At 72.6% G+C, this 114,011-nt stretch carries 94 protein-coding genes, 3 rRNA genes, 1 pseudogene and 1 riboswitch (2 of these 99 only partly in view); of the genes and pseudogenes, 50 read left to right on the top strand and 48 right to left on the bottom strand.

The features are described 5' to 3' along the window. The 3 genes from CRP52_RS04425 to CRP52_RS04415 all read left to right on the top strand — a co-directional run. Window positions 1-521: the 3' portion of a sugar ABC transporter permease gene (locus CRP52_RS04425; RefSeq protein ID WP_097235181.1), read on the top strand. 388 nt of this gene lie to the left of the window's left edge; 521 of the gene's 909 nt are visible here — the last part of the coding sequence; the start codon falls outside the window, past its left edge; its stop codon occupies window positions 519-521. Window positions 522-586: 65 nt separating this feature from the next. Further along, complete coding sequence (locus CRP52_RS04420) at window positions 587-2,302, top strand: glycoside hydrolase family 13 protein (RefSeq protein WP_097235180.1); 1,716 nt, start codon at window positions 587-589, stop codon at window positions 2,300-2,302. Window positions 2,303-2,327: 25 nt separating this feature from the next. Further along, on the top strand, window positions 2,328-3,347 hold the full coding sequence (locus CRP52_RS04415) for a LacI family DNA-binding transcriptional regulator (RefSeq protein WP_179852680.1): 1,020 nt from the start codon (window positions 2,328-2,330) through the stop codon (window positions 3,345-3,347). Between the two features lie 120 nt (window positions 3,348-3,467). Here the strand turns inward: CRP52_RS04415 and CRP52_RS04410 are convergent, their stop codons facing one another. From CRP52_RS04410 to CRP52_RS04400, 3 genes are all read right to left on the bottom strand, one after another. Continuing rightward, window positions 3,468-3,668 (bottom strand): hypothetical protein, encoded by a 201-nt coding sequence (locus CRP52_RS04410; RefSeq protein ID WP_097235178.1) that lies wholly within the window; start codon window positions 3,666-3,668, stop codon window positions 3,468-3,470. A gap of 167 nt (window positions 3,669-3,835) precedes the next feature. Then, window positions 3,836-5,113 carry a transglycosylase family protein gene (locus tag CRP52_RS40355; protein ID WP_097235177.1) on the bottom strand — a complete coding sequence of 426 codons (1,278 nt, stop codon included), beginning with the start codon at window positions 5,111-5,113 and terminating at the stop codon, window positions 3,836-3,838. Between the two features lie 7 nt (window positions 5,114-5,120). Then, a riboswitch (cyclic di-AMP (ydaO/yuaA leader) is annotated at window positions 5,121-5,288 on the bottom strand. A 442-nt stretch (window positions 5,289-5,730) separates the two neighbouring features. After that, entirely contained in the window at window positions 5,731-6,690 is a 960-nt protein-coding gene (locus CRP52_RS04400) for a hypothetical protein (RefSeq protein ID WP_257032279.1), read from the bottom strand. Window positions 6,691-7,258: 568 nt separating this feature from the next. Here CRP52_RS04400 and CRP52_RS04395 point away from each other — a divergent pair. Then, window positions 7,259-7,522, top strand: coding sequence for a DUF397 domain-containing protein (locus CRP52_RS04395; RefSeq protein WP_097235176.1), 264 nt, complete (start codon window positions 7,259-7,261; stop codon window positions 7,520-7,522). A 317-nt stretch (window positions 7,523-7,839) separates the two neighbouring features. Here CRP52_RS04395 and CRP52_RS04390 read toward each other — a convergent pair whose 3' ends face one another. Next, the gene (locus CRP52_RS04390) at window positions 7,840-8,424 is read right to left on the bottom strand and encodes an ATP-binding protein (protein WP_257032278.1); all 585 of its coding nucleotides are present in this window, start codon (window positions 8,422-8,424) and stop codon (window positions 7,840-7,842) included. Between the two features lie 419 nt (window positions 8,425-8,843). Between CRP52_RS04390 and CRP52_RS04385 the strand changes: the two genes are divergently transcribed. Next, complete coding sequence (locus tag CRP52_RS04385) at window positions 8,844-9,710, top strand: helix-turn-helix domain-containing protein (RefSeq protein WP_097235175.1); 867 nt, start codon at window positions 8,844-8,846, stop codon at window positions 9,708-9,710. A 115-nt stretch (window positions 9,711-9,825) separates the two neighbouring features. Here the strand turns inward: CRP52_RS04385 and CRP52_RS04380 are convergent, their stop codons facing one another. Together CRP52_RS04380 and CRP52_RS04375 are read right to left on the bottom strand one after the other, a co-directional pair. Continuing rightward, window positions 9,826-10,431, bottom strand: coding sequence for a TetR/AcrR family transcriptional regulator (locus tag CRP52_RS04380; protein ID WP_257032277.1), 606 nt, complete (start codon window positions 10,429-10,431; stop codon window positions 9,826-9,828). 231 nt (window positions 10,432-10,662) lie between these two features. Next, on the bottom strand, window positions 10,663-12,177 hold the full coding sequence (locus CRP52_RS04375; protein WP_097235173.1) for an MFS transporter: 1,515 nt from the start codon (window positions 12,175-12,177) through the stop codon (window positions 10,663-10,665). Between the two features lie 86 nt (window positions 12,178-12,263). Here CRP52_RS04375 and CRP52_RS04370 point away from each other — a divergent pair, with 86 nt between their 5' ends. Further along, window positions 12,264-12,701 carry a MarR family winged helix-turn-helix transcriptional regulator gene (locus CRP52_RS04370; protein ID WP_257032276.1) on the top strand — a complete coding sequence of 146 codons (438 nt, stop codon included), beginning with the start codon at window positions 12,264-12,266 and terminating at the stop codon, window positions 12,699-12,701. 28 nt (window positions 12,702-12,729) lie between these two features. Here CRP52_RS04370 and CRP52_RS04365 read toward each other — a convergent pair whose 3' ends face one another. The 5 genes from CRP52_RS04365 to CRP52_RS04345 form a co-directional block, all read right to left on the bottom strand. Continuing rightward, window positions 12,730-13,677, bottom strand: coding sequence for a M56 family metallopeptidase (locus CRP52_RS04365; RefSeq protein ID WP_097235172.1), 948 nt, complete (start codon window positions 13,675-13,677; stop codon window positions 12,730-12,732). 144 nt (window positions 13,678-13,821) lie between these two features. Next, window positions 13,822-14,376, bottom strand: coding sequence for a DUF5134 domain-containing protein (locus CRP52_RS04360; protein ID WP_097235171.1), 555 nt, complete (start codon window positions 14,374-14,376; stop codon window positions 13,822-13,824). Window positions 14,377-14,713: 337 nt separating this feature from the next. Continuing rightward, a complete protein-coding gene (locus CRP52_RS04355; RefSeq protein WP_097235170.1) occupies window positions 14,714-15,487 on the bottom strand; it encodes an amino acid ABC transporter ATP-binding protein in 774 nt (257 codons plus the stop codon). Then, window positions 15,484-16,437, bottom strand: coding sequence for an amino acid ABC transporter permease (locus CRP52_RS04350; protein ID WP_097235169.1), 954 nt, complete (start codon window positions 16,435-16,437; stop codon window positions 15,484-15,486). The genes CRP52_RS04355 and CRP52_RS04350 overlap by 4 nt, the downstream gene beginning before the upstream one ends. A gap of 8 nt (window positions 16,438-16,445) precedes the next feature. Next, entirely contained in the window at window positions 16,446-17,342 is an 897-nt protein-coding gene (locus CRP52_RS04345; RefSeq protein WP_097235168.1) for an ABC transporter substrate-binding protein, read from the bottom strand. A 528-nt stretch (window positions 17,343-17,870) separates the two neighbouring features. Between CRP52_RS04345 and CRP52_RS04340 the strand changes: the two genes are divergently transcribed. From CRP52_RS04340 to rrf, 6 genes are all read left to right on the top strand, one after another. Further along, window positions 17,871-19,271, top strand: coding sequence for a DUF6421 family protein (locus CRP52_RS04340; RefSeq protein WP_097235167.1), 1,401 nt, complete (start codon window positions 17,871-17,873; stop codon window positions 19,269-19,271). Next, entirely contained in the window at window positions 19,268-20,026 is a 759-nt protein-coding gene (locus CRP52_RS04335) for an SDR family NAD(P)-dependent oxidoreductase (protein ID WP_097235166.1), read from the top strand. The genes CRP52_RS04340 and CRP52_RS04335 overlap by 4 nt, the downstream gene beginning before the upstream one ends. Further along, window positions 20,023-21,099, top strand: a complete 1,077-nt coding sequence (locus CRP52_RS04330) for a threonine aldolase family protein (protein ID WP_097235165.1) — start codon at window positions 20,023-20,025, stop codon at window positions 21,097-21,099. Before CRP52_RS04335 ends, CRP52_RS04330 begins: the two co-directional genes overlap by 4 nt. Before the next feature lie 424 nt (window positions 21,100-21,523). After that, window positions 21,524-23,047: ribosomal RNA gene (locus CRP52_RS04325) — 16S ribosomal RNA — on the top strand. A 276-nt stretch (window positions 23,048-23,323) separates the two neighbouring features. Continuing rightward, a 23S ribosomal RNA gene (locus CRP52_RS04320) occupies window positions 23,324-26,443 on the top strand. A gap of 72 nt (window positions 26,444-26,515) precedes the next feature. Beyond that, a 5S ribosomal RNA gene (gene rrf, locus CRP52_RS04315) occupies window positions 26,516-26,632 on the top strand. The 16S, 23S and 5S rRNA genes sit together here, the layout of an rRNA operon. Before the next feature lie 112 nt (window positions 26,633-26,744). On the opposite strand, the gene CRP52_RS04310 is transcribed toward rrf, so the two are convergent. From CRP52_RS04310 to CRP52_RS04300, 3 genes are all read right to left on the bottom strand, one after another. Then, window positions 26,745-28,088 (bottom strand): TolB family protein, encoded by a 1,344-nt coding sequence (locus tag CRP52_RS04310; protein WP_097235164.1) that lies wholly within the window; start codon window positions 28,086-28,088, stop codon window positions 26,745-26,747. Between the two features lie 191 nt (window positions 28,089-28,279). Then, window positions 28,280-29,050, bottom strand: coding sequence for a lysophospholipid acyltransferase family protein (locus tag CRP52_RS04305; protein ID WP_097235163.1), 771 nt, complete (start codon window positions 29,048-29,050; stop codon window positions 28,280-28,282). Window positions 29,051-29,277: 227 nt separating this feature from the next. Continuing rightward, entirely contained in the window at window positions 29,278-29,703 is a 426-nt protein-coding gene (locus tag CRP52_RS04300; RefSeq protein WP_097235162.1) for a DUF4395 domain-containing protein, read from the bottom strand. 243 nt (window positions 29,704-29,946) lie between these two features. On the opposite strand from CRP52_RS04300, the gene CRP52_RS04295 reads away from it, so the two are divergent. The 7 genes from CRP52_RS04295 to CRP52_RS04265 all read left to right on the top strand — a co-directional run bounded on the left by CRP52_RS04295 (window position 29,947) and on the right by CRP52_RS04265 (window position 38,010). Next, on the top strand, window positions 29,947-30,360 hold the full coding sequence (locus CRP52_RS04295) for a thioredoxin family protein (protein WP_097235161.1): 414 nt from the start codon (window positions 29,947-29,949) through the stop codon (window positions 30,358-30,360). Between the two features lie 323 nt (window positions 30,361-30,683). Next, window positions 30,684-31,469 (top strand): electron transfer flavoprotein subunit beta/FixA family protein, encoded by a 786-nt coding sequence (locus CRP52_RS04290; protein ID WP_097235160.1) that lies wholly within the window; start codon window positions 30,684-30,686, stop codon window positions 31,467-31,469. 39 nt (window positions 31,470-31,508) lie between these two features. Further along, the gene (locus tag CRP52_RS04285; RefSeq protein WP_097235159.1) at window positions 31,509-32,471 is read left to right on the top strand and encodes an electron transfer flavoprotein subunit alpha/FixB family protein; all 963 of its coding nucleotides are present in this window, start codon (window positions 31,509-31,511) and stop codon (window positions 32,469-32,471) included. A 317-nt stretch (window positions 32,472-32,788) separates the two neighbouring features. After that, window positions 32,789-34,210 carry an acyl-CoA synthetase gene (locus CRP52_RS04280; RefSeq protein WP_097235158.1) on the top strand — a complete coding sequence of 474 codons (1,422 nt, stop codon included), beginning with the start codon at window positions 32,789-32,791 and terminating at the stop codon, window positions 34,208-34,210. 328 nt (window positions 34,211-34,538) lie between these two features. Beyond that, on the top strand, window positions 34,539-35,402 hold the full coding sequence (locus CRP52_RS04275; protein ID WP_179852679.1) for a C40 family peptidase: 864 nt from the start codon (window positions 34,539-34,541) through the stop codon (window positions 35,400-35,402). 463 nt (window positions 35,403-35,865) lie between these two features. Next, entirely contained in the window at window positions 35,866-36,933 is a 1,068-nt protein-coding gene (locus tag CRP52_RS04270; RefSeq protein WP_097235156.1) for an NUDIX hydrolase, read from the top strand. A 177-nt stretch (window positions 36,934-37,110) separates the two neighbouring features. Continuing rightward, entirely contained in the window at window positions 37,111-38,010 is a 900-nt protein-coding gene (locus CRP52_RS04265) for a DUF4184 family protein (protein WP_097235155.1), read from the top strand. Here the strand turns inward: CRP52_RS04265 and CRP52_RS04260 are convergent. After that, window positions 37,986-39,350, bottom strand: a complete 1,365-nt coding sequence (locus tag CRP52_RS04260) for a dipeptidase (protein WP_097235154.1) — start codon at window positions 39,348-39,350, stop codon at window positions 37,986-37,988. The genes CRP52_RS04265 and CRP52_RS04260 overlap by 25 nt on opposite strands. Window positions 39,351-39,581: 231 nt before the next feature. Between CRP52_RS04260 and CRP52_RS04255 the strand changes: the two genes are divergently transcribed. Then, window positions 39,582-40,823, top strand: coding sequence for a geranylgeranyl reductase family protein (locus tag CRP52_RS04255; protein WP_097235153.1), 1,242 nt, complete (start codon window positions 39,582-39,584; stop codon window positions 40,821-40,823). Between the two features lie 169 nt (window positions 40,824-40,992). On the opposite strand, the gene CRP52_RS04250 is transcribed toward CRP52_RS04255, so the two are convergent. Together CRP52_RS04250 and CRP52_RS04245 are read right to left on the bottom strand one after the other, a co-directional pair. Continuing rightward, entirely contained in the window at window positions 40,993-43,296 is a 2,304-nt protein-coding gene (locus CRP52_RS04250) for a glycosyl hydrolase family 18 protein (RefSeq protein WP_097235152.1), read from the bottom strand. Window positions 43,297-43,539: 243 nt separating this feature from the next. Further along, window positions 43,540-44,526, bottom strand: a complete 987-nt coding sequence (locus tag CRP52_RS04245) for an ArsR/SmtB family transcription factor (protein ID WP_218893064.1) — start codon at window positions 44,524-44,526, stop codon at window positions 43,540-43,542. Window positions 44,527-44,681: 155 nt separating this feature from the next. Here CRP52_RS04245 and CRP52_RS04240 point away from each other — a divergent pair, with 155 nt between their 5' ends. Continuing rightward, on the top strand, window positions 44,682-46,094 hold the full coding sequence (locus tag CRP52_RS04240) for an MFS transporter (RefSeq protein WP_097235151.1): 1,413 nt from the start codon (window positions 44,682-44,684) through the stop codon (window positions 46,092-46,094). Between the two features lie 47 nt (window positions 46,095-46,141). On the opposite strand, the gene CRP52_RS04235 is transcribed toward CRP52_RS04240, so the two are convergent. Next, window positions 46,142-46,546, bottom strand: coding sequence for a RidA family protein (locus CRP52_RS04235; protein ID WP_097235150.1), 405 nt, complete (start codon window positions 46,544-46,546; stop codon window positions 46,142-46,144). Between the two features lie 64 nt (window positions 46,547-46,610). After that, the gene (locus tag CRP52_RS04230; RefSeq protein ID WP_097235149.1) at window positions 46,611-47,456 is read right to left on the bottom strand and encodes an ATP-grasp domain-containing protein; all 846 of its coding nucleotides are present in this window, start codon (window positions 47,454-47,456) and stop codon (window positions 46,611-46,613) included. A gap of 220 nt (window positions 47,457-47,676) precedes the next feature. Here CRP52_RS04230 and CRP52_RS04225 point away from each other — a divergent pair, with 220 nt between their 5' ends. Together CRP52_RS04225 and CRP52_RS04220 are read left to right on the top strand one after the other, a co-directional pair. Then, window positions 47,677-48,450 (top strand): enoyl-CoA hydratase family protein, encoded by a 774-nt coding sequence (locus CRP52_RS04225; RefSeq protein WP_097235148.1) that lies wholly within the window; start codon window positions 47,677-47,679, stop codon window positions 48,448-48,450. 189 nt (window positions 48,451-48,639) lie between these two features. Next, window positions 48,640-49,395, top strand: coding sequence for an acyltransferase (locus tag CRP52_RS04220; protein ID WP_097235147.1), 756 nt, complete (start codon window positions 48,640-48,642; stop codon window positions 49,393-49,395). Between the two features lie 84 nt (window positions 49,396-49,479). On the opposite strand, the gene CRP52_RS04215 is transcribed toward CRP52_RS04220, so the two are convergent. Next, entirely contained in the window at window positions 49,480-50,847 is a 1,368-nt protein-coding gene (locus tag CRP52_RS04215) for a PucR family transcriptional regulator (protein ID WP_097235146.1), read from the bottom strand. Window positions 50,848-51,057: 210 nt separating this feature from the next. On the opposite strand from CRP52_RS04215, the gene CRP52_RS04210 reads away from it, so the two are divergent. Further along, on the top strand, window positions 51,058-51,954 hold the full coding sequence (locus CRP52_RS04210) for an esterase/lipase family protein (protein WP_257032994.1): 897 nt from the start codon (window positions 51,058-51,060) through the stop codon (window positions 51,952-51,954). Between the two features lie 126 nt (window positions 51,955-52,080). On the opposite strand, the gene CRP52_RS04205 is transcribed toward CRP52_RS04210, so the two are convergent. Both CRP52_RS04205 and CRP52_RS04200 read right to left on the bottom strand, forming a co-directional pair. Next, the gene (locus CRP52_RS04205) at window positions 52,081-52,689 is read right to left on the bottom strand and encodes a HutD/Ves family protein (protein WP_097235145.1); all 609 of its coding nucleotides are present in this window, start codon (window positions 52,687-52,689) and stop codon (window positions 52,081-52,083) included. A gap of 147 nt (window positions 52,690-52,836) precedes the next feature. Then, complete coding sequence (locus CRP52_RS04200) at window positions 52,837-54,126, bottom strand: MFS transporter (RefSeq protein ID WP_373560455.1); 1,290 nt, start codon at window positions 54,124-54,126, stop codon at window positions 52,837-52,839. A 17-nt stretch (window positions 54,127-54,143) separates the two neighbouring features. On the opposite strand from CRP52_RS04200, the gene CRP52_RS04195 reads away from it, so the two are divergent. Then, window positions 54,144-55,418 carry an ROK family protein gene (locus tag CRP52_RS04195; RefSeq protein WP_097235144.1) on the top strand — a complete coding sequence of 425 codons (1,275 nt, stop codon included), beginning with the start codon at window positions 54,144-54,146 and terminating at the stop codon, window positions 55,416-55,418. A 192-nt stretch (window positions 55,419-55,610) separates the two neighbouring features. Further along, on the top strand, window positions 55,611-56,753 hold the full coding sequence (locus CRP52_RS04190) for a PLP-dependent cysteine synthase family protein (protein ID WP_097235143.1): 1,143 nt from the start codon (window positions 55,611-55,613) through the stop codon (window positions 56,751-56,753). A 119-nt stretch (window positions 56,754-56,872) separates the two neighbouring features. Here the strand turns inward: CRP52_RS04190 and CRP52_RS04185 are convergent, their stop codons facing one another. The 4 genes from CRP52_RS04185 to mscL form a co-directional block, all read right to left on the bottom strand. Further along, window positions 56,873-59,404, bottom strand: coding sequence for a right-handed parallel beta-helix repeat-containing protein (locus CRP52_RS04185; protein WP_097235142.1), 2,532 nt, complete (start codon window positions 59,402-59,404; stop codon window positions 56,873-56,875). 262 nt (window positions 59,405-59,666) lie between these two features. Further along, window positions 59,667-60,542, bottom strand: coding sequence for an MOSC domain-containing protein (locus CRP52_RS04180; RefSeq protein WP_097235141.1), 876 nt, complete (start codon window positions 60,540-60,542; stop codon window positions 59,667-59,669). 248 nt (window positions 60,543-60,790) lie between these two features. Further along, complete coding sequence (locus tag CRP52_RS40350) at window positions 60,791-61,573, bottom strand: DUF6643 family protein (RefSeq protein WP_101948142.1); 783 nt, start codon at window positions 61,571-61,573, stop codon at window positions 60,791-60,793. A 429-nt stretch (window positions 61,574-62,002) separates the two neighbouring features. After that, window positions 62,003-62,449 carry a large conductance mechanosensitive channel protein MscL gene (gene mscL, locus CRP52_RS04170; protein ID WP_097235140.1) on the bottom strand — a complete coding sequence of 149 codons (447 nt, stop codon included), beginning with the start codon at window positions 62,447-62,449 and terminating at the stop codon, window positions 62,003-62,005. A 502-nt stretch (window positions 62,450-62,951) separates the two neighbouring features. On the opposite strand from mscL, the gene CRP52_RS04165 reads away from it, so the two are divergent. The 3 genes from CRP52_RS04165 (at window position 62,952) to CRP52_RS04155 (ending at window position 66,001) form a co-directional block, all read left to right on the top strand. Further along, on the top strand, window positions 62,952-64,205 hold the full coding sequence (locus CRP52_RS04165; RefSeq protein ID WP_097235139.1) for a glycosyltransferase: 1,254 nt from the start codon (window positions 62,952-62,954) through the stop codon (window positions 64,203-64,205). A 121-nt stretch (window positions 64,206-64,326) separates the two neighbouring features. Beyond that, complete coding sequence (locus tag CRP52_RS04160) at window positions 64,327-65,001, top strand: thiol:disulfide interchange protein DsbA/DsbL (protein WP_097235138.1); 675 nt, start codon at window positions 64,327-64,329, stop codon at window positions 64,999-65,001. A gap of 124 nt (window positions 65,002-65,125) precedes the next feature. Beyond that, a complete protein-coding gene (locus CRP52_RS04155; protein ID WP_097235137.1) occupies window positions 65,126-66,001 on the top strand; it encodes an alpha/beta fold hydrolase in 876 nt (291 codons plus the stop codon). An 18-nt stretch (window positions 66,002-66,019) separates the two neighbouring features. Here the strand turns inward: CRP52_RS04155 and CRP52_RS04150 are convergent, their stop codons facing one another. Beyond that, window positions 66,020-66,820, bottom strand: coding sequence for an SAM-dependent methyltransferase (locus CRP52_RS04150; protein ID WP_097235136.1), 801 nt, complete (start codon window positions 66,818-66,820; stop codon window positions 66,020-66,022). 100 nt (window positions 66,821-66,920) lie between these two features. Next, complete coding sequence (locus tag CRP52_RS04145; protein ID WP_097235135.1) at window positions 66,921-68,069, bottom strand: glycosyltransferase; 1,149 nt, start codon at window positions 68,067-68,069, stop codon at window positions 66,921-66,923. A 57-nt stretch (window positions 68,070-68,126) separates the two neighbouring features. Here CRP52_RS04145 and CRP52_RS04140 point away from each other — a divergent pair, with 57 nt between their 5' ends. Beyond that, entirely contained in the window at window positions 68,127-68,897 is a 771-nt protein-coding gene (locus tag CRP52_RS04140; protein WP_097235134.1) for a glutamate racemase, read from the top strand. 514 nt (window positions 68,898-69,411) lie between these two features. On the opposite strand, the gene CRP52_RS04135 is transcribed toward CRP52_RS04140, so the two are convergent. After that, window positions 69,412-70,245 carry a polysaccharide deacetylase family protein gene (locus tag CRP52_RS04135; protein ID WP_257032274.1) on the bottom strand — a complete coding sequence of 278 codons (834 nt, stop codon included), beginning with the start codon at window positions 70,243-70,245 and terminating at the stop codon, window positions 69,412-69,414. A gap of 753 nt (window positions 70,246-70,998) precedes the next feature. Here CRP52_RS04135 and CRP52_RS04130 point away from each other — a divergent pair. The 3 genes from CRP52_RS04130 to CRP52_RS04120 all read left to right on the top strand — a co-directional run bounded on the left by CRP52_RS04130 (window position 70,999) and on the right by CRP52_RS04120 (window position 72,560). Then, window positions 70,999-71,193 carry a hypothetical protein gene (locus CRP52_RS04130; RefSeq protein WP_097235133.1) on the top strand — a complete coding sequence of 65 codons (195 nt, stop codon included), beginning with the start codon at window positions 70,999-71,001 and terminating at the stop codon, window positions 71,191-71,193. 277 nt (window positions 71,194-71,470) lie between these two features. Then, window positions 71,471-72,037 carry a sugar transferase gene (locus CRP52_RS04125; protein ID WP_097235132.1) on the top strand — a complete coding sequence of 189 codons (567 nt, stop codon included), beginning with the start codon at window positions 71,471-71,473 and terminating at the stop codon, window positions 72,035-72,037. 34 nt (window positions 72,038-72,071) lie between these two features. After that, window positions 72,072-72,560 (top strand): NUDIX hydrolase, encoded by a 489-nt coding sequence (locus CRP52_RS04120; protein WP_097235131.1) that lies wholly within the window; start codon window positions 72,072-72,074, stop codon window positions 72,558-72,560. Between the two features lie 73 nt (window positions 72,561-72,633). Here the strand turns inward: CRP52_RS04120 and CRP52_RS04115 are convergent, their stop codons facing one another. Beyond that, a complete protein-coding gene (locus tag CRP52_RS04115; protein ID WP_097235130.1) occupies window positions 72,634-73,173 on the bottom strand; it encodes a PTS-dependent dihydroxyacetone kinase phosphotransferase subunit DhaM in 540 nt (179 codons plus the stop codon). Between the two features lie 387 nt (window positions 73,174-73,560). Here CRP52_RS04115 and CRP52_RS04110 point away from each other — a divergent pair, with 387 nt between their 5' ends. From CRP52_RS04110 to CRP52_RS04100, 4 genes are all read left to right on the top strand, one after another. Next, window positions 73,561-73,773: a DUF397 domain-containing protein gene (locus CRP52_RS04110; protein ID WP_097239819.1), complete on the top strand. Its 213-nt coding sequence runs from the start codon at window positions 73,561-73,563 to the stop codon at window positions 73,771-73,773. A 752-nt stretch (window positions 73,774-74,525) separates the two neighbouring features. Beyond that, window positions 74,526-75,020 carry a hypothetical protein gene (locus CRP52_RS04105; protein WP_097235129.1) on the top strand — a complete coding sequence of 165 codons (495 nt, stop codon included), beginning with the start codon at window positions 74,526-74,528 and terminating at the stop codon, window positions 75,018-75,020. Between the two features lie 77 nt (window positions 75,021-75,097). Further along, a complete protein-coding gene (locus tag CRP52_RS40750) occupies window positions 75,098-75,181 on the top strand; it encodes a putative leader peptide (protein ID WP_373560544.1) in 84 nt (27 codons plus the stop codon). 487 nt (window positions 75,182-75,668) lie between these two features. Then, window positions 75,669-76,802: an acyl-CoA dehydrogenase family protein gene (locus CRP52_RS04100; protein ID WP_257032273.1), complete on the top strand. Its 1,134-nt coding sequence runs from the start codon at window positions 75,669-75,671 to the stop codon at window positions 76,800-76,802. Window positions 76,803-76,824: 22 nt separating this feature from the next. On the opposite strand, the gene CRP52_RS04095 is transcribed toward CRP52_RS04100, so the two are convergent. Then, window positions 76,825-77,925 (bottom strand): aminoglycoside phosphotransferase family protein, encoded by a 1,101-nt coding sequence (locus CRP52_RS04095; RefSeq protein ID WP_373560454.1) that lies wholly within the window; start codon window positions 77,923-77,925, stop codon window positions 76,825-76,827. Between the two features lie 630 nt (window positions 77,926-78,555). Between CRP52_RS04095 and CRP52_RS04090 the strand changes: the two genes are divergently transcribed. After that, window positions 78,556-80,037, top strand: a complete 1,482-nt coding sequence (locus CRP52_RS04090; protein WP_097235127.1) for a DNA-binding protein NsdB — start codon at window positions 78,556-78,558, stop codon at window positions 80,035-80,037. A 79-nt stretch (window positions 80,038-80,116) separates the two neighbouring features. Here CRP52_RS04090 and CRP52_RS04085 read toward each other — a convergent pair whose 3' ends face one another. Further along, complete coding sequence (locus CRP52_RS04085; RefSeq protein WP_097235126.1) at window positions 80,117-80,674, bottom strand: hypothetical protein; 558 nt, start codon at window positions 80,672-80,674, stop codon at window positions 80,117-80,119. A gap of 289 nt (window positions 80,675-80,963) precedes the next feature. On the opposite strand from CRP52_RS04085, the pseudogene CRP52_RS04080 reads away from it, so the two are divergent. Further along, a pseudogene (locus CRP52_RS04080) lies at window positions 80,964-82,474 on the top strand (HEAT repeat domain-containing protein). Between the two features lie 115 nt (window positions 82,475-82,589). Here the strand turns inward: CRP52_RS04080 and CRP52_RS04075 are convergent. Further along, complete coding sequence (locus CRP52_RS04075) at window positions 82,590-83,432, bottom strand: undecaprenyl-diphosphate phosphatase (RefSeq protein ID WP_218893161.1); 843 nt, start codon at window positions 83,430-83,432, stop codon at window positions 82,590-82,592. 210 nt (window positions 83,433-83,642) lie between these two features. Further along, window positions 83,643-84,380: a class I SAM-dependent methyltransferase gene (locus tag CRP52_RS04070; protein ID WP_373560453.1), complete on the bottom strand. Its 738-nt coding sequence runs from the start codon at window positions 84,378-84,380 to the stop codon at window positions 83,643-83,645. Window positions 84,381-84,515: 135 nt separating this feature from the next. Here CRP52_RS04070 and CRP52_RS04065 point away from each other — a divergent pair, with 135 nt between their 5' ends. After that, window positions 84,516-85,061, top strand: a complete 546-nt coding sequence (locus CRP52_RS04065; RefSeq protein ID WP_097235123.1) for a DUF4396 domain-containing protein — start codon at window positions 84,516-84,518, stop codon at window positions 85,059-85,061. Window positions 85,062-85,185: 124 nt separating this feature from the next. Here the strand turns inward: CRP52_RS04065 and CRP52_RS04060 are convergent, their stop codons facing one another. Further along, a complete protein-coding gene (locus CRP52_RS04060; RefSeq protein WP_097235122.1) occupies window positions 85,186-85,719 on the bottom strand; it encodes a PadR family transcriptional regulator in 534 nt (177 codons plus the stop codon). 105 nt (window positions 85,720-85,824) lie between these two features. Between CRP52_RS04060 and CRP52_RS04055 the strand changes: the two genes are divergently transcribed. Further along, window positions 85,825-86,640, top strand: coding sequence for an alpha/beta fold hydrolase (locus CRP52_RS04055; RefSeq protein ID WP_097235121.1), 816 nt, complete (start codon window positions 85,825-85,827; stop codon window positions 86,638-86,640). Window positions 86,641-86,723: 83 nt separating this feature from the next. Here the strand turns inward: CRP52_RS04055 and CRP52_RS04050 are convergent, their stop codons facing one another. The 5 genes from CRP52_RS04050 to CRP52_RS04030 all read right to left on the bottom strand — a co-directional run bounded on the left by CRP52_RS04050 (window position 86,724) and on the right by CRP52_RS04030 (window position 90,816). Continuing rightward, window positions 86,724-87,587, bottom strand: coding sequence for a biotin-dependent carboxyltransferase family protein (locus CRP52_RS04050; protein WP_097235120.1), 864 nt, complete (start codon window positions 87,585-87,587; stop codon window positions 86,724-86,726). Between the two features lie 58 nt (window positions 87,588-87,645). Continuing rightward, window positions 87,646-88,308 (bottom strand): 5-oxoprolinase subunit PxpB, encoded by a 663-nt coding sequence (pxpB, locus tag CRP52_RS04045; protein WP_257032272.1) that lies wholly within the window; start codon window positions 88,306-88,308, stop codon window positions 87,646-87,648. Next, window positions 88,305-89,069, bottom strand: coding sequence for a LamB/YcsF family protein (locus tag CRP52_RS04040; protein ID WP_097239816.1), 765 nt, complete (start codon window positions 89,067-89,069; stop codon window positions 88,305-88,307). The genes pxpB and CRP52_RS04040 overlap by 4 nt, the downstream gene beginning before the upstream one ends. A gap of 177 nt (window positions 89,070-89,246) precedes the next feature. Then, window positions 89,247-89,834: a hypothetical protein gene (locus CRP52_RS04035; RefSeq protein ID WP_257032271.1), complete on the bottom strand. Its 588-nt coding sequence runs from the start codon at window positions 89,832-89,834 to the stop codon at window positions 89,247-89,249. A gap of 220 nt (window positions 89,835-90,054) precedes the next feature. Further along, on the bottom strand, window positions 90,055-90,816 hold the full coding sequence (locus tag CRP52_RS04030) for an IPT/TIG domain-containing protein (protein ID WP_097235119.1): 762 nt from the start codon (window positions 90,814-90,816) through the stop codon (window positions 90,055-90,057). Between the two features lie 185 nt (window positions 90,817-91,001). On the opposite strand from CRP52_RS04030, the gene CRP52_RS04025 reads away from it, so the two are divergent. From CRP52_RS04025 to CRP52_RS04010, 4 genes are all read left to right on the top strand, one after another. Beyond that, window positions 91,002-92,537, top strand: a complete 1,536-nt coding sequence (locus CRP52_RS04025) for a hypothetical protein (RefSeq protein ID WP_373560452.1) — start codon at window positions 91,002-91,004, stop codon at window positions 92,535-92,537. A 59-nt stretch (window positions 92,538-92,596) separates the two neighbouring features. Further along, on the top strand, window positions 92,597-93,472 hold the full coding sequence (locus CRP52_RS04020; RefSeq protein ID WP_097235118.1) for a hypothetical protein: 876 nt from the start codon (window positions 92,597-92,599) through the stop codon (window positions 93,470-93,472). Window positions 93,473-93,596: 124 nt separating this feature from the next. Beyond that, window positions 93,597-98,180, top strand: a complete 4,584-nt coding sequence (locus CRP52_RS04015; protein WP_097235117.1) for a hypothetical protein — start codon at window positions 93,597-93,599, stop codon at window positions 98,178-98,180. Between the two features lie 19 nt (window positions 98,181-98,199). After that, window positions 98,200-98,997, top strand: a complete 798-nt coding sequence (locus CRP52_RS04010) for a metallophosphoesterase (RefSeq protein ID WP_097239813.1) — start codon at window positions 98,200-98,202, stop codon at window positions 98,995-98,997. 43 nt (window positions 98,998-99,040) lie between these two features. On the opposite strand, the gene CRP52_RS04005 is transcribed toward CRP52_RS04010, so the two are convergent. Both CRP52_RS04005 and CRP52_RS04000 read right to left on the bottom strand, forming a co-directional pair. Next, entirely contained in the window at window positions 99,041-99,463 is a 423-nt protein-coding gene (locus tag CRP52_RS04005; protein WP_097235116.1) for a hypothetical protein, read from the bottom strand. Between the two features lie 209 nt (window positions 99,464-99,672). Next, window positions 99,673-100,368, bottom strand: a complete 696-nt coding sequence (locus CRP52_RS04000) for a FadR/GntR family transcriptional regulator (RefSeq protein ID WP_097239812.1) — start codon at window positions 100,366-100,368, stop codon at window positions 99,673-99,675. A gap of 205 nt (window positions 100,369-100,573) precedes the next feature. Here CRP52_RS04000 and CRP52_RS03995 point away from each other — a divergent pair, with 205 nt between their 5' ends. Continuing rightward, window positions 100,574-101,128 (top strand): gluconokinase, encoded by a 555-nt coding sequence (locus CRP52_RS03995; RefSeq protein WP_097235115.1) that lies wholly within the window; start codon window positions 100,574-100,576, stop codon window positions 101,126-101,128. Continuing rightward, complete coding sequence (locus CRP52_RS03990) at window positions 101,125-102,519, top strand: GntT/GntP/DsdX family permease (RefSeq protein WP_218893062.1); 1,395 nt, start codon at window positions 101,125-101,127, stop codon at window positions 102,517-102,519. The genes CRP52_RS03995 and CRP52_RS03990 overlap by 4 nt, the downstream gene beginning before the upstream one ends. 119 nt (window positions 102,520-102,638) lie before the next feature. On the opposite strand, the gene CRP52_RS03985 is transcribed toward CRP52_RS03990, so the two are convergent. The 5 genes from CRP52_RS03985 to mmuM all read right to left on the bottom strand — a co-directional run bounded on the left by CRP52_RS03985 (window position 102,639) and on the right by mmuM (window position 108,886). Then, entirely contained in the window at window positions 102,639-104,234 is a 1,596-nt protein-coding gene (locus tag CRP52_RS03985) for a glycerol-3-phosphate dehydrogenase/oxidase (protein WP_097235114.1), read from the bottom strand. A gap of 174 nt (window positions 104,235-104,408) precedes the next feature. Then, the gene (gene glpK, locus CRP52_RS03980; protein ID WP_097235113.1) at window positions 104,409-105,929 is read right to left on the bottom strand and encodes a glycerol kinase GlpK; all 1,521 of its coding nucleotides are present in this window, start codon (window positions 105,927-105,929) and stop codon (window positions 104,409-104,411) included. Window positions 105,930-106,035: 106 nt separating this feature from the next. Continuing rightward, window positions 106,036-106,773, bottom strand: coding sequence for an MIP/aquaporin family protein (locus CRP52_RS03975; protein WP_097235112.1), 738 nt, complete (start codon window positions 106,771-106,773; stop codon window positions 106,036-106,038). A gap of 285 nt (window positions 106,774-107,058) precedes the next feature. Then, window positions 107,059-107,823: an IclR family transcriptional regulator gene (locus CRP52_RS03970; RefSeq protein ID WP_097235111.1), complete on the bottom strand. Its 765-nt coding sequence runs from the start codon at window positions 107,821-107,823 to the stop codon at window positions 107,059-107,061. 118 nt (window positions 107,824-107,941) lie between these two features. Then, window positions 107,942-108,886 carry a homocysteine S-methyltransferase gene (mmuM, locus tag CRP52_RS03965; protein ID WP_097235110.1) on the bottom strand — a complete coding sequence of 315 codons (945 nt, stop codon included), beginning with the start codon at window positions 108,884-108,886 and terminating at the stop codon, window positions 107,942-107,944. A gap of 188 nt (window positions 108,887-109,074) precedes the next feature. Here mmuM and CRP52_RS03960 point away from each other — a divergent pair, with 188 nt between their 5' ends. From CRP52_RS03960 to CRP52_RS03950, 3 genes are all read left to right on the top strand, one after another. After that, window positions 109,075-110,046 carry an NUDIX hydrolase gene (locus CRP52_RS03960; RefSeq protein WP_097235109.1) on the top strand — a complete coding sequence of 324 codons (972 nt, stop codon included), beginning with the start codon at window positions 109,075-109,077 and terminating at the stop codon, window positions 110,044-110,046. A gap of 53 nt (window positions 110,047-110,099) precedes the next feature. Continuing rightward, window positions 110,100-110,648 (top strand): NUDIX domain-containing protein, encoded by a 549-nt coding sequence (locus CRP52_RS03955; RefSeq protein ID WP_097235108.1) that lies wholly within the window; start codon window positions 110,100-110,102, stop codon window positions 110,646-110,648. A 130-nt stretch (window positions 110,649-110,778) separates the two neighbouring features. Further along, window positions 110,779-112,815, top strand: a complete 2,037-nt coding sequence (locus tag CRP52_RS03950; protein WP_097235107.1) for an acetoacetate--CoA ligase — start codon at window positions 110,779-110,781, stop codon at window positions 112,813-112,815. 78 nt (window positions 112,816-112,893) lie between these two features. Here the strand turns inward: CRP52_RS03950 and ptsP are convergent, their stop codons facing one another. Continuing rightward, window positions 112,894-114,011, bottom strand: the 3' portion of a protein-coding gene (gene ptsP / locus CRP52_RS03945) for a phosphoenolpyruvate--protein phosphotransferase (protein WP_097235106.1). The gene runs 553 nt beyond the window's last position; the window shows 1,118 of its 1,671 coding nt (coding positions 554-1,671); its start codon lies off the right edge, out of view; it ends in the stop codon at window positions 112,894-112,896.

The raw sequence follows: 114,011 nt of genomic DNA, 5'->3' as shown, positions 1-114,011 counted from the left end.
AGCCGCTGATGTGGTCGCTGCTGGTCACCCAGATGTTCCCGATCGCGGTGCTGATCGTGCCGATGTACACGATGCTCTCCGAACTCGGCCTGCTGGACAGCTACACCGGCCTGATCCTGGTCTACTCGACCACCACCGTGCCGTACTGCGCCTGGCTGCTGAAGGGCTACTTCGACACCATCCCGGTGGAGATCGACGAGGCCGGCCGGGTCGACGGGCTCAGCCCGTTCGGCACCTTCTGGCGGCTGGTGCTGCCGCTCGCCCGCCCGGGCCTGGCGGTCGCCGCGTTCTACTCCTTCCTCACCTACTGGGCCGAGGTGCCGTTCGCCTCGACGTTCATGCTCAGCTCCGACAAGTACACGCTGGCCGTGGGCCTGCAGACCTTCGTCAGCGAGCACGACGCCCAGTGGAACCTGATGGCCGCGACCGCCGTGCTGATCGCGATCCCGTCCGCGGCCTTCTTCTACCTGGTGCAGCGCCACCTGGTCACCGGCCTGACCGCCGGCGCCTCCAAGTCGTGACGCCCGACGCGGAACTCCTCCCGCGCAAGGCCCCCCGCAACTCCGATCCCCGAGGGATACCGTCCATGACCCAGAACCTGGCCGACGCCTCCCGGCCCGTCGCCGACACCGCTCACGAGGCGAACGCCCCGGCTGCTGTGACGGGCGGCGCGTCCAGAGGCTGGTGGCGGGACGCGGTCATCTACCAGGTGTACCCGCGCAGTTTCGCCGACTCCAACGGCGACGGCATGGGCGACCTGCCCGGCATCCGCAGCCGGCTGCCCTACCTGCGCGACCTCGGCGTGGACGCCGTCTGGCTCTCGCCGTTCTACGCCTCGCCGCAGGCGGACGCCGGCTACGACGTCGCCGACTACCGCGCGGTGGACCCGATGTTCGGCACCCTGCTGGACGCCGACGCCCTCATCCGGGACGCCCACCAGCTGGGGCTGCGGATCATCGTCGACCTCGTCCCCAACCACTCCTCGGACCAGCACGAGTGGTTCCAGCGCGCCCTGCGCGAGGGCCCCGGCTCCCCGCTGCGCGACCGCTACCACTTCCGTCCCGGCAAGGGCGAGAACGGCGAACTGCCGCCCAACGACTGGGAGTCCATCTTCGGTGGCCCGGCCTGGACCCGCACCGAGAACCCGGACGGCACCCCCGGCGACTGGTACCTGCACCTGTTCGCCCCCGAGCAGCCCGACTTCGACTGGGACAACCCGGCCGTCGCCGACGAGTTCCGCTCGATCCTGCGATTCTGGCTCGACATGGGCGTGGACGGTTTCCGCATCGACGTCGCCCACGGCCTGGTCAAGGCCCCCGGCCTGCCCGACCTCGGCGGCGGCGACCAGCTCAAGCTGCTCGGCAACGACGTCATGCCCTTCTTCGACCAGGACGGCGTGCACGAGATCTACCGCAGCTGGCGCAAGATCCTCGACGAGTACCCGGGCCAGCGGATCGGTGTCGCCGAGGCCTGGACCCCGACCGTCCAGCGCACCGCCAACTACGTCCGTCCCGACGAGCTGCACCAGGCCTTCAACTTCCAGTACCTGGGCACCGATTGGGACGCGGCGGCGCTGCGCGAGGTGATCGACCTCTCGCTCGACTCGATGCGCCCGGTCGACGCCCCCACCACCTGGGTGCTGTCCAACCACGACGTCACCCGGCACGCCACCCGCTTCGCCAACGAGCCGGGCCTCGGCACCCAGATCCGCACCGCCGGCGACCGCGCACTGGGTCTGCGCAGGGCCCGCGCCGCCACCCTGCTGATGCTCGCACTGCCCGGTTCCGCCTACGTCTACCAGGGCGAGGAGCTCGGCCTGCCCGACGTCACCGACCTGCCGGACGAGGTGCGCCAGGACCCGTCCTTCTTCCGCCAGGCCGGACAGGACGGCTACCGCGACGGCTGCCGCGTCCCGATCCCGTGGTCCGGCACCGAGGCCCCGTACGGCTTCGGACCGGTGGCCGGCGGGCCGTCCTGGCTGCCGCAGCCCGCCGAGTGGGCCGAGCTGAGCGTCGAGGCGCAGACCGGTGACCCGTCCTCCACCCTGGAGCTGTACCGCAGCGCCCTGGCCGTCCGCCGGGCGCAGCCCGACCTCGGCGCCGGCGCCGGTGTGGAGTGGCTGGACGGCCCCGAGGGCACCCTGATGTTCCGCCGCGGTTCCTTCGTCTGCACCGTGAACACCACCGGCGAGCCGGTGCGGATCGCGGCCCCGGGCACGCTGCTGCTCGCCTCGGCCGACCTCGTGGTGGACGGCGGCGAGACGGTGCTCGCCCCGGACAGCACCGGCTGGTGGGCGGTCTGACGTGGTTGCAATAGGCTCTGGGACCGTGACTACGGCGCGACTCTCAGACATCGCGGCGCAGGCGGGGGTCAGCGAAGCCACCGTCTCCCGCGTGCTCAACGGCAAGGCGAACGTCTCCGCCGCGACCCGGCAGACCGTGCTGGCGGCGCTGGACGTGCTCGGATACGAGCGGCCGACCCGGCTGCGCCAGCGCAGCGCCGGGCTGATCGGGCTGATCACACCGGAGTTGAGCAATCCGATCTTCCCCGCGCTGGCGCAGGTGATCGAGCAGGTGCTCAGCCGGCACGGCTTCACCCCGGTGCTGTGCACCCAGACGCCGGGCGGATCCACCGAGGACGAACTCGTGGAGATGCTGGTGGACCGGGGCGTGGCGGGCATCGTCTTCGTCTCCGGGCTGCACGCCGACACCACGGCCGACCACGACCGCTACGCGCGGCTGGCCGGGCGAGGGGTGCCGTTCGTGCTGATCAACGGCTTCAGCGAGAAGATCGACGCGCCGTTCATCTCGCCGGACGACCGGGCCGCGATGTGGATGGCCGTCCAGCACCTGGCGGAACTCGGCCACCAGCGGATCGGGTTGGCCGTCGGGCAGCGCCGGTACGTGCCGGTGCTGCGCAAGATCGAGGGCTTCACGGCGGCGATGCGGGCGGTGCTCGGTCGTAGCCAGGAGGAGGCCGAAAGCCTCGTCCACCACACGCTGTTCAGCGTGGAGGGCGGGCACGCGGCGGCCGGCGCGCTGCTCGACAAGGGCTGCACGGCGATCGTCTGCGGGAGCGACATGATGGCGCTCGGGGCGATCCGGGCGGTGCGCCAGCGGGGGCTGTCGGTGCCGCAGGACGTCTCGGTGGTCGGCTTCGACGACTCGCCGCTGATCGCCTTCACCGAGCCGCCGTTGACCACGATCCGGCAGCCGGTCGAGGCGATGGCCACGGCGGCGGTGGATGCGCTGCTGGAGGAGGTCGGCGGGAACGCCGCCCAGCGCGGCGAGTTCATGTTCCAGCCGGAGCTGGTGATGCGCGGGTCCACCGGGGCCTGCGCGCGCTGAGCCGCCGGTCGGGAGGTCCGGTCGGAGGCGGGTGTGCGGCCTGCCGACGACCGGGGGCAGGGCCCAAGTGAAGGGCCCCGGAGGGCAGTTGCGCTCCGGGGCCCTTCGGCGTGCGTCGGTTCAGCCCTCCTGGGCGGTCAGGCGGTCGGCGGTGAGGCGGTGGCCGTCGGCGGCTTCGCCGGTACGGCTCTCGGTGCGGCGGCCGCGGGCCAGGTAGTCCCGCAGGATCAGCTCGACGGCGTCCTGCGGGCTCTTGGTGCCGGAGAGCATCATCGCGTCGATCGCTAGGTTCGCGTCGAGCGTGACGGTGACCTGGGCCATGTGACTCCTCCTCGGGTGCGAAGCAGCAGCATGCCCGCTGGGAGCCGGGTTTGACCACGGGATACGCCGGAACCCCCGGGGAGAGTGGTCGGACTCTCCCCGGGGGTGTGGGCGGTCGGCGCTCAGCGGTCGGCGGTCGGCGGTCAGCCGTCAGCCGCTCACCGTCCTCAGACGCGGCCGGCGAAGTCCGGCGCCCAGTTGGCGATGGTCTGCTCGCGGACGCCCGCGCTCGGGTTGGCGGCCTCGACGTACTTGCCGCCGCCGACGTAGATGGCGACGTGGTAGACGCCCGAGTCCTGGCCGTTGTTGGACCAGAACAGCAGGTCGCCCGGCTGCAGGCTGTCCAGCGAGACGTGGGTGCTGGCAGCGGCCTGGTCGGCGGCGACGCGCGGGATGGAGACGCCCGCGGCGCGCAGCGCGGCCTGGGTCAGGCCGGAGCAGTCCCAGCCGCCGTTACCGGTGCCGCCGTAGACGTAGGCCTGGCCGACCTTGGACTCGGCGAAGGAGACCGCGGCGGCCATGCTGCCGGTGGCGGTCTGCGCCGGGGCGGCCGGCTTGGCGGCCGGGGTCTGGGTCTGCGCGGCCGGCTTGGCGTTCACGGAACCGCCGTTCGCGGACTGACCCGACTTCTGCGAGCGGTTGAACCAGCTGAACTCCGAACCGGAGGTGGCCGAGGAGGACTGGTCGGCCGAGGCCGACGGCTGGGCCTGGCCACGGTCGCCGAAGGACAGGTGCTGGCCCGGGTAGATGGTGTCCGGGCCGTCGGCCAGGGTGGCGCGGTTGAGCTCGTAGAGCCGCTGCCAGCCGCCCTGGACGTTGTGCTTGTCGGCGATCGAGGACAGCCAGTCGCCCGCGACCACGGTGTAGTCGTCGCTCTGGGCCTGCTGCTGGTGCTTCTGGGCCCAGTTGCCGGCGGCGGAGTCCGTGGTGGCCTGGGCGTCGTCCTGGGCGGGCGCGGCCGGCTTGGCGGGCTTCGCGGCCGGGGCCTGGGTCGGCTTCGCGGCCGGAGCGGCCGGAGCGGCCGGAGCGGCCGGCTTGGCGGCGGCCGAGGTGTCGACGGCGGCCGGGGCGCCGCCCTTGGTCAGGCCGGCCTGGACCGAGCAGACGGGCCAGGCGCCCGGGCCCTGCGAGGCGAGGACCTTCTCGGCGACGGCGATCTGCTGGTCCTTGGTGGCCTGGTTGGCCTGCGGGGCGTACGCGGTGCCGCCGAAGGCCGCCCAGGTGCTGGAGGTGAACTGGAGGCCGCCGTAGAAGCCGTTGCCGGTGTTGATGCTCCAGTTGCCGCTGCTCTCGCACTGGGCGACCTTGTCCCAGGTGGCGACGGAGGCGGCGGAGGCGTTGCCCGACACGAGGCAGGGGACGGTGAGGCCGACGCCCGCGACGCCGATGGCGGCGATCACGCGGCGGGTGCGGCCGGACAGACGGGTGCCGTTGGTGGGAAGCATGAAGACGCAGTCCTCTCCCACGCCTGCGAGGTGAGCTGTCGGATTCGGGCTGGAGTTGCCCGGCCGCGCATGCGCGGCTTCACCCCTAGCCCTGGACCGTTCCGGAGAGCGGTCCGGGGCGACTTACCTGTGGGTCCCCCGCTCCTGCCGTGGTGCGTTTTCGCGCTACCAGACACCCGACGGCAGGACTCGGCGTTGCGGATGAACTGGGTCCGTGTGGTCACGAACGGGGAGCACGTTAAGCAGACTTAAGTTCAAACTGCAAACACCTGTGACCCTCATCACGGTTTAGCGGGAATCACCAAAACGACGGGATTTCATGATCGGAAATGATCGTTTTTCGGCAATATCGTTGCGGATATGCACAACTGTCTCCGCCTCAGGAAGAGTGTGACGGCGCGTCGAAGCGCGGAACGGCGCATGCGTCGAGCCGGGGGAGGGGAGGTGATTCGAGCGCCTGAGGGGCCGCAGAGCAATTACCTGCAAATGACACCAGATCGGACATTCCTCTTTATTGCCTTCTTAACTCCCGTACGGAACAAGGGGAGCAAAGCGAAGGGCCCGGAACGGAAGCCGCTCCAGGCCCTTCGTGCGCACCGGCGGGCGCGCGGTGTCCATTACCGCTCGAACGACTCCCGGCCGGCCGCGTGGGCGCCGCGAGCGCCCTCCACGGTGCCCTCGGCCTCGGCGGCGGCCGCGGCCTCAGCCTCGGCCCGCGCGAGCTCCTCCGCGGACGGCACGGGCAGCGCGGCCAGGTAGGTGGAGGCGATCAGCTGGCCGACGGCCGGGTACGCGCCCAGCGGCGCGGCCGACGGGCAGCCGGTCTCCTCGGCGGCCGTGGCGAGCAGCTCGGAGTCGGCCTCCGGTCCGATCACCAGGGGGGCCAGCGCGGGGCGCTGCGAGCCGGTCTCCTTGAGGTGGTCGACGGCCGCGGCCACCGAGCCGGGCACGTCGAGGGCCGCGGCCACGACCGGGACGGCCAGCCGGGCCGCCAGCAGCACGCCGGTGATGCCGGCCGCGGCGGCGGCGTCCTCGCCGCCGGCGGTGGTCAGGACCACGCCGTCCGCGGCGGTCGCGATGGCGAACAGCCGGGCCCGGTCGGCGCGGGCCAGCCCGGCCTCGGAGAGCCGCACGTGGACGGCCTCGGCGAGCAGCGGGTGCGGGCCCAGCGCGTCGGTGACCTGCGCGCCGTATTCGGCGGCGAGTGCGTGGAGTTCGGGCAGGAAGCCGTGCGGACCGGGTACCAGCGGCACCAGGACGGGCATCGGCAGCCCGGCCTCGGCGGCCGTCGCCAGGAGTTCGGCGACGGTGCGGTCGTCGCCGCGCTCGCCCTCGGCGGTGCCGCCGGGGAGGTAGCCGACCGTCGCCCGGATGCCGTTCTGCTCGCTGCGGACGACCGACAGCAGCTCCTCGACGACCGAGCGGGACTCGGGCCCGGCGGTCGCGGGTACGGCGAGCACCAGGGCCGGGGCGTCGGCGGGGATCTCGGGGCGCTCGGGACGACGGTGGCGCCCCCGCGCACGGGAGCCTGGAGTGCGGACGGGCAGTGGCGCGCCCGGGATGGCTGCGGTGCTCATGCCGGAGATCGTAGGACATCGGCCCGTCAGGCCTGCAGTCGGCTGCCGTGCGGGTTTCGCGTGGAGGCGGCGCGGACCCGGTACGGACCCGGCGCGTTGCCCGTGCCGGTCCGGGTGGTTTGCCTACAATCCGGACATTCTTCGCCCAACCCCCGTACGAGCGGGGGTCGTTGCCTTGACGCGCCCCGAGGGGCTCCGCGTTGCGGCGATGTCGAGTGAGATGTCTCACAGCTCGGAGGTATTTCTGACGCAGGGTCACGGTGGTGCGACTCCCGGCATTCGAAGATCAACATTCAGCGGGGGGCTGCTCACGGCCGGTTATCGCAGGTTCGGCGATTCAGTCGGTATGTCCGTTTACGTACCGTCGGGAGAAGGCCCGTGAAGAATTCGGGGCGGCGGGTGAAAAGCCTCGTGCACCTGCAACGTCCCGTGCTGATGCACGTGCACAGCGGCTATCATCGCGTCAAGTGAGGCGTTGTGCCGGGCCGGTACGGGGCCGGTCCGTTCGTTCGGCGGTGCCGGGGGCGCCGCGCTGGACGACAACTCCGGAGCTCTTCGGGAGATTTCTATGCACGACTCGCAGGACACGCACGGCTCGTACGACACCTACAACGGGATGGCCGCCGCCGATCTCCAGGGGGTGGTCTGGCAGAAGAGCCGGCACAGTAACTCCCAGGGCAACTGCGTCGAGTTCGCGGCCCTTCCGGGCGGCGATGTGGCGATGCGCAACTCGCGGTTCCCGGACGGTCCGGCGCTCATCTACACCCGGGCCGAGATCGCGGCCCTGCTGCTGGGGGCCAAGGACGGGGAGTTCGACCACCTGGCGGTCTGACCGGCCGCCGTGCTTCACCATCGGGGGGCCGTCGTGGGTGCCGACACCACGACGGCCTTTGTCTTTTGTGCTGTGACGGCCCTTCGCCCGGTCCGGATTCCCGTCCGGTGCCGAACCGCCGTCCGTTGACGAACCGCCATTCGATGACGAGCCGCCGTCCGGTGCTGATCCGCCGGCGCAATGGCCCGGGATGTGCTCCTCCCGGGATTCCCGTCGAACCGGCCGTCCACCGCCTTCGAACCGGCCGTCCACCGCCTTCGAACCGGCCGTCCACCGCCCTTCGACCGGCCGTCCACCGCCCGGCGCGACGACGGGTCCTAGGCCGAGCGCCGGTGCCGTCCACCGACGTCGAACGGTCCGCCGAGCGCGTCCAGCGCCGATCGCCCGCCGACCTCCGGGTGCCCGTCGAGCGGGGAGCCGCAGGCCTGTTCCGCCTCGAACATCGCCCAGACCACCTTGCCGCTGCCCAGCGGGTGCCAGCCCCAGGAGCGGCTGAACGACTCCACCAGGTGCAGTCCGCGGCCGGATTCGGCGACGAAGTCCGCCTCCCGGGCGACCGGGCCGATGCTGCTCGGGTCGCTGACCGCGCAGACCACCTGGGGTGCGCGGTGCACCAGGCTTATTCGGATCGGCAGCCGCCCGTCCGGGGTCGGCTGTGTGGGAAAGTCGTACTCGCCCTGGGCGCCGCCCGCCGGGTCGGGCCGTGCGCCGATCGCATGCCGGAGCGCGTTGGTCACGAGTTCCGAGGCCACCAGCGCGACATCGTCGAACAGCTCCGTCAGTCCCCAGCGTCGGAGCGTGGTCCGGGCGAAGTCGCGCGCGGTTCTGACGGCTTCGAAGCGAGGAGCGAGCGTACAGGTGACCACATGGGGGTCAACCGCCAAAGCCGTACCGGTGCTCATGAAGAGCTCCTCCCATAAGGGGGCGGACACGGCTGGACCCGCCGGGGTCATGCCGGTCACCTCCGACTCGCTCGGCCGCACGGCCGCCCCTTCGACCAGGCGCGCGCGCACTCGAACGCCCGATGGCGCGGGGGACGCCGTCGGGCCCGGTGCACGGAGTCGCGCGTGGGGTCGACGCGGAGCCCGCGGGATTGCCAGGGATGTGCAGGTGCACGTGCACCATGGTGGTGTGCGCTCACTGCAGATGCAAGAGTCGATTCACGTGCAGTCGCACTATTGGCATATGCAAGCGCCGAATGCACGTGCATCCTGGTGTGCGGAGTGGAGAACTGATAGGAACATCCGTCAGTATCGGCACCGTGAGCGCTCAACTGATGGCAGACTGTGCGCTGTTTGCCCTAGGTGGAGGTTTCGACCGCATGACCACAGTTCAGCCGGGCGGCGGCTCGATGGTCCGCCGGATCCTCCTCGGCTCTCAGCTGCGTCGCCTGCGTGAGGCGCGCGGAATCACCCGCGAGGACGCGGGCTACGCGATCCGGGCCTCCGAGTCCAAGATCAGCCGCATGGAACTCGGCCGCGTCAGCTTCAAGGAGCGCGACGTCGCCGACCTGCTCAGCCTGTACGGCGTCGACGACGGCCTGGAGCGGGAGGCCCTGCTCGGCCTGGTCCGCGAGGCCAACAAGTCCGGTTGGTGGCACAGCTTCAACGACGTGCTGCCGGGCTGGTTCCAGACCTACGTCGGCCTGGAGGAGGCCGCCCAGCTGATCCGCACCTACGAAGTGCAGTTCATCCCCGGGCTGCTGCAGTCCGAGGAGTACGCACGGGCGGTTTTCGGCCAGAGTCGGCCGGTCATCAGCGAGGAGGAGATCGAGCGGCGGGTCAGCCTCCGCCTGCGCCGTCAGAAGCTGCTGACCGAGGGCACCAGCCCGCGTCTGTGGGCGGTCATCGACGAGGCTGCGCTGCGCCGGCCGGTCGGCGGGCCGAAGGTGATGCGCGGTCAGGTGCAGTACCTGATCGACGTCGCCGAGCAGGCCAACGTGGTGATCCAGGTCATGCCGTTCCGGTTCGGTGCGCACGCGGGCGAGTCCGGGGCGTTCACGATCCTGCGCTTCCCGGAGCAGGACCTGGCGGACGTGGTCTACCTGGAGCAACTCACCAGCGCGCTCTATCTGGACAAGCGGGACGACGTCGACGCCTACATCCAGGTCATGGAGCGGCTGTGCGTGGACAGCCTCACGCCGGAGCGCACCATAGACCTGCTGGCCTCGATCCTGAAGGAGCGCTGAGCCGCTTCCGCGCGGAGCCTGTGAGGCCGCTCCCCGGCGGGGCCGCCGGCAGCAGGCCCGCCGCCGACCGAGCCGCCGCCGACCAGGTCGCTGCCGGCAGGCCGCCCACCCGCCGTCAGCCGCGGGCCGGCGGCCTTTCGCGTTCCGGAGGGTCCTGCTGGGGCGGGAGGCCGAGCTCCCAGGCCAGGTCGTAGCGGCGGAAGAGGTCGGCCCGGATCGGCGCCAGCGGGCTCTCGGCCCCCGGCAACAGGACGCCGATGCAGCCGCCCATCAGCGCGCTGCGCAGCACCGCGTGCTCGGCGAGCGGATCCGGCGCGCCCCAGTCGCGCAGCAAACCCTGAAGGATGGCGCCGAGTTGCTGCTGCTCGGGGTCCTGGACGAAGGCGCCGGTGTCGGGGTCGAGGATCAGCGCCAGGTGGGAGCGCATCACCCGGGGGTGGTCCAGCGCGAGGCCGAGGACGGCGTCGATGGCGCGGGCCAGCCGGGCCTCGGGGGAGGAGCCGGGGGCCAGTTCCGCCAGCGCGCGGGACAGGCACTGGTGCATCATCCGGTGCGTGGCGGACTGCATCAACAGCCGTTTGCCGTCGAAGTAGTACGACAGCAGCCCGCGGGCGAGCCCGGCCCGCTCGGCGATGTCGGTCAGTGTGGTGCCCGCGTAACCGCGCTGGTCAACCAGTTCGACGGTGGCCCGCATGATGCGTTGGCGGGAGCGTTGCCGCATCTCCTCATTGACCGATTCCCCGCGAGGTGCCATCGTGACTGCTCCGAACGTTCGTTGGCTCCGGGCCAATATACTTGCGGAGCCGACAGCCGCACCGTGGAACCGCGCCCCGGCGGGCGCCGCCCCGGGCGGCCGGTACGAAGACGGCCGGCTCCACCAACACGGGGGTTTGGTGGAGCCGGCACCATTGCCCGACGGCCTCGGGGTACGGCCGCGGGCGGGGCCCCGGGATCAGCGCTCGGTCAGGACTCCGCTTCGGGTCGACGTCGATCCGGCTGACGGGTAATCATAATCGGGCACCGACACGGGGATCGCCTTCCGCCGCCGGTCCACCAGGGCGCCTGCCGCCGCGACCGCCAGGCCGATCAGCGAGACCACCGTCACGAACACCAACGCGGGCCGGTAGCCGTCGAGTTGGGCCTGCGGGCTGTCGCCGCCCGCGCTGCCGGCCGTGATCATGGCGGTCGCCCCGGCCAGCACCACCGCAGTGCCGACCTGGATCGCGGTGTTCACCAGTCCCGAGGCCAGGCCCTGCTCCTCGTCGCCCACCCCGTCGGTGGCGGCGATGTTCACCGAGGGGAAGGCGAGCGCGAAGCCCACGCCGAGCAGCAGCATCGAGGGCAGCACCAGGGCCGGGTAGGAGCTGTGCTCGTCCAGCCGCAGGAAGAGCGCGAAGGCGCCGACCAGGGCCAGCAGGCCGAGCGGCAGCAGCCGACCGGTGCCGAAGCGGTCCACGATCGGGCCCATGAACGGCGCCGAGAGCGCGATGAACGCACCGGCCGGCAGCAGCCCGAGGGCCATCTGCAGGGCCGACCAGCCGAGCAGGTGCTGGAGGTAGAGCGTGACCACGAACTGGAAGCCGCCGTACGCACCGGTCATCGCGAAGGCGACCACGTTGGCCCGGGCGACCGAACCGTTGCGGAAGATGCCGAGCCGGACCAGCGGGTGGGCGGTGCGGCTCTCGACCAGCAGAAAGGCGGCGGCCAGCGCGGCGACCACGACCAGGGAGCCGAGCGTGCGCAGGCTCAGCCAGCCGGCGCTCTGTGCCTCGGTGACGGTGAAGACCAGCAGCAGGACGGTCGCGGTGCCGGTGATGGCGCCCAGCACGTCGTACCCGCCCTTGGCGGGCTCCTCGACCGGGCGGGGGAGCAGCCGGACGGCGAAGACCAGGGCGAGCAACGCGACCGGGACGGGCATCAGGAAGGTCCAGCGCCAGCCGACCGAGGTGAGCAGGCCGCTCAGCACCAGGCCGAGCGAGAAGCCGCTGGCGCCGCAGGTGGTGTAGATCGACAGTGCGCGGTTGCGGGCCGGGCCCTCGGCGAAGGTGGTGGTGATGATCGACAGGCCCGCGGGGGCGGTGAAGGCGGCGCTGACGCCCTTGAGGAAGCGGGCCGCGATCAGCAGTCCGCCGTCGTCGACGAGGCCGCCGACCAGCGAGGCGGCGGCGAAGGCGCCCAGGGCGACCAGGAAGACCCGGCGGCGGCCGAGCAGGTCGGCGGCGCGGCCGCCGAGCAGCAGCAGGCCGCCGTAGCCGAGCACGTAGCCGGAGACCACCCACTGCAGGGCGGAGGTGGACAGGTGCAGCTCGGAGCCGATGGACGGAAGGGCGACGCCGACCATGGAGACGTCCAGGGCGTCCAGGAACATGGCGGCGCAGAGCACGATCAGCGTGCCCCAGAGGCGGGGTGTCCAGTGCAGCCCGCTGGTTGACGGAGCGTCGGGTGGCGTGACGGTCGCGGTGGTCATGGGAGGACAGTACATGCGTGTGCATTCAATGCAAATGAATTAGATGTGAACGCAATAATTTACGGCGCACATGCTAGGGTGGCGGTGTGGCTGAACTCGACTCCTCGGCGGAGGCCGGTCTCGTCGCGCAGTGGCGCGACCTGCTGGCCCGGCACGCTGCGGCCGCCTGCATGCTCGACCGCGAGCTGGGCGACCGGTTCGGGCTGGGCATGAGTGAATTCGAAGTGCTGGAACGCCTCGTCGAGGGCTGCGACGCGGGCGGTGGGCACGCGCTGCGGGTGACCGAGCTGGCTCCCACCGTCCACCTGAGCCAGAGCGCGCTCTCCCGGCTGATCGCCCGCCTGGAGAAGGCCGGACTGGTCACCCGGGCGATGTGCGAGAGCGACCGGCGGGGCATCGTGCTCACCCTCACCGATGCCGGCCGGGACCGCTACGAGCAGGCTCGGCCGCTCCACCGCGAGGTGCTGGATCTGACCCTCGGCAGTCCGCTCGGCCCGCTCTGTGTGGACGACCCCGCGAGTTGACGTGACGTCAACTCGCCGCCGGTGACGGTCAGAGGAGCGAGTGCAGACCCGGGGCGAACGCCAGCAGGACGGCCGCGGCGGGTGCGGCGAGCGCCGCGACGGTCAGGTGCAGTCGGTGCGGGACGGAGAGCCTGGGGCGGCCTGCGAGCAGCCGGTCCACCCGCTTCGGGGACTGTGCCAGGCCGGGCGGGCAGGAGCCGAACACCCCGCGGTCCAGGTTGAGTTCGGCCAGGGCGAGGGCGGTGGTGTGCCGGCCGTGCCGGCGCGCGGCCCGGTCGTCGGCCGCCAGCTCGACCAGTTCGGCCACCTGGTCCCGGAAGGCGGCGAACACCCCGACGCCGGGGAAGCCCGAGGCGAGCGCCTGGGCGAACTGCTGCAGCCAGTGGTGCCGGGCCCGGACGTGGCCGCGCTCATGGCTCAGCACGGCCGCCAACTCCCGGTCGGTCAGCTGCTGGAGAGCGCCGGTGGTGACCACCAGGCGGGAGTCCGGACCGGGCAGCGACCATGCCTCGGGGCGCACGTTCTCCAGCACCACCAGCCGCTCCCGGCGACTCCGGGCGGCTTCGATCGACTCCGGCAACTCCGGCGCCCGATCCGCCAGTTGGGCATGGCGACGGTCGCGCAGCGCCTTGGCCGTCCGGACCTCGCGGGTGAGCGCCAGGACCGTCTGCACCCCGCCCGCCGCCAGCACCGCGGCGCACAGCCGCCCCCAGCCCTCGGCTTCCTGCAGCCCGTACGCGGCCTCCACCCCGTGCGGCGCACCGGCGAACACCAGAGCGCGCAGCTCCGGCATCGCGGCGGAGGCGGCCAGCACCAGCCCCAGCGTGCAGCACAGCAGCACCGCCACCACGAGGCACTGCCACACCAGCAGCGCCAGCACCGGTTCGCGCTCCACCCAGCAGGCCCGGGCCAGCAGCCGGGGCGCGAGGGTCGAGAGCAGCAGTCCGAGCAGCAGCAGGCCGATCAGGGCAGGCATCGCATGGGCTCCCCGAGTACGCACGGAACGCGACAGCGCGCTCCCCGCCAACCTATGTGCTGGCGAAGCCCGGTGGAACGGCTTTCGGCCGGCCAGTGACCAACGCCACGCGCACACCGCGGCCTTGGCGCGTGCGTGGCGGCCTCACATGGTCAGGAGCATGGCGAACATGCCGATGCCCATGGTGAGCCGGCAGGCGTGCGGCAGCCCTGTGGTGCCGATGGCGAGGGTGCCGGCGGGGGTGCGCAGCAGGCGGCTGCCGGCCCAGAGGGTGTACCCGCCGAAGTAGAGGAGGAGGGCTCCGGTCAGCAGTGGCAGGCCCTGGGCGGCGGTGTGGTGGTGCTGGTGGCCGGAGGCTGCGGCCATGGCGAGGGCCATGTACGTCATGGCGAGCGCGCCGACCGCGTGGTGCAGCCGGTGGGCCCGGCCGGCGGGGGCGTGTGCGGCGGCGAGCAGGAAGGCGACGGCGGGGAGGCCGAAGAGGGCGGCCCACACGGTGGGCGGGACGGTCGCGCCGGTGACGGCCATCGCGGCCATGCCGAGGCCCATCAGGGCCTCGGCGGCGTCGGACTCCCGGGCGAGCGGCCGGTGCGCGCCGCCGGGGGCGCAGGCGGAGCGCCGCAGCCGGGCCAGGCAGGTGGCGCCGGCGGCGGCGGTGAGGAGGGCGAGGAGCCAGTTGACCAGGGCGGGTCCGTGCAACGGTGGCCTCCCGGGGCGGTGGGCGACGGGAGGCGGCGAACGACGAACAGCGAACAGCGAACAGTGTTCAGCGAACAGATGATGAAATCTGTCGGCTGTTATCTGTGATCCGTCATCTGTCAGCTGTCATCTGTTCGCCGACCCCGCGCGCGGCGACGGTCGTCCGGTCCACGATCACCGCTCCGCACCGGGCGCGGCCAGGCGCGTACGGGGGCGCACGGTGGTGGCCGCTGTGGTGAGAGCCGCGGCCGCACACCGGTCGGCCGTACACGTGGTCCGTCCCATACCCGGCCCGCCGCACACCCGGTCCTCCGCACACCCGGTCCCGCCGCCGGCCTCAGCCCTGGAGCCGCCCCGAGGCGACCACCCGGCTGAGGAACCGCCGGGTCCGCTCCTCCCGCGGATCCCCGAACACCTGCTCCGGCGGCCCCTGTTCGAGCACCACCCCGCCGTCCAGGAAGCAGACCTGGTCGGCGACCTCGCGCGCGAAGCCCATCTCGTGGGTGGAGATGACCATCGTCATCCCCTGCTCCTTGAGGTCGCGCACCACCGAGAGCACCTCCCCGACCAGCACCGGGTCGAGCGCCGCGGTGATCTCGTCCAGGAGCAGCAGCCGGGGGCCGGTGGCCAGCGCCCGCACGATGGCGACGCGCTGCTGCTGCCCGCCGGAGAGCCGGTCCGGGTACTCCTTCGCCTTGGCCGCCAGCCCGAGCCGGTCGAGCAGTTCCAGCGCCCGAGCCTCGGCCTCGGCCCGCGCGACCCCGTGCACCCGGCGCGGCGCGAGCGTGATGTTCTCCAGCACCGTCATGTGCGGGAACAGGTTGTACGACTGGAATACCACCCCGATCCGGCGCCGCACGGCGTCCTCGTCCGCACGCGGATCGGTGATCTCCTCGCCGTCCAGGAAGATCGCGCCGTCGTCCAGGCTCTCCAGCAGGTTGACGCACCGCATCAGCGTGGACTTCCCGGAGCCGGACGCCCCGATCAGCGCCGTCACCGAGTGCTCGGGCACGGCGAGGTCCACGTCGCGCAACACCACCTGCCCGCCGAAGGTCTTGCGCACCGACTCCAGCCGGAGCACTTCGGTCCCGGGGCCTCCGGCCGTGGTCATACCGCACCTCCCTGGAACTGCCGACGGTTCATCCGGGCGGTCAGCCAGTCGGCGAACCGGGTCAGCGGAATGGTCAGCACGATGAACACCAGCCCCGCCAGCAGGTACGGGGTGAAGTTGAACGACCGGGCCGCGATGATCTTCGCCGCGTACACCGCGTCGATCGCGCCGCCGATCGAGACCAGCCCGGTGTCCTTCTGCAGGCTCACCAGGTTGTTCAGCAGCGGCGGCACCACCCGCCGGACGGCCTGCGGCAGCACCACGTACCGCATCGCCTGCGCGTTGGTCAGCCCCAGCGAGCGCGCCGCGGCCCGCTGGCTCGGGTGCACCGACTCGATGCCGGAGCGGAACACCTCCGACACGTACGCCGAATACGTCAGCACCAGCGCCACCCCGCCCAGCAGCAGCGGATCGGTGGTCACCCCGGTCAGCCGCAGCGCCGGCACCCCGGTGATCATCACCAACAGGCAGATGATCATCGGCAGCCCGAGGAAGAAGTCCACGTAGGCGGTGGCGAGCAGCCGTACCGGCAGGAACACCGGTCCGCGCAGCGTCCGCAGTACCGCCAGCAGCAGACCGAACACCAGGATCAGGACCCCGCAGCCGAGCATCAGCTCCAGGTTGAGCCGAAGCCCCTTCAGCACCTCGGGAAACGCCCGGCGGGCATAGTCGAGGTTGAAGAAGGTCCGCCGAGTCACCTCCCAGCCGGGGGAGTTGACGATCAGCAGGTAGAGCGCGACGGCCGTCGCCAGGGTGGAGGCGGCGGCGATCAGCGCCGACCGTCGGGCCCGGGCGCGCCGGTACGCCTCGTGGGCCAGCCGCCGCTCGGACGGGCGGTAGCCGTCGTCCAGGGGCCGGCCCTTCGCACCGTGCGCGACCTCCGCGCCCACGCCCCCGCCCACGCCCTCGCCCAAGTCCCCGCCCAAGTCCCCGCTCAGTCCGGGGCTCATGTCAGCGCTCACTTCAGCACCGGTGCCGAGACTGCGTCGGAGAGCCACTGCTTCTCCAGCTTCGCCAGCGTGCCGTCCGCACGCAGCGCGTCCACCGCCTGCGACACGCAGCCGGTCAGCTTGGAGCCCTTGTCCAGCACCAGGCCGAACTGCTCGCCCTGCGAGGCCGACTCGAACTGGCCGACCACCTGGGCCTCGGGCACCTCGGCGCCGGTGATGTAGAAGGCGGTCGGCAGGTCCACCACCAGGGCCTCGACCTGGCCGTTCTTCAGCGCGGCCTTGGCCAAGTCGTTGGAGTCGAAGACGGCCGGCTGGCTGCTCGGCTTGATGGTGTTGGTGATGGTGTCCAGGCTGGTGGTGCCGACCTGAGCGCCGAGCTTGGCGCCCTTGAGGTCGGCGATGGTCCTGGCGCCCGCCGCCTTGGAGTTCTTCAGCGCGATGACGGCCTGGCGCACGTCGTAGTAGCCGGAGGAGAAGTCCACCGCCTGCTTGCGCTCGTCGCTGATCGACACCTGGTTGATGTCGAAGTCGAAGTCCTTGGCGCCCGGCGCGGTCGCCTTGCCGAACGGCGCGACCACCCAACTGACCTTGTCCTTGGGGTAGCCCAGCTTCTCCGCCACCGCGTAGGCCACGGCGGACTCGAAGCCCTTGCCGTTCTCCGGCTTGTCCTCGGAGAACCACGGGTCGTACGCGGGCTTGTCGGTGCCGACGGTCAGCGTCCCGGCCGTACGGGTACCCAGCGCGCCCGGCGCGCAGCCCGCCGCCGTGCCGGCCGCACCCGAGGCGCCGGAGGCGGCGTCGGACGTGGAGTCCTGCGGGGCGCACGCGCTCAGTGCGGCGGCGGCGACCAGAGCGACGAGGGGCAGTGCGACGGACGGCTTGCGGAGGGTCATGCGGGGCTCCATGAGGAAGGAAGGACCGGGCAAGGAGAGCGGGACGGGAGCTGCGGGCGGCACGAGCAGCGCGACGGGGCGGCCTGGTCGGCCGGGGCCCGGCGGATCACTTCCCCCGGTGGCGGCGCCGGAACACACACGGCATGGTCGGCGTACGGGTCCACGTCCGCGGCGCCGTCCGGCTGGGGGCGTCGGCCGGATCAACAACAGCGGCGGCAGCGACAGCAGCGGCAGCAGAGTCCGCGCGCGCGACAGCGACAGCCGACGTGCCGATGCGAGGGCACCCGGACCGGGCTGTTGTGGCGTACGGCCACCGTGATCACCGCCGGGAACATGCGGGGAGGTTCGCATCAGAGCGGCGCATCTGTCCAGAACATCCAGATCACTGTCCACATGCCGGACAACCGGCCTGTCGGCGAAGGTTTTCGGGCCGGAGCGGCAGTGCGCCGCAGCTTTGCCTGTCCGGGCCCCCTTGAACGGGAGAACCTTTCGTACTTATGGTGTCCTCGTTGAAATAACTCCTGTCGAAGTGAGTCCACGATGCAGAATCTTTCGCCAAGGCTCGCTGCGGCGGCCGTCGCCCCGGTCTCGACCCTCGCCGGCCACCCGGCCTGGCTGCGCCTGAAGGAGGCCGTCGAGACACTGCGCCCGCTGCAGTCCAAGGACGGCTCGATCGACCTGGCCGCCGTCCAGCGGCACACCGTCGACCCGCTGGTCGCCACCGTCCGCAGCGCCATCGAGGAACTCGCCCCGAACTTCCCGCACGACGCCGCCTACCTGGCCGCCGTCGACGCCGACCTCGCGAAGTGGGCCGACACCGGCTACCGCGAGCCCGACTTCCTCGACTCGCTGCTCGCCTTCCAGCCCGCCGACCAGCGCGAGGACGGCCTGGAGCATCTGGTCGTCTTCCCGATGTACACCCAGAACGGCAACCCGGACCACAACCTGGAAGCCGTCCTGCTGCGCGTCGTGTGGCCCGACTGGCTGGCCGAGCTGGAGCGCACCCGCTTCGACAACCCGATGTTCGTGCCGATCACCTTCACGGACTTCACCGCCGGCTACGACACCAACTCCGCCGTCCTCTTCCCCGAGACCGTCGCCGTGCGCAAGGCGCCGGAGCGGTTCACCTGGGGCGGCATCTTCTGCGACCGCGAGGCGGCCCGTTTCCGCGCCGTCACCACCAGCGCCGTCCAGCAGCTCGGCCTGGAGATCCCGGCCGACGCCGAGGGCCTGCTGCAGGACCAGCAGCGCGCGCAGGAGACCTTCGTCCTGTGGGACCTGGTCCACGACCGCACCCACAGCCACGGCGACCTGCCGTTCGACCCCTTCATGATCAAGCAGCGCAGCCCGTTCTGGATGTACGGCCTGGAGGAGCTCCGCTGCGACCTCACCACCTTCAAGGAGGCGGTGAAGCTGGAGGGCGAGGGCAACCCGCACGCCCGCGACGTCCAGTACGCGATCCTCTTCGACCGCCTGTTCCGCTTCCCGGTCAGCGGCGACCGCGTGCGCAACTACGACGGCCTCGGCGGCCAGCTGCTCTTCGCCTACCTGCACAAGCACGACGCGCTGCGCTGGCGCGACAACCGCCTGAGCATCGACTGGGACCGCGCCCAGCAGGTCACCAACGCGCTCTGCGGCGAGATCGAGACCCTGTACCGCGACGGCATCGACCGGCCCAAGCCGGCCCACTGGATCGCCGCCTACCAGCTGGTCTCCCGCTACCTCACCCCGCACCCGGCCTCCACCTGGGCGAAGGGCCCCGAGGCCCTGCCGCTCGACCTCATCGACGGCAAGGCCCTCAACAAGGCCCTGTGCGACGCCGTGCTCCCGGACGAGTTCCCGCTGAGCATGTTCTACGAGGCCCTGTCCAAGAAGCTCCGCGGCGTCATCGCCGCCACCGCCGGCATCACCGGCGCCGGTATCCAGGGAGTCGCCGCGTGACCACCTCCACCAACGCCCCGCTGGCCGGCAAGGTCATCGCCGTCGCCGGAGCCAGCGGCCCGGCCGGCCGCGCGGTGCTGCGCCGCCTCACCGCCGACGGCGCCACCGTGATCGGCGCCGACATCGACGCCCACCGCCTGGAGTCGGCCCTGGACGCCACCCGGGTGGCGGTCCGCGGAGCCAAGGTCAGCGGCCAGGTCATCGACCTGCTCGACCCGCAGGAGGTCCACGACTGGGCCGACCACCTGGAGTCCGAGCACGGCCACGTCGACGGCCTGTTCCACCTGGTGGGCGGCTGGCGCGGCAGCAAGACCTTCTTCGACTCCCGCCTGGACGACTGGGACTTCCTGCACGACACCGTCGTGCGCACCCTCCAGCACACCTCGCTGGCCTTCCAGCCCGCGCTGGTCCGCAGCCCCGCCGGGCGCTACGCGATGATCTCCGCCGCGGCCGCGCACAAGCCCACCGCCGGCGGCGCCGCCTACGCGGCGGCCAAGGCCGCCACCGAGGCGTGGACCCTCGCCATGGCCGACTCCTTCAAGAAGGAGACCACCTCCCCGGACGGCGAGCCCACCGCCGCGGCTGCGATCCTGGTCATCAAGGCGCTGGTCAGTCCCGAGATGCGGGCCGAGAAGCCGGAGGCGAAGTTCGCCGGCTTCACCGACACCGCCGACCTCGCCGAACACCTGGCGGGCCTCTGGGACCGCCCCGCAGCAGAACTGAACGGACAGCACCTGTGGCTGACAGCCCGATGACCGACCTCACCCGTACGGACGCGGTACGGCGGCACGACCCCGCCGTCCGCGGCTTCGCCAGCGACAACTACGCCGGCGTGCACCCGGAGGTCCTCGCCGCGATCGTCCTCGCCAACGACGGCCACCAGGTCGCCTACGGCGAGGACGACTACACGGTCAACCTCCAGGAGGTCTTCCGCCGCCACTTCGGCGAGAAGGCGGAGGCCTACCCGGTCTTCAACGGCACCGGCGCCAACGTGGTCGCCCTCCAGGCGCTGCTCCCGCGCTGGGGCGCCGTGGTCTGCGCCGAGACCGCCCACATCAACGTGGACGAGGGCGGCGCCCCGGAGAAGATGGGCGGCATCAAGCTGCACACCGTCCCCACCCCGGACGGCAAGCTCACCCCCGAGCTCATCGACCGGCAGGCCTGGGGCTACGGCGACGAGCACCGCGCGCAGCCGCTCGTGGTGTCCATCACCCAGAGCACCGAGCTCGGCACCGTCTACACCGTCGAGGAGATCCGCGCGATCACCGAGCACGCCCACCAGCTGGGCATGCTCGTCCACATGGACGGCTCCCGGCTGGCCAACGCGGCCGCCTCGCTCGACAAGCCGCTGCGCGCCCTCACCACGGACGTGGGGGTCGACGTGCTGTCCTTCGGCGGGACGAAGAACGGCCTGCTGCTCGGCGAGGTCGTGGTGGTGCTCAACCCGGAACGGGTGCGCAACATCAAGTACCTGCGCAAGACCTCCATGCAGCTGGCCTCGAAGATGCGCTTCGTCTCGGCCCAGTTCGAGGCCCTGCTCTCCGGTGACCTCTACCTGCGCAACGCCGGCCAGGCCAACGCCATGGCCAAGCGCCTGGAGGCGGCGGTCCGGAAGGTCGACGGCGTCGAGATCGTCCGCCCGGTCCAGGCGAACGTGGTGTTCGCGATCCTCCCGCGCGACGTGAGTGAGCGGCTCCAGAAGCGTTACCGCTTCTACTTCTGGAACGAGCACACCGGTGAGGTCCGCTGGATGTGTTCCTTCGACAACACGGAGGCCGACGTCGACGCCTTCGCGGCGGCCCTCGCCGAGGAGATGAGCCACCGCTGACGGTGCTCGAACAACGAATCGCCCCTGCCCGGGAGTCCGGGCGGGGGCGATTTGCATGGGGCGGGTCGGTCCCCGTACAGTTCCGGAGTCGCCGCGGGAGACCGGGGTGGCAAGCGGAAAGCGAATCCGATGAATGAAGCTCCGGAAAACGGGGCGGAAAACGTCTGATAAGCTGAAAGCACGAATGAACGAAGCCCGGAGGGTCCGCTGGAAGGCGGTCCGAAGGAAGCGTCCGTTCCTTGAGAACTCAACAGCGTGCCAAAAGTCAACGCCAGATATGTTGACATCCCCGGCCTCGGTCATTCTGATCGGGGTTGGAGATTCCTTTTGAAATAACACTAGCGAGGACGCAGTGCGCGGGATCACCCTATTCCGGTGGTTGCCGTGCCGCTCAACGCGAGTGCCGCCCGATTACGGGTAGACATTCACGGAGAGTTTGATCCTGGCTCAGGACGAACGCTGGCGGCGTGCTTAACACATGCAAGTCGAACGGTGAAGCCCTTCGGGGTGGATCAGTGGCGAACGGGTGAGTAACACGTGGGCAATCTGCCCTGCACTCTGGGACAAGCCCTGGAAACGGGGTCTAATACCGGATATGACCCGGGAGCGCATGCTCTCGGGTGGAAAGCTCCGGCGGTGCAGGATGAGCCCGCGGCCTATCAGCTTGTTGGTGGGGTAATGGCCTACCAAGGCGACGACGGGTAGCCGGCCTGAGAGGGCGACCGGCCACACTGGGACTGAGACACGGCCCAGACTCCTACGGGAGGCAGCAGTGGGGAATATTGCACAATGGGCGCAAGCCTGATGCAGCGACGCCGCGTGAGGGATGACGGCCTTCGGGTTGTAAACCTCTTTCAGCAGGGAAGAAGCGCAAGTGACGGTACCTGCAGAAGAAGCACCGGCTAACTACGTGCCAGCAGCCGCGGTAATACGTAGGGTGCGAGCGTTGTCCGGAATTATTGGGCGTAAAGAGCTCGTAGGCGGCCTGTCGCGTCGGATGTGAAAGCCCGGGGCTTAACCCCGGGTCTGCATTCGATACGGGCAGGCTAGAGTGTGGTAGGGGAGATCGGAATTCCTGGTGTAGCGGTGAAATGCGCAGATATCAGGAGGAACACCGGTGGCGAAGGCGGATCTCTGGGCCATTACTGACGCTGAGGAGCGAAAGCGTGGGGAGCGAACAGGATTAGATACCCTGGTAGTCCACGCCGTAAACGTTGGGAACTAGGTGTTGGCGACATTCCACGTCGTCGGTGCCGCAGCTAACGCATTAAGTTCCCCGCCTGGGGAGTACGGCCGCAAGGCTAAAACTCAAAGGAATTGACGGGGGCCCGCACAAGCAGCGGAGCATGTGGCTTAATTCGACGCAACGCGAAGAACCTTACCAAGGCTTGACATATGCCGGAAACACCTGGAGACAGGTGCCCCCTTGTGGTCGGTATACAGGTGGTGCATGGTTGTCGTCAGCTCGTGTCGTGAGATGTTGGGTTAAGTCCCGCAACGAGCGCAACCCTTGTTCTGTGTTGCCAGCGTGCCTTTCGGGGTGATGGGGACTCACAGGAGACTGCCGGGGTCAACTCGGAGGAAGGTGGGGACGACGTCAAATCATCATGCCCCTTATGTCTTGGGCTGCACACGTGCTACAATGGTCGGTACAAAGGGCTGCGATGCCGTGAGGCGGAGCGAATCCCAAAAAGCCGGCCTCAGTTCGGATTGGGGTCTGCAACTCGACCCCATGAAGTTGGAGTTGCTAGTAATCGCAGATCAGCATGCTGCGGTGAATACGTTCCCGGGCCTTGTACACACCGCCCGTCACGTCACGAAAGTCGGTAACACCCGAAGCCGGTGGCCTAACCCGTAAGGGGAGGAGCCGTCGAAGGTGGGACCAGCGATTGGGACGAAGTCGTAACAAGGTAGCCGTACCGGAAGGTGCGGCTGGATCACCTCCTTTCTAAGGAGCAAATATGCCGGTTGCAGGCGAATGTTCTGCACGGTTGCTCATGGGTGGAACGTTGACTATTCGGCACAGTTCAGACGGTGTTTCCTAGTACTGCTTCGGCGTGGAAGAGATTCATGGTCTGGGTGTGTCGGGCACGTTGTTGGGTCCTGAGGGAACGGGTAACCGTTGTCTCAGTGGTTGCCGGCCTCACTTGAGGTGGTCTTCGGATCATTGAGGGTGTGTGACTGGTCGTTGTTTGAGAACTGCACAGTGGACGCGAGCATCTGTGGCCAAGTTTTTAAGGGCGCACGGTGGATGCCTTGGCACCAGGAACCGATGAAGGACGTGGGAGGCCACGATAGTCCCCGGGGAGCCGTCAACCAGGCTTTGATCCGGGGGTTTCCGAATGGGGAAACCCGGCAGTCGTCATGGGCTGTCACCCGCTGCTGAACACATAGGCAGTGTGGAGGGAACGCGGGGAAGTGAAACATCTCAGTACCCGCAGGAAGAGAAAACAACCGTGATTCCGGGAGTAGTGGCGAGCGAAACTGGATGAGGCTAAACCGTTTTGGTGTGAGACCCGGCAGGGGTTGCCATTGCGGGGTTGTGGGAATGAGCTTCAGTCGTCTGCCGGCGGCTGGGCGAGTCAGAAACCGTATGGGTAGTCGAAGGACATGCGAAAGGTCCGGCGTAGAGGGTAAGACCCCCGTAGACGAAATCTGTACGGCTTGCTTGCTCATCTCCCAAGTAGCACGGGGCCCGAGAAATCCCGTGTGAATCTGGCGGGACCACCCGCTAAGCCTAAATATTCCCTGGTGACCGATAGCGGATAGTACCGTGAGGGAATGGTGAAAAGTACCGCGGGAGCGGAGTGAAATAGTACCTGAAACCGTGTGCCTACAAGCCGTGGGAGCGTCGTTCATCAGCTTGCTGGTGGGCCGTGACTGCGTGCCTTTTGAAGAATGAGCCTGCGAGTTTGCGGTGTGTAGCGAGGTTAACCCGTGTGGGGTAGCCGTAGCGAAAGCGAGTCCGAATAGGGCGTTTGAGTTGCATGCCCAAGACCCGAAGCGGAGTGATCTAGCCATGGGCAGGTTGAAGCGCGGGTAAGACCGTGTGGAGGACCGAACCCACCAGGGTTGAAAACCTGGGGGATGACCTGTGGTTAGGGGTGAAAGGCCAATCAAACTCCGTGATAGCTGGTTCTCCCCGAAATGCATTTAGGTGCAGCGTCACGTGTTTCTTGCCGGAGGTAGAGCACTGGATAGGCGATGGGCCTTACCGGGTTACTGACCTTAGCCAAACTCCGAATGCCGGTAAGTGAGAGCGTGGCAGTGAGACTGTGGGGGATAAGCTCCATGGTCGAGAGGGAAACAGCCCAGAACACCGACTAAGGTCCCTAAGCGTGTGCTAAGTGGGAAAGGATGTGGAGTCGCAGAGACAACCAGGAGGTTGGCTTAGAAGCAGCCACCCTTGAAAGAGTGCGTAATAGCTCACTGGTCAAGTGATTCCGCGCCGACAATGTAGCGGGGCTCAAGCACATCACCGAAGTCGTGTCATTGCAGCAATACTCCCAACGGAGGCTGTGATGGGTAGGGGAGCGTCGTGTGCCGGGTGAAGCGGCGGTGGAAACCAGTCGTGGACGGTATACGAGTGAGAATGCAGGCATGAGTAGCGATACAAGAGTGGGAAACTCTTGCGCCGATTGACCAAGGGTTCCTGGGTCAAGCTGATCTGCCCAGGGTAAGTCGGGACCTAAGGCGAGGCCGACAGGCGTAGTCGATGGACAACGGGTTGATATTCCCGTACCCGCTTTGAAGCGCCAACGCTGAACCTCTTGATGCTAAGCCCGTGAAGCCGGCCCGGAGTCTTCGGACAATGGGACGTGGTGGAGCCGGTGACCCAACGGGGTAGTAGGTGAGCGATGGGGTGACGCAGGAAGGTAGTCCAGCCCGGGCGGTGGTTGTCCCGGGGTAAGGGTGTAGGACGAACGGTAGGCAAATCCGCCGTTCATATAGTCTGAGACCTGATGCCGAGCCGATTGTGGTGAAGTGGATGATCCTATGCTGTCGAGAAAAGCCTCTAGCGAGTTTCATGGCGGCCCGTACCCCAAACCGACTCAGGTGGTCAGGTAGAGAATACCGAGGCGTTCGGGTGAACTATGGTTAAGGAACTCGGCAAAATGCCCCCGTAACTTCGGGAGAAGGGGGGCCATTCCTGGTGACGGGCCTTGCGCCTTGAGCTGGGGGTGGCCGCAGAGACCAGCGAGAAGCGACTGTTTACTAAAAACACAGGTCCGTGCGAAGCCGTAAGGCGATGTATACGGACTGACGCCTGCCCGGTGCTGGAACGTTAAGGGGACCGGTTAGCTTGGATTCGTCCAGGCGAAGCTGAGAACTTAAGCGCCAGTAAACGGCGGTGGTAACTATAACCATCCTAAGGTAGCGAAATTCCTTGTCGGGTAAGTTCCGACCTGCACGAATGGCGTAACGACTTCTCGACTGTCTCAACCATAGGCCCGGTGAAATTGCATTACGAGTAAAGATGCTCGTTTCGCGCAGCAGGACGGAAAGACCCCGGGACCTTTACTATAGCTTGATATTGGTGTTCGGTTCGGCTTGTGTAGGATAGGTGGGAGACTTTGAAGCGGCAACGCCAGTTGTTGTGGAGTCGTCGTTGAAATACCACTCTGGTCGTGCTGGATGTCTAACCTGGGTCCGTGATCCGGATCAGGGACAGTGTCTGGTGGGTAGTTTAACTGGGGCGGTTGCCTCCTAAAGGGTAACGGAGGCGCCCAAAGGTTCCCTCAGCCTGGTTGGCAATCAGGTGTTGAGTGTAAGTGCACAAGGGAGCTTGACTGTGAGACTGACGGGTCGAGCAGGTACGAAAGTAGGGACTAGTGATCCGGCGGTGGCTTGTGGAAGCGCCGTCGCTCAACGGATAAAAGGTACCCCGGGGATAACAGGCTGATCTTCCCCAAGAGTCCATATCGACGGGATGGTTTGGCACCTCGATGTCGGCTCGTCGCATCCTGGGGCTGGAGTAGGTCCCAAGGGTTGGGCTGTTCGCCCATTAAAGCGGTACGCGAGCTGGGTTTAGAACGTCGTGAGACAGTTCGGTCCCTATCCGCTGTGCGCGTAGGAGTGTTGAGAAGGGCTGTCCCTAGTACGAGAGGACCGGGACGGACGAACCTCTGGTGTGCCAGTTGTCCTGCCAAGGGCATGGCTGGTTGGCTACGTTCGGGAGGGATAACCGCTGAAAGCATCTAAGCGGGAAGCCTGCTTCGAGATGAGCACTCCCACCTCCTTGAGAGGGTAAGGCTCCCAGTAGACGACTGGGTTGATAGGCCGGATATGGAAGCCCTGTGAGGGGTGGAGTTGACCGGTACTAATAGGCCGAGGGCTTGTCCTCAGTTGCTCGCGTCCACTGTGTTGTTCTGAAACAACGACCGCCCTGCCGGCAGGTCGGATAGTTTCATAGTGTTTCGGTGGTCATAGCGTGAGGGAAACGCCCGGTTACATTCCGAACCCGGAAGCTAAGCCTCACAGCGCCGATGGTACTGCAGGGGGGACCCTGTGGGAGAGTAGGACGCCGCCGAACAATCATTCCAAAAGACCCCCTCCCGTCCGGGAGGGGGTCTTTTTGCGTTTCCGTACCGCTTTTTCCGTACCGCTTTTTCGTGCCGCGTTTCGCTACCGCGTTTCTCGCCGGCTCATTCGTCGTCGGATTGGGGTTCCTCTGTGGGCGGCTGCCCCTGGGCCCGTGCGGGCGGCTGGACCTCGGGCCGGTCCGTCGGGGCCGTTGCGGCCGACGGATCGGCCGAGGGCCTGGTCGACGGAACGGCCGACGAAGCAGCGTTCGACAGTGCGGTCGACGGCTCGGCCGTTCCCCAGGCGGGGCGGGCGAGCCACTTGTCCGCGGTGTTGGTGAGGCGGGCGACGCCGGTGCCGTCGGGCTGCATGCGGTAGAGGTCGGCGCCGGATCCGGCCGGGGCCTGGGCGAAGACGATGGACTTGCCGTCAGGTGCGTACGCGGCGGTGCCGTAGAAGACGTCGGAGGGCGCGGGGGTGAGGGCGCCGATGGCGGTGCCGTCGGGGTGGACGGTGTAGATGCCGCCGCCAGGGGCGTTGTCGGCGCCGGCGGGGTAGGTGGTGAAGAGGATCCGGGTGCCGTCGGGGGACCAGGCGGCGCGGTCGCCGGCGCGCAGTTCCCAGGGGGTCAGCTGGCGCAGGCCGGTGCCGTCCACGCCGACGATGTAGATGGCACGGCTGTTGGCGGGTTGTCCGGTGGCGCCGGTGCGGTACTCGAAGGTGAGCTGCTTGCCGTCGGGGGACCAGCTGGGGTTGCTGACCGTGCCGGAGTAAGGCTTGTCGTTGGTGAGGAAGGTGAGCCGCTGCACGTCGGTGCCGTCGGGGCTCATCAGGTAGAGGTCCGAGTACTGGGTCTGCGTGTTGCCGGCCGGGTCCAAGGGCCCCCAGGAGCGGCTGAAGGCGAGCTGTTTGCCGTCCGGGGAGAAGGCGGGGGCGCGTTCGTCCTCGTTGGCGCAGTCGGCGGTGCCGCTGTCGCAGAGCTGGCCGACCTGGTGGGCGCCTTCGCCGGAGGTGGCGACGGTCCAGAGCCGGGCGGTGCCGGTCTGCGGGTCGGTGCGGTCGAAGGCGACGGTGGCGCCGTCGGGGGACCAGTCGGGGCGGTCGTCGCGGGCGCGGGCCGGCGGCTGGGTGATCTGCTGCTGGCCGCTGCCGTCGGGGGCGAAGGTGACGATGGCGGTGGTGGTGCGGGAGGTGTCGGTGTAGGCGCGGCTGACGATCAGTCCGTTGTGCGCGGTGGCCGCGGCGGGATTGCCGGCAACCGCGCCGACCACGCCGGGGGTTGCGGCGGGCGTCGGCTCGGGGGTGGCGGAGGGGGTCTCCGGCCGGATCTCGGAGAGCGGGATCTCCCCGGGTTCGGCCCCGCAGCCGGTGAGCAGGATGCCCAGAAGCAGGAAGCCCGCACCGGCGCTTGCGCGGGTGCGGGCCCTGGTCGTGGGTGACTGCCGTGTTCCGGTGATCCTTGCCATCTCCGTCTCCGACCTTTCCGACCGCTCGACGTGTCGCCCCCGTCGTCGATTCAGGACGAAGGCCCCTGAGAGAAGCTGTCACTGTGTCAGACGGGGGAGGTCGGCGGCCGGGCGACACGCGACGGAAGGCGTTCACTCGATCGCACGGAGTAGCAGACGGGAGGGTGAGAGGGGAGAGGGAGGGTCAGCCATCAGCCCCGGGCGGCGCGACGCTCGGCCTTGGCCAGGGCCTCCGCCTCGTCCTCGGCTTCGGCGACCTCCAGGGTGGGCGCGGTGCCGCCGAGCTGGGCGGGCAGCCACCAGGTGTCGTCCGGGCCGGAGGGCTTGCCGGGGTACTCGCGCTGGGCGCGGTCGAGCATCTCGCTCATGGCGGCGCGGAGTCTTCGGGTGACCATGACCGGCTTGTCGGCCGGTCCGAGCTGAATCGGTTCGCCGATCATGATCGTCACCGGAACGTGGCGCTTGGTCAGGGTCTTCGGGCGGCCCTTGGTCCAGAGCTGCTGGGTGCCCCAGAGCACGACGGGCAGCAGCGGGGTGCCGGAGTCGGCGGCCATCCGGGCGGCGCCGGTCTTGAACTTCTTCAGCATGAACGAGCGGCTGATCGTCGCCTCGGGGAACACCCCGACGACCTCGCCGGCCTTGAGGGCGCGGACGGCGGCCTCGTACGCGGGCTGGCCGTCGGTGCGGTCCACCGGGATGTGCTTCATGCCGCGCATCAGGGGGCCGGAGATCCGGTGCTTGAAGACGTCGTCCTTGGCCATGAAGCGAGTCTTGCGCTTGCCGCCGCGGTAGGCGCCGAGGCCGGCGAAGAGAAAGTCCAGGTAACTGATGTGGTTACTGACAAGTACCGCTCCCCCCCTGGCGGGGATGTGTTCGGCACCCACGATCTTGATCCGTACATCGAGTGCACGGAAGGCGGTGAGTGCGGCGCCGATCACCGGCGGATACACGAACTCTGCCACGGTCAGTCCTGACTTCCACGGGCCGGAGCCCGGTACGGCGGGTACCCGCGCCGTTGCGCGGGGCGCCGACCGGAGCACGGCACGCCGCGGCGGTCACGGGTGATTCACGGAGATGATCCCCGAACGAGTGCCTGCTGTCACCTGAGCCGTGCGGTCAAGCCGATTTTCACGGTGTGATCTCCGTGATGAATTAGGAGGGGAACTTTCCCGCCCCCAGCCGGCGGAAGTCAGGCGCCGGCGGTGAGGCGGCCCTGGGCGCGCCGGACGAACGGGTAGAGCTCGCAGCCCAGGCAACAGCCGAACGCGGCGTTGAGGAAGGCGGCGGCGAGGGCGACCGCGGTGGCCAGCAGGCTGAGCCAGGTCACGCCGGTGACGTGGCCGAGTGCGCCGAGGGTGGCGAAGACCGTGAGGATGCCCTGACCGAAGCGCAGGGGCCGTTCGTCCTCGGTCTCGGACGGGGGCGCGAGGCGGGGCGCGACGAGGGTCCGGAACAGCCAGTCGTACGGGGAGAGCCGTAAGCCGCCGAACGCGCCGAGTGCGAAGACGAGGGTCTGGGCGGCCAGGAGGGCGCAGCTACCGGTGAGGAGGACGGTGATCAGGACGGCCGAGGTGAGCGCGGCGGCGAAACGGGGACCGCGGGGGTCGGTCTGCACGTGGGCTCCGGGAGGGTCGCGACGGGCGGCAGCGGCGGACGGCGGCGGCGGGGGCGTCAGCGGAAGCGGAACCGGAAGTGGAACCAGGAGCGGGAGGCGGAGGCCCGGCGCCGGTCGGTGACGCGGCGGCAGGTCGGCGACGGCGGTGAGGAGCGCTCGAAGTCCACCGGCCGATCGTACGTGGCCCGCCCCCGGCGGTCGACCGTGTTTCGGAGCCGCCGGGCGTCGGCGCAGACTGGAGGGATGACCGGGCAGGTGGCGTGCGTTGTCGCACTGGCGGTGGCGACCATGTTCGGGCTGCTGCGAGCCGGTCGCGACGGAAGGATGAGGGTGCGCACCGAGGACGGGACGGTACGGCTGTCGGAGGCGGAACTGGGCGGGCCGCTGGGCTCACGGGCGACGCTGGTGCAGTTCTCGACGGCTTTCTGCCAGCCCTGCCGGGCCACCCGGCGGGTGCTGTCCGAGGTGGCCGGGATGGTCGACGGGGTCGAGCACGTCGAGGTGGACGCGGAGGCGCGGCTGGAGCTGGTCCGGCGGCTGGAGATCCGGCGGACGCCGACGGTGCTGGTGCTGGACGCGGACGGCCGGATCGTGCGCCGGGCGTCGGGGCAGCCGCGCACGGTGGACGTGATCGCGGCGCTCGGCCAGGCGGTCTGAGACGTTCCGGGCCGGGGCGGCCCAGGAGCGGTGTCCGCGGAGTGGTGGTCGCGGCGTACTGGTCGCGGGCGGGAATCCGGTCGAGGAGACCTGCCGTGTCAGGTGGAGTCCGCCCCCGGCTGGGGCAGGATGGGCGCAGGCGGAGGGTGCATCCGAACGGCATAAGCTACTGGCCAGTAGTGACCGCCGCGCTACCGGCGAGTATGCTGCCAGGAAGTTCCGGACCGGCACGGGAATTCGCTGCCCGGAGCGGGTGTGCGGTCGTGTTCGCACCCGCTTGCACCGCCGCAGCCGCCGGACGAGACCAGTACAGGAGACAGGCCGTGAGCTTGAGGATCGTTGTCTGTGTGAAGTACGTGCCGGATGCGACGGGTGACCGTCGTTTTGCGGACGACCACACCACCGACCGGGATGGCGTGGACGGCCTCCTGTCGGAGCTGGACGAGTACGGCGTGGAGCAGGCGCTGCGGATCGCGGAGGCGAACGAGGGTGCCGAGGTGACGGTGCTGACGGTCGGTCCGGACGATGCGAAGGACGCGCTGCGCAAGGCGCTGTCGATGGGTGCGGACAAGGCCGTGCACGTGAACGACGACGACATCCACGGTTCGGATGTGATCGGGACGTCGGCGGTTCTGGCGAAGGCGCTGGAGAAGACCGGGTTCGATCTGGTGATCGGTGGTATGGCGTCGACGGACGGCACGATGGGTGTGCTGCCGGCGCTGCTGGCGGAGCGTCTGGGTGTGCCGCAGGTGACGCTGCTGTCGGAGGTGTCGGTCGAGGGCGGTGTGGTGAAGGGCCGTCGTGACGGTGACGCGGCGACGGAGCTGGTGGAGGCGGCGCTGCCGGCGGTGGTGTCGGTGACGGACCAGTCGGGTGAGGCCCGGTACCCGTCGTTCAAGGGGATCATGGCGGCGAAGAAGAAGCCGGTCGAGTCGCTGGACCTGGACGATCTGGGGATCGAGGCGGACGAGGTCGGTCTGGCGGGTTCGTGGACGGCGGTGGAGTCGGTGGCGGCGCGTCCGGCGCGTACCGCGGGCACGGTCGTCAAGGACGAGGGCGAGGGCGGCAAGGCGCTCGCCGGCTTCCTCGCCGACCAGAAGTTCATCTAGTCCGACCCCTCGAACCTGCGAACACGGAGACATTGAGCAATGGCTGAGATTCTCGTCCTGGTGGACCACGCCGACGGTGTGGTCCGCAAGCCGGCCCTGGAGCTGCTGACCCTGGCCCGCCGTATCGGCGAGCCGTCCGCGGTGGTGCTCGGCGCCGGTGGCGCGGCCGCCGACATCGCCGCCAAGGCCGGCGAGTTCGGCGCGGTGAAGGTGTACGTCGCCGACGGTGCCGAGTTCGCCGACCAGCTGGTCGTCCCCAAGGTGGACGCCCTGGCCCAGATCGCCAAGGCCAACGACGTGGCGGCCGTGCTGGTCACCTCGTCCGGCGAGGGCAAGGAGGTCGCCGCCCGCGTGGCGCTGCGCCTGGGTTCGGGCATCATCACCGACGCGGTGGACCTGGAGGCCGGTGACGGTGGTCCGGTGGCGACGCAGTCGGTGTTCGCGGCGTCGTTCCAGGTGAAGTCGAAGGTCACCAAGGGTGCGCCGGTCATCACCGTCAAGCCGAATGCGGTGGCTCCGGAGGCCGTTGCGGCGGCGGGTGCGGTGGAGAACGTGTCGGTGGCGTTCACCGGCAATGCGGCCACGGTGACCTCGCGCACGCCGCGGGTGTCGACGGGCCGTCCGGAGCTGACCGAGGCCGCGATCGTGGTCTCCGGTGGCCGTGGTGTCGGTGCCGCCGAGGGCTTCGGCGTGGTCGAGGAGCTCGCGGACGCGCTGGGCGCGGCCGTCGGTGCCTCGCGTGCCGCGGTGGACGCGGGCTGGTACCCGCACAGCAGCCAGGTCGGCCAGACCGGCAAGCAGGTCTCCCCGCAGCTGTACATCGCGGCGGGCATCTCCGGTGCCATCCAGCACCGGGCCGGCATGCAGACCTCGAAGACCATCGTGGCCGTCAACAAGGACCCCGAGGCCCCGATCTTCGAGCTGGTCGACTACGGCGTGGTCGGCGACCTCTTCCAGGTCCTGCCGCAGCTCACCGCCGAGGTGAAGGCCCGCAAGGCCTGAACCCACGGGTAGGTTCGGAGGGCGTGGCGCCGGGTGCTCGGTGCCACGCCCTCCGTCGTTCCCCGCCGCCGTTCCCTGCCGAGCACGGACGGACCGGCGGCGGCCCGTAGAGTCGGCGCGGGCGCGTGGCCTTCCGGGGCACTCCGGGGCATGAGTCGGGCTCATGCTGCGGTCATGAGTCGGCCTCATGACCCAGGTCATGAGCGGGCCTCATGACCCGGGCGTGTGATGCGCGGGGCATGAGTTGACCGCATGACCTGAACGCGTGACGTGCAGGGCGTGACGCATTGGCGTGGGACGAGGGCGAGGACGGTGGCATGGCACTGCTGACGGCACTTCAGGGCGGTTTCGGCGACGCGGCGGACGCATTGCGGATCGACGGCCGGATGCTCTCCCGGGAGGAGCTGCTCGGTGCGGCGACCGTCGTCGCCGACCGGGTGGCCGGTGCCCCCGCGCTGGCGGTGCTCGCGCGGCCGACCGTGGAGACGGTGACCGCCGTGGTGGGCGGCCTGCTGGCGGGCGTTCCGGTGGTGCCGCTGCCGCCCGACTCGGGGCCCAAGGAGCGCGCGCACATCCTGGGCGACTCGGGCGCGGCGCTGCTCGCGCACGCCGTCGGGGAAACGCTGCCGGAGGGTACCGCGGTGGAGGGGCTGCCGGTCGATCCCGGGCAGCGCTCCGCTGCCACGTACGCCGAGCCGGCCGCAGAGTCGACCGGCTTCGTGCTCTACACCTCGGGCACCACCGGCGCCCCCAAGGGGGCGGTGATCCGACGCGAGGCGATCGCCGCCGACCTGGACGCGCTGGCCACGGCCTGGCAGTGGACCGCCGAGGACACCCTCGTCCACGGCTTGCCGCTGTTCCACGTGCACGGACTGCTGCTCGGCGTGCTCGGGGCCCTGCGCACCGGGAGCCGGCTGGTGCACACCGGACGGCCCACCCCGGAGGCGTACGCGGCGGCCGGCGGCAGCCTCTACTTCGGGGTGCCCACCGTCTGGTCCCGGCTGGCCGCCGACCCGGAGGCGGCCGGCCGGCTGGCCTCGGCCCGACTGCTGGTCTCCGGCAGCGCGCCCCTGCCCGTGCCGGTGTTCGAGAAACTGGCGGCGCTCACCGGGCACGCCCCGATCGAGCGGTACGGGATGACCGAGTCGCTGATCACCGTCAGCACCCGGGCGGACGGCGAGCGGCGCCCCGGAAGCGTCGGGCTGCCGGTGGACGGGGTGCGCACCCGGCTGGTCGGCGAGGATGGCGAGCCGGTGCCGCACGACGGGGAGACCGTCGGTGAGCTGCAGGTTTCCGGCCCGACGCTGTTCAGCGGGTACCTCAACCGGCCGGACGCGGACGCCGAGGCGTGGACGGCGGACGGCTGGTTCCGCACCGGGGACGTCGCGGTGATCGGGGCGGACGGCTTCCACCGGATCGTCGGCCGCGCCTCGGTGGACCTGATCAAGAGCGGCGGCTACCGGATCGGCGCGGGCGAGGTGGAGGCCGCGCTGCGGGACCACCCGGCGGTCGCCGACGCGGCGGTGGTCGGCGTGCCGGACGAGGACCTCGGCCAGGCGATCGTCGCCTACGTCATCCCGGACGGCGCCGTGACGGGGGACCAGCTGACGGCCTTTGTGGCGGAGCGGCTCTCGGTGCACAAGCGGCCGCGCCGGGTCGTCCTGGTACCCGAACTGCCCAGGAACGCCCTGGGAAAGGTGCTGAAGAAGCAGCTGCTCGCGGAGGCCGGCGGCCGGTGATGAGGGGGCGTCGGGTCGCGCCCCGGTGACGGGTTCTCACCCTGATGCGGCGTCGGTGCTCACCGCCCGTGACCCTTCCATTTGGCGCACTCCACTGCGCGCCGTGTGCGGACGCGTGCTTAACGTGACACGCAGGCAGAACTGAATCCCTGGGCGAGGCGCCGCGGTTTCCGGTCGCAAGGGCCGGAGGCCGCGGCGCGTCGGACAGGGGTCTGCCGAGCCGTACGAACCGGCGGTGCCGGGCGTACGGCGGGCTCGAAGCAGGTCCGCAGCCGCCGCTCCGGCGGCCGTCCGCATGCGATACGCAGCAGTGAAGGAAGTCAGCAGGATGACCACCGTCAATACCGGCGCGCCGGATGCCGCCGACGAACCGACCGGGCAGCAGGGTGCTGCCACCGCCTCTTCCCCCCGTCCCTCCCGGGCCGCGCGGCTCCGCCGGGGGATAGGCATGGTGGCCGTGATCGCGACCGGAGCTGGCGTGTTCGGCCTCGGTATCGGCGTGAGCCCCGCGGCCGCCGAGGCCGCGCCGGCGCACGCCGGGTGGGACGGCTCGCGGTACTGGTTCAAGAACAGCCAGGGGCAGTGGCGCTGGACCTCCCACTACAGCGTCTACCTGGCGCGGACCGGGAGCGGGACCAAGGCGTCGAGCAGCGTGAAGTCGAGCGGCGGCATCAAGCAGGGGTGGGACGGGTCGCGCTACTGGTTCCGCAACAGCAAGGGGGAGTGGCGCTGGACCTCGCACTACGAGATCTACCTGGCACGGACCGGAGGCTCCTCCGCGGGCTCCTCGGCCTCCTCCGGCTCGTCCCACGACTCGGTCGCCGAGGACCGCGACGTCGAGACCGCCGTGCAGTACGCGCTCGCCCAGCTGGGCAAGCCCTTCATGACGGCGGGCAACGGGCCGGACGGGTACGACTGCTCGGGGTTGGTCCAGCAGGCGTTCAGACGCGGCGGCATCGACCTGCCGCGGGTCGCCAACGACCAGTACGAGGCGACCACGCCGATCACGGCGAGTCAGCTGCGCCGCGGAGACCTGCTGTTCTGGTCCCCGGACGGGACCGAGCGGGGCATCCAGCACGTGGCGATCTACCTGGGCAACAACCAGTACGTCGAGGCCGCGCGGCCGGGGACCAACATCCGGATCTCGGGGATCAGCAGCGGCTACTACCCGGCGTACATGGGGCGGCCGTAGCGCTGCCGCCGGTTCGCGGGTCGGGGGCATCCGCTCCGGCGGGTGCCCCCGAGGCGTGGTGCCGCCGGCCGGCGTAGCCGTCGTGTGCGGCGGTTGCGCGGCGCGGCGCGGCGCGGGCGGGAGTGCGCGGGCGGGGTGGGGTGGTGTCGGGGGCGCGGGCGGCGCGCCGGTGAGGCGTGCGAGCGGGGCGCGCACGGGAAGTCGGCCCATGGGACGTCCTGTGCGTGAGCAGTGGTGAAGGGGTGCAATTCTGATGTAGACCGGTCTGCATATTTCCGGGTGCGGGCGCCTGGCCTGGGCACATGCCGCTGTCACGGGGCAAGGCGGAGCGCGCGGACGGGCGCGGCGGGCAGGCATGGGGAGCGGCGTGGGGCGGGTACCACCACGGGTGGCGCTGGTTCGGCCGACGGGGGCGCTGCCCGGTGCGAACGGCATCGGGGGAAGTCGAGGGGCAGGGGACGTTGTGATCGTCTGGGTCAATGGCACATTCGGGGCGGGCAAGACCAGTGCCTGCCGCGAGCTGGTGGAACTGCTGCCCGGGAGCGTGCTCTTCGATCCCGAGCTGGTGGGCTTCGGCCTGCGCCGGATGCTTCCGGCCGACCGGCTGGCGACGGTGTCGGACTTCCAGGACCTGGCGGCCTGGCGCCGGCTCGTCCCCGAGACGGCGGCCGCGTTGCTCACCGAGGTCGGGGGCCCTCTGGTGGTCCCGATGGCCCTGCTCAGAGAGGACTACCGGGACGAGATCTTCGGCGACCTCGCCTCCCACGGGATCACCGTGCACCACTTCGTGCTGGATCCCGAAGAAACGATCCTGCGAGACCGCATCGCCCGTCGCGAGGAGTGCCCCGGCGACCCGGAGGCGAGCGAGCGGGTCCGCGCCTGGTGCCTCGAACACCTGCCCCGCTACCGCGCCGCCCGTCGCTGGCTGGTCGGGGACGCCAGGATGGTCGACACCAGCGAGCTCACCCCTCGGGAGACCGCCCTGCGGATCGCCGAGCTCGTCCGGGTCGGCGCCGCGCGCTGCCCGATCGTCCAGACCCCGGACCCGACCGGGGACACCGTGGCCTCCGGCGTCCTGTTCTTCGACGAACAGGACCGCGTCCTGCTCGTCGACCCGGTCTACAAGCCCGACTGGGACTTCCCGGGCGGAGTGGTCGAGCGCGGCGAGGCCCCCACCGACGCCGCCCTGCGGGAGACCGCCGAGGAACTGGGCCTGCGCCTCGACCCCACCGGGCTGCGCCTGCTCGCCGTGGACTGGGAGCCGCGCACCGGCCCGCGCCGCGGCGGCCTGCGGCTGATGTACGACGGCGGCCTGCTGGACGCCGAGGGCCGGCAGAACCTGCTGCTGCAGCCGGAGGAACTGCGCAGCTGGCGCTTCGTCACCCTGGACGAGGCCGCCGAACTGCTGCCGCCGAGCCGGTACCGGCGCCTGGCCGCGGCGCTGGACGCCCGGCGCAGTGGCGAGCTGCGGTACCTGGAGGCGGGGTGCCGGGTGGCGGTCGGGTTGGCGAGCACGGCGGACGCGGCGTAGGGCGGGGGCCGGCCCGGACGTCCCGTCGGTGCGGCCTGGCCGTGGGCTCCGGCCCACGGCCAGGCGGGTCGCCGGTGCGAGGGCCAGGGTCGGCCGGGCTGGTCGGGTTGCCGGTGCGAGGGCCGGGCGGGCCGGCCGGGCTGGTCGGGTTGCCGGTGCGGGCGGGAGGATGGGGGCATGCCGTTCACGCTGAGCCATCCCGCCGCCGTCCTGCCCCTGCTGCGCCGTGCCGGGGAGCGCGGGCCGCTGGTGGCGTCGGCGCTGGTCGCCGGGTCGATGGCGCCCGACGTGCCGTTCTTCGCCGAGTCCCTGTTGCCCGGGGTCTACGGTCACGGCGGGCTGACGCACCGCTGGTGGGCGGTGCCGACGCTGGACGTGGTGATTGCCGGCGCCCTGGTGGCGGGCTGGCACGGCCTGCTGCGGGGGCCGCTGGTGGCGCTGCTGCCCGAGCGGTGGTCGGGCGGGGCCGAGGCGCTGACGGTGCGGCGGGCCGGGAGCGGGGGCGGAACGGGGGCGTCCGTGGCGTGGTTCGCGGCGTCGGCGGCCATCGGCGCGGCCACCCACGTCGGGTGGGACGCGTTCACGCACGGCGGTCGGCTGGGTGTGCGGCTACTGCCCGTACTGGACCGGGAGGTGGCCGGGGTACCGCTGTACGAGTCGTTGCAGTACGGGAGTTCGGCGCTCGCGCTGGCGGCGATGGGCGGCTGGGCAGCGCGTGCGGTGGGGGCCGTCGAGCCGGTGCGCCCGACCGTCCGGCTCGCGCCCCGGACGCGGCGGGCCGCCGTCGCGGTGCTGGGGGCGGCGACGGCGGCCGGGGTGCTGCACCGGCTCAGCCCGCTGAAGCGGAACCTGGTGCCGGAGGTCTGCTTCGGCGCCGGGGCCGGGCTCGCGGTGGGGGCGGTCGGGTACGCGGCGGTGGTGGCGGCCGCCCGCCGGTTGCGCGGCGGGCGGCCGGGGGCCGGCCGAAACCGAAACGCCGGTCCCGGCCCGAGTGGCGGTCGGGCTCCGAAGGTCGGTCAGGACTCGGGTGTCGGTCGGGCTTCGAACGTCCGTCAGACGGAGCGCAGTTCGGCGTAGCGACGGAGGAACAGGGCCTCGGCGAGGGCCATCCGCTCCAGCTCCTGCGGGTCGACGCTCTCGTTGACCGCGTGGATCTGGGTCGCCGGCTCCTCGACGCCGATCAGCACGATCTCGGCCTGCGGGTAGAGCGAGCGCAGGGTGTTGCAGAGCGGGATCGAGCCGCCCTCGCCGGAGGCGACCATGTCGGTGCCGAAGGCCTCGGCCATCGCCTCGCCCATCGCCTCGTAGGCCGGGCCGGTGGTGTCGGCGCGGAACGGGGAGCCGCTGCCGCGCCGCTCGACGGTGAGCCGGGCACCGAGCGGGACCTGCTTCTCCAGGTGGGCGACCAGCGCGTCCTGGGCGGCGGAGGCGTCCGTGCCCGGCGGGACGCGCAGGCTGATCAGGGCCTTGGCGGCGGCCTGGACGGAGGAGGTCGCGCCGATCACCGGCGGCGCGTCGATGCCGAGGACGGTGACGGACGGGCGAGCCCAGAGGCGGTCGGCGATGGTGCCGGTGCCCGTCAGGGCGACGCCGTCGAGCACCTTGGCGTCGGCGCGGAACTGCTCCTCCGGGTACTGCACGCCGTCCCAGGTCTGGTCGGCGGCCAACCCGGCGACTGCGACGTCGCCGTTCGAGTCGTGCAGCGAGGCGAGGATCCGGACCAGGGACTGCAGGGCGTCCGGGGCGGCGCCGCCGAACGCGCCGGAGTGCAGGTTGCCGGCCAGGGTGGTGACCGTGGCCTCGACCACCGTCATGCCACGCAGCGAGGCCGTCACCGTCGGCAGGCCGGCGGCGAAGTTGCCGGTGTCGCCGATGATGATGGCGTCGGCGGTGAGCAGCTCGGGGTGCGCCTCGGCGTAGCGCTCCAGGCCGCCGGTCCCCTGCTCCTCCGAGCCCTCGACGATGATCTTCAGGCCGACCGGGTAGGCGTCCCCGTAGACCTGGCGCAGCGCCCGCAGGGCGGTCAGGTGCATCAGGATGTTGCCCTTGCAGTCGGCGGCGCCGCGCCCGTACCAGCGGCCGTCACGCTCGGTCAGCTCGAAGGCCGGGCTGATCCAGGCGTCCTCGTCGAGCGGGGGCTGGACGTCGTAGTGCGAGTAGAGCAGGACGGTCGGCGCGCCCTCGGGGCCGGGCAGCTCGGCGTAGACGGACTGGGTGCCGTCCGGGGTGTCGAGCAGCTGGATGTTGGTCAGGCCCTCGGCGGCGAACGCGTCGGCGACCCAGCGCGCGGCCTTCTCGCACTCCTCGACCGGGAACTGGCGCGGGTCGGCGACCGACGGGAACGCGACCAGCTCGGCGAGGTCGGTGCGGGCACGGTCCATCAGGGACCGGACGGCGTCGGCCAGGGGCTGTGACATCGGGGCTCCGAGGGGATGGGGCCGCCCGTGGGGTGATGCGGGCGGGGGCTTCGGTTGGGGTACTGCCGATCATAGGCGGAGCGGTATCGGGTGGTTCGGGGCCGGGTGGTGGCGGGTGGTGCGGGGGCGGGGCCGGGTGGTGCGGGTGGGGGCGGGCGGTGTCGGCTGGCGCGTCGCCGTTCCGGTGGTGCGGCGCCCGGTGGGGCGGTCGGACGCATAGGATTGGTCGACGTGACTGACTCCGGAAGCTCCGATTCCCGTAGCCCGCTCGACAGCCCGCTCGACGACTCGGCCTCGCCGCTCGACGGCGTCTGGGACGTCGTGGTGGTCGGCGCCGGACCGGCGGGCTCCTCGGCCGCGCACGCCGCCGCTGCCCAGGGCCGCCGGGTGCTGCTCCTCGACAAGGCCGAGCATCCCCGCTACAAGACCTGCGGCGGCGGCATCATCGGCCCCTCCCGGGACAGTCTGCCGCCGGACTTCCGGCTGCCGCTGCAGGACCGGGTGCACGCCGTCACCTTCGCGTACAACGGGCGGTACACCCGGACGCGGCGCTCCCAGCGGATGCTGTTCGGCCTGGTCAACCGGGACGAGTTCGACCTGCGCCTGGTGCAGGCGGCCAAGGCAGCCGGGGCGGTGCTGGTCACCGGCGTGACCGTCACCGGAGTCGAGCAGCGCGGCGGCGAGCACCGGACTGCGCTGGTGACGGCGGCCGACGGGCGCACCTTCGAGGCCCGCGCGGTGGTCGGCGCGGACGGCAGCGCGAGCCGGATCGCCCGGCACGTCGGCGTCACCTTCGACCAGATCGACCTCGGCCTGGAGGCGGAGATCCCGGTGCCGGCGCAGGTCGCCGCCGACTGGGCGGGCCGGATCCACCTCGACTGGGGCCCGCTGTCCGGCAGTTACGGCTGGGTGTTCCCGAAGACCGAGACCAGCAGCCTCACCGTCGGGGTCATCTCGGCGCGCGGCGACGGCGAGCGGACCAAGCAGTACCTCGCCGACTACATCCGGCGGTTGGGCCTTTCGGGGTTCACCCCCAGGATCGAGTCCGGGCACCTGACCCGCTGCCGGGCCGAGGACTCGCCGCTCTCCCGCGGCCGGGTGCTGGTCGCCGGGGACGCGGCCGGGCTGCTGGAGCCGTGGACCCGCGAGGGCATCTCGTACGCGCTGCGCTCGGGCCGGCTGGCCGGCGAGTGGGCGGTCAAGGTCGCCGAGGCGGGCAACGCGGCGGCGGTGCGGCGCGAGGCGCTGAACTACGCGTTCGCGGTCAAGGCCGGGCTGGGCGTGGAGATGCGTGCGGGCAAGCAGCTACTGGGCGCCTTCGAGCGGCGGCCGTACCTCTTCCACGCGGCGGTCTGCCTGGTGCCGGCGGCGTGGCGGGCCTTCGCCCGGACCACCCAGGGACACACCACCTTCTCCCAGGTGCTGCGGCAGTACCGGGCGGCGCGGAAGCTGACGGCGATGGCGTCGCGGTAGGGCTGTTCGCGCGAGGGGCTGTTTGCTTGAGGGCCGTTCGCTTGACGGCCGTTCGATGGTGTGCGGGGCCGGTGTTCCTCCTGTGGGGAGGGACGCCGGCCCCGCGCTCGTTCGGGGTGACGGACCGGCTCGTTCGTGTCGCGAGGGGCCGATCCGCCGGCGCGGGCGGCTATGTGAGCCCGGTGTCGAGGGCGGTCATGAGGGTGCCGGCCGGGGTGTCGCCGGACATCTCCCAGATCATGCCGCCGAGCAGGTTCTTCGACTTGAGGTAGGCCGTCTTCTGGGCGATCGACCAGGCGTCGTCGAAGGTCCACCACTGGCCGCCGGCGCCCGTGTAGCCGTACGTCGCAACGGACTCGGGGGCGTGGTAGACGGTGAGACCGGAGACGCTCGTGATCAGGTTGTGGTACCCGCGCGTCCCGGCCTCCTCGGCGAACTGGCCCGGCGCGGCGCCGCCCGCGGACTGCCAGACACCCTTCGCGCCACCGTCCGCCACGCCCTGCCAGCCGCGCCCGTAGAACGGGAAACCGATCGTGAGCTTGCGCGGGTTGACCCCGGCGCCGAGGTAGGTCCGGACGGCCGCATCCACACTGAAGTGGGTGTTGTAGGGGTCGTTCGGGTCCTGGTACAGGTTGGCCTGGTGGCCGGTGCGGTTGGGCTCCCAGGAGTTGTCGCTGCCCGAGCCGTGGAAGTCGTAGCCCTGGACGTTGGCGATGTCCAGTGAGGTGAAGATCCTGCCCAGGTCCCAGCCGGCGGCGACCTTCGCCGGGTCGGCCGGGGTGAAGGCCGTGAGCAGCCTGTGCGAGCCGCCCAACCCGTCGAGCTGCTTGCGGAATTCGGCCAGCAGCAGGGACAGGTTGTCCTTGTCCTTGGCGCTCCAGTGGTTGCCCGCGTGGCCGTCGCCGGAGCCGGGCCACTCCCAGTCGAGGTCGATGCCGTCGAAGATCCCGGCCGCCACGCCGTCGCCGCCGGCGCCGTTGTAGACCGGCAGATTGCCCCTGATCCAGGTGTCGACACAGGACTTGACGAACTTCTTGCGGGAGTCGTCGGTGGCGGCGACGTCAGAGAAGTACTTGGAGTACGTCCAGCCGCCGAGCGAGACGACCACCTTCAGGTTCGGGTACTTGGCCTTGAGCTTCTTCAACTGGTTGAGGTTGCCGCGGAGTTTGCCCCAGCCGTCGTCGGCCACGCCGTCCACCGACTGGTCGGCGCTCATCGGGCGGGCGTAGTCGGCGTCGGCGTCACCGGCGCCGGTGCCCTGGTCCGGGTCCTGCGGGTTGCCGGTGGTGCCCTTGGTGACGCCCGCGAGGCAGGTCAGGTTGACCGGATCGATGTTCTCGAAGGCGTAGTTGACGACGTCGAGTTTGGCGGCGCTGCCCGAGGTGTCGAGGTTCTTGACGAAGTACTGGCGGCCGTAGATGCCCCACTGGACGAAGTAGCCGACCCGGGCGTACTTTCCGGCGCCGACCAGGTCGGAGGTGGTTGCGGTGAGTGGGGTGGAGGCGGGCGAGGCGTTGTCGGCGGCGTCGCGGGCCTTCACGGTGAACGTGTAGGTGGTGGACGGCGAGAGGCTGCCGACGGTCGCGGTCAGCGTCTTGCCGGTGACCGTCGCTGCCAGGGTGGCGCCCTGGTACACGTCGTACGCGGCGACCCGGACGTTGTCGGTCGAGGCGTTCCAGGCCAGCGTCAGGTCCGTCGAACTGACCGCGGTGGTACGGAGGTTGGTCGGTGCGGTGGGTGGGACGGGGTCGGTGGACGGGTCGAAGGTGGCGGCCGCGACGGGTGTGCTGAGCGGGCCCGGGTTGCCGCGGCTGTCCTTGGCCCGGGCGGTCAGGGTGTACGAGGTGGCCGGGGTGAGGCCGGTGACCAGGGCGCTGGTGGACGGGCCGGAGGCGAGCACGGTGCCGCCGCTCAGCACGTCGTACGAGGCGACCGGGAAGTCCCCGGCGGTCGCGGCCGGCCAACTCAGGGCGAGCGTGTGGGCAGTGGATTCGGTGACCGTCGGGGCGCCTGGTGCGGACGGCGGGACGTCGGGGGTTCCGTCGCACTTGTCGCCGTTGATGCGGCAGTTGAGCGAGGTGGAGACCGGGCCGGTGCCGACGAACCAGAAGCTGTACGGCTCGGTGGTGCTGTGGGCGTTGACGGTGGAGTTGTAGAACGCGGCGGCGACGGTGACGTGTCGGCCGTTGACGGTGGCGGTGCCGTTGTAGCTGTTGCCGATCGTGACGCCCGCCGGGAGGTCGAACTCCAGGCTCCAGCCGGACACGGCGGTCGCGTTGTCGTTGTGGACGATGTAGGTGCCCTGCCACCAGGAGCCGTTGTCGGCGGTGGTGAAGGTGGCGGTGAGCTTGCCGGCGGCGTTCGCCGGGGCGGCGAGCGCGGTGAGTGCGGCGAGCGGGAGGAGCAGGACGGAGAGCAGTGCCAGCAGTCTGCTGCGCACGCGCGGGCGCCCGGCCCGGGATCGAGCGGACATGGTTCTCCCTGTGACTGTGGGGGTTGAACAGGGTGATGTAGAACCGGGGGTGATCCGTGTGCGATCGGTGCCTGTGCCGTGGGGAGGCAAGGCATGGGCACTGTAGGAGGACTGGACCAATGCGTCAACAGGTCTGTACCACTGGGTGGAGGGATGGCGGTTGACGAGCGACAGCTGACAGATGACAGATTTCAACATCTGTTATCTGTCTGCTGTTATCTGTTGGCTGTCGTCTGTCGGCTGTCATCTGTTCGCGCCCGTCAGCTCGTCCCCGAGCGGGCTGCGCCGGTACAGCACCGAGCGGCCGTGGCGAGCCCGGGTGACCAGGCCGGTGGCGGCGAGGACGGACAGGTGCTGACTGACCGCGCCCGGAGTGACGCCGAGGCGGTGCGCGAGGTCGGTTGTGGAGGCAGGCTCGGCGAGCAGCGCCAGCAGCCGGGCCTTCGGTGCGCCGACCAGCGCCTCCATGGCCTGCCGCGGCACCGGTGCGGCCCGCCCGGTCATGCCTCCCTGTCCGCGCGCCGGGTAACTGATCTGCGGCGCACGGTCGTTGCTGATCATCGTGATCGCGCCACGGGCGAAGAAGGTCGGGCAGAGGACGAGGCCGCGTCCGTCCACGGGGGTCTCCACGTCCCCGTCCGTCCACTGCCGGTCGATGGACAGCACGCCGTCCTCCCAGCGGAGCCGGTGGTCGAGGTCGGCGAAGAGGGCCGTCGCGCCGTGCTGGGCGAGCAGTCGGGCCCGGTAGACCAGGTCGGCCTCCAGGGCGGCGCGGGCCTGTGGCCACCAGGACGGCGCGAGGCACTTCTCCCAGTACTCCTCCACTGCGTCGGCGATCCGCGCCAACAGCCTTTCCGGGTCGGCGAGTCCGGCGGCGAGGGTGGCGGGCAGCGGTTGGCCGTGCGGGAGGAAGGTCTGCTCCAGTTCGGCGCGCAACTGCTCCGGTGGCAGTGCGCGGACGGCGGCCAGTTCGGAGCGGAACTCGGGGGAGGGGGAGGTCGGGCGGGGGGTCAGGAAGTCCGGTACCCAGCGGTTCTCGGCGACGAGCGAGAGCAGCAGGCGCGAGTCCAGCTGTTCGAAGGCCGGCCTCAGCTGTTCGAAGGCCTGGGTCTGGAGGTGGTAGACGCCGGGGTGGGTCCACATCCGCAGACTGAGTACGGCCTCGTGGATCGGGGAGGTGGCGAACCAGGTGGTGGCGAGGTCGGCCAGGCGGAGTGTGAACCGGTGCACAGGGCGTCCTTCGGCTGGAATCCGGGGCAGGTAGGCGGGCAGAAGCGGCCAGATGCGGGCACGTGGGGCGGGCAGGCAGGCGGGACGTCCGCTTCGGATTTAGCCAGAGCCTAAAGGATTACCTGGACCACCCCATTGGGCGGTGGGATCTTCGTATGACCACCTCGACGGCGGAGTCCTCCGCACCTTCCCCTGCCATACCCGAAAGCCCTGGTGACACCGAAGTCCTCGGTGCCGTCCGACGACGCCTGCACCCCGACCCGACGGTCCGTCGGCTGGCCGGGATCACCCTGGTCAACACGGTGGGCAACGGCCTCTCCCTCTCCGTCGCGGTGCTGTTCTTCACCCGGGTGCTCGGCCTGAGCGCCGCCCAGCTGGGGCTCGGAATGACCGCGGCCGGCCTGTGCGGGGTGGTCGCCAGTGTGCCCGCCGGCCGGGCCGCCGACCGTTGGGGCGCACGGAGGGTGCTGGTGACGCTGGTCTCGGTGCAGGCGGTCGGCACGGCCGGGTACGCGCTGGTGCACAGTTATCCGGCGTTCGTCGCACTGGCGTGCCTGGTCTCCGCCGTCGACCGCGGGTCCGCCGCCGTGCGGAACGCGCTCTACGCGGAGGTGCTGCCCGCCGACCGCCGGGTGGCGGGCCGGGCCTACCTGCGGGTGGTGACCAACGTGGGCATCTGCCTGGGCACCGCTCTCGGCGCGATCGCACTTCAGGTGGACACCCGGCCGGTCTACGTGGCGGCGATCCTGGCCGATGCCGCCTCCTTCGTGGTCGCGGCGCTGCTGTTCCACCGCCTCTCCGACCTGCGGCGTTCATCGGTGGTCGAGCGGTCGGCCGTCGAGCGGTCGGCGGGCGGGGGGTCGGCAGTCGACGGGTCCGTCGCCGACCAGGCGTCGAAGACCGGCGTCCCGAAGCCGTCGGCCCCCTCGGGCAAGGGCGCCAAGCAGGGCCGGCGTCGCAATCCCGCGCTGCGGGACGGCCCGTTCCTGGCCCTGACGGTGCTGAACGCGGTGCTCTGCCTGCAGTTCGCCGTACTGGAGGTCGGTGTGCCGCTCTGGATCGTCCAGCAGACCGACGCGCCGCGGATCACCGTGGCTGGCACCCTGGTCGTCAACACCCTGCTGGTGATCACCCTCCAGATGCGGGCCACCCGAGGCATCGACGAACGGACGGCCGCCGCCCGGGCCTGTGGGCGTGCGGGGATGGTGCTCGCGGCCTCCTGCCTGGTCCTCTCACTGGCGCACGGCCTGCCCGCGGTCGCCGCGGCCGCAGTGGTGCTCGGCGGGGTCGTGCTGCAGTCCCTCGGTGAGGTCGTCGGGCAGGCGGGCGGCTGGGCGCTCAGCTACGACCTCGCGGGCGAGCGCGACCATGGCGCCTACCAGGGCGTGTTCAACGCGGGAACGGCGGCGGCGCTGATGGCCGGTCCGGCGCTGGTCAGCACGCTGGTGATCGGGTACGGGACGATCGGCTGGGTCGTCCTGGGCGCGGTGCTTGCGGCGGCCGGCCTGGCGATGCGCCCCGTCGTCCGCTGGGCCGGACGGCGGGACGCGGGGCTCGCGGCCGTCTGACGCCCCGGGCCCAGGGTGCTCAGGGCCTCGGCTGCTCAGGGCCTCGGTTACTCCGGGAGGATCGCCAGCGCCTCGATCTCGATCAGTACGTCGGGCCTGAACAGCGCCGCCACCTGCATCGCGGAGGCGGCCGGCAGGGGCAGGGTGCCCAGGTGCTCGTCGCGGGCCTCGCGGATGGCCTGGAGGTAGGCGATGTCGGTCATGAAGAAGGTGAACTTCACGACGTGCTCGAACCCGGCCCCGGCGGCGGCCAGGCAGCGGCGCAGGTTCTCGAAGACCTGCCGCGCCTGGGCCTTCGGGTCACCCGCGCCGATCAGGTTCCGCTGCTCGTCGAAGGCGACCTGGCCGGAGACCTGGACCAGCCGGCCGCTGCCGGTGACGACCTGGGTGTAGCCGGTGCCGGGCGCGACGCCGGGCGGCTCGGTAATGTGGATGAGGTGAGAGGTGGTCATGGCGCGGATCCTGCGCCATGATCCACCGAAGCCGCAAGCCCCGACGGTCCGGAGTCGCGTGGTCTCAGCGCACCACCTCGGGCAGGTCGCGCAGGAACGGCCGGTCGGTGGTGGTGAGTTGGGCGTCCGGGCCGGACGAGCGGAGCACCGCTTCGAGCACGGCCTCCGGGGCGGCAGCGTAACCCCCGCTGGCCCAGGCGGCGTTGGCCTCCACCACGGCCCAACGGCCGTTCTCCGTACGCCCGACGTCCACCACGGCGGCGCTGGGCAGCGGGGCGTCCGACGCGGAGGCGGCCAGGACCTCACGGCCGAACGCGAGCACCTCGGCGGTCTCCCCGTCGGCTGCCCTGGCGGTCTCCCCTTCTGGTGCCCCGATGGTTTCCAGCGGTGCGACGGACAGCTCGCCGTTCACCGCGTAGCGCGAACCGGTCCGCACCGTGCCGTCCAGGACGAACAACCGGTACTCGACGGCGAACCGCGCCACCTCGCTCACCAGCACCGCCGTGTCGCCCTCCAGCACCTCGGGCCCCGGCAGCGCGCTGCCGTCGGGGTAGACGCGGGCGGCGAACAGCTTGTCCGCCGGCGGCTTGACGAAGGCCGGGCGTCGCAGCCGCCGTGCCTCGGCGAGGGTGGTGCAAGTGACCCGCCGTCCGGTCAGGGGAAGCGGCAGTCGGGTCAGCCAGTCGGCGGCGGGCTCCAGCAGGCCGAGGCCGAGCTCCCGCCCGACGGCGTCGCCGAACAGCGGCCCTCCGTACACGTGCACCGGCGCGCCGAGCAGTTCGCGCGGGGCCTGCCAGGACGTCGCGACGCACGCCCGCAGGCCCCGGAGCCCGGCGGCGGTGCGCAGCTGCAGGCCCGTCTCGTTGATGCGCGGTGCGAGGAGCAGGACGGGGACGTCGGTCGTGGTCATGGCGTTGATGCTGCCGTGCGCGTGGTGGGTCTGACCACCGGTTTCCGGCCACGGGCGGGTCTGCCGGCTCCGCTGGTGCGCTGCGTGGTTCCGGCGGCGGGGGGCCGGTTGGCTCTGGCCGAGGGGAGGGTAGGCGTGCCAGAGTCGTCCGGGCGCGGTCCGGGCACCCCCGGTCGCGCCCGCAGTCCGACCCACCCTCAGCCGGAAGGCAGACCCGCCGATGACCAGCGCAGAGCCCTTCGTCCGCGTCAGCACCGCCGACGCCGTCACCACGCTCACCCTCGACTCGCCGCACAACCGCAACGCGCTCTCCACCCGCCTGATGGCCGAGCTGCACGCCGGGCTGGCGGCGGCCGCGGCCGACCCGGAGGTCCGCGCCGTGGTGCTCGGCCACACCGGCAAGGTGTTCTGCGCGGGCGCGGACCTCTCGGAGGCGACCGGCGCGGACCCGACGGTCGGTCCGCGCGGCCTGGTCGCGCTGCAGCGGGCGATCGTGGACTGCGCCAAGCCGGTGATCGCCGTCATCGACGGGCACGTCCGGGCGGGCGGCCTCGGCCTGGTCGGCGCGGCGGACCTCGCCGTCGCCGGACCGGCCTCGACCTTCGCCTTCACCGAGGTTCGGCTCGGCCTCGCGCCCGCCGTCATCTCGCTGCCGCTGCGCCCCAAGCTGGAGCCGCGTGCGGCCTCCCGCTACTACCTCACCGGCGAGGTCTTCGACGCCGCCGAGGCCGCCCGGATCGGCCTGATCACCAGCGCCACCGCGTCCGCCGAGGACACCGGCGTCGTGCTCAAGGGCCTGCTGGACGCGCTGCGCCAGGGCTCCCCGCAGGGGCTGGCGGAGTCGAAGCGGCTGGCCAACGCCGAGGTGGTGCGTTCCTTCGAGCGCGACGCGGACGAGCTGGTGGAGCTGTCGGCGCGGCTGTTCGGCTCGGAGGAGGCGCAGGAGGGGATGCGGGCGTTCCTGGAGAAGCGGCCCGCACGCTGGGTGCGTTGACGGCCGGGTCCTCTCGTCGGTGGTGACGGTCGGCGGCTCCCGGGTGCCCGGTGGCCGCGTCGGCGTCGTCCGGCGGCTGGACGGGGGGAGCGGACGAGGCCGGTGTGATCTTGAGCCGTGTGATGTGGGATCGTGTGATCTTGGCCGCCCGGCGGCCGGGCGGTTGCTACGGGCCGGTAACGTGAGCGCATGCCGATAACCCGCTCCCTCCTCTCCGCCGTTCGGGCCGGTGGTCGCCGCGCCGCCGGACGCCTCGTCCACCGGGGTTGGCGCTGGGTGCAGCGGACCGGCGCGGTCACCAACCAGAGCCCCGGCCCCTACCGGTTCGGCGAGCTGGGGGACGGCACGACCCTCGCCTTCCCGCTCGGGGCGGTCTTCAACGAGCAGTGGATCACCATCGGGCCGTTCTCGATCATCGGCGAGCGGGTCACCATCAGCGCGGGCTTCCTGCCCGGGCTGGACCTCGGGCCGGAGCCGATCGTGCGGATCGGCGGCGGCTGCGTGATCGGCCGGGACAGCCACATCGTCGGCCACCAGTCGATCGTGCTCGGCGACGACGTCTGGACCGGGCCCGGCGTCTACATCTCCGACCAGGCGCACGAGTACCGCTCCACCGACCTGCCGATCGGCAAGCAGTGGCCGCGCAACGAGCCGGTGGAGATCGGCGCGGGCAGCTGGATCGGCACCGGAGCGGTGATCCTGCCGGGGGCGCGGATCGGCCGCAACGTGGTGGTCGCGGCGGGCGCGGTGGTGCGTGGCGAGGTGCCCGACCACAGCGTGGTCGCCGGGGCGCCCGCCAAGGTGGTCCGCCGCTGGACCGAGGAGGAGGGGTGGCAGCCGCCGCTGCGCCACGACGCACCCCAGCCGGTGCCGGACGGTGTGACGGCGGAGCAGCTGCGCGCCCTGGTCGGGTGGGACCTGCGGCTGCCGGGGGAGCAGGGCTGACGAGCGTTTCGTCGGTCCTTCGGGCGGGACCTCCGGGACCTCCGGGACCTCCGGGATCGCCGACGAGCCGTTTTCTGAGCGGAACTACCGTACGGGCGAAGCCTGTTCGGCCGTCCGCGCCGCGAGGGCGGCGGTGATCCGCAGGACGTCGGCGGGGTGCGTCGGGTCCAGGCCGGTCAGCACGGCGATGCGGCGCAGCCGGTAGTCGACGGTGTTGGGGTGCAGGTGCAGGGCGTCCGCGGTGTGCCGGCGGTTGAGGCCGCCGGCCAGGTGGGTGCGCAGGGTGGTGAGCAACTCCCCGGCGCCGGCCAGGGGTTCGAGCAGGGCGGCGAGCCGGGAGCGGGCCCGGCTGGGGCGGGTGAGCTGGTACTCCAGCAGGACGTCCTCCAGCCGGTGCAGTCCGGGTGGGCGCCCGAACGCCCGGGCTACGTCCAGGACTTCGTAGGCGAGGGCGGCCGCGTCGGGCACCTCGGTGGGTACGGCCGCGGCGGCTCCGGCGAGTACGGGCGTACCGGCCGCGCGGCCCGCTGCGGCGAGGGTGGCGGCGAGCTGCGGCCAGGGGGCCGCGGCAGTGGGGTCCTCGGCTGAGGCTGAGGCTGAGGCTGGGGTTGGGGTTGGGGTTGGGTCTGGGGATGAGCACGAGCTCGGGGACGGGCCGAACGGGACGAGCACCAGCCCGCCCGAGGACGTCAGTGCGGTGAGCGCCGACTGCCGGGTGCGGTGGTCGAGTTCGGCGCCGAGTCGGCGGAGCTTGCGGCGGGCGGCGACGACCGGGTCGACCTCGGGGGAGTGTTCGTCGGGGTGGTCGGCGACGGACAGGCAGAGCACGGCGTAGCCGGCGGGCAGTCGGAGTCCGGCCCGGGCGGCGGCCTCGTCGGCGGGAGTGCCGGCGAGCAGTGCGGTCAGCAGGGACTGCCGGGCCGCGCAGCGGCGGTCGGCGGCCGGTCGGCGCCCGTCCAGGTAGCCCGCGCCGGCGGCGGTGGTGGCCTGCCCGAGTTGGTCGAGCAGCAGCCGGTTGAGCACCAGCAGTTCGGCGGCGTCGCCGTCCTGGGCGTGCCGGGTGACGAACTCCCAGCAGACCTCCAGCCCGAGGTGGTGGGCGAGCAGGACGGCGTCCAGCGGCAGGCCCTCCTCGGCGCGGCGGGCGGCGGCCTCCCGGACGGCGGTGAACTCACCGGCGGGGGCGGGGAGTCCGGTGCGGACGGTGTGGGCGAGGGCGCGGATCCGGCGCTCGGTGTCCCGGGTGAGCTCGCCGGTGAGCTGTTCTCGGGGCAGGCTGCGGTAGACCGGCACGCGGTCCAGCAGGGCGGTGACGACGGCCTCGGCCAGCTCGCGGACGCCGCCGAGGAGGCGTTGGTCGGCCGGCCGTCCGCCGATCACCGGGATGCGCCAACCCGGCGCCTGGGCCGGTGAGTTCGCGGGCGTGCAGTGGGGTGCGTTGTGACCGGTCACAGAGAACACCGTCCAGGTCTGGGGAACGCCCAAGGGCCGGGCCGGAGGGGCGACCGCATGATGGAGGCACTCGGGTTACCTGTTGGTAACAAACTTCCGCTGTGGAGGCAACAGTTGAGAACCCCACTTCTCCGCTTCTCCGCAAGTCCCCTGCGCCGCGGGCTCGGCGGCGCGTTCGGCAGTGTGATCGGCAGGGCGCTCGGCGCGGCCGTGCTCGCGGGCGCGCTGCTGGCCGGTGCGACGGCGGCGCCCGCGTACGCGGCTTCGGCGGCTTCGGCGGCTTCGGCGGCCCCGGCCCCTGCCGCCGAACTGCCGCCGGACGGCGACACGGTGGCCTCACCGCCCGGCGCCAACGACTGGAACTGCCGGCCCACCGCCGCGCACCCCGACCCGGTCGTCCTGGTGTACGGCACCTTCGCCAACCGCTACGAGAACTGGCTGGCGCTCTCCCCGCTGCTGAAGGGCCTCGGGTACTGCGTCTTCGCCCTCGACTACGGGACCATCCCCGGCATCACCTCCACCGGCAGCGGCCTGCTGCTACCGATCGGGGGCCTCGGCCCGGTGGCGGACTCGGCGGCCCAACTCGCCCGCTTCGTCGACCTGGTGCGCAACGCGACCGGCGCGGCCAAGGTCGACATCGTCGGGCACTCCCAGGGCGGCATGCTGCCGAACTACTACCTGAAGTTCCTCGGCGGCGCCTCCAAGGTCGGCAAACTGGTCGGGCTCGCACCGTCCGACCACGGCACGACGCTCGACGGGATCGTCAACCTCGCACCCTACTTCCCGGGCGTCGCCGACCTGATCTACACCGTCTGCCAGGCCTGCCGGGACCAGGCGGTGGGCTCGGACTTCAACCGGACGATGGCCTCCCGGCCGGACACCGTGCCGGGGGTGAGCTACACGGTGATCTCGACCGTGTACGACGAGGTCGTCACCCCCTGGCGGACCCAGTTCCTGAACGGCCCGGACGTCGACAACGTGGTGCTGCAGGACCACTGCCCGGTCTCGCTCGTCGAGCACGTGACGATCGCGTTCTCGCCGACGGCGCTGCACCTGGTGACCAACGCGCTGGACCCGGCGCACGCCACGCCGGTGTTCTGCGGCTGAGGTGACGACGGCGCTCCCGCTCCCGCGGTTCGGGGGTGGGAGCGCCGTCGTTCGTCGGGGTGCAGCAGTTCGGGGCGGGGCAGTTCGGGGCGGCGCAGCTCGGGCGCGGCCTCGTCGGGCGGGGCCTCAGCGGGTCGGGCGGAAGGTGATGGCGGCGGTGACGCCGTCCGGGCGCAGCCGGTGCGTGCCCGGTTCGTCGAGCAGGGCGGCGTCGTAGCGGGAGAGTTCGACGCCCTCGGTGCTGCCGGTGCCATCGGTGCCGTCGCTGTCTCCGATGAGTGCCGAACCGGCGAGGCAGACGAGGAGCACGGTGCCCTCGGCCGGGACCTCGACGTCGGCGGGCGCGGAGAGCAGGTCCACGGTGGCTTCGACCCGCCCGCGACGCGTCATCACGTTGAAGTCCACCACCGGGCCGCCCAGCAGGCGGCAGTCCGTCGTGGCGTCGCCGGAGAAGGCGAACGGCCGGTAAGGGGCATCGACCAGCTGCTCGACGCCGTCGACGGTGAGCGCCATGCCGGCGCCCGCTACCAGGGTGATCACCCGGTCGATGCCGGGGAACGGGGAGAACGGCCCGGCCGAGGCCACGTCGGCCAGGCTGACCCGCCAGTCGAACTTCTCCAGCCCGGCTCCGGCCGGGAACCCGGCGACCTCTCTGGTCACCCCGCCCCCGTTGAGCCACGCCGTCGCAGGGCGCTCGCTCGCCCGCAGTACCTGGAAGCGTTCGCTGGTCGTCATGGCCCCGCATCCTGCCACTGCCGGTGCACCCCCGTCACGGGGAGGGCGGGGGAGCGGATTTCAGCGAACAGATGACGGATGACAGAAGTTGAAATCTGTTATCTGTTCGCTGAAATCCGTCAGCTGTCACCTGTCACCTGTCACCTGTCACCTGTTACGCCGCCCGACCGTCAGCGGCAGGAGCGCCGCCGCAGTGGCGGCGACCGCTACCGTGGTCAGCGCCATCGGCAGGCCGGCCGCGTCGGCGAGGAAGCCGATCACCACGGGGCCGATCAGCATCCCGCCGTACCCGAGCGACGAGGCCAGGGCCACGCCCTGCGGGCCGCCCGCCGCTCCGGCCCGGGCGATGGCGAGCGGGAAGAGGTTGGCCAACCCGAGGCCCACCAGGACGAACCCGCAGATCGACAGCGGCACCGCCGGTGCGAGCGCGGCGACCAGCATGCCCGCCGCGGCCGTCAGCCCGCCGAACAGCATGAGCCGGTTCTGTCCGAGCCGGATGGACAGCCAGGTGCCGCCCACCCGTCCGCCGGCCATCGCGAACGCGTACGCGCCGTAGCCGGTGGCGGCCACCGCGGCGCTCGCGTGGACGTCGTCGGTGAGGTGGAGGGTGGTCCAGTCGGCGATCGCGCCCTCTCCGTACGCGGTGCACAGCGCGGTGACGCCGAGCAGCAGCACCAGGAAGCGGGTCTGGGGGCGGCCCGCAGCCGCCGCTGCGGACGCCGCACCGCCGTCCCTCGCACCTTCCGCAACCGCCGTACCCGCCGTGCCCGCCGCCGCCCGGTCGGGCGCGACCAGCGGCGCCGCGGGGCTGCGGAGCAGCACGATGCCCGCGCCGACGGTGACGGCCATGCCCAGCAGCCCGCTGAGCGCGAGCGCCCACGCGGTGCTCAAGGGCCCGGCGAGCAGACCGCTGACGCCCGTGCCGAGCAGTCCGCCGAAGCTGTACCCGGCGTGGAAGCTGGGCATGACGGGCCGTCGCAGCTGCGCCACCAGGTCGACGGCGGCACTGTTCATGGCGACGTTGGCCCCGCCGTACCCGGCGCCGAAGAGCAGCAGCACGCCGCCGAGCGCGGCGATCGAGTGGGCGTGTGCCGGCAGCAGGACGGCGAGGCTGAGCAGGGCGAGCGAGCCGACCGTCACCGGCCGCGAGCCGAAGCGCAGGCAGAGTCGGCCGACCATGGGCATGGTGATGACGGCGCCGATGGACAAGCAGAGCAGGGCGAGTCCGAGCGCGCTGTGCGAGGCGCTGACCTGGCTGCGGACGTCCGGGATGCGGACGACCCAGGCCGCGAAGAGGAAGCCGTCGACGGCGAAGAACGCGGTGAGCGCGAGACGTGCGGGGCCCCAGGGGCTGTCGGCCAGTGGGGGTGTGCTGCGAGACTGGGGGGACGGGCGGTCCGGGCTGGGATGGGAACGGATTTTGTTTCGAAGCGACACAAAGTCACAATAGGGGCGTGCAGCTCTCACCATCAAGCCCGAGGCCCGGCACCGGGAACGACGCCGACGCGCAGCGCGACGGCCACCGTCGCGCGGCCCCCGACCGCGGTCGGACGCTGCTCGGCCCCGCACTCTCGCTGATCCACACCGGTCAGGCGCCGACCCGTTCGGCACTCACCCGCGCGCTGGACGTGACCAGGGCCACCGCCGGTGCGGTCACCGCCGAGCTGGAGGCGCTCGGCCTGATCACCGTCGACTCGCGCCCGGCCGGTGGCGGCCGCGGCCGCCCCTCGCACCGGCTCGCGATCGACCCGCAGGGTCCGGTCGTGGTCGCCGGGCAGATCCACGCCGACGGACTGAGCGTCACCCTGGCCGGCCTCGGCGGGCTGCTCGACCCGCCCGTCCACCTGCCGCTGCCTGCCGCCACCGATCCGGTCCGGATGCTGCGCGCCGTCGCTGAGGCGGGCGCCGCGCTCGCCCGGGCGACCGACCGCCGCTGCCTGGGCGCCGCGCTCGCCCTGCCCAACCCGGTCACCGAGCCGGACGGCGCCGCGCTCGCCGCCCTGCACTTCGCCTGGCCCAGCGGCACCCCGGTCGCCGACCTGTACGACGTCGAGGTCGGCCGCGCCGACCACGGCCCGAACGCGCTGCGCCCGCTGCCCACCGCGATCGCCAACGACGCCAACCTCGCCGCGCTCGCCGAGTACCGGCACGGCGCCGGGCGCGGCGCCCGCCACCTGCTCTTCGTCACCTCCGGCCACCGCGGCGTCGGTGGCGCGCTGGTCATCGACGGCCACCTGCACACCGGCAGCGCGGGCCTCGCCCTGGAGGTCGGCCACCTCACCGTCGACCCGCAGGGCCGCCCCTGCATGTGCGGCAACCGCGGCTGCCTCAACTCCGAGACCGATCCTGACGCGCTGTTCGCGGCCGCAGGGCTCACCCCGGAGCCGGGGCGCCCGCTGCTCGACCAGGCGCGCGACCTCTGCCGGGCCGCCGCCACGGACGACCGCGCGCGGGCGGCGGTGGAGCACGTCATCGACCGGCTCGGGCTCGGGCTGGCCGGCGTCGCCAACATCCTCAACCCCGACCGGGTGGTCCTCAGCGGCCTGCACCTCGACCTGCTGGAGGCTGCTCCCGAGCGGCTGCGCGCGGTGGTCGCCGAACGCAGCCTGTGGGGGCGCAGCGGCCGGGTGCCGATCGTCGGCGCGGAGCTGGCGCACGGGGCGCTCGCGGGTGCGGCCGAACTGGGCTGGGGACCGTACCTGGCGGACCCGCAGTCGGTGCCCGTCTAGGAACGCCCGTTCGGGCAAAAGCTGCTCCTGTGGCCAGGGTCGGGCCGGTGACCAGCCGGAGCCAACAGGGCCGGAGCCAATGACCGGTCTGGGCCCGATAAGCGGAACCTGGATCTCCGGAAAATGTCACTTATCGTGACCGTCATACACTCGTAGTGAGCAGTGGGGGGTTACTACGAGGAGACAGCGACCATGAGCACCCAGTCCGGCATCGAGCGCGGCCCCCGGCCCGGCATCGAGCCGACCGTCGACGTCGACCGCTCCGACGCGGAGTACCGCACCTGGCTCAAGGAGGCGGTGCGCAAGGTCCAGGCCGACGCCAATCGCTCCGCCGACACCCACCTGCTGCGCTTCCCGCTGCCGGCCGAGTGGGGGATCGACCTGTACCTCAAGGACGAATCCACCCATCCGACCGGCTCGCTCAAGCACCGCCTCGCCCGCTCGCTCTTCCTCTACGGGCTCTGCAACGGCTGGATCCGCCCCGGCAAGCCGGTGATCGAGGCCTCCAGCGGCTCCACCGCCGTCTCGGAGGCGTACTTCGCCCAGCTCATCGGCGTGCCGTTCATCGCCGTCATGGCCAAGAGCACCAGCCAGGCCAAGATCGACCTGATCGAGTTCCACGGCGGCGAATGCCACCTGGTCGAGCGCTCGGACGAGGTGTACGAGGCCTCCGCCCGGCTCGCGGAGGAGACCGGCGGCCACTACATGGACCAGTTCACCTACGCCGAGCGGGCCACCGACTGGCGCGGCAACAACAACATCGCGGAGTCGGTCTTCGCCCAGCTGCGCCTGGAGCCGCACCCCGAGCCGGCCTGGATCGTCGCCACCGCCGGGACCGGCGGCACCTCGGCCACCATCGCCCGGTACGTGCGCTACATGCAGTTCGACACCCGGATCTGCGTCGCGGACCCGGAGAACTCCTGCTTCTTCGACGGCTGGGTGCGCCACGACCCGGACGCCGTCTGCGAGAGCGGGTCGCGGATCGAGGGCATCGGGCGGCCCCGGATGGAGCCGAGCTTCGTCCCCGGCGCGATCGACCGGATGATGAAGGTGCCGGACGCCGCCTCGATCGCGGCCGTACGACTGCTGGAGCAGGTGCTCGGCAAGAAGGCAGGGGCCTCCACCGGCACCGGCCTCTGGAGTGCGCTGCAGATCGTCGCCGAGATGCGGGCGGCCGGGCGGACGGGCAGCGTGGTCGGGCTCATCTGCGACCCGGGGGACCGCTACCTCGACAAGTACTACTCGGATGACTGGCTGGCCGGTGAGCGGATCGACATCGCGCCCTACCGGGCCGCGCTGGAGTCCTTCCTCGCCGGCGGCCCCTGGACGGGCTGACACCAGGAACGCGCGGCTGACAACCGACAGCCGACAGCCGACAGATGACAACTAACAGCCGACAGATTTCAGATTCTGTTATCTGCTATCTGTTATCTGTCGGCTGTCATCTGTCGGCGCTACGGCAGCGGCACCGTCGGCAGGTCGGCCGGAACGAGCAGCTGGAGTTCCTCGGTGGACGGGTCGGCGAGGTGGGCGACCCGTACCGCGTGCCGCTCGACCATGCTCTCGAAGACCTGCCGAGCGGTGCGCCCGTTGCCGAAGTTGGGGCCGCGCTCCAGTCCTCCGAAGTGTGCGAGCAGCGCCTGCTCGGTTCCCTCCGAGAGCGCGTACTCGTGCTCCGCGCACTGCGCCCGGGCGATCTCCAGCAGCTCGTCCGCCGTGTAGTCGGGGAAGCTGATGGTGCGTGAGAAACGGGAGGAGACACCGGGGTTGGCGGAGAGGAAGCGCTCCATCTCGGCGGTGTAGCCAGCCACGATGACGACCACCTCGTCCCGGTGGTCCTCCATCAGTTTGACCAGGGTGTCGATCGCCTCGCGCCCGAAGTCCCGAGCGCCGTCCTCCGGGGCGAGCGCGTACGCCTCGTCGATGAAGAGCACCCCGCCGCGCGCCCGGTCGAAGGCGGCCGCGGTGCGGATCGCGGTGGAGCCGATGTGCTCGCCGACCAGGTCGACCCGGGCCACCTCGACCAGGTGGCCGCGCTGGAGCACCCCGAGCGACGCGAGGATCTCGCCGTAGAGCCGGGCGACGGTGGTCTTGCCGGTGCCGGGGGCGCCGGTGAAGACCAGGTGGCGGCGGAGCGAGGGCGCCTTGAGCCCCGCCTGGCGGCGGCGCCGCCCGACCGAGATCAGGTCGATCAGGGTGCGCACCTCCTGCTTCACCGTGGCCAGCCCGACCAGCGAGTCCAGCTCGGCGAGCGCCTCCTCGGCGGGCCGGCAGTCCGGGATCGGTCCGATCACCGCCGAGGCTGCCGCGGACGGAGCCAACGCCTGTGCGGCGGCGGTCAGTTGGGACGACCGCGGTGCCGGAACGTCCGTACCGCCGTACGAAGCCCCCGGCCCCGGGCCTACCGCCGACTCGCGACCCACCCCCGGACCCAGGGCTGCCCCACCGCCGCCACCGACCCCACCGCCGCCCCCGACGCCGCCACCCGCCGGAACGGCGGACAGCGGAGGCGCCCCCACGTCATCCGCGGTGCACCCCTCCGCGATCGGCCCCGGCTCGGAGAATTCGAACCCGGCCCGCTCGTTCTGCTCCGCCCGGCACCGGGTGAGCTGCGTCCGGCAGCCGTCGATGATGTGGAAGCCGAAGCCCTTGCCGTGCGAGACCCGGCAGTTCTCGAAGGTGCCCCGCCCCTGCGCCGACACGTACACCCCGGCGTCCGTGCTGGCCCGGACGGTGCAGTCGCGCAGTACCGGATCGGCGCCCTTCGTGACGATCACCCCGGTCGCGACGTCGGAGATCTCGCAGTCGGTGAGCTGCCCGCCGCTGCCGTGGTCGCGGAACCAGAGTCCCGTCCCGGCCTCCTGCACCCGGCAGGAGGCCAGCGAGACGGTGGCCCCGCCGCTGACCGAGACCGCCGAGCTGCGGATCCGGCTGAACGAGCAGCCCTCGGCGGTGGCGGCGGAGTCCCGGTCGAGGACGAACAGGGCGTCCGGCAGGTCGTGCAGCGAGCAGTCGGTGAGGGTGAGCCGGGCGCCGTCGCTGACCCACAGCGCCGGGTACTCGCCGGTGGAGCCGTGGATCTGGCAGGCTTCCGCGACGGCCTCGGTGCCCTGGTCCCAGACCGACAGCGCCCCGCGCCCGAAGTCCCGGACGGTGGTGTGCGCGAGGCTGAGCCGGGCGCGCCCGCGCAGGTCGGCGCCGTTCTCCGGCAGGTCGTGCACCCGGCAGCCGGTGAGCACGAGTTCGGCCGCGCCGTCCAGGGTCAGGCCGTTGCCGGTGACCCGGTGGATCTCGCAGTCGACGAGCCGCCCGCCCGACTGTGACTCGGCCTGCACGCCGCTGCCGCGGATCTCGTAGATCTCACAGTCGGTCAGTTCGGCCGCGCTGCCGGGGTCGGAGAGCAGCACGCCCGCGCCGGAGGCGTGGTGGATGCGGCAGCGGTCCAGTGCGGCGGTGGCGCCGCCGAGGACGGCGAGCCCGGCCTGTCCGGCGGCGGCGACCTCGCAGTCCTCGAAGGCGGCGGCGGTGCCCTCGCCGCGCAGTCGCAGTCCGAGCCCGCCCGGGTTGGCGACCACGCAGCCGCGCAGGGTAGGCCGGGCGCCGGCCGCGACCTCGATCCCGGTGGCCGAGCGGGTCTCGATCCGGCAGCCGCTGAGCGCGGGCGTGGCCTGCTCGCCGGTGACCAGGACGGCCGGGGAGGACGTGTCGCCGCCCTCCACGACCAGGTCGCGGACGGTCGCCGCGGCGGTGACGGTGATCGCCACCCCGGACGGCGGCTCGATCCGCACGGTGCCCGGGCCCTGGGCCGGGACGATCGTCACCGGCTTGTCCAGCAGCAGGTTCTCCCGGAAGGTGCCGGGCCGGACGGTCACGGTGTCGCCCGGTTCGGCGGCCGCCAGGGCCTCCGCGAGCGTGTCGTAGTCGCCCGCCCGGCGACGCCAGCGGGATGCGCTGTCCTGGGTGACCCGGACCCTGTGCTCAGCCATGACGGTCTGTCGTCCCCACCTTCGTCGAGCCGGCGATCAACGGGCCGAACGCGCGGGGGTGCGCGGGCCGTCCGCCCACCGTAGCGCGCCCACGTGGGTGGTCCGGCCGCGCTCCGTCGCGCGGGCACCGGTAGTGCTCACTGCGGCCACAGGTTCCGACCACTTGTTTCAACGAGCACGCACAGCAGTGGTTCCGCCCGGGGACGACCGCCGGTTCTGCCCGCCGGTTCTGCCCGCCGGTCCTGCGCGCCGCGCCGCGCGCTCAGTGCCCGTCGGCCGGCCAGTGCGCCCCGTCCTCCAGCACCTCGACCTCGTCGCCCACGCGCAGCGTGCCGAGCACGTCCCCCTCGACGCCGACCGGCCGCTCGGGGATCAGGTTCTGCCCGAACGCGGCCTTGCGCAACAGCCGGTGGTGCCGGGCCAGGGTGCGCAGCGGCTCCTTGCCGCGCCGTTCGCCGGTCTCCTGATCGGTGGTGGTGACGACGCAGCGGCCGCAGGGCTTGACCACCTTGAAGGTGAGCCCGCCGATCCGGATCCGGCGCCAGCCGTCCTCGGCCCAGGGCGCGGTACCGGCAACCACCACGTTGGGGCGGAAGCGCTCCATGGGCAGGGTCTCGTGGTCCTCCGGGTGCTCGGCGGCGATCAGCTCGTTGAGCCGGTCGAGCGAGGCGCTGGTCGTGAGCAGCAGCGGGAAGCCGTCGGCCATCGAGACGGTGTCGCCGGGCCGGCCGTACTCGGGGTCGACGGGCCGGGCGAGCGGGTCGTCCAGGTGCACCAGGCGGTAGTCGCCGAGGTGTTCGGCTATCCACGCGTGCGCTTCCTTGGCGGCTTCGACGGCGTGGAAGCGGTCGCCCCAGACCTCGACGTCGGCGAGCGGGTCGCCGGCGGCGATGGCAGGGGCGGGCACCTCGATCCGCGAGCCGTCGGGGGCGGTCAGCGTCAGCGAGCCGTCGGGCAGGAGCCCGGGCCGGATCTGTCCGAGGGCGGTGTTCTCGCGCTGGCTGACGAAGCGTCCGGTCGGGTCGGCGAGCATCCAGCGGCGGTCTCCGACCAGGCCCCAGGGGTGGACCTCGGCGGTCTCCGGGCTCAGGCGGTACATGGACTTGACGGGGTAGACGTGGAGTCCGGTGAGCTGCATCCCCCCATCCTGCCAGCAGGGTTCCGGCAGCTCGCACCGCCCCCGTATACGCACGGACCTGCGCACGGACCTGCGCCCCGACCATGCCCGGATAGGCGCACGGACCGCCCGGGACGCCGTGGGGGGCGTTCCGGGCGGTCCGTGGATGACCCGTGTTCTCCATTCGCCCGGCGTTCAGGGGTCGCCGGGTGGCGCTCAGGTGGTGCGGGTGCGGGCCGCGTGGGGGGCGGCCTCGGGGAGCCGGTGGTTCAGTAACCCTGGCCCTGCGGCTGGTAGCCGCCGTTCTGGAACTGTCCGGGCTCGCCGTACGGCCCCGGACGCTGCGGCTGCATCGGGCGGACCGGCGCGACCGGCGCCATGGCCGGGCGCAGCTGGGCGCCGCCGAAGGACTGGTCGCCGCCCTGGCCCTGGAAACCGGGGCCGACGCCGTTCTGGCCGCCGAAGGACTGCGGTCCGCCGAAGCCCTGCGGCCCGCCGGGCTGGCTCTGGCCGAATCCGGCCGGGTGGCCGACCGGCTGCGCGCCGAAGTTCTGCGGGCCGGCCTGGCCGCCGATGAAGGTGTTCTGGCCGCCGAAGCTCTGGCCGCCGCTCGGCTGGTAGCCGCCGCTGGCGGTCTGGGTGAAGGCCGGGGCGCCGGCCTGCGGTCGCTGGTACGGCTGGGGGGCGCCGTAGCCGGGGACCGCCGGCTGGGGGGTGGCGTACGCCGGAGCGGGCTGCGCCGGGATGTACGCCGTGGCGGGGCCGGCGGAGGGGCCGCTGCTCGGGCCGGGGCCCAGAGCGAGGCGGGCGGGCGGCAGCGCGGGGAGGTTGCTGCCGGCGCTTTCGTACCCGTTGCCGTACCGGTTCTCGTAGGAGGGGCCGAGATTTGATCCGTAGCCGGACGACAGCGCCGGCGGCAGGGCGGCCGGCACGTTGATGGGCGCGATCTGGGGGACGCCGCGCTCAGCCACGAGGCTGTCGTAAATCGGCGTGCCGGAGGAGAAGGACGGAGAGGGGTAGCCGACTCCGTCGTAGGAGCGGGGCGAGGTCATGGGGCATACGGTAAGCCCACAATGCGGCTGCTGAGGAGAGCGGGAGGGGGAGCAGTTCGAGTGTTTACACAGTCTTCGCTCGCACAAAGGTTTCGAAAGTAGGAAGAACGGACATACCGACGTCCTCTTCCGGACAACCTTGGCGCCCCGTCAGTGATCGAACAGCGGCCGGACGGCGCGGCCGGATGGCCTTGCGGTGACCGGCCGGTGGCCGGTTGCGGGGCCGGTGGAGAAACTTTTGCGGACAGGGCGTGCGCCGGCGCATTCGAGCCCCCGCCGAGGGGCGGCGGAGGCTCGTGAATGTTTCGGGAATAAATGTCCCGTCGGCTCGCCGACCACGTGATGTGAGCACGCGACGCGGGCGCGCAGGTGCGGGCCGACCTGGGCCGACCTGGGCCGACGCTGGTCGGCGGTGCCGGCGCGGGCCGGTCAGTGTGACTGCAGCGCCTGGGTCTGGGCGGGCAGGCCCGGCTTGGCGACCTCCGAGGTGCAGAAGGAGCAGCGGGTCGCGGCGGCCGGGATCGAGCTCAGGCACTCCGGGCAGTCCACCTTCGCCACCGGCGCGGGCTTGGCTGATTCGAAGCGCGTCTGCAGCTTGCCGACCGGCAGCACCACGGCGAAGTAGATGACCGCCGCGGTGAGGACGAAGCCGATCACCGCGTTGACGAACAGGCCGTACGGGAACCGGGTGCCGGCCACCTCGAAGGTCTTCTGGGTGAAGTCGCCGACGGCGCCGGACGCGACCCCGACCAGCGGGGTGAGGAAGGCGCTGACGAATCCGGTGACGACGGCGGTGAAGGCCGCGCCGATCACGATGCCGACCGCGAGGTCCACCACGTTGCCGCGCAGCAGGAAGCTGCGGAATCCCTTGAACACCGGGCGACTCCAAATCCGTACGGGAAAGGGGGAGATGGGGCGACCCTGCGGTGCCCCGACCGGACATCCTGCCGAGCGGTCCGCGCCGAGGTCCAACCGCGTTCACCCGATCCGCGTAACCGCCTCGGCGCCTCCCGGTGCCGGGCCGGGCGGCGCCCGGGCGCTCCGCGTACGGGCCTATCGGTGGCCATTGTCCCGCCCTAACTGGCCTAGGACTCACCGGACTTGACCCGGCATTCGGCGCCCCCCGGCACCGGAGCCGGCGCCGGGCCCGGTCGAGGAGCCGGCGCCGGAGCAGAAACGAAGGCGGCGCGGAGGTGGTCCGGCGCAACGGGGGCGAGCCGGAGTGCGGCGGGGGGTGAGACGGGGCGCACGGCGGTCGCAACCGGCGCACGACGGCGGGTCTCTGGCGCACATCGGATGTACGGGCGCGGGCGGAAGGGCCACCACCAGGTTGCGCGAAGGGGCTGTACCGGGCGGGGCGCTGTGCCAAGGTCGGTCCATGCCCGACCATATGTCGGCCGATTCGGCCGGAACCCGACCGCGAGTCCTGCACCTGATCAGTGATGCACGCCGTGGGGGCGCCCAGAACTTCGCCCGTGACCTCCACCGGGAACTGGGCCGGCGGGGCCAGTCCTCCGCGCTGTGCGCCCTCGCCCCGCACCCGGCCGTCCACCACCCCCGAGTCGCCGGGGCCACCGGGGCCGCCGTAGCCCCCGAGACCGCAGGAGCCGCCGGAGCCGCCGAGGCCGAACCCGGCGACTGCGCCGACGCCCCCGCCCTGCTGCGCACCGCCGCCGTCCTCGGCCCCGGCCGCCTGCGCCCGCGCACCCTGCTGTCGCTGCGCTCCGCCGCGCGCTCCGCCGACGTGGTGCTCGCCCACGGCTCCGACACCCTGGCCGCCTGCGCGCTCGCCCTGGCCGGCACCCGCACCCCCTTCGTCTACGTCTCCGTCGGCCACCCCCGCTACTGGACCGCCACCCGGCTGCGCAGGGTGCGCGGCGGTGCGCTGATGCACCGCGCCGCCGCCGTCACCACGCTCACCGACGAGGCGCGGGCCGTCCTGGAGGAGCAGTTCGGGCTGCCTGAGGGCAAGGTGCACGTGATCCCCAACTCCCGTGCGGCGGAAAGCTATCCGCCCGCCGGCGGCCGGGACGACCGGCGCGCGGCCCGGTACGCGCTGGGCCTGCCGGCGGACGTCCTGTTGGTCGCCTGGATCGGTGCGATAGCGCCCGAGAAGCGACTCGACCTCGCCCTGGACGTACTCGACCGCCTGCCCGACGTCCGGCTCGCCGTCGCCGGGGACGGCCCGCTGCGCGAGACGCTGGCCCGCCACCCGGCGGCCGCCCGCGCCCACTTCCTCGGCCCCCTGCCGGACCCGGCCCCGCTCTACCGCGCCGCCGACGCGCTGCTGCTCACCAGCGACAGCGAGGGCGTGCCCGGGGCGCTGATCGAAGCGGCGCTGGCCGGGGTGCCGGCCGTCGCCACCGACGTCGGCTGGGTGCGCGAGGTGGTCCGGGACGGCGCCACCGGCGCGCTCGTCGCCCCGGGCGACCCGTTGGCCCTCGCCGAGGCCCTGGGCAGGGTGCTGGCGATCAACCGCGCAGGCCTCGGCGCCGCCGCCCGGGCGCACGCGCTGGAGCACTTCGAACTGGGCGCCGTGGTGGACGACTGGCAGCGCCTGGTGGCCCAGGTGTGGACGGCGGGACCGGCTGGTCCGGCGGGTCCGCCCGGCCCCGGAGCCTCGACGAGCTGACACCGGACGGCACGATGCCGACCGGCAACGCGGAGGCCCTGCTACACCGTTCGGGCGAATCCGGGCCCGCAGACGCCGACCGACTCGCCGGTAACCGACCGCCACCAGCACACTTCCCGGTGTGAACTCGAAGTCGCTGCTGCGGTCCACCGTCCTGCTCGCCGTCGCCGCCGGGATCGCCGCGTCCCCCGTCCAGGCCGGCGCACTGTCCCACCAACCGCCTCCCGAGGGCGCCCAGTTCGTCAGGCTCGACCATCCGCAACCGGTGCGCGAGAGCGTCCGGACCGAGGCGATCGAGTTCTTCTGGTACGACTGCGGCCACTCCCAGGCGTTCGAACAGCCCCTGCAGGCCTGGGCCGAGAAGCACCGCGCCGACGTCGAGCTGCGCCGCATCCCGGCGATCTGGCCGGGCAGCCCGGAGGAGACGGTGCAGCGCGGCCACGCACGGATGTACTTCACGCTGGAGCACCTGGGCCTGGTCGACCGCCTGCAGACCGGCGTCTTCCGCGCCATCCACAACGACCGGGTGGACCTCACCACCGAGGCCGCCTCCACCGATTGGGCGGCCCGCCACGGCGTCGACGCCCAACTCTTCCGCCAGGCCTACCGTTCCGCCGAGGTGCGCCAGTCGGTCGACGACGCCGCCGCCGCGTTCGTCCGCTACGGCATCGACGAGCTGCCGACGGTCATCGTCCAGGGCGAGTACCGGACTTCGCCGACCAAGGCGGGCGGTGTCGAGGCGATGCCCGAGGTGCTCGACCACCTGGTGCAGCAGGAGCAGCTGAAGAAGGACTGAACCATCCGCCCCTGTGGCCTTCATGGCGACGAGTCAGCTCGCTCGTGCCCGCCCTGCCCGGCCTACCCGGCCGCGCAGGGCAGGTGCCCTTGCCTAACCGGTTCAATGCTGTTTAATGGTTAGCATGAGCGAGCTGACGATCCCGCACGTCCACCACCGCCACGTCGACGTCGACGGTCTGCGCATCTTCTACCGCGAGAGCGGCCCGGCCGACGCCCCCGTTCTCCTGCTGCTGCACGGCTTCCCCTCGGCCTCGCACCAGTACGCCCGGCTGCTCGACGCGCTCGGCACCCGCTACCGCCTGATAGCCCCCGACTATCCGGGCTTCGGCCACAGCGACAGCCCCGCGCCCGACGCCTTCACGTACCGCTTCGACACCCTCGCCGACGTCATCGAGGGCTTCTGCCTCGCCCTCGGCCTCGACCGCTTCGCCCTCTACGTCTTCGACTTCGGCGCCCCCGTCGGCCTGCGGCTCGCCACCCGCCACCCGGAGTGGATCACCGGCCTCGTGGTCCAGAACGGCAACGCCTACCAGGAGGGACTCTCCGACCAGGCAAGGGAGTTCATCGCCAACCGGCGCGGTGTCCCGGGCGCGGAGGAGGTCGCCCGCTCGATCCTCACCCTGGACGTCACCCGCAGCCAGTACGAGGGCGGCACCGGCGACCCGAGCCTGGTCGCCCCCGACGGCTGGACGCTCGACCAGCACGTCCTCGATCTGCCCGGCCGCAAGGACATCCAGGTCGAGCTCGCCCTCGACTACTTCTCCAACGTCGAGCTCTACCCCGCCTGGCAGGCCTGGCTGCGCGCCGAGCAGCCGCCCACGCTGGTCGTCTGGGGGCGGAACGACCCCTTCTTCACCGAGGCCGCCGCCCGCGCCTACCTGCGCGACCTGCCCGAGGCCGAGCTGCACGTGTTCGACACCGGACACTTCGCGCTGGAGGAGAAGCTCCCCGAAATCGCGCCGCTGATCGACGACTTCCTCGCGCGCACGCAGAAGTGACCTGCTCCAGGCGGGAGTTCAGTCGCGTCGCAACAGATACGTGACGAAGCCGAGCGTCCCCCGGTAGCCGTGCAGCCACTCCGTGCGGTGCCGGTCCGCGGCCTCCCGGGCGGTCGCCGCGTCGGGGTGGTCGGGGTGGTCCAGCGCCCACTCGGCCAGCGCGCCCGTCCAGGAGAACTCGTAGTCGTCCCACTCCTGTTCCGTGCTGACGTGCCCGTAGACCGGTGTCCAGCCGTCCGTTCGGACCCGGTCGGTGGTCTCCGCCAGGTCCGCCAGCTCGTCCCGGGTGGCGCCCAGCCCCTCCAGCGCCGCCCGGGACGGCTCGCGCTGCCAGAAGCCCTCACCGACCAGCAACCGGCCACCCGGGGCGAGGAGTTCGCGGGCCGCGGCGAGCGTCGGCAGCAGCCCGCCGAAGGCGTGGGTGGAACCGACGCACAGCACCAGGTCGAACGGCTCCTTCGTGGTGAACTCCCGTACGTCCAGGTGGTGCAGGCCGATTCGGCGCTCGACCCCGAGCGCCGTCGCGCTCTCCCGGGCCCGGGTCAGCGCCGCGGCGTCCAGGTCCACCCCGACCGCCTGCCAGCGCGGGTTCGCGGCCAGCGTCCGGAGCAGCCAGGCCCCCTCGCCGCAGCCGAGGTCCAGCACCCGTCCCGGTGCAGTCCGTCCCTGCGCCGCCGGAGCCGCCGCCCCTCCCTGCGTCGCCGGGCCCGAAGCCCGGGCCGTCGCGCGGTCCAGCAGGCGGGCCACCGAGTCGTCCGCCAGCGGCGCCGCGACCGGACGGTGGGCATGGGCGAGACGGGAGATCTGCTGACGGTCCATCCGAGCAGTATGGATCGGGCCGGCCCGCCGCGCCGGGGAATTCCCGGATCGCGGGGACGCCGGGCGGGTGCGGGCGTCACGCCCCGCGCACGTGCCGGGGTCACGCCCGCGAGTAGGTCCGGCCCTTCCACGCCGCGCCCCGGCCGCGCCAGTGCTGCACCGCCGAGTCGACCGTCATCAGCAGGTACATCCCCGCCGTGAACGGCAGCAGCAGCACGGCCGGAGCCGGCTGCCCGTAGTACCGGACCATCGGCAGGTACGTGCCCGCCATCAGCGCCCACGCCGCCCCGCCCGCCGCCGCCACCCAGGGTGCCCCCGCCACCAGCCCGGCCACCGACGCCACCGGCGGCACCAGGTACACCAGCGCCAGCCCCAGCACCGTCCCGAGCAGCAGCAGCGGCGAGTGCCTGAGCTGGGCGTACGCGCTACGCGACACCATTCGCCACAACTGACCCAAGCGTGCGTACGGCCGGACGCTGTCCACCTCCTCGGCCAGACCCAGCCAGGTCCGCCCCCCGGTGGACTTCACCGCCCTGGCCAGCGACACGTCGTCGATCACCGCACCCCGGATCGCCGCCACCCCGCCCGCCCGCTCCAGCGCCTCGCGCCGCACCAGCGAGCAGCCGCCCGCCGCCGCCGCCGTCCGGGTGCCGGGGCGGTTGCTCCACCGGAAGGGGTACAGCTGGGCGAAGAAGTACACGAAGGCCGGCACGATCAGCCGCTCCCAGCCGGTCGCCACCCGCAGCCGGGCCATCTGCGACACCAGGTCCAGGCCGTTGCCCTCGGCCGCGGCCACCAGATCGGCGAGCGAGTCCGGGCCGTGCGCGATGTCCGCGTCCGTCAGCAGCAGGTACTCGACGTCCGGGCCGGCCAGCTCCACCCCGTGCCGCAGCGCCCACAGCTTGCCGGTCCAACCGGGCGGCAGGGGGGGAGGGCTGGTCACCGTCAGCTCCAGCCCGTCCATCGTCCGCAGCTCGGCCGCCAGCGCACCGGTGCCGTCCGAGCTGTGGTCGTCCACCAGGATCACCCGCGCCCGGCCCGGGTACTTCTGCGCCAGCAGCGTCGGCAGGCTCACCGGCAGCACCGCCGCCTCGTCCCGGGCCGGCACCACGATCGCCGCCTGCGGCCAGCGCACCGGCGGGCGGCGTGGCGGCAGCCGGACGTCGGTGCGCCAGAACAGACCGTGGCAGCACGCCAGCCAGAGCCACACCAGCAGGGAGAACGCGGCGATCCAGAGCAGGACGGTCACCCCGGCAGTCTGCCGCAGAACGGGGCCGCACGGGCGGATCGACTAAAGTCTTGAGCCGTGAAGATCGCACTGATGGACTCCGGAATCGGCCTGTTGGCCGCCGCCGCCGCCGTTCGGAAGCTGCGCCCGGACGCCGACCTGGTGCTGTCCTCCAACCCCGCTTCGATGCCGTGGGGCCCGCGGACGCCCGAAGAGGTCACCGAGCTGGCCCTCGGTTGCTGCCGAGCCGCCGCCGCGCTCGAACCCGACGTGCTGGTGGTCGCCTGCAACACGGCCTCCGTCCACGCGCTCGCGGCCCTCCGCGCCGAGCTGGAGCCCGGGCTGCCGGTCATCGGCACCGTCCCGGCCATCAAGCCCGCCGCCGCACAGGGCGGCCGGGTCGCCATCTGGGCGACCCCGGCCACCACCGGAAGCGCCTATCAGCGCGGGCTGATCCGCGACTTCGGTGGGACGGCGGACATCACCGAGGTCGCCTGCCCGGGCCTCGCGGACGCCGTGGATCACGGCGACGAGGACGGCATCGCGGCCGCGATCGCCGACGCGGCGGCCCGTACGCCGGCCGGCACCGACGCCATCGTGCTCGGCTGCACCCACTACGAACTGGTCGCCGACCTCATCCGCGCCGCCGTCGCCCCCACCGCCTCCCCGGCGCTCACCCTGTACGGCTCCGCCGACGCCGTCGCCGCCCAGGCCCTGCGCCGCATCGGCGACCCCACCCGCACCGGGACCGGCACGCTCACCGTGCTCCACGCCGGCGCCCCCGCCGTACTCCCCCCGGCCGCCGCCCTCTACCCGCAGGGCAACGCGCTGGCCACCCTCATCGGCTGAGCCCGGGCAGTCCGGCCGACCGCACCGCATCGGATTCGGACGTCACCGTCCGGATTTCCGGGCCCGAAGCCCATTCCGATCCGCGTGTGGGTGCCGGCTCGGCGCGGCGCGGCAAATAAACCGCGGGATCGAACAGCGCGATTTTCCGTGGAATCATTCCGTGGATTCAAGGACGGCGCCGACGGCCCGCCCCGGCTGCCCCTGCGACGGAGAAGTCGGCCCATCCGACTTCCTGTGCTGAGTACCAGGAGCAGGGCCGTCTACCCGCGTAGATGCCCCTGGCCTGCCCGCCGGGCGTGCACAGGAAGCCGGCTGGGTCGACTTCCTGTGCACGTTCCGGTGCACGAGAGCGGCAACTCGCCTGAGCCATTCGCGTAGATACCTCTGACCGAGGGGAAACCGCTTTCCCGCCTTTGTCCGTTGCCGATCCCCGCTCCCGTGCCGTGGAGGCACGGCGAGTGTCTGCAAGGCACGCGTGGGAAGTCGGGCGGGCCGACTTCCCACGCGCGGGCGGTCATGCGACTGCTTGGCGCCGCCAGCGGCGGTAGGCGGGTTCGAGGCCGGACAGGATGGTGTCGAAGCGGCGGGTGGTGGTCGTGGAGTCGACCTGGAGGCGGCTGATCTGGAGGGGATGGGAGGGCAGGCGGGGGCCGAGGCGGTGGTCGGAGAGGAACCCGAGGCGGTAGCCGAGTTCCTGCAGGACGGCTTCGGCGCGGGCGTCGTGGCCGCCGTCCGGGTAGGCGAAGGCGATCGGGGGTTCGCCCAGCCAGCGGGTGAGGGCCTCGTGGGCGCCGGTGATCTCGGTGCGGACGGTTTCGTCGTCGCAGCGCCCGAGACACGGGTGCCCCTGGGTGTGGTTGCCGACGGCGACGCCTCCGTCCCGCAGGGACAGGAGGTCGGCGGGGGTGAGCTGCTCCTGGCTGGGTGGCCGGCGGTCGGCGCTGACCCGCAGTTCGTGCAGGCTGCGCCGGCGGTCCGGGTCGGGCATCGCCTTGAGCCGGCGGAGCAGCTGGGACGGGTGCCCGCAGTCGAGCGACCGGGCCCGGCCCCCGTGCCGGGCGAGGAAGTCGGCCTCGTGCCACCAGAACGGCCGCTCGGTGCCGATGAGCTCCGAGATGACGAAGGCGGTGGCCGGAATGCCACGGGCGTCGAGGGCGGGCAGGGCGTGGGTGAGGACGCTCCGGTCGGCGTCGTCGAAGGTGACCAGGACGCTCCTGGGCGGCAGCGGCCGTTGCTCGGTCACGGCCTGGAGGACGGCGGTGAGCGAGACCGGGGTGGCCAGCCGCTGGAGCCGGTCGAGCTGGGCGCCGAACGACCGGTGGTCGGTCACCCCGTGGTACGCGAGCACGGCGAGGCGCTGGGCGGCCCGGGCCCGGAACAGCGGCTGGACGGGGGCGAACCGCAGCCATTCGCCCCGAGCGTCCTGCTGCTCCGCCTCGCAGGGCAGACGGTGACGGCCCCCGCCGTACCGACTCCCGTCGTGCCGACCAGGCTCGTGTCGGCCGGCATCGTGCCGACCGGAGTCGTGTCGGCCGGCGTCGTGCCGGCCGTCGCGTCGGTTCCCGTTCTGACGGTCCGCCGCCCACCCGGCGGGCGATGGCAGCGCGCGCACGCCGGGAACGGGCCTGGCGCGGGCCGTGGAGATCGATGGTGCGGACTGGGACTGCGGCACGGTTCCCCCTCGTTCGCCGAGCGGCGTGGCGGTACCGCCGGAGGACGGAGCCCGGCCTCCGACTCCAGGGAGCGGCGGCTCCGTCCCTGGATTTTCCTGTTCTCGGTGGGGGATTCGCACCCGTCCCTCGAACGGCTCCTGGATCACTCAATGCCATTGAGACCGCTGCACCGCGGCGATGGTTGTACCGGGGGGACGAGGATTTTTCGTGGACTGATTGTGGAGCCGGAATGCGCATCCGGAGGTCCTCGGGTGCCTCCTGGTCGGCCTTGATCCGCCGATTGCAGAGGGTGGCGGATCCCTCACTCCCTGCGGGCTGCCCCCCGGGTCGGCCCGGGGTACCTTGGGCTCATGGCAGATGCGGACCGTGACCCCTTTCACGTGCACGGCGCCTCCCGGATGGCGCGCGCGTGCAGTGGCGGAGCCCTGGTGACCCACCAGCTTCCGCTCGCCGTGGTGGGCGTGGCCTGCCTGGCTGCGGGCATCGTCGTCGCCGTGATCGTCCCCGACAATGACGGTCCGGCGTGGGCGATGGCGGTGGCCGGCTGCCTGGCGGCGGGCGTCCTGCTGCTCGGCCGGATCGCCGTCGGCCTCTTCCGCGATCGGCGCCGCGCCGCGCTCTAGCGGCGAGTGGGCGGCGGGCAGCGCGCGGTCGGGTGGGGACCGGAGGCCGCGGGCAGGCCCCTTATGTCGATCACGCTCGGCATTTCAAAACGGCAGATCGAGCGAAATTGGTCAGACCGACCGAATATCGTCCTGTCGGACAATCTCGGCCGTCCTTCTTTCGCCATTCCGTTACGGCGGCTTCATCGCGACCCATACTGTGAATGCGTTCTTCCGACTCGAAGCGCCGTGGAGGGGGAGTGATGGGCAGTAGACCGGAATTTGCCGTGTCCGCCTCATGAAACGCGGTGGCGACCTCTCCGTCGCCGCCCTGGCCGCGATCGTCGCGCTGCCGCTGGCCCTGCTGATCGCGGCCCTGCTGCGCTGCACCACCGGCGGCCCAATACTGGAGCGGCAGACCCGGACCGGGCGGCACGGCCGCGAGTTCCAGCTCCTACGCTTCCGGACCGGCCCGGACGGCCGACTCGGCGCCCTCCTACGGCGCACCGGCCTGGACGAGCTGCCGAGGCTCTGGAACGTCGTCCGCGGCGAGATGGGGGTCATCGGCCCCCGGCCCGACCACCCCGACCGGGTGCTCCGCTACTCCTGCCGGGAGCGCGCCCGCCTCACCGTACGACCCGGGCTGACCGGCTGGGCCCAGCTCCACGCCCACCCGCACCCCCACTCCGACGGCCGCCCCCACTCCCGCGGCCGCCCCCGCCCCCGCGGCTCGGCCGAACTCGACCTCTGGTACGTCGAGCACCGCTCGCTCCGGCTCGACCTGCGCATCCTCGGCCTCACCGTCCTCGCCCTGCTGCGCCCGGAGGCCCTCCGGCTACGCCCCGCCGGAGAGCAGCCGAGCTGAGCCGGCCCGTGGACACCCGGCTAGGCTGCGCGACATGGCCATTCCCCCCTTCCTCGCCGAACTCCGCTCCCTCGTGGGCAATCGCCCGCTCTGGCTGAGCGCCGTCGTCGCCGTCGTGCTGGACGACCACGACCGGGTGCTGCTCGCCCGTCGGGTCGACGACGGCCGGTGGGCACCGGTCGGCGGCATCCTCGACCCCGGCGAGCAGCCCGCCGACGGGGTGGTGCGCGAGTGCCTGGAGGAGACCGGCGTGGTGGTCGTGCCCGAGCTGCTCGCCTCGGTGACCGTCTCGCCGCAGGTGACCTACCCGAACGGCGATGTGACGCAGTACCTGGTGCTGACCTTCCGCTGCCGCGCGGTCGGCGGCGAGGCGCGCGTGAACGACGACGAGTCGCTGGAGGTCGGCTGGTTCGCGCTGGACGAACTGCCGCCGATGATCGGGACCGAGCACGAGCGGCTGCGGCACGCGATGGAGTGCGAGGGCCCGGCGGTCTTCACCTGGGAGGGCAAGGAGCGCCCCTGACCGGCCCGCGCCGGCCCCCGCGCGCGGACTCCGTTCCCGGACCTCGCCGTCCGGACTCCGCTCCCGGCCCTCGTCAGCCCTTGTGCTGCCGGTAGGCCTCCTCCGCCGCGTCCAGCACGGCGGCCAGGTCGCCGCCCGCCGTCGCGGTCGCGGCGGCCGCCACCGCGCCCTCGACGAAGGGGGCGTTGGCGAACCGGACCGGGAACGGCAGGCCGTGCTCGTCCGCGTCGGAGAGCAGGGCGCGGACGGTGGTGACGGCGCCGCCGAGGTCGGCCAGCACCACCACGCCGTGGCCCTCGTCCACCCGGCGGGTCGCGGCGGCCACCAGCACGGCGCTGATGCCGGGCCCGTTCGACGGGTCCCCGCCGGTCGCGGCGACCGGGGAGGGGGCGTCGGATCCGGTCAATGCGAGCGCCAGGGACCGTACGGCGGTGGCCAGTTCCTGGCTGTGCGAGACCAGGACGATCCCGACCCGGCCGTGCGCCGCGGGCCGGCCGGGGGTCGGCCGGGGCAGCGGGGTGGGCGAGGTGGGCGTGCGGGGCGCCGGGGGGTGGGCCGAGGGGGCGTCGGAGATGGGGATGACGTCGGCGCGGGTGCCGTCCCGGCGGCTCATCGGCTGCTCCCTTGGGCGGGTCGGTCATGGGTCCGTGTGGTGTCTGTGCGGTGAGGTCCGGTCGGGCGGGTGGGGCGCTCGGCGGTGCGGCCCGGTCGTCCGGGGCCGCGAAGGGCTCCGTACGGACCGGGGGCGGGGCCTCGGCACGCTCCCGGGCCGGGGCGGCGCCCTGCGAGCACTCTGGCAGCTGCCCGCCGCCCCCGCCGTCGGGACACGCCTCGACCGTCCCTCCGGCGGCGCTCGTTCCCGGCCGGGGGAGTCCTCGTCAACCCGCTGACCGGGGCCGGGAGGTGTGACTAGGCTGGCCCGGGAACACCGTCGGGAGGAGATCGGTCAGTGGCAGCCAACAGCGGGACGGGTACGGAGACCGGCGTCGCACAGCGGGAGCTGGCGCCGAGCGGGAAGCCCAGGGTGGACTTCACCGGGGCGGAGTGGCTGTGCAGCAGCCAGGGGGTCGGGGACGTCCAGATCGCCTTCGTGGACGGCTACATCGGGATGCGGGACGGCCGCCAGGAGGACGGGCCGGTCCTGGTCTTCACGCCGGCGGAGTGGCGGGCCTTCGTGCTCGGCGCCCGGGACGGCGAGTTCGACCTCACCTGAGCGGGACGCTCACCTGAGCCACCGCCACACGCTCGACCGAGTCGCCTGCGGAGCGGCCCCCGGAGGTACACGGGGCCGCTCCGCAGGCGATTTTCGGTCCCGAACATCACAACTGATGATCTATTGAGCGTGCCCCGTCAGAATTTCTGTTGACTGTTAGACAAACGCAGCTCAGAGTATGAGCACAGGCAGACGCCGTGCCCACCGCCCCCACGCGGCCAGACACGGCGCCTGCTGTTGCGGCCCGGCAGCGCTGCCAGGCCATCCTCCCAGTCATCCCCTGCGCACCGGGGTGCGTCGGCCGGTCCCGGCCCCGCGAGGGGCCGGCAGTCGCCGGGAGGCTGGCGCCGAACCCGAGAGCGACTCGGAGACGGCACCGACGCTCGGGACCCGCACGCCCCCACGCGGCGGCGTCCCGAGCAGATCCACGGGAGCGACGGGCCGGGGCCCCGCGGATCTGGCTTTTGGGTGGAACTGTTGGCTTCTGTGTTGTGCTGTGTGCGACGACGAAGCTGGGTGCTCGGCTGTTCGGCACGAAAAGTGCACAGTGAGGGATACGCGTGTAGGGCCGCGTTGCGACATGCCGTCCCCCCGGAGGGTGAAACCCAGAACGGCTGTCGTGCAGAACCGAACGTAGCCCGGACGGTTGCTCAGAGTCAACATTGGTCTCTGAGCGTCGATCTCCCGGCCGCCCTCCGACGGCGCCCCACCCACCTCGCGAGCGCGGTGTGCCGGGCACGTACGATGTTCCCATGTCTTTTCTCCGCCGTCGCTCCGGACAGCCCGCCGGCCCGGACTTCGACGTGCTCGCGATGGACCCGGGCGACTGGCCCGGCGACTTCGGTGCGGCCATGATGACCGGCCCGGACGGCTCCTGCCAGGGGATTTTCCTGCGCTACGACCTGTTCGGCGGCAGAGGCCCGGCGATGTTCATCGGCAACCTCCCCGAGGGTTCGCCCGCCCGGGAGACCGGCGACGACGTGCCCTTCGAGGTGCGGCAGCTGCTCGCGGCGCTGGAGAACGACGAGCCGGTCGACTTCGTCTCGGCCGAGGACTTCCCGGTCATGCTCGGGGACGACCTGCTGATCGTGAAGAAGGTCAAGGTCAGCGAGGAGCGCGTGTTCTGCGCCCAGTTCGGCCGCAGCGACGGCGTCCTGGTCACCATCGCGTCCTGGGACCGACCGATTTCGGACGACCTGTATCAGCTGCTGAAGCCGCTCCCGGCGGACATGTTCCAGCAGGGCTGACCGGCGCCCTCGCGGGGCCCTCCCGGGGGCCGGACGCTGCTTGACGGTATCGATCAACGGTTCGTACAGTCGCGAACATGCCGAGCCGTCTCCCGCTGCTGACCCGTCGTAGACACCTCGATCTGCGGCGCACCGCCAGCGCGGCGTGTCCGGGCTGCTGAGGGGGATCCGTCCCCCGGCGGCGGGCGGCCGACCTCCTGCGGTCGGCGCCGAATCCCGGGGGCGGGCCGTGAACTGACCTCCGGGGCCGCCAGCCGGTACCGCGCGCCCGTACGGCGTGCCGCCCGCATCCGTCGAGCCCACGCTGCCGCCCGGAGGCACCGCATCATGACGACCCGCGCCGCCAACCGCTCCTCCGCCGACCGTTCACCCGAGGACCGTGCGGTCGGCGACCGCACGGCCGGCGGGCGCCCGTCCTCCCGCCGGACCCGGACCGCACCGCCGCCGTCCACTTCCGGCCAGTCCGACGCGGGCCGGAGCGCGGCAGACCGCCCGGATTCCGCCCGGCCCGATTCAGGCCGACTCGATTCGAGCCGACCCGGTCCGGACCATCCCGCGGCCGCAGTCGTCCCCGCAGTCCCAGCCGACGATGCCGCCGACCGCTCCGAGCGCGAGGCCGTCGGGACCGCCCTGGCCGGGTTGCCCCGGGTGGTCGACCTGCTCGCGGCCCGCGCCGAGGAGCACGACCGCGACGCGACCTTCCCGTACCAGGGCATCGAGGCGGTCCACGAGGCCGGCCTGCTCACCCTCACCGTCTCCCGCAAGTACGGCGGGCCGGGCGGAACGCTCGCCGACACCGTCCGGGTGCTGTCCCAACTCGGCCGCGGGGACGCCTCGGTGGCGGTGGTGACCGCCTTCACCCTGCTCCGGCACGCCGAGCAGGCCCGCCGCGCCGACTGGCCGACGGCCGGGTACCGGCGGCTGCTCACCGAGTCCCGGCGCGGCCCCGCGCTGGTCAACACGCTGCGAGCGGAGCCCGGTTCGCAGCCGGGCGAGCTGCCGCAGACGGTCGCCCGCCGGGACGGCGACGGCTGGCTGCTGACCGGCCGGAAGACGTACTGCACCGGCGCCGAGGCGCTGGCCTGGATGGCGGTGACCGCGCGGACCGACGAGCCGGAGCCGAGGATCGGCACCTTCCTGGTCCGCGGCGAGAGCGAGGGCCTGGAGATCGACCCGACCTGGGACCAGCTCGGCCTGCGGGCCAGCGCCAGCCACGACGTGGTGCTGGACCGGGTCCGGGTGCCCGCCGAGCTCGCGCTCGGCCTCGGCGGCCGCCAGCCGGGCAACGGGGCCGGGAACGGGATCGGGGCCGAGTCGGAGGCCGAACTCTCCCGCGCCTGGCACGATCTGGCGCTCTCCGCGGTGGCGATCGGGGTCGCCCGGGCCGCCGAGGCCTGGCTGGTCCGCTTCCTCAGCCAGCGCACTCCGGCCAATCTGACCGAGCCGCTGGGCACCCTGCCCCGCTACCGCTGCGCCCTCGGCGAGATCGAGGCCCAGCTGATCGGCGCCGAGGAACTGGTCGAGGGGCTGGCACCCCGGGTGGACCGGGGCGAGCCGGACGCCGTCGCCCGGACCGGGCCGGCCCACCTGCTGGCGACCCGGGCCGCGACGGCGGCCGTCCAGCAGGCCGTCGCCCTCACCGGCAACCCCGGTCTGAGCCGGCGCCACCCGCTGGAGCGCTACTTGCGGGACGTGCTGAGCAGCCGGGTCCACCTGGCCTCGGAGGAGACGGTCCTGGAGGCCGCCGGCCGGGCCGCCCTGGAGCGGGGCGCCCGGCCGTGATCCGCTTGTGCGGACCGGGGGTTCAGCGCGTCCCGACCGCGGCCCGGACGGCGCGGCGGGCCAGCGCGGCGTCGTCGTAGAGCCGGCGGATCATGATCCGCTGCTCCTCGCCGGCGCCCGGCACGTCGTACAGCCGGATCTCCCGCATGAGCACCAGCACCAGGTTCACCAGGAACGCGTCCCGGGCCAGCGTGCCGCCGCTCTGGGCGAGTTGGCTGATCTGACGGCGCGCCGCGGTGTCCCCGGAGAGCACGCTCCAGAGCACCGCCAGGTCGTACCCGGGCAGGTACCAGCCGGCCTGCTCCCAGTCGACGAGGACCGGGCCGGACGGCGCCAGCAGCATGTTGCTGAGCAGGGCGTCGCCGTGGCAGAGCTGCATCGGGGTGTGGCCCAGGCCGTGCAGCAGGGCGCGCAGGTCGCCGGCATCCCGGTCGGTGAGCTGGCCCACCGAGTGGTAGCGGGCGATCTCCAACTGATAGTCCATGCGCGGCTGGAAGACGTCCGTCGGCGGCCGCCACAGGTTGAGCGTCCGGACGGTGTTGAGCAGCGCCCGCACCTCGCCCGGGGTGGGCGCGTTGACCGGGTGGCGCTCCCGGGCGGCCGGGCGGCCGGGGACGCGCTCCATGACCAGCACGCAGCGGTCGTGGTCGGCCGCGACCAGCCGGGGCAGCCGCACCGGCGGCCGGTGCCGGACGAACGCCCGGTAGACCGCGACCTCGTGGTGGAAGTCGGCCACCAGCTGCTCGAAGTACTCACTCCGCACCGCCTGCGGCGCCAGGCACTTGGCGACCACCGGCGCCCGCCCGATGGTGCCCGCCACCAGGATGTGGCGGCTGCCCTCGCGCAGGACCTGGCGCGGGGTGAACGCGGGACATATCCGCGCGACGCTCGCCAGCGCGGCCCGGACCGACGGGGTCTGCAGCGCGGCCGGATCGATCCGCTCGGGGCCGACGGGCTGTCCGGGCCGCCGGGCCCGCAGCACCTGGCCGTCGGCCTGGCGGGCGAGCGGGAGCCGGCCGCCGACCGGCGGGGCGGTCTCGGGTCCGCGCAGCCCCAGCGCGGTGCGGCCGGCCGGGACGACCCGGGCGTCCGTGGCCCGGCCCTCGACCCCGCGCGGAGCCACCGGCCGGCTCGCCGGGGGCGCCTGCTTGGGGCCGGGGCGGCCGGCGGCTGCGGTGGGGGGCGCAGCGCGGGGCGGGTCGCGGTCGGCGTGGGGGTCGTCGCTGAGGAGTACATGGGCTGAGGGTGGTCCCTTCCGGTCCGTCGGCGGGTGTGGCCCCCGCGGGGGCGGGGGAGGGCCGGTGCCGGGTGCTTCCTGGGGTGACGGCGGCCCTGCGGGTGGTGCGGTGCTGCGGTGCGTACGGCAGTACTGCCGTACGAGGGTGCGGCGGGTGGTGCGCGGGCGCCGGGCACGGACGCGGGGTCAGGAACCCCTGTTCGGCGGTGCTCCGGCCGTCCGCACCCTGGGGAATGCGGTCGGCCGGACTGCCGTGGCCGTGCCCGGCGCCCCCGCGCCACCCGGCCGCGCCACCCCCTCGGGTGAGAACCGGGAGCGTCCCGTGACACCGTCGGGGGACTGCCCCGACGCCGGTGGGACGCCGCCCGACCCGGGGGCGAGGTGGCGCACCCCTACAACACACCCGTCGGGCACTGGCTTAGTAGTCTGGCGGGCCCTGGCGAACGGTGGCGAATGCTCGCCTGGCACTTGCCGGAGCCTCTAGCCTCGAAGGAGCCGAGGAACCTGGGGGCTTCATTGAGCAGGGGACCCAACACCCGACTCGCCGATCTGTTCGTCCTGACCGGATGGTCGAAGGGCGAACTCGCGCGGCTGGTCAACCGTCGGGGTGCCGCGATCGGGCAGATGCACCTGTCCACCGACACGTCGAGGGTACGGCGTTGGATCGAGCAGGGGGAGATCCCGCGCGATCCGGTGCCGAGGGTGCTGGCGGCCGTGTTCACGGAGCGGCTCGGACGTGTCGTCACCACTGAGGACCTCGGTCTGGAACGACACCGGCCCACCAGGTCCGGAGCGGAGCCGTCCGCAGCAGTGCCATGGTCGCCGGATCGAACAGCCGCGGTCCTCACCGAGTTCACGGGAATGGACCTCATGCTGAACCGACGTGGATTGGTGGGCGCCGGAGCCGCGCTCACGGCCGGGGCGGTCGTCGCCGACTCGCTGAAGGGCTGGTTGGGCGGGGACGCGGTCGCCTACGCGGCCTCCGTCCCGGGGCCGCGACAGGTGGTCGCCGGGAGCGGTGCGCGCCCGGTGCTGGACGTGTACGACGCGGGCCCGGTGGGGCTCGACGAGGTGGAGTCGCTGGAGCGCTCGGTGCAGGTCTTCCGGGCCTGGGACGCGGCCCGCGGCGGCGGACTGCAGCGCAAGGCGGTGGTCGGTCAACTCAACGAGGTCGGCGGCCTGTTGACGCATCGGCATCCTCCCGCCGTGGAGCAGCGGTTGTGGCTGGTCGCGGCCAACCTCGCGGTGCTGGCGGGCTGGATGTCGCACGACGTGGGCCTGGAGCCCACCGCCCAGCGGTACTTCATGATCGCGGCGGAGTCGGCCAAGGAGGCCGGGGACCGGCCGCGGGCCGGCGAGGCGATCTCCCGGGCCGCGCGGCAGATGGTCCACCTCGGCCGGGCCGACGACGCGCTCGACCTGATGTCGGCGGCCAAGGCGGCCGGTGGCGAGCTGATGCCCAGAACGCGCGCCATGCTGAACACGGTCGAGGCCTGGGCGCACGCCTCGATCGGGCACTCCCAGGACACCTACCGGCTGCTCGGCCAGGCCGAGGACCTGTTCGCCGAGGAGTCGCCCGAGCCGCCGCCGTCCTGGATGCAGGTCTTCGACGAGGCCGAACTGCGCGGCATGCAGGCCCTGGTGCTGCGCACGCTGGCCGAGCACGACCGGTCCGCGGCGCCGGTGGCCCGCAGGCACGCGGAGCGGGTGATCGCCCTGCGGGAGGGCACCGGGCAGCTGCGGTCGGCGCTGTTCGACCGGATCACCCTGGCCTCGGTGCACCTGATCACGGGTGAGCCGGACGCGGCGGAGCTGCAGGCCAAGATGGTGATGAACCTGATCGGCCAGAACTCCTCGCACCGGACCTGGGACCGGCTGCGCGAGATGTACCGGCTGACCGCGGCGTACCGGGGGCTGCCGGTGGTGGACGAGCTGCGCGAGGAGCTGGGGCGGGAGTTGCGGGCGGCGTACGCCAAGAACCGGCCACGGCTGACGTGAGTGGGCCCGCGCACCTGTGGGCGCGCGGGAGCGCAGTTCCGTCAGGCGGTGCCGTGGCTCAGGCCGGGGCTGCCGCGGCTCAGTGCGGCGGTGCCGGGCGGAGCAGCATGCGCAGCGCGGTGACGGTGCCGTCCGCGCCGAGGACGGGCTCGCCCGCGCACTCGACGCTGTCGTGCCGACCGCAGGCCCGGCGGATCCGCAGGGTGCCGGCGGCGACGCGGCCGTGCACCAGGGCGTCGGTCATCATCCTGCGCAGCAGCGGCCGGTCCGCCTCGGGGAGGCGGTCGGGCAGCCGGTCGAGGCTGAGCGGGCCGTGGGAGGGGTCGCACCCGAGGAGGAGGTAGGTCTCCGCGTTCCAGCGGATGCCGTCGGTCAGCAGGTCCCATTCGGCGGAGCCGAGGACCGCACCGTCGTCGCTGCCGCCGCCGAGGTAGGGGCCGGACGGCTCCTGCGCCGTGCCGTCCACTCTGCCGTCCGTTCCGCGGTCGGCGTCTCCGCCGCCGGCCTCGCCGCTGCCACCGCTGCCGTCGTCGCCCCTCGGGGCCGGGGCGTGGACGTCGGAGCCGTGCGCGCCCGCCGGGGCGCCGTCCACCGTGGCGGTGCCCGGCGGGCAGGCGGCTCCTGAGGGCATGTTCATGGCGGGTCCATCGCTCGGGTGTGGCCCGCAGTGAGCGAGCCGTTTCGGGTAGTGAGAAGACTGTCGCACAGCGTCTTCACCTCTGTGGGCGATTTGGACAGATCGCAGGCAAAATTCCCCTGGCATATGCCACTGTGGCAGCGGGCTTCGTCGCCCTGTGTGCGGAAGGGTGCGCGAGGCGGTAACCTTCGGTGATTCCGGCGCCCGGGCGCCCACCGCAGTACCGACCAGAGACCCCGGCGACGGAAATCCCGTTGCCACTACGACCGCCGCAACGGATGCTGACCTCATGTTCGAGCCAGTGATAGCACCCAGTGCCAGCCTCCTAGGCCTCCTGCAGCGAGGCCGTGGTGACGGGCAGCTCCACGCGCTGGCCGCCGACCGTGCCGAGGCCATCGCCGCGCTGGAGGAGTGTGTCACCAGGGACCCGCGAGCCGACTGGCAGGTCGAAAGCCGCTCCCTCTACTACGCCCGCCTCTACATGGAGCTGGAGGCCCCCTCGACGGCATCGAGGACCACCTCCACTCCGCCGAGGACCTGGTCACCGACGACGAGAGCCGCACCGGTCTCGCCCTCTCCGTCCTGGGCCACCTCGCCGCGTACGGCCGGCGCGACGCGCTGCTGATGCTGCGCGAGTACGCCGCCACCGGCGCCAACTGGGCCTGGGCCCTCGACGAGCTCGCCCTGCGCGACGACGACCGAGGCCTGCTGCTGCTCGGCACCGCCGTGCTGGACCACTTCCCGCCCGGCCCCGAGGGCGACGCCGAGCTGCGCGAGTTCATCCGCAACGCCTACGAGCCCCGGCCGTGGCGCCTCTGGGCGGCCTACCACCCGAGAGTGGCCGCGGCCGGCGAGCAGTCGCCCTTCGACCTCTGGCAGCGCCAGGTCAACCGCAGCGGCGTCACGCCCGGTTGGTCCACCGCCGACGTGCTGGCCTGGGCCGACCAGGGCGAACTCGGCGGCGTCGGCGTCGGTGCCTTCCTCGACCGGCCCGACGTCCGCCCGGAGCCTGCGCGCGGCACCGACTCCCCGGCCGGCCCCGACGCGGTGGACCGCCGCGCCGCCGCGGCCGCCCGCTGCCTGACCGCCGTGGTCCGGCCCGAGGACCGCCCGGCACTGCTGGAGGCGGCCCGCTGCGGCCTGCCCGGCGCCCGCCGCGCGGCCCTGCGCTACCTGGTCGAGCAACGGGACCCGGCCGCCGTCGAGCTGATCGAGGTCGCCGCCACCGACGTGGACGACCGCATCGTGCGGGCCGCCCTGGAACTGCTCGGCCGGATGCGCGGCCCCGAGGTGCTGGCGCAGGCCCGCCGCTGGGCGGACCCGGCCAGCGGCGGCGCGGACAGCGCACTCGGCGAGGCCGCCGTCCAGCTGCTCGCCGACGCCGGGGAGCCGCAGGACGCCCCGCTGGTGGTGGCCGGGCTGCGCCGCTGGGTCTCCGTACGCGGGGTGACCGGTACCGGGCTCGGGTCGCTGGTGGACGGTGCGGGGCGGCTGGCCGCCGCCGACGCCGTACCGGTCCTGCGCCACATCTACGGCGAGGCCGCCTCCTCCGAGCTGCGCGGTCGCGCCGCCAGGGCGCTCGCCGCGACCGACGTGCACTTTCCCGAGGGGCCGGCCGTCGAGTGCCTCTGGGACTGCGAGGAGTCCACGCGTGAGCTCGCCGCGCGCCATGTCGCCACCACGGGCGACGCGCGTGTGCTGGAGCGGCTGCGCAGGCTCGCCGCCGACCCGGCCGAGGAGGCCGAGGTCCACGCCGCTGTACGCGGGCGACTGACCGCCGCCCGGGAGTTCGGGCGTTAGGTCCGCGACATCGCGCCGAGTGGGCCGGGACACCGTCGGGTGTCCCGGCCCACTGCTTTCCCCGTCCGGGACGTGGCTCTTCCCCTTCCGGGCCCGGCCTTTCTGGAACCGGGTTCTACTTCACCGCGCCCGCGTCCGGGGTGAGGACGCCGCCGGCCGCCAGTCCGATGATCAGGACACCGAGTAGCACCCGGTAGACCACGAACGGCAGGAAGCTGTGGCTGGAGATGTACCTGAGGAACCAGGCGATCGCCGCGTAGCCGACCACGAAGGCGATCAGGGTCGCCAGGACGGTCGGTCCCCAGGCCGGGGCCGGGCCCTCGCCGATCTTGAACAGCTCCAGCGTCCCGGAGGCGAGCACCGCCGGGATCGCCAGCAGGAAGGAGTACCGGGCCGCCGCCTCCCGGCTGTAGCCGAGCAGCAGACCCGCGCTGATCGTGCCGCCGGAGCGGGAGACGCCCGGGATCAGCGCCAGCGCCTGGGCGAAGCCGTAGACGCCCGCGTGCGGCAGGGTGAGGTCGGTGATCGGACGGGCGTGCCGGATCGCCCGGGTGCGGTCGGCGAAGGCCAGGACCAGGCCGAAGACGATCAGCGTGATGCCGATGATCCGCAGGTCCCGCAGGTGGGTCTCGATGGTGTCCTGGAACAGCTTGCCGAGGATGCCGATCGGCAGCGTGCCGATGATCACGAACCAGCCCATCCGGGCGTCCGGGGCGGAGCGCAGCGCCGGGCGGAACAGGGACCGCGCCCAGGTCCGCACGATCGAGGCGATGTCCCGGCGGAAGTAGATCAGCACCGCCGCCTCGGTGCCGAGCTGGGTCACGGCCGTGAAGGCGGCGCCGGGGTCGTCCCAGCCCAACAGTGCGGAGAAGACCCGCAGATGGGCGCTGGAGGAGATCGGCAGGAACTCGGTGAGCCCCTGGATCAGGCCGAGTACGGCCGCGTGGAACCAGGCGATCACCGGACACCCGCCGGGGGTATCCGTCGGGGGTGGGACAGGGGCGGCATGTGCGGGTCCTCGCGGGTCGGAAGGGCATGCGGACGACCGCGACCCGCCCGGCCCGGAGGCCGCGCACGGGCCCGGCGCGCGGCCGATGGTACGGGGTGAAAGTGACGGTTCTTTGTTCACCCTTGGTACGGGCTTTGCGTTCGGGGCCCTTTCGGGGTGTCACGGCCGATGTGGCTCCTGCGGCCGGTGCGCCGGCCGTGCCCGGACCCAGGTGCGGTCCTCGGTCAGGTACCGCTCGGCCGTCAGGCCGGCGTCCGCCAGTGCCTGTTCGAACGCTTCGGTGTCGAGCGGGCGGGAGAGGAAGGTCTGCGTCCAGGTGCCGTCCGGGAAGGTGTACTCGCAGCGGACGGAGTTCACGCCGTCGCCGACCGGTGTGACGGAGACCAGCCGGGACCACGCATCGGGCCCGATCGCCGTCTCGCGCGGCACGTTCAGGTGCCAGTCCTCGCCCTCGCGCTGCACCAGCACGCAGCCGTCCTCGGCGACGTGCCGGCGGCAGGTCTCCAGCAGGCCCTGGCGGACCGCCACGTCGCCGGCGTGCACCAGGAAGGAGGCGAGCAGCACGACGTCGAAGCGCTCGCCGAGGTCCAGCGCCTCGATGGGGCTGCGCACCGTACGGACGTCCGGGCGGACCCGGGCCAGCATCTCGGCGGACTCGTCCACGGCTGTCACGGTGAAGCCGCGGTCGGTCAGCGGGTGCGTCATCCGGCCCACGCCGCAGCCCAGTTCGAGGATGCTCGCGCCGGGCGGCACCGCGGCCTCGATCACCTCCGGGGCGTCGCCGACGGGGAGGCGGCTCCACACCTCGACGGCGCATCCGTCCGGGGTGATCGCGCCCTCGCCCGTGCCGTCGTAGCCCTTGCGTCGGTCGTCCGTCGTGTCCGCCATGTCCGTCATCCGAACACGGAGGAGTGCCCGGGCGGAAGAGGGCGTCGCCGGGGCTTGCCAGATACCCTAGGGGGGTATAACTTCGATCATCGACGGAGTGAGGGAAGCGGCGCCGAACGGGCGCCGGAGCACGCGGAGGACGACATGGCACACCCCGCACAGCACGAGCATCACGGTCACCACGAGCACCACGGCCACGAGCACCAAAGCCACGGCGCTCATGGCGGGCACCACCAGGCCGCCGCCGGTGGAGCCGGGTGGCGGACGGCCGCGCAGGCGACCCTGCACTGCCTCACCGGCTGCGCCATCGGCGAGATCCTCGGCATGGTGCTCGGCACCGCTTTCGGTCTGCACAACGGCGCGACCGTGGTGCTGTCGATCCTCCTGGCCTTCGTCTTCGGCTACGCGCTGACCATGCGCGGCGTGCTGAACGCCGGTCTGGACGTGGGCGCCGCGGTGAAGGTCGCGCTGGCTGCCGACACGGTGTCGATCCTGGTGATGGAGCTGATCGACAACACCGTGATGGTCACCGTCCCGGGGGCGATGGACGCCGGCCTCGGTGACCTGCTGTTCTGGGTGTCGCTGGCGGGTTCGCTGGCCCTGGCCTTCGCGCTGACCGTCCCGGTCAACAAGTGGATGATCGGCCGGGGGCGCGGCCACGCCGTGGTCCACGCCCACCACCGGCACTGACCGCGCGTCGCGCAGAGCGCGCCGCGGATGGCGCAGCGCGCGGCCTCGCCGACGGCGCCGACGGCCCGCATCGACCCTCGTACGGTCGGTGCGGGCCGTCGGCGCGTTCCGGCGCGGTCGGCCGCTACCGCTCCCCGTCCTCCAGCTCGGCCAAGGTCGCGTGCAGCCAGGCGAGTTCGGCCTCGGTGGTGGCGCGGGCGATCAGCAGCTGGCCGCGCCGGAAGGGGTCGTCGAACTCCTCGGCGGCACGCGGGCGGTCGCCGTCGTAGTAGAAGCTCGCCGGTTCGGAGAGGAAGGCGAGGCGGCGGCGGAGCACGGCGGCCTGGGCGGTGGGGTCGTCGAGGTGGCGCAGGAAGGCGAGCAGGGCGAACCAGCGGTTCTCGTCGCTGATGTCGAGCGGCTCGGGTTCGCGCAGCCGGTCGAGGAGTTCGGCGCGGCCGGCCTCAGTGAGGTGCAGGGTGTGCCGGGGGGCGGCGGCGCTGCCGGGCTCGGGCTTGCGGACCAGCAGGCCGGCGGCCTCCAGGCGCTTGATCGCGGGGTAGAGCGTGCCGTCGCTGATCGGCTGGACGTGCCCGGTGAGCGCGGCGAGGTGGCGGCGCAGCTCGTAGCCGTGCAGCGGCCGGTCGTACAGGAACCCGAGGATCGCCAGCTTGAACATGGCGCCACTCTCTCACACTCATCCATCGGCCTCTAGGTATATCGAGTGCCAGATACCTCGCGATCGAGGTATGGTTCCGGCGTTCCCAGGAAGAGGAGTCCTGCCATGCGCCACGCCCCCGTCACCCCGAACGGCGATCTGATCCGCTGGGTCGAGCTGCCCGGCGCCGAGCCCGCCCGGCTCTACCTGCACGGCCTGGGCGCCAGCTCGCCGGTGTACTTCGCGGCCGCCGCCGCCCACCCGCTGCTCGCCGGGCGCCGCTCGCTGCTGCTGGACCTGCTCGGCTTCGGCATCAGCGACCGGCCGACGGACTTCGGGTACACGCTGGAGGAGCACGCCGACGCGGTGGCGGCGGCGGTGCGGGCGGCCGGGCTGAGCCGGGTCGAGGTGGTCGGCCACAGCATGGGCGGCGCGGTCGCGATCGTCCTCGCGCACCGGCACCCCGCGCTGGTCTCGCGGCTGCTCCTGGTGGACGCCAACCTGGACCGGATCGACCCCGCCCGGCAGCGGCCCGGCAGCAGCGGCATCGCGAGCTACACCGAGGCGGAGTTCCTGGCCGGCGGCCGGGACGAAGTCGCCGAGCGGGTCGGGCCGTTCTGGTGGTCCACGATGCGGCTGGCCGACCCTCGGGCGCTCCACCGAAGCGCCCGCCACCTGGCCCGCGCGACCGAGCCGACCATGCGGGAGATGCTGCTCGGCCTCGACCTCCCGCGCACCTTCCTGTATCCGGCGGCGGACGGCGATCCGACCGACGGCGATCCGACCGACGGCGATCCGACCGACGGCGGGCCGGCGGACGCGGACGGGCTGCGCGCGGCGGGCGTCCGGGTGGTCGCCGTGCCGGACTGCGGGCACAACATCATGCTCGACAACCCGGACGGCTTCGCCGCAGCCGCGGCGGACGCGCTCGGCCTGGGCTGAGTGGGACCTCAACGCGCCGACGCGGAAGCGCCGTTGGGCCGCCGAGCGGCGAGACCCAGCAGGGCCAAGCCCAGCGGATGGCTTCAGCGTCCCCGCAGCGGCACGAACCGGACCGGCGTGCCCGGCCGGGCCTGCGCGGCGGCCGCGAGGTCGGCGGCCGGGACGACGCCGACCACCGGGTACCCGCCGGTGGTCGGGTGGTCGGCCAGGAAGACCACCGGCTGCCCGTCCGGCGGGATCTGCACCGCACCCAGCACCATGCCCTCGCTGGGCAGTTCGCCCTCCCGGGCGCGCGCGACCGGCGGGCCCTCGGTGCGCAGCCCGACCCGGTTGCCGGTGGCGGAGACCCGGTAACCGTCGCGGCCCAGCCGGGCCACCGCCTCCGGGGTGAACCAGTCCGCGCGCGGGCCGAGCCGTAGGCGCAGCACCAGTTCGGTCGGGGGTGCGGGCAGCGGCACCAGCTCGGGCCGGGCCCGGTAGGGCGGGGGAGTGCCGACCGGCAGGCGGTCCCCGGCGGTCAGCGGGGCCGGTCCGAGGCCGGCGAGCAGGTCGGCCGAGCGACTGCCCAGCACCGGCGGGACGGCGATCCCGCCCGCCACCGCGAGGTAGCCGCGCACCCCGTCCGTCGCCGGGCCCACCTCGACCACCGCCCCGTCCTGGACCACGATCGGCGCGCCCCAGGCGGCCGGCCGTCCGTCCACCCGGACGGGCGCGGGCGCGCCGGTGACGGAGACCAGCACCCGTCCGACGGCCCGCAGCGCGACCCCGCCGAGCGTGGTCTCCAGCCCGGCGGTCCCGGGCTCGTTGCCCACCAGCCGGTTGGCCGCCCGCAGGGCCGGCTCGTCCAGCGCCCCGGCCCTGGGCACCCCGAGGTGCGCGACGCCGCGCCGCCCCAGGTCCTGGACCGTGGTCAGCGGCCCCGGCCACACCACCACCAGCTCGCTCATCCCCGCCTCCGTCCCCGCTTCCCTTCCCGGTTCCGTCCCCACCAGCATCGCCGCGTGCTCAGGCCCGGGCCGCGGTGAAGCGGACCCGCCCGCCCGGCGCCAGCAGGGCCGGGGGATCGCGGTCGGTGTCCCAGAGGGGGAGCGCCGTACGGCCGACGAGCTGCCAGCCGCCGGGGGAGGGGTGCGGGTAGACACCGGTGTACGAGCCGGCCAGGGCGACCGAGCCGGCCGGGACGGAGCTGCGCGGGGTGGCCCGGCGCGGCACCTCGTAGCGGGCGGGCAGGCCGGTCAGGTAGCCGAAGCCCGGGGAGAAGCCGCAGAAGGCGACGGTGTACTCCGGTTCGGTGTGGATCCTGACGGCTGCCTCCTCGGACACCCCCCACAGCGCGGCGACCTCGGCCAGGTCCGCGCCGTCGTACACCGTCGGCACCTCCAGCAGTTCCCCGCGCGCCGTGCGGGCCGCCGTCGGACGGGCGGTGCGCAGCAGCCGCGCCACCGCGTCGACGTCCGCGACGCCGTCCAGCAGCACTGTGCGGGCGGCCGGGACCAGCTCCTCGACCTCGCCGAGCACGCCCGCCTCCCGCTGCTCGCGCAGCCACCCGTACAGCGCCGCGACCTCGGCCGTCCCGGCCAGTTCGACCAGCAGCGCCCGCTCGCCGGCCCGCCGTACGGCGACCGCCGGTTCGTCGGCGCCCGCCGCCGGCACCCCGTCGGCCGTCACGTGAACGCCTCCACCCGCACGCCCGCGGAGGCCAGCGCGCCGCGCACCCGCCAGGCGAGCTGGGCGGCGCCGGGGGTGTCGCCGTGGACGCAGAGCGAGCGGGCCGCGACCGGGATCCGCTCGCCGCCGACGGCCTCCAGCCCGCCGTCGCGGGCGATCGCGACGGCGCGGGTGATCACCGCCTCCGGGTCGTGCACCACCGCACCGACCTCGCGGCGCGGGACGAGCGTTCCGGCCCGGGTGTACGCGCGGTCGGCGAACGCCTCGGCGACCACCGGCAGTCCGACCCCCTCGGCGACCTCCAGCAGCCGGGAGCCGGGCAGCCCGAGGACGGGCAGCGGCCCGTCGCAGACCGCGCCGGCCCGCAGCACACCGGCCACCACGGCCTCGGCCTGCTCGGAGTCGGCGACCACGCGGTTGTAGAGGGCGCCGTGCGGCTTGACGTAGGAGACCTTGGAGCCGGCGGCGCGGGCGAAGACCTGCAGGGCGCCGATCTGGTACGCGATCTCGTCGGAGAGCTCGTCCGGGGGGACGTCCATCGCGCGGCGGCCGAAGCCGGCCAGGTCGCGGTAGGAGACCTGGGCGCCGATCCGGACACCGCGTTCGGCGGCCAGGGCGCAGACCCTGCGCATCGTCGAGGGGTCTCCGGCGTGGAAGCCGCAGGCGACGTTGGCGCTGGTCACCACGGACAGCAGCGCCTCGTCGTCGGTCAGCGTCCAGCGTCCGAATCCCTCGCCGAGGTCCGCATTGAGATCGATCACCGCATCGGCCACGCCCGTCCGCCTCCCAGCAGCTGTTGAGCCAGATGGTAGGGCCTGCGGATGAAGCCCGTTGTCCGTGACCCGGGCGGCGGCGGGCGCCACAGGGCGCCACGGCGCGCGACCTCGCCCCGTACGCCCCGGGGCGGCGCTGTCCCGGGGCGTACGGGCCGTCCTGGCTCAGCTCGCGGGCGCTGGTTCCGCGAAGGAACGTTCCAGCGGACGCAGCGCCCGCAACACGATCAGCAGCGGAATGACGCCGAAGACTCCGAACGACATGTCGATGAATCGCCACACCAGCGGGATCCCCCGCAGCGGCCCGCAGATCAGTGCCAGCGGGATGACGGCCCCGCAGGCGAGCACCGCCCAGCGGATCACCCAGATGTTGCGGACCGGGTCCCTGAGCGGCCCCCAGAGGGCGGCGCCGATCACCAGATGGGCGAAGGCCAGCCAGTCGGTGCCGTAGGCCAGGAAGGGGTAGTGCCGGTTGGTCTCGACGATGCCCTCGTGGACCTTCAGGAACCAGGCCGTCGCCGCGGGGAAGTGGTCGGTCAGCGGGGCGGCCGGACCGGTCGCGAGGTCGACCAGCCAGCGGGTCTCGGTCTCCAGCGGGAAGGCGGTGAGGCCGCTCAGCACCAGGCAGACCAGGAAGAACCACAACCAGCGCCGGACCCTGCGGAGGACGACCGCCGGTTCGCCGTCCGTCTCGTAGACCTCGTCCACCTCGTACACCTCCGTGCCGGGCGGCACACCGGGCTGGCCGGGCATGCCGAACTGCGGGCGGATCCTTGCCCCGCCTGCGCGGAAGCGACTCTAGACCCCTCTTTTGAACATGTTCAACTAGGGTTGGGAGTGCGGAAGCGCAGGGGCGCCGGGGTGCGGAAGAGCAGGGGTGTTGGGGTGCGGAAACGCAGCGGTGCCGGGCCCGGAAACGCAGCGGTGCCCGGGCGCCGAAGCGCCCGGGCACCGGGTTTCGGTCGAGAGCGCGTCAGACCGTGTAGGTGTACGTCGCCGGCGCGGTGGCGGTGCCGCCGGGCGTCACCACGGAGACGGGGACGCTGCCCGAGCCGGCCGGCGTGGTCACCGTGCAGGCGGTGTCGGTGCAGCTGCCCGCCGCCGGGACGCCGCCGACCAGCACCATGCCGTGGGCGAGGTTGCTGCCGCTGACGGTCACCGCGGTGCCGCCCGCACCGGGGCCGGTGGTGGTGTCCAGCCCGGTGACGGCCGGGGCGGCCTGGACGGTCGCCGGCAGGTAGCTGCCGGTGCCGAGGTCGTAGCGGGAGATGTGGCCGGTCGGGTCGGTGTCGTTGGGGTTGCCGGCGGTCACCGTGATCACGCCGGTGATCGGCACTCCGGGCGTGGTGCGCAGGTTGAGCTTCATGAACTCGCTCTTCCCGACCGGCCGGGTGCCGGTGAGCACGGCCTCCAGGTGGCGGCCGTCGGGGGAGAGCGTCTCGGTGAAGGTGTAGTCGTACGGCGTGGAGTAGAACATCGCGCCGTCGGTGGTGACGCCCGGCGGCAGGTCGACGGTGAAGTGCGTCGAGCCGGTGAGGGCGGCGGTGCCGGCCGACACCCAGCTCACCGACATGTTGCCGGAGGTGAAGAACCCGCCGGGGTAGTTGCCGTTCTGCGACACGGTCACGTGCTGCGCGGAGGTCGACACCGCGGCGGCGGAGGCCACGGCGCCGGCGGTGAGGGTGGTCACGGACAGCGCGGCAGCGAGGCCCACTTTGGCCAGTCGGGTGATCATAGGTCGATCATCACCGAACCATTGCGCCGTCCTCACCGGTTTCTCGAAGGTCGGTTCGAGAATGGCGGAATCCCGTCGAAACCGCGTTCTGAAATCGCCCCCCGGAGGGCGGCCCACCTGCCGCTCCGTCCGCCCGCAAGGTCCGTTTCGGTCGATGTCGGTGCGAACCTCTAATCTTGTCCCCCGTGACCGCCATCGCAGACCCGCCCATCGAGCCCGGCCTCCGGCCCGCCGGCCCGGCCGCCGTGCGCCCCGCGCCCGGCCCCGCCGCCGACGAGGGCCTGGCCCGCCGGCTCAAGGCGCTGGCCTGTACCGCCCCGCTGCACGACCTGGACAACCGCAAGGTCAACCTGGCCGGCGAGTACGGCGGCTACGCGATGGCCGAGGTCGGCCTCGCCGCGATCGACCTGGTCACCCTGAACATGGACTTCGACACCGGGGCAGACCGCGAGCTGGTCCTGGCCCGCCTGCTGCCCAGGGTCGCCGCCCAGGCCGCCGGCCGCCCCGCCGTCGAGCACGAGCGGGTGGCCCGCTGGGTGCTGGAGTCGCTGATCAACGTCGGCAGCGTGGACCGCGGCTTCCGCGCCGTCTACGGCACCTTCGGCGCCGACGGCGAGTACGTGCGCCGCGACTACGACTTCAAGCTCATCGAGGAGGTCCCCGGGCCCGACGGCGGGGTCTACCTGCGCACCACGGACGAGGCGGTCAACGTCCTGGTCGGCGCGCTCGACACCGACGTCACCTCCGCCCAGATCGCCGCCGAGGTCAAGCTGGAGGTGCTGATCCGCCGGGGCCGCCTGGCCGACGCCCAGCTCGCCGCCGAGCAGGCCCGCTACCGCACCGTCCAGTACGCCGAGACGCTGCGCCGCGCCCTCGACGCCACCCGCCGCAACGTCCGGGCCGTCGACTGGATGCGAGCCGTCCCGGACCTCATCGAGGAGGCGCTGGACCACATCGCGGACCGCTACCGGCACGAGAACGCGATTCTCACCAACATCCGCAAGGCCCGCGACGAGGCCGAGGACCCAGAACACAAGCGCCGCGCCGCCGAACTCGTCGACATCGTCAAGGACTGCATCCGCCGCCACACCCAGCTGCAGACCCGCCTCCTGGAGGCCGGCCCGCTGTTCCGCGCCGAGCAGGACCGGCAGGCCTTCGCCACCCCCGGCGCCCGCAGCGGCATCGACCTGTACGGGCAGCTGCTCGCCCCCGTTCTGCGGCTGCCGGTGGAGCAGGCCGTCCGCCCCACCGGCGCCTTCTTCGCCCGCGGCGTCGGGCTGCGCACCCCGGTCTCCGTCCGGGTCGCCGACCTGGTCGACCTGCTGCTCACCCCGCCGGTCGAACGCGAGCACCTCGGCGCCGAGCTGCCCGACCCGGACCTCGTCGCCACCCCGGACGACAGCCGCTTCTCCGAGGCCCAGCTGGAGTCCGCCCTGGTCCTGCTCGACCTGCCCCCGGACGCCCCCCGTCGGCTCTCCGGCCTGCTCGCCGACGCCCGCAAGCAGGACCCGGACCTGCCGTACCTGGTCGCCCTGCTCGCCGTGCACGCGGCCAGCCCGCCGGTCGGCACCGCCTACCGCCAGGGCGAGGAGCGGCTGCTGTTCGCCGTGGACGACGGCACCCCGCTGCGCGACCCGGAGTTCGGCGGCGCCGACCTGATCGTCGGCAGCGCCCTGCTCGACGCGGTCGGCATGGCCGCCGACCGCAAGGACGCCGGCTGACCGGCCATGACGCACCACCGGAACACCCGTACCACCGCCACCCCCGAGGAGCCCCGCCCGTGACGACCCACCACGACACGTCCTGGGCGGCCGAGACCGAACCCGCGGCCCCGGCGCCGATCACCCCGGCCGACGTCGCCGACGCCGCCCGGCTGGTCTCCTTCGGCCTCCAGGCCAAGCTGCTGCCCGCCCGGGACGCCGAGTACGCCGAGCTGGTGCGCCGCCACCGCGAGGACCCGCCGTTCGCCCGGCTCGCCGACGCCATCGCCACCGGCATGGGCCTGGTCGTCCTGGAGGTCTCGCCGCGCGCCGGCATGGCCGTGGCCGCCGCCGAGGACTCGCTGTTCGCCGTCCGGATGGGCGACTACTCGCGCCGCGCCGCCTCCGAGTCCACCGACCGCTTCCTGCACGGCCTGGCCCACCTGGCCGTCGCCGCGATGGCCTTCCCCCGCCCCGAGGACCTCGCCGACGACACCTACCTCGGCCGGATCACCGTCAACGGCGTCGACTCCTTCGTCCGCCAGGCCTGCCGCCGCCTGGAGGAGCAGGCCGACGCCGCCGGCGCCAACACCGACCCGCAGTCCGACGCCCCCGGCCTGGAGGCCGCCTGGCGGGTCTGGGCCCGGCGCACCGCCACCGGCGCCACCAAGGACGCCCGCCGGCTCTCCGGCTCCACCATCGGCATCGTCGCCAAGGCCGTGATGTTCCTGGTCGACTCCGGCTTCCTGCAGAAGGTCTCCGACGACTCCGGCGGCACCTACCGCACCACCGCCCGCTACCAGCTCCAGGTCCGCGACCTGGCCGGTAGCGCGGCCATGGCCGAACTGCTCGACCTGGGCGTCGTCCCGGTCTCCGACGGCACCGCCAGCCTGCTGCCGCCGGACACCTCCGACGAACTGGTCGCCGACGCCGGCCTGCCGTTCCACTCGCTCTGACGCCCGAGCTCCGACGTCCGAGTCCTGACACCCGAGTCCTGACAACCCCAACCCCCGAGTCCTGACCCCCAGCCCCCGAGTTCTGACAACCCCCAGCCACGGAAGCCACGGAGAACCGCCGCACATGTACGAGCTCAACCGGGTCCGCCTCTACTCGATCGGACCGGCCGGCGCCCGCTACGCCGACACGGTGCTCGACCTGCGCGGCGTCGGCGAGCCCGTCGCCGACCCGGCCCCGCAGCAGATCGGCCTGTTCGGCGAGGACCCGGACGGCCCGGTCCGCCGACCCGCCCCGGCCGGCGTGCTCTTCCTGGAGAACGGCGGCGGCAAGTCCGTCCTGCTCAAGCTGATCTTCTCGGTCATGCTCCCCGGCCACCGCAACACCCTCGGCGGCGCCAGCTCCGGCGTGCTGCGCAAGTTCCTGCTCGCCGACGACTGCGGCCACGTCGCCCTGGAGTGGCAGCACACCGTCACCGGCGAACTGATCGTGGTCGGCAAGGTCAGCGAGTGGCGCGGCCGCCAGGTCTCCTCCGACCCGCGCAAGTTCGCCGAGACCTGGTACTCCTTCCGCCCCGGCCCCGGCCTCACCCTCGACTCCCTGCCGGTCGCCGAGCGGGTCAGCCTGGCCGGAGACCAGAAGGCCCGCGGCCGCCGCCGCACCATGAAGGGCTTCCGCGACGCCCTCACCGAGGCCGGCAAGGCCCACCCGTACCTCGACCTGGTCTTCGAGGACGGCCACGACCGCTGGACGGAACACCTCGGCGAACTCGGCCTCGACCCCGAACTCTTCCGCTACCAGCGCGAGATGAACGCCGACGAGGGCGAGGCGGCCGGCCTCTTCGCGGTCAAGCACGACAGCGACTTCACCGACCTGCTGCTGCGCGCCGTCACCGACACCCGGGACACCGACGGCCTCGCCGACCTCGTCCACGGCTTCGCCGCCAAGCTCGGACGCCGCGCCGAACTCACCGCCGAACGCGACTTCACTGCCGGCTCCCTGGACCTCCTGGAGCGCATCGCCGAGGCCACCACCGCCCGCGAGACCGTCCGCGAGGCCCACCGCACCGCCGAACGCCGCACCCGCCGCCTCGCCCACGCCCTCGCCTCCCGCGCCGGCGCCGAACGCGACCGCGCCCAGGACCTCGCCATCGAGGTCGCCGCCGCGGCGAGCGCCGTCACTGCCGCCGAGGCCGACCGCACCCGGCACACCCTCATCGCCGACGAACTCACCTACCGGCACGCCACGTTGAGCCTCACCGCGGCCACCGCCGAGGCCGCCGCGCTGCGCCGCGAACTCATCGACGCCCGCACCCTGCACGCCGCCTGGCAGGCCGCCGAGGCGGTCCTGCGCCAGCGCGCCGCCGCCGACCGGGTCGCCCGGGTCGCCGCCGCCATCCGCGAGGCCGAACTGGACGCCGCCCCCGCGCTCGCCGCCCGCGCCCGCGCCGCCACCGCCCTCGCCCGCGCCCTGGAAGCCGCCGCCGCGGCCGCCGAGTCCCGCGCCGACACCGAGGAACAGCGCGCCGGCGAACTCCAGGAGGACGGCGGCAAGGCCCAGTCCGACGCCACCGAGGCCGCCACCGCCGCCCAGAAGGCCCGCAGCGAGGCCGAGCACCTGCGCCAGCGCCTCGCCGAGGTCGAGCAGGAGACCGAGGCCGCCGTCACGGCCGGCTTCATCGACGCCGACGGCGACGTGGACCCGGCCCGCGCCGCGCTGCACGCCGCCGACGTCGAGAAGGCCGCCACCGCCGCACTCGCCCAGGCCCGTACGGCCGCCGAGGCCTGCGCCACCCGGCTGCGCGAGACCGCCGCCGCCACCGCCCGCGCCGAACTCGCCGCCGAACGCGCCGGCGACGCCCGCAAGGACGCCGCCCGCGCCCTGGCCGCCGAACAGCGCACCGCCGCCCTGCTCGCCACCGAACAGCGCCTCGCCGACCTGCTCTCCCTCACCCCGGCACCCACTGATTGGAGCGAAGACGGGTCAGGCGCCGACGAGGACGCCGGCTTCCTCACCCCCGCCGTCCTCGACCGCAACGCCGAGTACCTGCGCGAACTCCTCGACGAGGCCATCGCCACCGCCGAACGCACCCTGTTCGACCTCCGTACGGCCGCCGCCGACGACGCCCGCATCCTCGCCGCCCTCGGCGACGGCGGCCTGCTGCCGCCCGGCCCCGACGTGCTGGCCACCGTCGAGTACCTCGCCGAGCACGGCATCCCGGCCCTGCCCGGCTGGCGCTACCTCGCCCAGTCCGTCGACCCGGCCGACCACGAGGCGATCCTCGCCGCCCGCCCCGAACTCGTCGACGGCGTGGTCGTGACCGACCCGTCCTCGCTGGAACGCGCCCGCGAGGCGCTGCAGGCCGCCGCGCTGCTGCCGCGCTCCACCGTCGCCGTCGGCGCCGCCGCCTCCCTGATCGCCCCGATCACCGACGAGCCCGCCTTCTTCCTCGTGCCGCCGAACCCGGCCATGCACGACGAGTCCGCCGCCGACGGCGAGCGCCGCGACCTGCGCGCCCGGGCGAGCGCCCGCGAGGAGCACATCCGCGAACTCGCCGGCCGCCTCGGCGCCGACCGCGCCCTCGCCGCCCGCCTCGCCTCCTGGCACGCCAGCTGCCCGCCCGGCACGCTCGCCGAACTCGCCGCCGCCGCCGAAGCCGCCCGCGAGCACGCCGAACAGGCCGCCGCCACCCTGGCCACCCTGCGCGCCGACCACGACGAGGCCGAGACCGACCACGCCACCGCCGCCGCTGTCCACGAAGAGCACCGCGAGGCCGCCCAGCGCGCCCGCCGCCGCGCCGACGCCCTCTCCGGCCTCGCCTTCCGCCTGCGCGAGCGCGCCAACTGGGCCCGCCGCCAACGCGAACTCGCCGAGGACGCCGCCGAGTGCGACCGCCGCCAGGCCCTGTGCGCCGAACGCGCCCGCACCTGCGACGAGGACCGCCGCGCCGCCCAGCGCGCCGCCGACGACGCCCGCCGTACGGCCCGCGCCCTGCGCGCCGAACGCGCCGAGATCCCTGCCGCCGAACAGACCGACGAGCCCGCCGACACCGCCCCCGCCGCACTGCCCGCCCTGCGCGAGGCCTACCGCGCCGCTTCCCAGCTGTACGAGAAGGTCGGCGTCGGCGCCGACCTGCGCGCCGAACAGGCCCGCGCCGAGGGCGACGAGGCCGCCGCCGCGGCCGAACTCGACCGCCTCACCAACAAGGTGCGCACCCGCGCCGAGGAACTCCTCGGCAGCCCCGACGGCGCAGACGGCCCGGCCCGCCAGGCCGCCGCCGCCCGCGCCGAGGAACTGGTCGCCACCATCGAGGCCCGCTCCGCCGCCGCCAGCGAGCAGCTCGGCCGCCTGCGCGGCGAGGCCGAGCGCTCCGCCCCCGCCGACGGCGAGGCGCACACCGAGCTGCCCGAGGACCTCGTCCCCACCGACCCGGAGCACGCCCAGGCCCTGCTGCGCACCGCCACCAGCCGGCTCGCCGAACGCCGCGAGGCCCTGGACGCCGCCCGCACCGCGCACGCCGACCTGCAGCGCACCTTCGACACCGCCCAGTCCGCCGCCGCCGACTTCGACGAGCTGGCCGGCCAGCTGCGCGACGGCCTGCGCGACCACCAGGAGGACCCGGACGACCCGGTCGAGCCGTACCTGGGCTCGCTCGGCGAGGCCCGCACCGCCGCCACCGAGGCCCGCCGCAGCCTGCGCACCGCCGCCGGCGAGCTGTCCTCCGCCGAACTCGCCGTCCGCGACACCGCCGACGCCCTCGTCCGGCACGCCAACGCCGCCCGCTACGAGGCCGTCCGCACCCCGGCCCGCCAGCAGATCCGCGAACTGCCCGCCTCCGCCCTGCCCGAGCACGCCGCCGCCTGGGCCGCCGCCTTCGCGCCCCGGCTGCGCGTGCTCACCGACGAGCTCGCCCAGCTGGAGAAGAACCGCGGCTCGATCGTGGACCGCCTGCGCGGCCTGGTCGAGTCCTCGCTCACCACCCTGCGCGCCGCCCAGCGCCTCTCCCGGCTGCCCGAGGGCCTGGGGGAGTGGTCCGGCCAGGAGTTCCTCCGGATCCGCTTCGAGGACCCGGACCACGCCACCCTGGTGGAACGCCTCGGCGAGGTCATCGACGAAGCCACCCGCGCCGCCGTCCGGAAGAACAGCGACCTGCGCCGCGACGGGATGTCCCTGCTGCTGCGCGGGGTCGCCGCGGCGATCGGCCCCAAGGGCGTCAGCGTCGAGATCCTCAAGCCCGACGCGGTGCTGCGCGCCGAGCGGGTCGGCGTCGGCCAGATGTCCGACGTCTTCTCCGGTGGCCAGCTGCTCACCGCGGCCATCGCCCTGTACTGCACGATGGCCGCGCTGCGCGCCAACGACCGCGGCCAGTCCCAGCTGCGGCACGCCGGCACGCTCTTCCTGGACAACCCGATCGGCCGCGCCAACGCCACCTACCTGCTGGAGCTCCAGCGCGCCGTGGCCGATGCGCTCGGCGTCCAACTCATCTACACCACAGGCCTGTTCGACACCACTGCGCTCGCCGAGTTCCCGCTGGTGATCCGACTGCGCAACGACGCCGACCTGCGGGCCGGCCTCAAGTACATCTCCGTCGAGGAGCACCTGCGCCCGGGCCTGCCCGCCGCACCGGACCCGGACGGCCCGGCCATCCACGGCGAGATCACCGCCACCCGGATGTTCAAGCGCCCAGCGGAGGTTCCCGCGCAGGCGTGAACTGGCTAGCGTGATCACCATGCTGACGATCGCGCACCTCAGTGACATCCATCTCGGCCAGGTCCACCGCCGGGACGGCGGCAAGCGCGCCCGGCGGCGGGCCGAGCAGGTGATGGCGTACCTCAACGCCCTGCCCGGCCCGCTGGACGCGGTGCTGGTCACCGGCGACCTCGCCGACCAAGGCCTGCCCGAGGAGTACGAGCAGGTGGCGAAGGTGCTGACCTCCCGGCACCCGGTGTTCATCTGTCCCGGCAACCACGACTCCCGGGCGCCGTACCGCGAGGTCCTGCTGGGCGAGGCGTCGGCGGAGACGTCGGCGGAGGCACCGGGGGAGGGGCCGGGGGAGGGGCCGATCAACCGGATGCACCGCCTCCCCGGCGCCGACGTGCTGATGCTCGACTCGTCCATACCCGGGCAGCACGACGGCCTGCTGGACGAACAGACGTTGGACTGGCTGGACGAGCAACTCACCACCGGACGCACCGAGTTGCCCGCCCTGGTCGCCTTCCATCACCCGCCGGTCGAGCTGCACCTGCCGTACGTCGACGAGATCCGCCAGTTCGGCGAGGAGGGCCTGGCACGGGTGTTGGGCCGCCACCCCCGGGTCGCCGCCCTGCTCTGCGGACACTCCCACACCTCCGCCGCGACCACCTTCGCCGGCCTGCCGCTGCTGGTCGCCCCCGGTGTGGTCTCCACCGTCACCCTGCCCTGCGAGGGCGGGCGCGGCATCGCCTTCGACCACCCGCCGATGCTCGCCTTCCACGTCCTGGGCGACGACCGCCGGGTCACCACCCACTACCGGGCGCTCCCGCTCTGACCTCCGCCCCCGGGCCGGTCACCCACGGACCTGCCGCCCGCGCTCAGGGCCGGGCGGTCGGCAGCCGAGGCTGCTGCGGCGGGCGCCGCTGCGGCTGAGGTGGCTGGTACGGCTGAGGCTGCTGGTACGGGTCCAGGTATACCGACGAGTTGGACCGGGGGAACGGCCGGGCGGCCAGCGGCTCCGAGGGCGCCCGCCCGCCCGCCATCGGGTGCGCGGAGCCCGGCGCCCGCATCCGCTGGGCGGCGACCTGGCGCGAGATCACGATCTCCAGCAGGCACCACATGGTGCCGAACACCCCGACCCCCATGGCCAGCAGCGCGGGTGTCAGCATCCAACTGCCCGCGTACGAGGCCAGCGTCGCGACGACCACGCCCACCAGGGTGAAGGAGAGGCACAGCACCGCCCGGACAGCGGCGGCGCGCACCTCGTCGGGCAGGCGGCGACGGCGGCGTGGCACGGACATCGAGCGACCCCCAGGCGCGGATTCGGCGACGGTCTCGGTAGCGGACACGGAACGGGCGCATACGAAAGGCGCCCCTTCGGCTCACTCTGCCCCGCAGAACCAGGACTATGCGTCCGAATCCGCCGAACTGCCGCCAAATCGTGCCATCCGGGCAGCAGCGACCGTCCGGCCGGCGGCAGCACCCGACCTGTCGGCTAGTCGGCCGGCGCTCAGCCCAACTGCTGGTTGAGCTCCGCGAGCGCCCCCGTCACGATCGTCCGCATCGCCTGCTCGGCCTCGTCGGCGTGCCCCGAGCAGATCGCGTCGGCGACCTCACGGTGCAGCCGGATCGCGTACGGCTCGGGCTGATGCGGCATCAGATGGTACTCCGTCCGCCCGGTGAGCACCGCCCCCACGGTATCCCCGAGGTGGGCGAACATCTCGTTGCCGGAGGCGCGCAGCACCAGGGCGTGGAAGGCGATGTCGTGCCCGAGGAAGGTGGCCAGGTCCGCGTCCCGCGCGGAGACCGTCAACTCGACGGCCAGTGAGCTCAGTTGACGCCGGTCGTCATCGCTGGCGTGGACCGCGGCGAGCGCCGCCGCGGCCGGCTCGACGGCGACCCGCAGTGAGCCGAGCGAGCGCAGCTGGGCGGGCCGGTCCGCCCCGGCCAGGCGCCAGCGGATGACCATCGGGTCGAAGACGTCCCACAGCGACTTCGGCTGCACGGTGATCCCGACCCTCCGCCGGGAGGCCACCAGGCGCATCCCCTCCAGGATTCGCACCGCCTCGCGGACGACCGTCCGGGACACCCCGAACCGCTCCTCCAGCTCCTCCCCGCGCAGCACCGCACCCTCGGGAATCTCCCCCGACGCGATCGCCGGCCCGAGTTCGTCAAGCAGCCGCCCGGGCAGCCCCTGGATCTCCATCCGCCCAGCGTAGACGGCCACCCCGTGGTCGGCGGCGGCGCGCCCCCTCCGGGGCCCCCTCCAAGGCCGCGTCCTGCTCCGACCCGGCCGCCGCCCGTGCGATCGAGCCCACAGCTCAAAAGTATGACGATTTGGTTTCCGGGTCTTGAATACGTCATATCTTTGAAGCGATAGTGGCGGCCAGGCAACGAAGGAGCACCACCCCATGGCTCTCAGCGTCGAGAACCACGACCTCCCGCAGACCCCCCTCACCATCGTGGTGATGGGCGTCTCGGGCGTCGGGAAGACCACCCTGGCCCGCTTGCTGGCCGACCGCCTCGGCTTCCCCTATGCCGAGGCGGACGACTTCCACCCGGCGGCCAACATCGCCAAGATGTCGGCCGGCACCCCGCTGGACGACGAGGACCGCGCCCCCTGGCTGCGCGCCATCGGCGGCTGGCTCAAGGAGCGGACCGAGGCCGGCACCGGCGGTGTGGTCACCTGCTCGGCGCTGAAGCACCGCTACCGCGACACCCTGCGCGCGGCCTGCCCCGGTGCCTTCTTCCTGCACCTCAGCGGTGGCCACGAGCTAGTCGAGGACCGGCTCAGCCACCGCACCGGCCACTTCATGCCGACGTCGCTGCTCGACTCGCAGTACGCCGCCCTGGAACCCCTGGAGGCGGACGAGCGCGGCGCCGTCCTGGACGTGGGCCCGTCCCCCGAAGAACTCGTCGAGATGGCCGTGGCGCTGCTGCGGCCCGTCAATGGAGACCTCGCGTGAGATTTGCCCCCACCCTGCTGGCGGCCGCCCCACCGGCCCTGCCGCACACCGGCAGCGACACCAGGCTGCTGATCGCGGTGCTCCTCAGCATCGGTGCGATCGTCCTGCTGATCACCAAGCTGAAGCTCCACCCGTTCCTCGCCCTCACGCTCGGCTCCGGCCTGCTGGCCGCCGTCGCGGGCGCCCCCTTCGACAAGCTGCTGAGCAGCTTCTCCACCGGCTTCGGCTCCACCGTGGCCGGTGTCGGCCTGCTGATCGGCCTCGGCGCGATGCTCGGCAAGCTGCTCGCCGACTCCGGCGGCGCGAACATCATCGCGGACACCGTGCTCTCCCGTACGGGCAACCGGGCACTGCCCTGGGCGATGGCGCTGATCGCCGCCGTGCTCGGCCTGCCGCTGTTCTTCGAGGTCGGCGTCGTCCTGCTGATCCCGATCGTGCTGCTGGTCGCCCGCCGCGGCAACGTGCCGCTGCTGCGGGTCGGCATCCCGGCCCTGGCCGGCCTGTCCGTGCTGCACGGCCTGGTGCCCCCGCACCCGGGCCCGCTGGTCGCCGTCGACGCGCTGAAGGCCGACCTCGGCGTCACCCTGGCGCTCGGCCTGCTGATCGCCGTCCCGACCCTGATCGTCGCCGGTCCGCTGTTCGCACGGGTCGCCGAGCGCTGGGTCGGCCCGCTGGAGATCCCGGCCGCCACCGCTCCCGAGGAGTCGGCCAAGCCCGACCGCACCCCGTCCTTCGGCGCGGTGCTGGCGACCATCCTGCTGCCGGTCGTGCTGATGCTCGGCAAGGCGCTGGCCGACGTGCTGATCGACGACCCGAAGGCGATGGGCCAGCGGGTGTTCGACTTCATCGGCTCCCCACTGATCGCCCTGCTCGCCGCGACCCTGCTCGGCATGGTCACCCTCGGCCGGGCGGCCGGCTTCGACCGGGCCCGGATCTCCGACACCGTCGGCAAGTCGCTCGGCCCGATCGCGGGCATCGTCTTCATCGTCGGCGCGGGCGGCGGCTTCAAGCAGACCCTGATCGACGTGGGCGTCGGCAACGCGGTGAGCGAGTGGTCCGGCAAGTGGCACATCTCCGCGCTGCTGCTGGGCTGGCTGATCGCCGTCCTGATCCGCTTGGCCACCGGCTCGGCGACGGTCGCCACGATCACCGCGGCCGGCATCGTCTCCCCGCTCGCCGCGACCATGTCCTCGACCCACGCGGCCCTGCTGGTGCTGGCGATCGGCGCCGGCTCGCTCTTCTTCTCGCACGTCAACGACGCCGGCTTCTGGCTGGTGAAGGAGTACTTCGGGATGAGCGTCGGCCAGACGCTGAAGTCCTGGTCGGTGATGGAGACGGTGATCTCGGTCGTCGCCATCGCCCTGATCCTGCCGCTGAGCCTGATCATCTAGCCGCCGTACCCGGCGAAGGGGCGGCACCCGTGACGGTACGGGTGCCGCCCCTCGGCGTTCAAAGCAGCGGGCGGGCGCCCGGGGAAACCCCGAACGCCCGCCCGCAGCAAAGGCCCTGCTTACTTGGCCCCACGCTTCGCGAGAAAGGCCTCGACCTCGGCCCGGATCTCCGGCGTGTCCAGCCCGCGCACGGTCATCGTGGTGCGGCGGCGCAGCACGTCGTCCGCCGTGTACGCCCACTCGTTCTCGGCCGCGTAGGCGACCTGCGCCCAGACGTCCGGGCCGTCCTCGTGGATCGGCCGGCCGAGCTCCGGGTTCTCGTCGATCATGCGGGCGATCTCGAAGGAGAGCGTGCCGTAGTGGCTGGCCAGGTGCTTGGCGACCAGCGGCTCCATCCGCGAGCCCGGCTCCCGGTCGATCAGCAGGCGGTGCGCCACCGCGTTCGGCGCGCCGACGCCCGGCAGCGGGACGGTCGGGGCGATCGGGGACATGTCCTCGCCGAGGCTGGTGCCGGGCACGTGGGCCAGCTTCTCCAGCACGGTGCGGCCGATGTGCCGGTAGGTGGTCCACTTGCCGCCGGAGACCGACAGCATGCCGCCGCGGCCCTCGGTGACGACCGTCTCGCGCTTGGCGGCGGCGGTGTCGCCCGGGCCGCCGGGCAGCACCCGCAGGCCGGCGAAGGAGTAGGTGATCAGGTCGCGGTCGAGGTGCTCGTCGCGGATCGCGTGCGCGGCCTCGCCCATGATCTGGTCGATGTCCGCGTCGGTGGCCCGGACGTCCTTCGGGTCGCCGGTGTACTCCTCGTCGGTGGTGCCGAGCAGGACGTGGTCCTCCCACGGGATGGCGAAGGAGACGCGGTACTTGTCGATCGGGATGGTCAGCGCGGCGCGCCACGGCGAGCGGCGCTTGACCACGACGTGGGCGCCCTTGGAGAGGCGGATCGACGGCGCGGCGCCGGCGTCCTCCATCTTGCGCAGGTGGTCGACCCACGGGCCGGTGGCGTTGAGCACCAGGCGGGCGTTGACGCCGAACTCGCTGCCGTCCAGGCGGTCGCGCAGCTCGGCACCGGTGACCCGGCCGCCGGTGAAGCGCAGCCCGGTGACCTCGGCGTGGTTGAGCACCACGGCGCCGGCGTCGACGGCGGCGCGCACGGTCATCACGGCGACGCGGGAGTCGTTCATCTGGTGGTCGCCGTAGACGGCCACCGAGCGCAGGCCCTCGGTGCGCAGCGCGGGCACCTGCTGGGCGGCGTGCGCGGCGGTGGAGACCCGGCCCATGCCGTCGCGGAAGGCGGACAGCGCCGAGTACAGGAAGACGCCGGCGCCGAGCTTGGCGGCGCCGTGCGGGCCGCCCTTGTAGACCGGCACGAAGAAGGTCAGCGGGTTGACCAGGTGCGGGGCCACGTCGGTGGAGAGCGCGCGGCGCTCCTTGTGGTTCTCCGCGACGAGCTTGACGGCGCCGGTCTGCAGGTAGCGCAGGCCGCCGTGGACGAGCTTGGAGGAGGCGCTGGAGGTGGCACCGGCGAAGTCGCCGGCGTCGACCATGGCGACCTTCAGACCGGCCTGGGACGCGGTCCAGGCGACGGCCGTGCCGAGGATGCCGCCCCCGATCACCAGCAGGTCGTAGGTGGCCTTGCCGAGCAGTTCACGGGTCTCGGCGCGGGAGGCGGTGCGGCCGGCGGTGCGCTCGGCGCCCAGGGTCGGGATGGTTGCCATGGTGGTTGTGTACGGCGCGCGGGTCGAGCGGCGCCGTTACTCCTCTCGTGTGCGGTGCGGCCCCTCCGGGAGAGGCCGGTCGGCCCGGTGCGGCGGGCCGGTGAAACACAGTGACGCCCGTTGCCGGAACAGCGGGCAGCCGGCCGGGGCACGGGGCCCCGACCGGCTTTTCGGTCAGTTGTCCTCTTCTTCCTCCACCCAGTCCATGGTGCGCTCCACGGCCTTGAGCCACTTCTTGTACTCACGCTCCCGGGTGGCCTCGTCCATGCGCGGGGTCCACTCGGCGGCGCGGTGCCAGTTGGCCCGCAGGGTGTCGAGGTCGTTCCAGAAGCCGACGGCGAGACCCGCTGCGTAGGCGGCGCCGAGGGCGGTGGTCTCGGCCACGTACGGGCGCTCGACCGGGGCGTCCAGGACGTCGGCGATGTTCTGCATGAGCAGGTTGTTGCTGGTCATGCCGCCGTCGACCTTGAGGGCGGTGAGCTCGACCCCGGAGTCCTTCTGCATGGCGTCGACGACCTCGCGGGTCTGCCAGGCGGTGGCCTCCAGAACGGCCCGGGCCAGGTGGCCCTTGGTGACGTACCGGGTCAGGCCGGCGATCACACCGCGGGCGTCGGAGCGCCAGTACGGGGCGAACAGGCCGGAGAAGGCCGGGACGAAGTAGGCGCCGCCGTTGTCCTCGACCGTGTTGGCGAGGGTCTCGATCTCGGCGGCGGTGGAGATGATGCCGAGCTGGTCGCGCAGCCACTGGACGAGCGAGCCGGTGACGGCGATCGAGCCTTCGAGCGCGTACACCGGGGCCTGGTCGCCGATCCGGTAGCCGACGGTGGTCAGCAGGCCGTGGTACGAGTTGACGATCTTCTCGCCGGTGTTGAGCAGCAGGAAGGTGCCGGTCCCGTAGGTGGACTTGGCCTCGCCCTCGTCGAAGCAGGTCTGGCCGAACAGCGCGGCCTGCTGGTCGCCGAGCGCGGAGGCGACCGGGACGCCGGCCAGGTCGCCGACGGCCTCGCCGTAGACCTCGGCGGAGGAGCGGATCTCCGGCAGGACGGCCATCGGCACGCCCATCGACTCGGCGATGCTCTCGTCCCAGGCGAGCGTCTTGAGGTTCATCAGCATGGTGCGGCTGGCGTTGGTCACGTCGGTGACGTGCTTGCCGCCGTTGACACCGCCGGTGAGGTTCCAGATCACCCAGGTGTCCATGGTGCCGAACAGGATGTCGCCGGCCTCGGCGCGCTCGCGCAGGCCCTCGACGTTGTCCAGCAGCCAGCGGATCTTCGGGCCGGCGAAGTAGCTGGCCAGCGGGAGGCCGGTCTCGCGGCGGAAGCGGTCCTGGCCGACGTTGCGGCCCAGCTCGCGGCAGAGCGCCTCGGTGCGGGTGTCCTGCCACACCAGCGCGTTGTGCACCGGCTCACCGGTGTTCTTGTCCCACAGGACGGTGGTCTCGCGCTGGTTGGTGATGCCGATCGCGCGGATGTCGTCCTTGGTCAGGCCGGCCTTCTCCAGCGCACCGCGGACGACCGACTGCACCCGGGTCCAGATCTCGGCGGCGTCGTGCTCGACGTAGCCGGGCTGCGGGAAGATCTGCCGGTGCTCCTGCTGGTCGACGGCGACGATCCGGCCGTCGGCGCCGAAGATGATGCAGCGGCTGGAGGTGGTGCCCTGGTCGATCGCGGCGATGTAGTTACCGGTGGAGGTCATGAGGGTCCTCGGCTCAAGAGTTCGGGGTACGGGGTGGGTGGGTCCGACGCGGTGGCCGGTCCCCGTGTGCTCGGCGGGTCCGACTCTGCCCTTCGGCAGGGGCCCCTTAGAAGAGGGCGTTGTAGACGCCGCCGGCCGCGAGGCCGCCGATGATCGGGCCGACGACCGGGACCCAGGCGTACGACCAGTCGGAGCCGCCCTTCTTGGGGATCGGCAGCAGGGCGTGGGCGATGCGCGGGCCGAGGTCACGGGCCGGGTTGATCGCGTAGCCGGTCGGGCCGCCCAGCGAGAGGCCGATGCCGACGACGGTGAAGGCGACCATCAGGGTGCCGGTGCCGGACTGGGAGAGGCCGGAGTTGGTCCCGATGGTGAGGATCGCGAAGCAGAGCACGAAGGTGCCGATGACCTCGGTGAGCACGTTCTGGAACGGGTTCCGGATCTCGGGCCCGGTCGAGAAGATGCCGAGGGTGGGCTCCTCGTTGGCGTTGAACTGTCCGAGGTAGGTCGCCCAGACCAGCACGGCGCCGATGATCGCGCCGAGCAGCTGCGAGCCGATGTAGAGCGGCACCTGGCTCCAGTCGCCGCTCTTGACGGCGAGCGCGATGGTGACGGCCGGGTTGAGGTGGGCGCCGGACTTCGGAGCCGACATGTAGGCGGCGATGAGGACCGCGAATCCCCAGCCGAAGGTGATCGCCAGCCAGCCGGCGTTGACGGCCTTCGACTTCTTGAGGGTCACGGCGGCGCAGACGCCACCGCCGAGGAGTATCAGCGCGGCGGTGCCGAGGGTTTCGCCGACGAAAACGTCGCCGTTGGAGAACGCGGACACAAAGACTCCCTTGTCCATATGGCCCGGAGGTGCGGGTGGGGGTGGGCGGCCGGTCGATCGCTGTGCGGGTGAGCGCACTGGGGGAGTGATCTCCCCGGCCATCGTTCGACAATGTCGACCGTCATGCGGAAGCTTCCTCCCCAGGTTGCCCCCACGTCAAGGCGGGGTTACGCAGCTGTGACCCTCGCCTCGACCCGTCCCCCGAAGTTACCGAGCGGAGCGGCCCGAAACCGGACAAAACGCCAAGGCGCGGACAGGCTCCATGCCCGTCCGCGCCTCAGCGTGACGATGTGACCGCGTTTCTCAGAACCGCCCGGCACCCAGGTCGCGGGAGATCGCCCGCGCCGCGCTGCGCACCGAGGCCACCAGCGAGGGCTTCACGAAGCCGTCCTCACAGATCCGCTCCACCGGGCCGTTGATGCACACCGCGCCCACCGGATTGCGCCGCCGGTCCTGGATCAGCGCGGCGATCGAGGCCACGCCCTCCCAGGTCTCCTCGACGGAGTCCGCCCAGCCGCGCTCGCGGATCAGCGCGCACTCGGCGTCCAGGTCGCTCGCCTCGGTCAACGTCCGCAGGGTGTACGGCTCGTACGGCCCGTCGCCCAACTCCCCGCGCGCGACCGGGTCGTAGGCCACCAGCACCTTGCCGATCGCGGTGCTGTGCAGCGGCTGCATCGAACCGACCTCCAGCACTTGCCGGGTGTCGTCGGGCCGGAACACGTGGTGCACGATCAGCACGCCCTGCTGGTGCAGCACGCCCAGGTAGACCGTCTCCCCGGCCGCCCGGGCCAGGTCGTCCGCCCACACCAGCGCCCGGGCCCGCAGCTCGTGCACGTCCAGGTAGCTCTGGCCCAGGCGCAGCAGCTCGGCGCCCAGCTGGTACTTGCCGCTCTCCGGGTCCTGCTCGACGAACCCCTCCTGCTGCAGCGTGCGCAGGATGCCGTGCGCGGTGCCCTTGGCGAGGTCCAGCGCCGTCGCGACCTCGGACAGGCCCAGGCGGCGCTCACCGCCGGCCAGCAGTCGCATGATCGCGGCGGCCCGGGAGAGCGACTGGATCGGGCCGGGCATGAGAACCTCCGCGCTGACAGGCGGTCGACATTGTCGACCGCAGTGGTGACGGGACGAGTCTGCCAGGCCGTACAGACTCCGTGCACCTTCCCCCCGGTAACCCGCCCTTCGCCGGCCGTCAACCTTCCGGATCGTTCGACCGTCCCCGGCGCACCGCCACCTCCGCCGCGAGCGCGGCGATCCCGTCCGGCCCGACCCGGCAGCAGCCGCCCACCAGCCGGGCCCCGTCCGCGAGCCAGCCGCCCACCCGGGCCGAACGGAAGGTCGGCTCCCCGCGCCAGTCCCGGCGCTCGGCGTCCCAGCGCTCCCCGCTGTTCGGGTAGACCACCACCGGCTTCCCGGTCACCTCGGCGGCCAGCGCCACCGCCCGGTCCGCATCCTGCGGCGTGCAGCAGTTGACGCCCACCGCCAGCACCTCGGCCACGTCCGCGGCCGGCGCGAACGCCTCCGCCAGCGGCTGCCCGGCCCGGGTCCGGTCGCCCGAAATGCTGTAGGAGAGCCACACCGGCACCCCCAGCCCGCGCACCAGCCCCAGCAGCGCCCGGGCCTCGTCCGCGTCCGGCACCGTCTCCAGCGCCAGCACGTCCGGCCGCGCGGCCGCCAGCACCTCCAACCGCGGCCGGTGGAAGGCCGCCAGCTCCGCCACGCTCAGCCCGTACCGGCCCCGGTACTCCGAACCGTCGGCCAGCACCGCCCCGTACGGGCCCACCGACGCCGCGACCCAGCGCCGCCGCCCGCCCGGCGCCGACCGCGCCGCCTCCCGGGCCAGCTCCACACTGCTCGCCATCAGCCGCGCCGCCTCCGCCCGGCCCACCCCGCGCCGGGCGAAGCCCTCGAAGCTCGCCTGGTAACTCGCGGTTATCGCGACGTCCGCCCCGGCCTCGAAGTACGCCCGGTGCGCCGCGACCACCGCCTCCGGCTCGTCGGCCAGCAGCCGCGCCGACCAGAGCGCGTCCGACAGGTCGTGCCCGGCGGCCGCCAACTGGTTCGACATCCCGCCGTCCAGCACCAGCGGACCGGCGGCGAGCGCCGCGGCGAAGTCCGGCGGGGGAACAGTGGGCATGTCGGCCTCCTCGGGGAGTGTCATTCCTGGTCACAGCCTAGAAGGAGGACGCCACCGCGGACCGGGAAAACCATTTGCCGCCGGGGAACACAATCGCTACGTTGTGCTCATCCCGAGAACGACACGGGAGCGAATCCGGGAGCGACACCGAGCACGGCGAGTGCGGAGAGTGCGGAGAGGAGCCGGCCATGGCGGCGGACGAGCAGCCCCCACAGCCCCTCACCGCGCCCGCGCCCACCGGGCCCGAGACGGAGCAGGAGTGGCTGGCCGCGTACGACCCGCGCGCCTACACCCCGGTCGCCGTCACGGTCGACGTGGTCGCCCTGACCTTGCGCCACGGCAGCCTGCACGTCCTGCTCGTCGAGCGCGGCGCCCCGCCCTACCAGGGCTGCTGGGCGCTGCCCGGCGGCTTCCTGCGGGCCGGCGAGGAGGGCCTGGACGAGGCGGCCGCCCGCGAGCTGGCCGAGGAGACGGGCCTGCAGGGCGCCTCCGAGGTCGAGGCCACGCTCTGCCGCCTCCACCTCGAACAGCTCGGCACCTACGGCGCCCCCGGCCGGGATCCGCGGATGCACGTCGTCTCCGTCGCCTACCTCGCCTTCGCACCCGACCTGCCCGACCCCCAGGCCGGGACGGACGCCGCGGCCGCCGCCTGGCACCCCGTCGCCGACCTGGACCTCCGGCCCTGCGGCCGCCCCACAGCCGCCGGTGCGCCCGCCGACACCCACGGGGGTGGTGTCGACGGGCGCACCGGCCCCACCGCGCTCACGCTGGCCTTCGACCACGCCCGCATCCTCGCCGACGGCCTGGACCGGGTGCGCGCCAAGCTCGAATACAGCCCGCTGGCCACCGCTTTCCTGCCCGACGACTTCACCATCCCCGACCTTCGCGCCGTCTACGAGGCGGTCTGGGCCGAGAAGCTCCACCCGGGCAACTTCCACCGCAAGGTCCTGTCCGTCCCCGGCTTCGTCGAGAGCACCGGCACCACCACCCAGCGCGGCGGAGCCCGCGGCGGCCCCCGGGCCCGCACCTACCGCGCCGGCGGCGCCGGCCTGCTACACCCCGCCCTGCTCCGCCCCACCCGCGAGGACCAACCGGCCGGGCACCCACCGGCCGAGCACCCAGCGGGCGAGGCACCACCCACCGAGCCCCACTCCCACTGACCGCACCCGCCCGGCAGGGGAACCGCATTGACCCACCGGGCTACCATCCGGCCATGACCACTGACGAAGCGACCAGGCCCGTCCACCGGCCGTTCTCCCACTGCCACTTCTGCGGCACGCCCTACTCGCCCGGCACCGTGACGTGGCCCCGCACCTGCCCCGGCTGCGCCGAGATCAGCTACCGCAACCCCCTGCCCGTCGCGGTCACCGTCCTCCCCGTCGCCCGGCCCGACGCCGACCCCGCACTGGTCGTCATCCGCCGCACCATCGAGCCCGGCTACGGCGAACTCGCCTTCCCCGGCGGCTACATGGACTTCGGCGAGAGCTGGCAGCAGGCCTGCGTCCGCGAGCTGCACGAGGAGACCGGCATCGCGGCCGACCCGGCCGACGTCACCCTGATCCACACCGCCTCCGACCCCAACGGCCGCTTCGTGATGCTCTGCGGCCTGCTCCCCGCCCGACCTCTCGCCGACCTCCCGCCCTCGCGCCCCACCGACGAGACCGACGGCTGGCTGCTCGCCACCGCCGACACCGCGCTCGTCTGGGACTTCCACAACGGCGTCCTGCGTCGCTGGTTCAGCGGCGAGTTCACCCCCCGCTGACCACCCGGCCCCGCACCGGCCGACCCTGGCGCGACGGCCGCTCACATGGCATGGTCTGCACCGACAGCCCAACCGGACGGGCCTGCCACAAGCACTCCCGTCCCCACCACCGGCCCGGGAGACCACCACCGTGAGCACCCCACCCCAGGACCAGCCGCTCTGGCGCCCCACCCCCGCTCGCGCGGCCGCCACCAGCCTGGTGGCCTTCCAGGCCTGGGCCGCCGAACACCACGGCGCCCCGGCCGCCCCGCTCGCCCCGGCCGCCGACGACCAGCAGGCCGCCGAGCGCTACGCCGACCTGCACGCCTGGTCCACCGAGGACCTCGACCGGTTCTGGACGGCCGTCACCCAGTGGTTCGACGTCCGCTTCACCCAGGCCCCCGAGGCCGTCCTCGCCGACCCGGCCATGCCCGGCGCCCGCTGGTTCCCCGGCGCCCGCCTCAACTACGCCGAGCAGGCCCTGCGCGCCGCCGAGCCCGGGCCTGACGGAGAGAAGAGCGCCAACGCCGACCGCCCGGCGATCCTCCACCTCGACGAGACCACCGAGCAGCCCGTCGTCCTCACCTGGTCCGAACTGCGCCGCCAGGTCGGCTCCCTGGCCGCCGCTCTGCGCGCCCGGGGCATCGGCCCCGGCGACCGCGTCAGCGCGTACCTGCCCAACATCCCGCAGGCCGCCGCCGCCCTCCTCGCCACCGCCGCCGTCGGCGCGATCTGGACCAGCTGCGCCCCCGACTTCGGCGCCCGCAGCGTCCTCGACCGGCTCCAGCAGATCGAGCCCGCCGTCCTCTTCGCCGTCGACGGCTACCACTACGGCGGCAAGGACCACGACCGCACCGACGTCGTCGCCGAACTGCGCCGCGAACTGCCCAGCCTGCGCACCGTCGTGCACGTTCCGCTGCTCGGCGGCCCCGCCCCCGAGGGCGCCCTGACCTGGGACGACCTGGTCGCCGACGAGGTCGAGCCGGTCTTCGAGGCCGTCCCCTTCGACCACCCGCTCTGGGTCCTCTACTCCTCCGGCACCACCGGTCTGCCCAAGGCCATCGTCCAGAGCCAGGGCGGCATCCTCCTCGAACACCTCAAGCAGGCCGGCCTCCACCTCGACCTCGGCCCCCAGGACCGCTTCCTCTGGTACACCTCCACCGGCTGGATGATGTGGAACTTCCTCCTGGCCGGCCTCCTCGTAGGGTCGACGATCGTCACCTACGACGGCAGCCCCGGCCACCCGGACACCGGCGCCTTCTGGTCCGTCGCCGCCCGCACCGGCGCCACCGTCCTCGGCACCTCCGCCGCCTACGTGATCGCCGGCCGCAAGGCCGAACTCCACCCCGGCCGGGACCTCGACCTCTCCAGCGTCCGCTGCATCGGCACCACCGGATCCCCGCTCCCGCCCGACGGTTTCCGCTGGATCTACGACGAGGTCAAGGAGGACGTCTGGCTCGCCTCCGTCAGCGGCGGCACCGACGTCTGCTCCTGCTTCGTCGGCGGCGTCCCGACCCTCCCGGTGTACCTCGGCGAGATCCAGGCCCCCTGCCTCGGCGCCGCCGTCGAGTCCTGGGACGTCCAGGGCAAGCCGCTCACCGACGCCGTCGGCGAGCTGGTCGTCACCAAGCCCATCCCCTCCATGCCCACCGGCTTCTGGAACGACCCGGAGGGCACCCGCTACCACGACAGCTACTTCGACACGTACCCCGGCGTCTGGCGCCACGGCGACTGGATCACCGTCACCTCCCGGGGCACCGTCGTCATCCACGGCCGCTCCGACTCCACCCTCAACCGCCAGGGCGTCCGGATGGGCTCCTCGGACATCTACGAGGTGGTCGAACGCCTCCCCGAGATCGCCGAGTCCCTGGTCATCGGCCTGGAGGAGCCCGACGGCGGCTACTGGATGCCGCTGTTCGTCGTCCTCGCCCCCGGCGCCGAACTGGACGACGACCTCATCGGCCGCATCCGCACCTCGCTGCGCACCGAGCTGTCCCCGCGCCACGTCCCCGACGAGGTCATCGCGGTCCGCGGCCTCCCGCACACCCTCACCGGCAAGCGGATCGAGGTCCCGGTCAAGCGCATCCTCTCCGGCACCCCGCTGGAGCAGGCCGTCAACCCCGGCTCCGTCGACAACATCGAGCACCTGCGCTTCTTCGAGCAGCTCCGCGTCGACCGCCAGGCCTGACCGGCCCGCACACCACGAAAGGGGCGTCCCCGCCGCAACGGCGGGGACGCCCCTTTCCCTGTCCCTACTTCTCCCGGCCTACTCGCCGGACAGCACCTGCTGCGCGGCGACCCGCGCCTCCTCGGCACTGTCCGCGGCCCGGGCCGCCTCGGCCGCCCGGCGGCACTGCGCCAGCGTGTACTTGGCCAGCGCGGTCCGCACGTACGGGATCGACGCGGAGCCCATCGACAGGCTGGTGACACCCAGACCGGTCAGCACCACGGCCAGCAGCGGGTCGGAGGCCGCCTCACCGCAGACGCCGCAGCTCTTGCCGCTCACCCGCGCGGCGTCGGCCGCCGCGGCGATCAGGTCCAGCAGCGCCGGCTGCCACGGATCCTGCAGCCGGGCCAGCGCCCCGACCTGCCGGTCGGCCGCGAAGGTGTACTGCGCCAGGTCGTTGGTCCCCAGCGACAGGAACTCGACCTCCTGCAGGATCGACCTGGCCCGCAGCGCGGCCGACGGGATCTCCACCATCGCACCGAACTTGGCGTCCAGCCCGGCCTCCCGGCACGCGCTCGCGAAGTCCTTGGCGTCCTTGCGGTCGGCCACCATCGGGGCCATCACCTCAAGGTGCACCGGAAGGCCCTCGGCCGCCGTGGCCAGCGCCCGCAGCTGGGTACGCAGCACCTCGGGGTGCTCCAGCAGCGTGCGCAGGCCGCGCACGCCCAGCGCCGGGTTCGGCTCGTCGGCCGGCGTCAGGAAGTCCAGCGGCTTGTCCGCGCCCGCGTCGAGCACCCGGACCACGACCCGCCCCTCCGGGAACGCCTCCAGCACCGTGCGGTACGCCTCGACCTGCGTCGCCTCGCTCGGGGCCTTCGCCGAGTCGTCCAGGAACAGGAACTCGGTACGGAACAGGCCGACGCCCTCGGCCCCGTTCTCCAGCGCGGCCGGCACGTCCGCCGGGCCGCCCACGTTGGCCAGCAGCGGGACGCGGTGCCCGTCCGAGGTCTGCCCCGGGCCGGAGGAGGCGGCCAGCGCGGCCTTGCGCTCGGCGGCGATCGCCCGCAGCTCCTCCTGCTTCTGCGGCGAGGGCTCCAGCAGCACATCACCCGAGCTGCCGTCCACCGCGACGACGGTGCCCTCGGCGACCTCGGTCGCCCCCGGCAGCGCCACGACGGCCGGCACGCCCAACGCCCGCGCCAGGATGGCACTGTGGC

The sequence above is a fragment of the Streptomyces sp. 1331.2 genome (genome assembly GCF_900199205.1).
GTDB lineage: Bacteria > Actinomycetota > Actinomycetes > Streptomycetales > Streptomycetaceae > Kitasatospora.
Note: the sequence above shows the minus strand (reverse complement) of the source record. Positions and strands in the feature narration are given on the sequence as shown.

Excerpts from the sequence above, each read along its gene's own strand:
- CRP52_RS04420 (WP_097235180.1), top strand. The coding sequence starts at position 587 with ATGACCCAGAACCTGGCCGACGCCTCCCGGCCCGTCGCCGACACCGCT.
- CRP52_RS04410 (WP_097235178.1), bottom strand. The coding sequence starts at position 3,668 with ATGGCCCAGGTCACCGTCACGCTCGACGCGAACCTAGCGATCGACGCG.
- CRP52_RS40355 (WP_097235177.1), bottom strand. The coding sequence starts at position 5,113 with ATGCTTCCCACCAACGGCACCCGTCTGTCCGGCCGCACCCGCCGCGTG.
- CRP52_RS04400 (WP_257032279.1), bottom strand. The coding sequence starts at position 6,690 with ATGAGCACCGCAGCCATCCCGGGCGCGCCACTGCCCGTCCGCACTCCA.
- CRP52_RS04395 (WP_097235176.1), top strand. The coding sequence starts at position 7,259 with ATGCACGACTCGCAGGACACGCACGGCTCGTACGACACCTACAACGGG.
- CRP52_RS04390 (WP_257032278.1), bottom strand. The coding sequence starts at position 8,424 with ATGAGCACCGGTACGGCTTTGGCGGTTGACCCCCATGTGGTCACCTGT.
- CRP52_RS04385 (WP_097235175.1), top strand. The coding sequence starts at position 8,844 with ATGACCACAGTTCAGCCGGGCGGCGGCTCGATGGTCCGCCGGATCCTC.
- CRP52_RS04380 (WP_257032277.1), bottom strand. The coding sequence starts at position 10,431 with ATGCGGCAACGCTCCCGCCAACGCATCATGCGGGCCACCGTCGAACTG.
- CRP52_RS04375 (WP_097235173.1), bottom strand. The coding sequence starts at position 12,177 with ATGACCACCGCGACCGTCACGCCACCCGACGCTCCGTCAACCAGCGGG.
- CRP52_RS04365 (WP_097235172.1), bottom strand. The coding sequence starts at position 13,677 with ATGCCTGCCCTGATCGGCCTGCTGCTGCTCGGACTGCTGCTCTCGACC.
- CRP52_RS04355 (WP_097235170.1), bottom strand. The coding sequence starts at position 15,487 with ATGACCACGGCCGGAGGCCCCGGGACCGAAGTGCTCCGGCTGGAGTCG.
- CRP52_RS04350 (WP_097235169.1), bottom strand. The coding sequence starts at position 16,437 with ATGAGCCCCGGACTGAGCGGGGACTTGGGCGGGGACTTGGGCGAGGGC.
- CRP52_RS04345 (WP_097235168.1), bottom strand. The coding sequence starts at position 17,342 with ATGGAGCCCCGCATGACCCTCCGCAAGCCGTCCGTCGCACTGCCCCTC.
- CRP52_RS04340 (WP_097235167.1), top strand. The coding sequence starts at position 17,871 with ATGCAGAATCTTTCGCCAAGGCTCGCTGCGGCGGCCGTCGCCCCGGTC.
- CRP52_RS04330 (WP_097235165.1), top strand. The coding sequence starts at position 20,023 with ATGACCGACCTCACCCGTACGGACGCGGTACGGCGGCACGACCCCGCC.
- CRP52_RS04310 (WP_097235164.1), bottom strand. The coding sequence starts at position 28,088 with ATGGCAAGGATCACCGGAACACGGCAGTCACCCACGACCAGGGCCCGC.
- CRP52_RS04295 (WP_097235161.1), top strand. The coding sequence starts at position 29,947 with ATGACCGGGCAGGTGGCGTGCGTTGTCGCACTGGCGGTGGCGACCATG.
- CRP52_RS04285 (WP_097235159.1), top strand. The coding sequence starts at position 31,509 with ATGGCTGAGATTCTCGTCCTGGTGGACCACGCCGACGGTGTGGTCCGC.
- CRP52_RS04280 (WP_097235158.1), top strand. The coding sequence starts at position 32,789 with ATGGCACTGCTGACGGCACTTCAGGGCGGTTTCGGCGACGCGGCGGAC.
- CRP52_RS04275 (WP_179852679.1), top strand. The coding sequence starts at position 34,539 with ATGACCACCGTCAATACCGGCGCGCCGGATGCCGCCGACGAACCGACC.
- CRP52_RS04265 (WP_097235155.1), top strand. The coding sequence starts at position 37,111 with ATGCCGTTCACGCTGAGCCATCCCGCCGCCGTCCTGCCCCTGCTGCGC.
- CRP52_RS04260 (WP_097235154.1), bottom strand. The coding sequence starts at position 39,350 with ATGTCACAGCCCCTGGCCGACGCCGTCCGGTCCCTGATGGACCGTGCC.
- CRP52_RS04250 (WP_097235152.1), bottom strand. The coding sequence starts at position 43,296 with ATGTCCGCTCGATCCCGGGCCGGGCGCCCGCGCGTGCGCAGCAGACTG.
- CRP52_RS04240 (WP_097235151.1), top strand. The coding sequence starts at position 44,682 with ATGACCACCTCGACGGCGGAGTCCTCCGCACCTTCCCCTGCCATACCC.
- CRP52_RS04235 (WP_097235150.1), bottom strand. The coding sequence starts at position 46,546 with ATGACCACCTCTCACCTCATCCACATTACCGAGCCGCCCGGCGTCGCG.
- CRP52_RS04230 (WP_097235149.1), bottom strand. The coding sequence starts at position 47,456 with ATGACCACGACCGACGTCCCCGTCCTGCTCCTCGCACCGCGCATCAAC.
- CRP52_RS04225 (WP_097235148.1), top strand. The coding sequence starts at position 47,677 with ATGACCAGCGCAGAGCCCTTCGTCCGCGTCAGCACCGCCGACGCCGTC.
- CRP52_RS04220 (WP_097235147.1), top strand. The coding sequence starts at position 48,640 with ATGCCGATAACCCGCTCCCTCCTCTCCGCCGTTCGGGCCGGTGGTCGC.
- CRP52_RS04205 (WP_097235145.1), bottom strand. The coding sequence starts at position 52,689 with ATGACGACCAGCGAACGCTTCCAGGTACTGCGGGCGAGCGAGCGCCCT.
- CRP52_RS04190 (WP_097235143.1), top strand. The coding sequence starts at position 55,611 with ATGAGCACCCAGTCCGGCATCGAGCGCGGCCCCCGGCCCGGCATCGAG.
- CRP52_RS04185 (WP_097235142.1), bottom strand. The coding sequence starts at position 59,404 with ATGGCTGAGCACAGGGTCCGGGTCACCCAGGACAGCGCATCCCGCTGG.
- CRP52_RS04180 (WP_097235141.1), bottom strand. The coding sequence starts at position 60,542 with ATGCAGCTCACCGGACTCCACGTCTACCCCGTCAAGTCCATGTACCGC.
- CRP52_RS40350 (WP_101948142.1), bottom strand. The coding sequence starts at position 61,573 with ATGACCTCGCCCCGCTCCTACGACGGAGTCGGCTACCCCTCTCCGTCC.
- CRP52_RS04165 (WP_097235139.1), top strand. The coding sequence starts at position 62,952 with ATGCCCGACCATATGTCGGCCGATTCGGCCGGAACCCGACCGCGAGTC.
- CRP52_RS04155 (WP_097235137.1), top strand. The coding sequence starts at position 65,126 with ATGAGCGAGCTGACGATCCCGCACGTCCACCACCGCCACGTCGACGTC.
- CRP52_RS04150 (WP_097235136.1), bottom strand. The coding sequence starts at position 66,820 with ATGGACCGTCAGCAGATCTCCCGTCTCGCCCATGCCCACCGTCCGGTC.
- CRP52_RS04125 (WP_097235132.1), top strand. The coding sequence starts at position 71,471 with ATGAAACGCGGTGGCGACCTCTCCGTCGCCGCCCTGGCCGCGATCGTC.
- CRP52_RS04120 (WP_097235131.1), top strand. The coding sequence starts at position 72,072 with ATGGCCATTCCCCCCTTCCTCGCCGAACTCCGCTCCCTCGTGGGCAAT.
- CRP52_RS04115 (WP_097235130.1), bottom strand. The coding sequence starts at position 73,173 with ATGAGCCGCCGGGACGGCACCCGCGCCGACGTCATCCCCATCTCCGAC.
- CRP52_RS04105 (WP_097235129.1), top strand. The coding sequence starts at position 74,526 with ATGTCTTTTCTCCGCCGTCGCTCCGGACAGCCCGCCGGCCCGGACTTC.
- CRP52_RS40750 (WP_373560544.1), top strand. The coding sequence starts at position 75,098 with ATGCCGAGCCGTCTCCCGCTGCTGACCCGTCGTAGACACCTCGATCTG.
- CRP52_RS04085 (WP_097235126.1), bottom strand. The coding sequence starts at position 80,674 with ATGAACATGCCCTCAGGAGCCGCCTGCCCGCCGGGCACCGCCACGGTG.
- CRP52_RS04070 (WP_373560453.1), bottom strand. The coding sequence starts at position 84,380 with ATGACGGACATGGCGGACACGACGGACGACCGACGCAAGGGCTACGAC.
- CRP52_RS04065 (WP_097235123.1), top strand. The coding sequence starts at position 84,516 with ATGGCACACCCCGCACAGCACGAGCATCACGGTCACCACGAGCACCAC.
- CRP52_RS04060 (WP_097235122.1), bottom strand. The coding sequence starts at position 85,719 with ATGTTCAAGCTGGCGATCCTCGGGTTCCTGTACGACCGGCCGCTGCAC.
- CRP52_RS04055 (WP_097235121.1), top strand. The coding sequence starts at position 85,825 with ATGCGCCACGCCCCCGTCACCCCGAACGGCGATCTGATCCGCTGGGTC.
- CRP52_RS04050 (WP_097235120.1), bottom strand. The coding sequence starts at position 87,587 with ATGAGCGAGCTGGTGGTGGTGTGGCCGGGGCCGCTGACCACGGTCCAG.
- CRP52_RS04035 (WP_257032271.1), bottom strand. The coding sequence starts at position 89,834 with ATGCCCGGCCAGCCCGGTGTGCCGCCCGGCACGGAGGTGTACGAGGTG.
- CRP52_RS04030 (WP_097235119.1), bottom strand. The coding sequence starts at position 90,816 with ATGATCACCCGACTGGCCAAAGTGGGCCTCGCTGCCGCGCTGTCCGTG.
- CRP52_RS04015 (WP_097235117.1), top strand. The coding sequence starts at position 93,597 with ATGTACGAGCTCAACCGGGTCCGCCTCTACTCGATCGGACCGGCCGGC.
- CRP52_RS04010 (WP_097239813.1), top strand. The coding sequence starts at position 98,200 with ATGCTGACGATCGCGCACCTCAGTGACATCCATCTCGGCCAGGTCCAC.
- CRP52_RS04005 (WP_097235116.1), bottom strand. The coding sequence starts at position 99,463 with ATGTCCGTGCCACGCCGCCGTCGCCGCCTGCCCGACGAGGTGCGCGCC.
- CRP52_RS04000 (WP_097239812.1), bottom strand. The coding sequence starts at position 100,368 with ATGGAGATCCAGGGGCTGCCCGGGCGGCTGCTTGACGAACTCGGGCCG.
- CRP52_RS03995 (WP_097235115.1), top strand. The coding sequence starts at position 100,574 with ATGGCTCTCAGCGTCGAGAACCACGACCTCCCGCAGACCCCCCTCACC.
- CRP52_RS03985 (WP_097235114.1), bottom strand. The coding sequence starts at position 104,234 with ATGGCAACCATCCCGACCCTGGGCGCCGAGCGCACCGCCGGCCGCACC.
- glpK (WP_097235113.1), bottom strand. The coding sequence starts at position 105,929 with ATGACCTCCACCGGTAACTACATCGCCGCGATCGACCAGGGCACCACC.
- CRP52_RS03975 (WP_097235112.1), bottom strand. The coding sequence starts at position 106,773 with ATGGACAAGGGAGTCTTTGTGTCCGCGTTCTCCAACGGCGACGTTTTC.
- CRP52_RS03970 (WP_097235111.1), bottom strand. The coding sequence starts at position 107,823 with ATGCCCGGCCCGATCCAGTCGCTCTCCCGGGCCGCCGCGATCATGCGA.
- mmuM (WP_097235110.1), bottom strand. The coding sequence starts at position 108,886 with ATGCCCACTGTTCCCCCGCCGGACTTCGCCGCGGCGCTCGCCGCCGGT.
- CRP52_RS03960 (WP_097235109.1), top strand. The coding sequence starts at position 109,075 with ATGGCGGCGGACGAGCAGCCCCCACAGCCCCTCACCGCGCCCGCGCCC.
- CRP52_RS03955 (WP_097235108.1), top strand. The coding sequence starts at position 110,100 with ATGACCACTGACGAAGCGACCAGGCCCGTCCACCGGCCGTTCTCCCAC.